The sequence below is a fragment of the Flavisphingomonas formosensis genome (assembly GCF_009755815.1).
GTDB classification, from domain to species: domain Bacteria; phylum Pseudomonadota; class Alphaproteobacteria; order Sphingomonadales; family Sphingomonadaceae; genus Flavisphingomonas; species Flavisphingomonas formosensis.
In genome coordinates this window covers 57672-173014 of sequence record NZ_WRPK01000005.1, presented here as the reverse complement: position 1 = coordinate 173014, position 115343 = coordinate 57672, and the positions used below count along the sequence as shown (strand labels likewise).

The 115343-nt window shown below is 63.7% G+C and carries 99 protein-coding genes and 11 pseudogenes (2 of these 110 cut by a window edge); 52 read left to right on the top strand and 58 right to left on the bottom strand.

The window, feature by feature from the left end:
* From GQY20_RS32180 to GQY20_RS15395, 7 genes are all read right to left on the bottom strand, one after another.
* Nucleotides 1-320, bottom strand: the 5' end (the start) of a protein-coding gene (locus GQY20_RS32180) for a recombinase family protein (RefSeq protein WP_198350991.1). The gene continues 607 nt to the left of window position 1, outside the view; only the first 320 of its 927 coding nucleotides appear in the window; the start codon lies at nt 318-320; the stop codon falls past the left edge of the window.
* Nucleotides 257-943, bottom strand: coding sequence for a recombinase family protein (locus GQY20_RS32175; RefSeq protein WP_198350990.1), 687 nt, complete (start codon nt 941-943; stop codon nt 257-259). Before GQY20_RS32175 ends, GQY20_RS32180 begins: the two co-directional genes overlap by 64 nt.
* Before the next feature lie 584 nt (nt 944-1527).
* Nucleotides 1528-1995 carry a lytic transglycosylase domain-containing protein gene (locus GQY20_RS15415; protein ID WP_157218004.1) on the bottom strand — a complete coding sequence of 156 codons (468 nt, stop codon included), beginning with the start codon at nt 1993-1995 and terminating at the stop codon, nt 1528-1530.
* A gap of 61 nt (nt 1996-2056) precedes the next feature.
* Nucleotides 2057-5008: a MobF family relaxase gene (gene mobF, locus GQY20_RS15410; protein ID WP_157218003.1), complete on the bottom strand. Its 2952-nt coding sequence runs from the start codon at nt 5006-5008 to the stop codon at nt 2057-2059.
* Complete coding sequence (locus tag GQY20_RS15405; protein ID WP_157218002.1) at nt 5005-7035, bottom strand: type IV secretion system DNA-binding domain-containing protein; 2031 nt, start codon at nt 7033-7035, stop codon at nt 5005-5007. The genes mobF and GQY20_RS15405 overlap by 4 nt, the downstream gene beginning before the upstream one ends.
* Nucleotides 7032-7331, bottom strand: coding sequence for a ribbon-helix-helix protein, CopG family (locus tag GQY20_RS15400; protein ID WP_157218001.1), 300 nt, complete (start codon nt 7329-7331; stop codon nt 7032-7034). The genes GQY20_RS15405 and GQY20_RS15400 overlap by 4 nt, the downstream gene beginning before the upstream one ends.
* Before the next feature lie 337 nt (nt 7332-7668).
* The gene (locus GQY20_RS15395; protein ID WP_157218000.1) at nt 7669-9000 is read right to left on the bottom strand and encodes a hypothetical protein; all 1332 of its coding nucleotides are present in this window, start codon (nt 8998-9000) and stop codon (nt 7669-7671) included.
* Nucleotides 9001-9224: 224 nt separating this feature from the next.
* Here GQY20_RS15395 and GQY20_RS15390 point away from each other — a divergent pair, with 224 nt between their 5' ends.
* Complete coding sequence (locus GQY20_RS15390; RefSeq protein WP_157217999.1) at nt 9225-9974, top strand: hypothetical protein; 750 nt, start codon at nt 9225-9227, stop codon at nt 9972-9974.
* 242 nt (nt 9975-10216) lie between these two features.
* On the opposite strand, the gene GQY20_RS15385 is transcribed toward GQY20_RS15390, so the two are convergent.
* Together GQY20_RS15385 and GQY20_RS15380 are read right to left on the bottom strand one after the other, a co-directional pair.
* A complete protein-coding gene (locus GQY20_RS15385) occupies nt 10217-10732 on the bottom strand; it encodes a Fic family protein (protein ID WP_232476067.1) in 516 nt (171 codons plus the stop codon).
* A gap of 181 nt (nt 10733-10913) precedes the next feature.
* Nucleotides 10914-12107 carry a hypothetical protein gene (locus tag GQY20_RS15380; RefSeq protein WP_157217998.1) on the bottom strand — a complete coding sequence of 398 codons (1194 nt, stop codon included), beginning with the start codon at nt 12105-12107 and terminating at the stop codon, nt 10914-10916.
* Nucleotides 12108-12987: 880 nt separating this feature from the next.
* On the opposite strand from GQY20_RS15380, the gene GQY20_RS32595 reads away from it, so the two are divergent.
* The gene (locus tag GQY20_RS32595) at nt 12988-13338 is read left to right on the top strand and encodes a hypothetical protein (protein ID WP_232476066.1); all 351 of its coding nucleotides are present in this window, start codon (nt 12988-12990) and stop codon (nt 13336-13338) included.
* Between the two features lie 86 nt (nt 13339-13424).
* Here GQY20_RS32595 and GQY20_RS15370 read toward each other — a convergent pair whose 3' ends face one another.
* On the bottom strand, nt 13425-14420 hold the full coding sequence (locus GQY20_RS15370; RefSeq protein WP_157217997.1) for a DUF2493 domain-containing protein: 996 nt from the start codon (nt 14418-14420) through the stop codon (nt 13425-13427).
* Between the two features lie 423 nt (nt 14421-14843).
* Between GQY20_RS15370 and GQY20_RS15365 the strand changes: the two genes are divergently transcribed.
* A complete protein-coding gene (locus GQY20_RS15365; protein WP_269769754.1) occupies nt 14844-15314 on the top strand; it encodes an SRPBCC domain-containing protein in 471 nt (156 codons plus the stop codon).
* A gap of 55 nt (nt 15315-15369) precedes the next feature.
* Here the strand turns inward: GQY20_RS15365 and GQY20_RS15360 are convergent, their stop codons facing one another.
* The 4 genes from GQY20_RS15360 to GQY20_RS15345 all read right to left on the bottom strand — a co-directional run bounded on the left by GQY20_RS15360 (nt 15370) and on the right by GQY20_RS15345 (nt 17465).
* Complete coding sequence (locus GQY20_RS15360) at nt 15370-15606, bottom strand: DUF6117 family protein (protein WP_157217996.1); 237 nt, start codon at nt 15604-15606, stop codon at nt 15370-15372.
* 61 nt (nt 15607-15667) lie between these two features.
* Nucleotides 15668-15910, bottom strand: a complete 243-nt coding sequence (locus tag GQY20_RS15355) for a hypothetical protein (protein ID WP_157217995.1) — start codon at nt 15908-15910, stop codon at nt 15668-15670.
* 11 nt (nt 15911-15921) lie between these two features.
* On the bottom strand, nt 15922-16923 hold the full coding sequence (locus GQY20_RS15350) for an SLOG family protein (RefSeq protein WP_157217994.1): 1002 nt from the start codon (nt 16921-16923) through the stop codon (nt 15922-15924).
* A gap of 71 nt (nt 16924-16994) precedes the next feature.
* A complete protein-coding gene (locus GQY20_RS15345) occupies nt 16995-17465 on the bottom strand; it encodes a DUF736 domain-containing protein (protein ID WP_157217993.1) in 471 nt (156 codons plus the stop codon).
* A gap of 641 nt (nt 17466-18106) precedes the next feature.
* Here GQY20_RS15345 and GQY20_RS32940 point away from each other — a divergent pair.
* Nucleotides 18107-18790, top strand: a pseudogene (locus GQY20_RS32940) (AAA family ATPase); the annotation flags it as partial.
* A gap of 31 nt (nt 18791-18821) precedes the next feature.
* On the opposite strand, the gene GQY20_RS32585 reads toward GQY20_RS32940, so the two are convergent.
* The 7 genes from GQY20_RS32585 to GQY20_RS15300 all read right to left on the bottom strand — a co-directional run bounded on the left by GQY20_RS32585 (nt 18822) and on the right by GQY20_RS15300 (nt 24124).
* Nucleotides 18822-19412 (bottom strand): hypothetical protein, encoded by a 591-nt coding sequence (locus tag GQY20_RS32585; protein WP_232476105.1) that lies wholly within the window; start codon nt 19410-19412, stop codon nt 18822-18824.
* 14 nt (nt 19413-19426) lie between these two features.
* Nucleotides 19427-20098, bottom strand: coding sequence for an RES family NAD+ phosphorylase (locus GQY20_RS15330; protein WP_157217990.1), 672 nt, complete (start codon nt 20096-20098; stop codon nt 19427-19429).
* Nucleotides 20098-21348, bottom strand: a complete 1251-nt coding sequence (locus tag GQY20_RS32935) for a hypothetical protein (protein ID WP_332836096.1) — start codon at nt 21346-21348, stop codon at nt 20098-20100. Before GQY20_RS32935 ends, GQY20_RS15330 begins: the two co-directional genes overlap by 1 nt.
* Nucleotides 21349-21612: 264 nt before the next feature.
* Nucleotides 21613-21801: a hypothetical protein gene (locus GQY20_RS15315; protein ID WP_157217988.1), complete on the bottom strand. Its 189-nt coding sequence runs from the start codon at nt 21799-21801 to the stop codon at nt 21613-21615.
* Between the two features lie 91 nt (nt 21802-21892).
* Nucleotides 21893-22180, bottom strand: coding sequence for a DUF5983 family protein (locus GQY20_RS15310; protein ID WP_157217987.1), 288 nt, complete (start codon nt 22178-22180; stop codon nt 21893-21895).
* Nucleotides 22181-22283: 103 nt separating this feature from the next.
* On the bottom strand, nt 22284-22877 hold the full coding sequence (locus tag GQY20_RS15305; protein WP_157217986.1) for a hypothetical protein: 594 nt from the start codon (nt 22875-22877) through the stop codon (nt 22284-22286).
* A gap of 56 nt (nt 22878-22933) precedes the next feature.
* Nucleotides 22934-24124, bottom strand: a complete 1191-nt coding sequence (locus GQY20_RS15300; RefSeq protein ID WP_157217985.1) for a DUF932 domain-containing protein — start codon at nt 24122-24124, stop codon at nt 22934-22936.
* 204 nt (nt 24125-24328) lie between these two features.
* Here GQY20_RS15300 and GQY20_RS15295 point away from each other — a divergent pair, with 204 nt between their 5' ends.
* Nucleotides 24329-24691, top strand: coding sequence for a hypothetical protein (locus GQY20_RS15295; RefSeq protein ID WP_232476065.1), 363 nt, complete (start codon nt 24329-24331; stop codon nt 24689-24691).
* A 152-nt stretch (nt 24692-24843) separates the two neighbouring features.
* On the top strand, nt 24844-25902 hold the full coding sequence (locus GQY20_RS15290) for a hypothetical protein (RefSeq protein ID WP_198350989.1): 1059 nt from the start codon (nt 24844-24846) through the stop codon (nt 25900-25902).
* 106 nt (nt 25903-26008) lie between these two features.
* Here the strand turns inward: GQY20_RS15290 and GQY20_RS15285 are convergent, their stop codons facing one another.
* The 3 genes from GQY20_RS15285 to GQY20_RS15275 all read right to left on the bottom strand — a co-directional run bounded on the left by GQY20_RS15285 (nt 26009) and on the right by GQY20_RS15275 (nt 29918).
* Nucleotides 26009-28051 carry a ParB/RepB/Spo0J family partition protein gene (locus tag GQY20_RS15285; protein ID WP_157217984.1) on the bottom strand — a complete coding sequence of 681 codons (2043 nt, stop codon included), beginning with the start codon at nt 28049-28051 and terminating at the stop codon, nt 26009-26011.
* Nucleotides 28052-28094: 43 nt separating this feature from the next.
* Nucleotides 28095-29087: a DUF7146 domain-containing protein gene (locus GQY20_RS15280; protein WP_232476064.1), complete on the bottom strand. Its 993-nt coding sequence runs from the start codon at nt 29085-29087 to the stop codon at nt 28095-28097.
* Between the two features lie 465 nt (nt 29088-29552).
* A complete protein-coding gene (locus GQY20_RS15275) occupies nt 29553-29918 on the bottom strand; it encodes a sigma factor-like helix-turn-helix DNA-binding protein (RefSeq protein ID WP_157217983.1) in 366 nt (121 codons plus the stop codon).
* Between the two features lie 322 nt (nt 29919-30240).
* On the opposite strand from GQY20_RS15275, the gene GQY20_RS15270 reads away from it, so the two are divergent.
* The 4 genes and pseudogenes from GQY20_RS15270 to GQY20_RS15255 all read left to right on the top strand — a co-directional run.
* Nucleotides 30241-30867, top strand: a complete 627-nt coding sequence (locus tag GQY20_RS15270) for an acyl-homoserine-lactone synthase (RefSeq protein ID WP_157217982.1) — start codon at nt 30241-30243, stop codon at nt 30865-30867.
* Nucleotides 30864-31787: a phytanoyl-CoA dioxygenase family protein gene (locus GQY20_RS15265; protein ID WP_157217981.1), complete on the top strand. Its 924-nt coding sequence runs from the start codon at nt 30864-30866 to the stop codon at nt 31785-31787. The genes GQY20_RS15270 and GQY20_RS15265 overlap by 4 nt, the downstream gene beginning before the upstream one ends.
* Before the next feature lie 62 nt (nt 31788-31849).
* A complete protein-coding gene (locus GQY20_RS15260; protein WP_157217980.1) occupies nt 31850-32185 on the top strand; it encodes a MarR family transcriptional regulator in 336 nt (111 codons plus the stop codon).
* Between the two features lie 94 nt (nt 32186-32279).
* Nucleotides 32280-32822 (top strand): annotated as a pseudogene (locus GQY20_RS15255) (IS5 family transposase); the annotation flags it as partial.
* 102 nt (nt 32823-32924) lie between these two features.
* On the opposite strand, the pseudogene GQY20_RS15250 reads toward GQY20_RS15255, so the two are convergent.
* A pseudogene (locus GQY20_RS15250) lies at nt 32925-33178 on the bottom strand (integrase core domain-containing protein); the annotation flags it as partial.
* A gap of 1 nt (nt 33179) precedes the next feature.
* Nucleotides 33180-33578, bottom strand: a pseudogene (locus GQY20_RS15245) (IS66 family transposase zinc-finger binding domain-containing protein); the annotation flags it as partial.
* 734 nt (nt 33579-34312) lie between these two features.
* Here GQY20_RS15245 and GQY20_RS15240 point away from each other — a divergent pair.
* The 5 genes from GQY20_RS15240 (at nt 34313) to GQY20_RS15220 (ending at nt 37688) form a co-directional block, all read left to right on the top strand.
* A complete protein-coding gene (locus GQY20_RS15240) occupies nt 34313-35062 on the top strand; it encodes a LuxR family transcriptional regulator (RefSeq protein WP_198350988.1) in 750 nt (249 codons plus the stop codon).
* A 77-nt stretch (nt 35063-35139) separates the two neighbouring features.
* On the top strand, nt 35140-35787 hold the full coding sequence (locus tag GQY20_RS15235; protein ID WP_157217978.1) for an acyl-homoserine-lactone synthase: 648 nt from the start codon (nt 35140-35142) through the stop codon (nt 35785-35787).
* Complete coding sequence (locus GQY20_RS15230; RefSeq protein WP_157217977.1) at nt 35774-36685, top strand: phytanoyl-CoA dioxygenase family protein; 912 nt, start codon at nt 35774-35776, stop codon at nt 36683-36685. The genes GQY20_RS15235 and GQY20_RS15230 overlap by 14 nt, the downstream gene beginning before the upstream one ends.
* Before the next feature lie 220 nt (nt 36686-36905).
* Nucleotides 36906-37232, top strand: coding sequence for a MarR family transcriptional regulator (locus tag GQY20_RS15225; protein WP_157217976.1), 327 nt, complete (start codon nt 36906-36908; stop codon nt 37230-37232).
* A 315-nt stretch (nt 37233-37547) separates the two neighbouring features.
* Complete coding sequence (locus tag GQY20_RS15220) at nt 37548-37688, top strand: hypothetical protein (protein ID WP_157217975.1); 141 nt, start codon at nt 37548-37550, stop codon at nt 37686-37688.
* 29 nt (nt 37689-37717) lie between these two features.
* On the opposite strand, the gene GQY20_RS15215 is transcribed toward GQY20_RS15220, so the two are convergent.
* Together GQY20_RS15215 and GQY20_RS15210 are read right to left on the bottom strand one after the other, a co-directional pair.
* Nucleotides 37718-38353: a GntR family transcriptional regulator gene (locus GQY20_RS15215; protein ID WP_157217974.1), complete on the bottom strand. Its 636-nt coding sequence runs from the start codon at nt 38351-38353 to the stop codon at nt 37718-37720.
* A 4-nt stretch (nt 38354-38357) separates the two neighbouring features.
* The gene (locus GQY20_RS15210; protein WP_157217973.1) at nt 38358-38768 is read right to left on the bottom strand and encodes a helix-turn-helix domain-containing protein; all 411 of its coding nucleotides are present in this window, start codon (nt 38766-38768) and stop codon (nt 38358-38360) included.
* A 990-nt stretch (nt 38769-39758) separates the two neighbouring features.
* Between GQY20_RS15210 and GQY20_RS15200 the strand changes: the two genes are divergently transcribed.
* On the top strand, nt 39759-39902 hold the full coding sequence (locus tag GQY20_RS15200; RefSeq protein WP_198350986.1) for a hypothetical protein: 144 nt from the start codon (nt 39759-39761) through the stop codon (nt 39900-39902).
* A 178-nt stretch (nt 39903-40080) separates the two neighbouring features.
* Here the strand turns inward: GQY20_RS15200 and GQY20_RS32820 are convergent.
* The 4 genes and pseudogenes from GQY20_RS32820 to GQY20_RS15185 form a co-directional block, all read right to left on the bottom strand.
* Nucleotides 40081-40158: pseudogene (locus GQY20_RS32820) on the bottom strand (ATPase); the annotation flags it as partial.
* Complete coding sequence (locus GQY20_RS15195) at nt 40158-40337, bottom strand: SRPBCC family protein (RefSeq protein ID WP_269769752.1); 180 nt, start codon at nt 40335-40337, stop codon at nt 40158-40160. The pseudogene GQY20_RS32820 and the gene GQY20_RS15195, both read right to left, overlap by 1 nt.
* A 263-nt stretch (nt 40338-40600) precedes the next feature.
* Nucleotides 40601-42109 carry an aldehyde dehydrogenase family protein gene (locus GQY20_RS15190; protein ID WP_157217970.1) on the bottom strand — a complete coding sequence of 503 codons (1509 nt, stop codon included), beginning with the start codon at nt 42107-42109 and terminating at the stop codon, nt 40601-40603.
* Between the two features lie 23 nt (nt 42110-42132).
* Nucleotides 42133-43575: an APC family permease gene (locus GQY20_RS15185; protein WP_232476062.1), complete on the bottom strand. Its 1443-nt coding sequence runs from the start codon at nt 43573-43575 to the stop codon at nt 42133-42135.
* A gap of 239 nt (nt 43576-43814) precedes the next feature.
* On the opposite strand from GQY20_RS15185, the gene GQY20_RS15180 reads away from it, so the two are divergent.
* The 6 genes from GQY20_RS15180 (at nt 43815) to GQY20_RS15155 (ending at nt 50899) form a co-directional block, all read left to right on the top strand.
* Nucleotides 43815-44222, top strand: a complete 408-nt coding sequence (locus GQY20_RS15180) for a nuclear transport factor 2 family protein (RefSeq protein WP_157217969.1) — start codon at nt 43815-43817, stop codon at nt 44220-44222.
* Nucleotides 44223-44255: 33 nt separating this feature from the next.
* Nucleotides 44256-44747 carry a Cif family virulence factor gene (locus GQY20_RS15175; protein WP_232476061.1) on the top strand — a complete coding sequence of 164 codons (492 nt, stop codon included), beginning with the start codon at nt 44256-44258 and terminating at the stop codon, nt 44745-44747.
* Complete coding sequence (locus GQY20_RS15170; protein WP_157217968.1) at nt 44748-45713, top strand: LysR family transcriptional regulator; 966 nt, start codon at nt 44748-44750, stop codon at nt 45711-45713. It abuts the gene before it with no gap.
* A gap of 236 nt (nt 45714-45949) precedes the next feature.
* Nucleotides 45950-48277, top strand: coding sequence for a TonB-dependent receptor (locus GQY20_RS15165; RefSeq protein ID WP_157217967.1), 2328 nt, complete (start codon nt 45950-45952; stop codon nt 48275-48277).
* Nucleotides 48278-48300: 23 nt separating this feature from the next.
* Nucleotides 48301-49890, top strand: a complete 1590-nt coding sequence (locus GQY20_RS15160) for an amidohydrolase (protein ID WP_157217966.1) — start codon at nt 48301-48303, stop codon at nt 49888-49890.
* On the top strand, nt 49880-50899 hold the full coding sequence (locus GQY20_RS15155) for a CobW family GTP-binding protein (protein WP_157217965.1): 1020 nt from the start codon (nt 49880-49882) through the stop codon (nt 50897-50899). The genes GQY20_RS15160 and GQY20_RS15155 overlap by 11 nt, the downstream gene beginning before the upstream one ends.
* A 5-nt stretch (nt 50900-50904) precedes the next feature.
* On the opposite strand, the gene GQY20_RS15150 is transcribed toward GQY20_RS15155, so the two are convergent.
* The 5 genes from GQY20_RS15150 to GQY20_RS15130 form a co-directional block, all read right to left on the bottom strand.
* Nucleotides 50905-52200, bottom strand: a complete 1296-nt coding sequence (locus GQY20_RS15150; RefSeq protein WP_157217964.1) for an NAD(P)/FAD-dependent oxidoreductase — start codon at nt 52198-52200, stop codon at nt 50905-50907.
* A 30-nt stretch (nt 52201-52230) separates the two neighbouring features.
* The gene (locus GQY20_RS15145; protein WP_157217963.1) at nt 52231-52653 is read right to left on the bottom strand and encodes a Rid family hydrolase; all 423 of its coding nucleotides are present in this window, start codon (nt 52651-52653) and stop codon (nt 52231-52233) included.
* Nucleotides 52654-52727: 74 nt separating this feature from the next.
* Nucleotides 52728-53879 (bottom strand): tyramine oxidase subunit B, encoded by a 1152-nt coding sequence (locus GQY20_RS15140; RefSeq protein ID WP_157217962.1) that lies wholly within the window; start codon nt 53877-53879, stop codon nt 52728-52730.
* Between the two features lie 104 nt (nt 53880-53983).
* Nucleotides 53984-55114, bottom strand: a complete 1131-nt coding sequence (locus tag GQY20_RS15135) for a nuclear transport factor 2 family protein (RefSeq protein ID WP_157217961.1) — start codon at nt 55112-55114, stop codon at nt 53984-53986.
* Nucleotides 55115-55162: 48 nt separating this feature from the next.
* Nucleotides 55163-56650 carry an FAD-binding oxidoreductase gene (locus GQY20_RS15130; protein ID WP_157217960.1) on the bottom strand — a complete coding sequence of 496 codons (1488 nt, stop codon included), beginning with the start codon at nt 56648-56650 and terminating at the stop codon, nt 55163-55165.
* Between the two features lie 261 nt (nt 56651-56911).
* On the opposite strand from GQY20_RS15130, the gene GQY20_RS15125 reads away from it, so the two are divergent.
* Nucleotides 56912-57151, top strand: a complete 240-nt coding sequence (locus GQY20_RS15125; RefSeq protein ID WP_157217959.1) for a hypothetical protein — start codon at nt 56912-56914, stop codon at nt 57149-57151.
* Nucleotides 57152-57403: 252 nt separating this feature from the next.
* Here GQY20_RS15125 and GQY20_RS15120 read toward each other — a convergent pair whose 3' ends face one another.
* On the bottom strand, nt 57404-57841 hold the full coding sequence (locus GQY20_RS15120; protein ID WP_232476060.1) for a MucR family transcriptional regulator: 438 nt from the start codon (nt 57839-57841) through the stop codon (nt 57404-57406).
* A 356-nt stretch (nt 57842-58197) separates the two neighbouring features.
* On the bottom strand, nt 58198-58914 hold the full coding sequence (locus tag GQY20_RS15115; protein WP_198350985.1) for a hypothetical protein: 717 nt from the start codon (nt 58912-58914) through the stop codon (nt 58198-58200).
* Nucleotides 58915-59033: 119 nt separating this feature from the next.
* Between GQY20_RS15115 and GQY20_RS15110 the strand changes: the two genes are divergently transcribed.
* From GQY20_RS15110 to GQY20_RS15090, 5 genes are all read left to right on the top strand, one after another.
* Nucleotides 59034-59282 carry a hypothetical protein gene (locus GQY20_RS15110; protein WP_157217956.1) on the top strand — a complete coding sequence of 83 codons (249 nt, stop codon included), beginning with the start codon at nt 59034-59036 and terminating at the stop codon, nt 59280-59282.
* On the top strand, nt 59279-60691 hold the full coding sequence (gene hxsB / locus GQY20_RS15105; protein ID WP_157217955.1) for a His-Xaa-Ser system radical SAM maturase HxsB: 1413 nt from the start codon (nt 59279-59281) through the stop codon (nt 60689-60691). The genes GQY20_RS15110 and hxsB overlap by 4 nt, the downstream gene beginning before the upstream one ends.
* Nucleotides 60688-61773 carry a His-Xaa-Ser system radical SAM maturase HxsC gene (gene hxsC, locus GQY20_RS15100; protein ID WP_157217954.1) on the top strand — a complete coding sequence of 362 codons (1086 nt, stop codon included), beginning with the start codon at nt 60688-60690 and terminating at the stop codon, nt 61771-61773. The genes hxsB and hxsC overlap by 4 nt, the downstream gene beginning before the upstream one ends.
* On the top strand, nt 61770-62411 hold the full coding sequence (locus GQY20_RS15095) for a peptidoglycan-binding protein (RefSeq protein WP_157217953.1): 642 nt from the start codon (nt 61770-61772) through the stop codon (nt 62409-62411). The genes hxsC and GQY20_RS15095 overlap by 4 nt, the downstream gene beginning before the upstream one ends.
* Nucleotides 62412-62482: 71 nt before the next feature.
* On the top strand, nt 62483-63259 hold the full coding sequence (locus tag GQY20_RS15090) for a hypothetical protein (protein ID WP_157217952.1): 777 nt from the start codon (nt 62483-62485) through the stop codon (nt 63257-63259).
* A 517-nt stretch (nt 63260-63776) separates the two neighbouring features.
* On the opposite strand, the gene GQY20_RS15085 is transcribed toward GQY20_RS15090, so the two are convergent.
* The 3 genes from GQY20_RS15085 to GQY20_RS15075 form a co-directional block, all read right to left on the bottom strand.
* Nucleotides 63777-66875, bottom strand: a complete 3099-nt coding sequence (locus GQY20_RS15085; protein WP_198350984.1) for a TonB-dependent receptor — start codon at nt 66873-66875, stop codon at nt 63777-63779.
* 95 nt (nt 66876-66970) lie between these two features.
* Nucleotides 66971-68005, bottom strand: coding sequence for a FecR family protein (locus GQY20_RS15080; protein WP_157217950.1), 1035 nt, complete (start codon nt 68003-68005; stop codon nt 66971-66973).
* Nucleotides 68005-68586 (bottom strand): RNA polymerase sigma factor, encoded by a 582-nt coding sequence (locus GQY20_RS15075; protein ID WP_157217949.1) that lies wholly within the window; start codon nt 68584-68586, stop codon nt 68005-68007. The genes GQY20_RS15080 and GQY20_RS15075 overlap by 1 nt, the downstream gene beginning before the upstream one ends.
* A 222-nt stretch (nt 68587-68808) precedes the next feature.
* On the opposite strand from GQY20_RS15075, the gene GQY20_RS15070 reads away from it, so the two are divergent.
* Nucleotides 68809-69486: a winged helix-turn-helix domain-containing protein gene (locus tag GQY20_RS15070; protein ID WP_157217948.1), complete on the top strand. Its 678-nt coding sequence runs from the start codon at nt 68809-68811 to the stop codon at nt 69484-69486.
* 50 nt (nt 69487-69536) lie between these two features.
* Here the strand turns inward: GQY20_RS15070 and GQY20_RS15065 are convergent, their stop codons facing one another.
* Together GQY20_RS15065 and GQY20_RS15060 are read right to left on the bottom strand one after the other, a co-directional pair.
* Entirely contained in the window at nt 69537-70322 is a 786-nt protein-coding gene (locus GQY20_RS15065; RefSeq protein ID WP_157217947.1) for an alpha/beta fold hydrolase, read from the bottom strand.
* 101 nt (nt 70323-70423) lie between these two features.
* Complete coding sequence (locus tag GQY20_RS15060; protein WP_157217946.1) at nt 70424-71269, bottom strand: sensor histidine kinase; 846 nt, start codon at nt 71267-71269, stop codon at nt 70424-70426.
* 142 nt (nt 71270-71411) lie between these two features.
* On the opposite strand from GQY20_RS15060, the gene GQY20_RS15055 reads away from it, so the two are divergent.
* From GQY20_RS15055 to GQY20_RS15045, 4 genes and pseudogenes are all read left to right on the top strand, one after another.
* A complete protein-coding gene (locus GQY20_RS15055) occupies nt 71412-72569 on the top strand; it encodes an alpha/beta hydrolase (protein ID WP_332836095.1) in 1158 nt (385 codons plus the stop codon).
* Between the two features lie 105 nt (nt 72570-72674).
* Nucleotides 72675-73598, top strand: coding sequence for an MBL fold metallo-hydrolase (locus tag GQY20_RS15050; RefSeq protein ID WP_157217945.1), 924 nt, complete (start codon nt 72675-72677; stop codon nt 73596-73598).
* 39 nt (nt 73599-73637) lie between these two features.
* Nucleotides 73638-74099, top strand: a pseudogene (locus GQY20_RS33040) (SLAC1 family transporter); the annotation flags it as partial.
* Nucleotides 74020-74613 carry an SLAC1 family transporter gene (locus tag GQY20_RS15045; protein ID WP_198350983.1) on the top strand — a complete coding sequence of 198 codons (594 nt, stop codon included), beginning with the start codon at nt 74020-74022 and terminating at the stop codon, nt 74611-74613. The pseudogene GQY20_RS33040 and the gene GQY20_RS15045, both read left to right, overlap by 80 nt.
* A 10-nt stretch (nt 74614-74623) precedes the next feature.
* Here the strand turns inward: GQY20_RS15045 and GQY20_RS15040 are convergent, their stop codons facing one another.
* Together GQY20_RS15040 and GQY20_RS15035 are read right to left on the bottom strand one after the other, a co-directional pair.
* On the bottom strand, nt 74624-75373 hold the full coding sequence (locus GQY20_RS15040) for an SDR family NAD(P)-dependent oxidoreductase (protein WP_157217944.1): 750 nt from the start codon (nt 75371-75373) through the stop codon (nt 74624-74626).
* A 49-nt stretch (nt 75374-75422) separates the two neighbouring features.
* Nucleotides 75423-76337 (bottom strand): alpha/beta fold hydrolase, encoded by a 915-nt coding sequence (locus GQY20_RS15035; RefSeq protein WP_198351014.1) that lies wholly within the window; start codon nt 76335-76337, stop codon nt 75423-75425.
* 287 nt (nt 76338-76624) lie between these two features.
* Here GQY20_RS15035 and GQY20_RS15030 point away from each other — a divergent pair, with 287 nt between their 5' ends.
* Nucleotides 76625-77107 carry a DUF6130 family protein gene (locus GQY20_RS15030; RefSeq protein ID WP_232476059.1) on the top strand — a complete coding sequence of 161 codons (483 nt, stop codon included), beginning with the start codon at nt 76625-76627 and terminating at the stop codon, nt 77105-77107.
* A 615-nt stretch (nt 77108-77722) separates the two neighbouring features.
* Here the strand turns inward: GQY20_RS15030 and GQY20_RS15025 are convergent.
* A complete protein-coding gene (locus GQY20_RS15025) occupies nt 77723-78391 on the bottom strand; it encodes a haloacid dehalogenase type II (protein WP_157217942.1) in 669 nt (222 codons plus the stop codon).
* Nucleotides 78392-78592: 201 nt separating this feature from the next.
* On the opposite strand from GQY20_RS15025, the gene GQY20_RS15020 reads away from it, so the two are divergent.
* The 11 genes and pseudogenes from GQY20_RS15020 (at nt 78593) to cobA (ending at nt 93485) form a co-directional block, all read left to right on the top strand.
* Nucleotides 78593-80350 (top strand): dihydroxy-acid dehydratase, encoded by a 1758-nt coding sequence (locus tag GQY20_RS15020; protein ID WP_157217941.1) that lies wholly within the window; start codon nt 78593-78595, stop codon nt 80348-80350.
* A gap of 6 nt (nt 80351-80356) precedes the next feature.
* On the top strand, nt 80357-81280 hold the full coding sequence (locus tag GQY20_RS15015) for a 2-hydroxyacid dehydrogenase (RefSeq protein WP_157217940.1): 924 nt from the start codon (nt 80357-80359) through the stop codon (nt 81278-81280).
* Between the two features lie 223 nt (nt 81281-81503).
* Nucleotides 81504-82135 (top strand): annotated as a pseudogene (locus GQY20_RS15010) (tyrosine-type recombinase/integrase).
* 369 nt (nt 82136-82504) lie between these two features.
* Nucleotides 82505-83083: an ANTAR domain-containing response regulator gene (locus GQY20_RS15005; RefSeq protein WP_157217939.1), complete on the top strand. Its 579-nt coding sequence runs from the start codon at nt 82505-82507 to the stop codon at nt 83081-83083.
* Entirely contained in the window at nt 83083-84300 is a 1218-nt protein-coding gene (locus GQY20_RS15000; protein ID WP_157218258.1) for a CmpA/NrtA family ABC transporter substrate-binding protein, read from the top strand. The genes GQY20_RS15005 and GQY20_RS15000 overlap by 1 nt, the downstream gene beginning before the upstream one ends.
* Before the next feature lie 214 nt (nt 84301-84514).
* The gene (locus GQY20_RS14995; protein ID WP_157217938.1) at nt 84515-85759 is read left to right on the top strand and encodes a nitrate/nitrite transporter; all 1245 of its coding nucleotides are present in this window, start codon (nt 84515-84517) and stop codon (nt 85757-85759) included.
* A gap of 84 nt (nt 85760-85843) precedes the next feature.
* Nucleotides 85844-87052, top strand: coding sequence for a hypothetical protein (locus GQY20_RS14990; RefSeq protein ID WP_157217937.1), 1209 nt, complete (start codon nt 85844-85846; stop codon nt 87050-87052).
* A gap of 209 nt (nt 87053-87261) precedes the next feature.
* A complete protein-coding gene (nirB, locus tag GQY20_RS14985) occupies nt 87262-89781 on the top strand; it encodes a nitrite reductase large subunit NirB (RefSeq protein ID WP_157217936.1) in 2520 nt (839 codons plus the stop codon).
* A gap of 5 nt (nt 89782-89786) precedes the next feature.
* Entirely contained in the window at nt 89787-90122 is a 336-nt protein-coding gene (nirD, locus tag GQY20_RS14980) for a nitrite reductase small subunit NirD (RefSeq protein ID WP_157217935.1), read from the top strand.
* The gene (locus tag GQY20_RS14975; protein WP_157217934.1) at nt 90122-92719 is read left to right on the top strand and encodes a nitrate reductase; all 2598 of its coding nucleotides are present in this window, start codon (nt 90122-90124) and stop codon (nt 92717-92719) included. Before nirD ends, GQY20_RS14975 begins: the two co-directional genes overlap by 1 nt.
* On the top strand, nt 92706-93485 hold the full coding sequence (gene cobA, locus GQY20_RS14970) for a uroporphyrinogen-III C-methyltransferase (RefSeq protein ID WP_157217933.1): 780 nt from the start codon (nt 92706-92708) through the stop codon (nt 93483-93485). Before GQY20_RS14975 ends, cobA begins: the two co-directional genes overlap by 14 nt.
* 578 nt (nt 93486-94063) lie before the next feature.
* Here cobA and GQY20_RS14965 read toward each other — a convergent pair.
* From GQY20_RS14965 to GQY20_RS14925, 9 genes and pseudogenes are all read right to left on the bottom strand, one after another.
* Nucleotides 94064-94937, bottom strand: a pseudogene (locus GQY20_RS14965) (IS91 family transposase); the annotation flags it as partial.
* A 660-nt stretch (nt 94938-95597) separates the two neighbouring features.
* A pseudogene (locus tag GQY20_RS14960) lies at nt 95598-96440 on the bottom strand (IS481 family transposase); the annotation flags it as partial.
* 72 nt (nt 96441-96512) lie between these two features.
* Nucleotides 96513-96875: pseudogene (locus tag GQY20_RS33035) on the bottom strand (IS630 family transposase); the annotation flags it as partial.
* Between the two features lie 100 nt (nt 96876-96975).
* Nucleotides 96976-97303, bottom strand: a pseudogene (locus GQY20_RS14950) (transposase); the annotation flags it as partial.
* Between the two features lie 266 nt (nt 97304-97569).
* Entirely contained in the window at nt 97570-99552 is a 1983-nt protein-coding gene (locus GQY20_RS14945) for a S9 family peptidase (RefSeq protein WP_157217930.1), read from the bottom strand.
* 141 nt (nt 99553-99693) lie between these two features.
* Nucleotides 99694-101976, bottom strand: a complete 2283-nt coding sequence (locus tag GQY20_RS14940) for a TonB-dependent receptor (RefSeq protein WP_157217929.1) — start codon at nt 101974-101976, stop codon at nt 99694-99696.
* Nucleotides 101977-102044: 68 nt separating this feature from the next.
* A complete protein-coding gene (locus tag GQY20_RS14935) occupies nt 102045-103325 on the bottom strand; it encodes a cytochrome P450 (protein WP_157217928.1) in 1281 nt (426 codons plus the stop codon).
* Complete coding sequence (locus GQY20_RS14930; protein ID WP_157217927.1) at nt 103280-104476, bottom strand: MFS transporter; 1197 nt, start codon at nt 104474-104476, stop codon at nt 103280-103282. The genes GQY20_RS14935 and GQY20_RS14930 overlap by 46 nt, the downstream gene beginning before the upstream one ends.
* Nucleotides 104473-105834, bottom strand: a complete 1362-nt coding sequence (locus tag GQY20_RS14925) for an aromatic ring-hydroxylating oxygenase subunit alpha (RefSeq protein WP_157217926.1) — start codon at nt 105832-105834, stop codon at nt 104473-104475. The genes GQY20_RS14930 and GQY20_RS14925 overlap by 4 nt, the downstream gene beginning before the upstream one ends.
* Between GQY20_RS14925 and GQY20_RS14920 the strand changes: the two genes are divergently transcribed.
* Nucleotides 105828-106997, top strand: coding sequence for a helix-turn-helix domain-containing protein (locus GQY20_RS14920; protein WP_157217925.1), 1170 nt, complete (start codon nt 105828-105830; stop codon nt 106995-106997). The two genes, GQY20_RS14925 and GQY20_RS14920, sit on opposite strands and share 7 nt — an antisense overlap.
* On the opposite strand, the gene GQY20_RS14915 is transcribed toward GQY20_RS14920, so the two are convergent.
* Nucleotides 106973-107599, bottom strand: a complete 627-nt coding sequence (locus tag GQY20_RS14915) for a TetR/AcrR family transcriptional regulator (protein ID WP_157217924.1) — start codon at nt 107597-107599, stop codon at nt 106973-106975. The two genes, GQY20_RS14920 and GQY20_RS14915, sit on opposite strands and share 25 nt — an antisense overlap.
* Nucleotides 107600-107758: 159 nt before the next feature.
* Here GQY20_RS14915 and folD point away from each other — a divergent pair, with 159 nt between their 5' ends.
* Genes folD through purU form a run of 6 tightly spaced genes read left to right on the top strand, consistent with a single transcriptional unit; the run spans nt 107759 to nt 114557 of the window.
* Nucleotides 107759-108685: a bifunctional methylenetetrahydrofolate dehydrogenase/methenyltetrahydrofolate cyclohydrolase FolD gene (gene folD, locus GQY20_RS14910; RefSeq protein WP_157217923.1), complete on the top strand. Its 927-nt coding sequence runs from the start codon at nt 107759-107761 to the stop codon at nt 108683-108685.
* Nucleotides 108682-109929 carry a sarcosine oxidase subunit beta family protein gene (locus tag GQY20_RS14905; protein ID WP_157217922.1) on the top strand — a complete coding sequence of 416 codons (1248 nt, stop codon included), beginning with the start codon at nt 108682-108684 and terminating at the stop codon, nt 109927-109929. The genes folD and GQY20_RS14905 overlap by 4 nt, the downstream gene beginning before the upstream one ends.
* 12 nt (nt 109930-109941) lie before the next feature.
* A complete protein-coding gene (locus GQY20_RS14900) occupies nt 109942-110226 on the top strand; it encodes a sarcosine oxidase subunit delta (RefSeq protein ID WP_157217921.1) in 285 nt (94 codons plus the stop codon).
* Nucleotides 110223-113153 carry a sarcosine oxidase subunit alpha family protein gene (locus tag GQY20_RS14895; protein WP_157217920.1) on the top strand — a complete coding sequence of 977 codons (2931 nt, stop codon included), beginning with the start codon at nt 110223-110225 and terminating at the stop codon, nt 113151-113153. Before GQY20_RS14900 ends, GQY20_RS14895 begins: the two co-directional genes overlap by 4 nt.
* Nucleotides 113146-113700, top strand: coding sequence for a sarcosine oxidase subunit gamma (locus GQY20_RS14890; RefSeq protein WP_157217919.1), 555 nt, complete (start codon nt 113146-113148; stop codon nt 113698-113700). The genes GQY20_RS14895 and GQY20_RS14890 overlap by 8 nt, the downstream gene beginning before the upstream one ends.
* 17 nt (nt 113701-113717) lie before the next feature.
* Nucleotides 113718-114557, top strand: coding sequence for a formyltetrahydrofolate deformylase (gene purU / locus GQY20_RS14885; protein WP_157217918.1), 840 nt, complete (start codon nt 113718-113720; stop codon nt 114555-114557).
* A 138-nt stretch (nt 114558-114695) separates the two neighbouring features.
* Here purU and GQY20_RS14880 read toward each other — a convergent pair.
* Nucleotides 114696-115343, bottom strand: a protein-coding gene (locus GQY20_RS14880; RefSeq protein ID WP_408641116.1) for an IS3 family transposase (it continues 482 nt past the right edge of the window). Within the gene, nt 114696-115343 belong to an annotated coding region that runs on past the window's edge; the region does not span the whole gene.

Genomic DNA, 115343 nt, shown 5'->3' with positions numbered 1-115343 from the left:
CTCCCTTTCGCCTTGGAGCAGTGGTAGTAGATATACCTGCCTTTTTTGATCTCACCGACAATGGCGCAGCCGCAATGGCCGCATGTCATTAGGCCCGTGTAGGCAAAGTCCTTCGGGCGGGCGCGCAGGTTCGCAGCCGAACGCCCATCCAGAACCGCTTGGGCGGCTTCCCATAACGCATGAGGTATGAGGGGCGTATGGAGGCCCTGATGGAGATTGCCGTTCCACTCGTAAGTCCCCGTATAGAGCCGATTCCTCAAGATGTAGAGGATTGAGCTCTTTCGAACTTCAAGTTGGCTGCGACGATAGCGCAGGCCCATTTCCCTTGCCTTGATGACAAGATCGGTGGTCGAATAATCGCCAGTTGCGCAAGCTCGAACAACCTGATGATCATTGGAGCGACCTCTGGATTTACCTCAATGACCTTCTTTCCAGTTTCGCTCCTGACGTTCCGATATCCGAGCGGCGCCAATGACGGCCAATAGCCCTGGGCTGCCTTCTCCGACATTCCCTTCCGGGCTTCCTCGGACAGATTGTCGATATAATTATTGGCCATCAGGACCTTGATCCCGTGCATGAACTTCTCGGATGAGCGAGAGTCCTTGGAGAGCACGACCCCTTCTTTGGCGAGGTGGATCTCGACATCGAGCTCGTCCAGCGTCACCCAATCCTTGAGGTTCCGGTAAAGGCGATCAGTTTTTTCAACCAGGATGATGCGAACCGTGGGATGCCGACGCAGATAGGCAAGCATCGCCTCAAACTCGGTTCGGCCAGCTCGCTTGGCTGTTTCCACATCAATATGCTCGCTCACCACGCTAATGCTCTGAACGGCGGCATATTCGTGGAGCAATTTCATCTGCGCGGGGATTGAGAAGCCTTCGCGTTCCTGCTCTGCGGTAGACACACGCGCGTATAGCACCGCCTTTCTGCCATAAGCGGCCAAATGCGCGCTCCTGCCCTTTTTGGTCGAATTCGATCGTGGTCTAGCCATCGTTTAAACGTCCCTTCACATTCCAACCCCACCTCCCCTTATGTAAGACAAGAAAAAATCCGACTTGGTCAGCTCCGGCCTATTCGTCAGATAAGGTTTTTCTCTCGGTGATTTTCGCGGCGCGCGAACTCCCCCCTGTCGAGTCCGATCCGGATAAGAAGATGCGATAGAAGTCGGTGAGATCGCCTAGGAAGCTGAGCGCTTCCTCTCGCGAAACGGCCCGGCTGAGGCGCTCAGAGAAAATCGTGACCGCATCGGCGATCAGTCCTTCTGAAAATTTGTTCCGGCGTATCGGACGTACCGTTTCCGGGTTATTTGCGGTGCTGCGGCTATCGACCGGGCGGAGGCATGGGGGAACTTGAGGAGGTTGGACATCAATGTCGCCCGGCCGCGATGGCGGCATGTGAGCGGGTGGCCCCGCATTGACAGGATCGTCCTTCCGACGGCCAGACTTGGAGCGCCTCACGATAAGAGAGCCGGCGGGCCCGTCCAGGCCATGGGAGAGATCCTGTTTTCTCCCCCGTGAGGTGAAGACGTCATTGTGCGAAGACGTCCTTTCCATAGCGGCGGCGAAGTTTTCCCGCGACCGCATCGGCGTACCAACGTTGCCGCCATGGTGTCGGACTGTGGTAGACGCCTACCGCCTTCCAGTAGTCGCCGGTGGCGCGGAGGCCTGAAAGAAAAATCCAGCGCGCGGCCGCCACATTGAAGCAGGCGTCGTGGATCAGCCACCAGCGGACTTGCCGCGCGGGACGTGCGGTGGCGGCGGCGAGCTTCTCGACCCACCAGCTGTTCACCTGCAACGGGCCAAGATCGTGCGAGCCATCGCTGTTCGGCACCTCAGCACCAATCCATCCTCCCTCTTGGTCGCGCAAACCCCACAAGGTTCTCTCCAGCCAAGGCCGGCCTTGAGAGGCCGCGGTGATGCAGCGACGAAGTTCAGGTTCAGGTGAATTGACATCCTCCGCCTGCGCAGGCCCGCTCAAATGGAGGAGTAGCGCCAACGACGTGCTCCAGCGCCAAACTCTCGCGGCGGCTGTGAGTCGGTCGGTTCGAGGGCCTCGTTCAATGGTCGAAGTCATGGACTTGCCCGTGGTGGGGCGCCTCCCTGTCGTGCTGGACTGTCGGTTGATGGTCGTTCGGCGATCGTTCACTCGCCGTTTGCCCAAGCGCGCGATCGAGAAAGCTATCGAGCATCTCAGCGATGGATCGCGCGCCTGTCGCGAGACGCTGTGAGATTCCGGGTGGGCCACTCTGGCGATCCAGTCTGGCCACAAGAGCCACGTCCCGTCGCTCGGCTCTCATGTCGTGCTGTTCGGAACGCAGACGATCGAGCGTGTCGCGATGGCGCTCGGCGAACCTGTCGCGGCTATCGCGGTCGAGTCGTCCTAACCCCTCGAGCGCTGAAGTCTTCTCGCCGCTGAAGCGCTGAAGCCGATCTACGAGACGCTCGGGATCTTCGGTCCACAGCTTTACCCCGTATCTCGCACGCGTGATTGCCGTGTAATAGTTCTGGCCGTTGACGAGCGGAGAGCTTACCGGGGCCAGAACATAGGCCCGGGCATAGGTCTTGGATTGAGACGAATACACCGTCTCGGCATAGCCATGATCCCAGGTTTTATGCTCTCCCAGATCAACCGCTTGCGTACGCTCTGTGCGGTCCCACTTGATCGTCGCGACGGTCCCGTCAAGCCGGACGATCGTGCCACGCTCAGCATTTTTGAGATCGAGATCCTTGTTCACGAGGCGCCACTGAATGCGGTCTCCTTGAGCCAGATCGCGCTCGTCGCGTTGAAACACATTGATGTGGCGCGCTTGGCCAAGTCGGGGATCCCATCGAATGATCCGGCCGTTCTCATCGACCAGACGCACGATCTGCCGCCCATTGGCGTCGCGGCCGATGCCGACGACGCGATATTCGGAGTCGCGCGCGAGCCCGAGAGCGGCGTTGCCGCGAGAGAAGGTGACGACCTGACCGCCCGAGTAGAAGCGGGCGTAGTGCTTTTCCTGATCTGACATCCCAGCCGGCGTGAGCACCTGCAGGCGGGTGTCCTCGGCGGCTATCACGCCTTCCCGCTTCAGCGTCTCCCGGATCTGAGTGTTGACGATGAGACGGGTGGCATTCTCCAGCACCAGGATATTCGTGGTCGCGCGGGTTTCCGGCCTGAGACGGGTCCATTCGGCGACAAGGCCTCGTGCCAAATTCTCGGCGCTGTCACCGCTCTCGACCTTGTCGAGATGGCCGAGCGATTCGGAGTAATTTCCGAGCCGCGCCTGGGTCACCGCCGACTTCATCGATCGGGTCTCCTGGCGGAGCGACTCGGTCAGTTCGGCCATCGCCAATCCCAGCCTCTGCATCAGCCAGAAAGCCTTCCCCTGTTCGATCGCGCCGGTCTGCTTGTTGTCGCCGAGGAGGATGACCCTGGCGCCGGTGGTCCGACTGATCTCCAGCACGCGCAGTGCCTGCCGATTGCCCAGCTGGCCCGCCTCATCGACGACGAGGACATGGGCCTCGGTGATGCCCTTGCCGCCGCCTGCGAGGAGGCTCGCGACCGTTCGCGACTCGATCCCTGCGGTTTGGCCCAGATTGGCCGCCGCCGAAGATGTCGGTGCCAAAGCGACCAATATGGTGCCCGGCTCGGCGGCTTCCTTGAGCGTCCGTATCAGGGTGGATTTTCCGGCGCCGGCGACTCCATGGATACCGGTGATGCGATCGCGCGCGGCCGCGATGGTGACGAGTGCCTGCTCCTGATGCGGTGTCAGGCTGGATCGCTCCAATGCGGTTAGCAGCCGATCGGCCGAGGCGATGGGGCGAGCATCGTCGAGTGCGAGCGCCAGATGCTGGGAGAGTGCGATCTCCAGCTTGGCTGTTCGCCGGGTCGTCCGACCGCGAGTCAATATGGCATCGCCGGTCGGAGCGCGAGTTGTCAGAAGTTTCGTCCGCCTTTCATGCTCGGCGATCAGAGGCCGGATATCGTCGAGCCGCACCTCGCCCACATGCGAGGCTAGACCCAGCCTGAGCATGTTCCCTAGGTTGTTCACCGCCTCCCGGGTTTCCGCCTGCCGAATCCCGAACAGCGTCGCCCGCCGCGCCGTTGCCCCGTCGACCGAGTGCTCCTTGTCCTCTTTAGCCTGAGCCGAGGAGACGATTGCCGCCAGGGCGGACCGATGCTTCTCGGCGCGGGCCGCCCATTGCGCGTTGAGCGTCTCGAGGCCAATCTTCTCTTTGGCGCCGCGAGTCTCGTAGAAGGATATGCGCCGTGCGGCCTGGCCGGTAAGGCCATGTTCACGAGCATGGGCCTCGATCTGCTCGGCACGCTGAGACGTCTCGGCGATGAAGCTCTTTGGGACGCCCCCGATCTCAAACAGACCAGTGCGGGGATCAGCCTCGATGGCGAAGCCAAGCTGCCGCAGATCATGCGCGAGGGCGTTACGATAAACCTGTCCCGCCACCATCTGCTCGGCGAACATGGCGCGGCTCTCGAGGCTGGCCATCGGCTCGCCATCGGCGCCATTGGTCATGTTGAGAACCACGACATGGGTATGGAGGTGCGGATCGAGCTCGCGGCTCGCATGTTCGGTGAAGCGCGCGAAAAGGAGGCGGCCGGTCGTTTGATGGACGATCTCGCCCTCCTCGCGCCACCGAAGGGCCGCATGCTCCTCGAGATAATCGAGCGCTGTTCCGACCGCCTTTTCATGGGCGGCGACGATCCGATCATCGCCCATCACCAGGGCCATAATGGACACCGACTTTGGGGCGTTGACGGCAAAATCCCATCCTGGATGGTGCTGAATTTCCCCATCCGCACGGTGGCGACCAAGCTGCTGGCCGTTCACGCTACCTGCGAGCATCTCCTTGAACTGCTGCGGGTCTACGGCGCCCTTCAGACCGAGCTCCGCTGCGATCGCGCCGCCCCATTCCGAAGGCTCCTCCGAGCCCTTCGAGTAGTAATCACCGACAGTATAGTAGCGGGCGATATTGGTGGCGGTGCCCTTCAGGCGGCGGGGGTGAATCATGCGGGTCTTGCAGGCCGTACCGGCCCATCCTTGCGATCATAGACATCAACTTCGATCCGGATTCGCCCGCGGCTAGGTGCGAGCATGGCGGGCGCCGGCGGCGGCGTGGGAGGTGGATCCGGCTGGGCGTCGTGCCGGGATGCAGGCTCGGATGGCGGCGGCGCATTCTTGCCACGCGCATCGAACAGATCGAGCTCTTTTTTGACCCGGCCCCGCCTGGGCCGAGGGTTCAGCTCCCCCTCGCCTTCAGCAGACTTCGCTTCGGCGTGGATCGCCTCGATCAGCGAGCGCCCATCTGTATCGCGCTGGGGCGGCGTGTCGCGCTCGATAAAGCCTTCGGCGATCGTTTCCACCTTGTTGAATGTGTCGGCGAAGCGAACCACTGGGAGATTGCGACCGAAACGGAGGAAGCCCGAGAGGTTCGGCAGGTTGGTGACCTCGGTGTGCATCACCAACGGCCGGGTGACCTGCATCCGCGAGAGGTTCACGCCATCGCGCATGTCGTTGACGCCGTAGGACATGCCCTCGTTCGCTTCGACCTGCTCAACCTGGCCGAGGTTTTCGGACACATGCTTGGCCGTGGGGGTGTCGTTCGCCCGGAGCGCAACCCAAGTGGAGCAATAGCCCGTGATCGCCGCAGCATCTTGGATGCCATAGGTGGCCTCCAGCTGCGGATAGGACTGGAAGCCCAATATCCCGCACCCGCCATATTTGCGAGCCCGCGCGAGGAAGTCGGAGAGCGAGGGAAGCTTCTGGAGCGTCGGCAGCTCGTCGATGACGCAGTAGAGCCTGCGGTCCCGATCGGGCGCGAGGCTCATGATCGCCGAGATGGCGATGTCGAGCCAGACAGTGATGAGCGGCCGCAGCGAGGGGAGCTGGTCGGCCTTAACCGTAATGAACAGCCAGCCATCGCCATTCTCGTTCTCGACCCATTCTCGAATAGAGAGCCCTTCGCGGGTGTCGTCCAAATAGGAGAAGGAGCGCATCACGGAGGCCAGTTCTGCCTGAATGCCCGCGGATGTGCGCTCGCCTTCGAGACTGATGAACGCCGCCGCGTCGGTACCGGCCGCGAACGCCGCGAGATCCTTGAGCTTAGAGCGTAGCAGCCGGTCCAGAAGGATGGAAACCAGCATTTCCTTTTCCCGGGCTAGCTTCCGCAGAACCGCCACCAGGGTGCCACGGGCTGCTTTTGCCCAGAAGGGATCGCCCGTTTTGTCGGGGATCGTCGACTCCGCGATCTGATCGTAATGATAGTCGCGCGGGACATCCCCCCACGGCGACCAGCGGCTCGTCCGGCGATCGAGCGGGTTGAGGATGATGTCCTTGTCGGCGCGGTAGAACTTCTCCACGAAGGTGCCGGCCGTATCGTAGACGATCGCCCGCTTGCCCTCCTTGCGAATTCCATCCAGCATCTTGACGATGAGGTTGGTCTTGCCGGTTCCGGGCGCCCCGCAAAGGAGGACATGCTCGGTTTCGAAGATATCAGGCACAGGCACGCCGCCAATGGAAAAGCTGCCCTTGCGATGGCGCCGCAGCAGTCGGCGGACCTGGCGGATCGTGCCGAAGCGTGCCCCACGAAGATATTCGTTGGACCCAAGGCCGCGGCCGGTCCTAGTGAAGGTGAACCAAGCGCAGCCGAGCGCAAACAAGGCGAGCGCGCCCGCGACGAGCGCCCCGTGAATGAGCGCTACTTCAAAGGAATGGAGGGTGCGCTCGGCCAGCGATGACGCCATCAGCCAGTCGGCCGAGGTCCAATATGCCTTACCGGCAGGCGTCTTAAAATGGACGGGGTCGTTGGTGCCGGGGGCGGCGTCCGTCTTGAAGCTCGCTTCCACCAGCTTCATCAGCACGTAGCGCTGATAGGCGGTCGTATGCTCAAGTGCCCACCAGATGGTGCCCATCACCCAAAGCACCAGCCCGGCGATGACCGTCTGAAAAAAGACCTGGGTGGTCATGCGGACATTGTGGACGATCGCCTGCCCGCCTCTCGTCCAGGAACCAAGCGTGTCGTTGCGGAAGATGCTCATATGTCCTGCTCCGGATCGAGCAGGCCGCGCTGACGGAGCAGGTTCTTGGCCTCCTCCATTCCTTTGGCGAGCGTGTCGGGCGCGCGATTGCCGACGGATGTCGCAAGGATCGATAAGATCTGGATGCACGTGGCGAGGATCTCGTCCTGCGACGAGTAGATATAACGCCCGCCCGGATCAGCCGCCTGCTCGAGCACTGAGCGAATGAAGGCGGAAAAGGACAGCTCGGCGCCGGACGCGCGCTTGTGAAGCCGTTCATAAAGAGCGGCTTCCACGCGTACACTGATGCGAACCATGTCGATGCTCCTGTTCGGAGCTCGACCAGACTGTCGTGAAGCGCCCCCTTCTTAGCAGCGATCGTTGTCCAACTCAATCACCCAGCCCCGGTTGGCGTTGTAGTCAGCGACCGAGTTTGAGACATTCCAGCGAGTTCACAGCGGATGGTCAAACGCCAGCTCCTATCAGCAGACTACAACCAGCGGTTTCCTGACTGCCACCGGAAGCGACAAGAGAAGCTCGATGATCCCAATGCACAGCAGCGGGTCAGCGATGCTCAGCAAGAGCCAGCAATAGGTCCGGTCGATGGTCGTTTCGTCCCATTTAAGCAACCGGTCGAAATGGAGCGAACTGCTCCTAACGGAATGGTTTGGCGTCAGAGACGGCCACGGGATTGACCCTACGTGCCAGTTCAAAGCCTCTGCTGTGATGAGCATCGTTCCAAAAGTCGCAGAAGCTTCCGAGAACACCCTCGGTATCATCGGCTGTCCAATCGTCGCTGATCGAATGCGGCGAGGCCAAGCCAAAGGCGAGCCGTTGTCCGCCATGGACGTCGAGCACGATAATGCCCACCGCGTCAAAAGGTTGAGTGTCGTCGACGAAGATGCCGGGGGCCGTGATGATGCCCTCCACGCCCGGTTTTCCAGCAAAGTCGGGCCTCCGGAGGACAAGCCCGCCCTCGCGCCCAAAAGCGGCCTGCCATAGAACGCCGCTCGAGACGCCGCCATCGAGAGCGTCGTCAAAATAGTATGGCGCGAGATCATCCTGTGAGGCTGGCAGCACTAAGCGATCGACGACAGCCAAAGCGAATGTTGGCCCTTGTGCGAACTGCGAGGCCTTGAATGCCTGTCGCCACTTGCTCCGAAGTGTATCGATCACGCGGTTGAGAGACCGCGGATCGTACGTGGGGTCGGCACCTGATTTCCTGTAAGGCGCGATTTCACGCTCGGAGGCTGTTATCCGCTTCCCTTGCCTTCGCTGCCGCTCGTGCTCGACCTCACTGTCGAGCGCGTCATGAAGCATTTCCTTGTGACGGTAGATTCCGTCAACGACATCGAGTGACTTGACCTCGATGAAGAACCGCTTTCCATCGTCAGTCTCGCACTCGAAGTCTGGCATCGACGTCTTCGCTTCCGGGAGCCGCTTGACGCGGACCTTGCGCGCCCGAAGAAGGAGCATCACGATCGCCTCGCCATAGATTTCGAAGAACTGCGCATAGGCCTTAGCATCCGGCGCTGACTGCACCTCTCCCAGCTTTGCGCAGAGCTGACCGACAAAGTTTTTGAATGCGGGGTCGCTGTGGGCCTTCTCATCAATGGTGCGGAGCGTAGGCAAGTCGATCGCGGTGAGACTGAGATCCTGGGTCAGACCGCTAAGTTTTCCGCATTCCGCCAGGTAAGCAGCCGTGGCGGGGAAAGCCGCATTCTCGGCCGTGCGATAGTACATGTGGAAGGTGCGCTGCTTCTCCGGATCGGACGCCAGCGCGGGGTCCGCGAGCAAGTAGCCCAGCGCCCCGCTGGCTTCGGCAAAAGCCGCGGTGGGGAGATCGCCAGAAAGGCGCGCTAGGGCATCAAGAACCTCCACCTGGACAAACTGCATGATCGGTGCTGCAGAGATTACCTGTCGGCGGTAGAGCAGATATGCACGGCCCAGGGGCGACTGTGGCGTTGAAGAGACCCGTTCCGACATGAATTCCCATCCCTCCACCGATGGATGCGATTCTATTGTTGCCCCCGACCATTTGAGAAATGGTCCCCACTCTTCATGAGTGATTGCGACCACGCATATACCCGCGGGGCAAAGGACTCGATAGGCTTCGTAACGATTGGTCGGAAACAATTCATGACCGTCGCTGTAGCGTCCCGCTACGTTGTGATAGGTCCCCCCCGGGGCATCAGAGAGGGGGCGACCGCGTGGCGTGCTTTTTCCTCACGGTGGGACACTGGATTTACGATTTCCAGACACTGATTACCGGGCTCCTCGCTGTGGGAGCGGCGCTCTATGCGGCCCGTTTTGCGCAAAAGCAGGTCAACGCGGCGAGGTTGCAGATCGAAGTTGCGCGCGACCAGATCGCAGCAATCAAGGATCAGGCTGATCGTGAGCGAACAGCAAGGTTGCGAGCAGCTCGCGCGTCGCTGCCGACGACATTGAGTTCGATTTGTGAGTTTGCCCAAGAGGCCGGCGAGGCATTACATGCAGCGTGGCCAGCAGCGGCAAAGCTCTATCCTGAAGACCATGATCCGAATTCGGTCCAACCCGTAACTGCCAACCTGCCGCCATTTCCGTACGAACTTCTTGATTCGCTCGAAAGGATCGTTGAGCTGACCGATGCTGAGGACGTTGCCGAGCGCATCGAAAGCATCCTTCGTGAAGCCCAGATATTTTCCGCCCGCACCCGGCCCTTGGTGTCTGGCACTGACATCAACACCGATCTATTGGCGATCCACATCATCCAGGCTGCCGCCCTCTACGCACGCGCCGAATCGCTGTTCACCTACGCGCGGCGCAAGACGCCAGGTGTTAATTCGGCAAACTTGTGGGACCGTGTGTTCGCTGCCTTGACGCTGATGCGGGTTTACGAGCCAGCTATTCTTGAGGAAGCGCAGAAACAGCGCGAGCGCGGAATCTCTCCAGGAGAAGCGGATAGCGTCGAGCCTGAGTAGGGCGTGTCCCAGAGCACCCGCTTTTGGGATCAGCGGCAGGCCAATTGAACCGCTGAAATTGAGACGTCTTGCTGCCCGGGAAGTTACAAGCGCGCGAATGACCGCTTCTGGCGTACGTGCCGTTGCAGCCGCTGAATCGACACGCGTAAGTTGGTCGACTGGTGACTGGCAGCTGACACGGTAGTCCGCGCCGAGGGCGGACAGGCCTATTAGATTAGCGCCTATAGCTGCCGGTCCAATGCTCACAGGTTAGGGATCCCGCTCCCGGGTCGGTCGAAAGGGCCACTGAGCCAAAAGGCCAGATATTCGGCGATGGCCGCGAGCTGGTATGTCGTCCCGCCGCCGCGCGTAAAGAGCTCCAGTTGAGACGCAAGCAGCCGGTCATAGCTTCGAGGATGAATGGCGAAGCGGTTCGAGACAGGGATATCCAGCTCTGCGGCTGCGGCTGCGAACAACGCGCGCTGAATATGTCCATTTCCATCGAGAAAGGGATGGATCGCGCCGAACCAGGCGAAGAGATAGGTGAGGTGAAGAAGCTGCACGTACGGGTCAGCCGTACGCGCATCTTCACGCTCGCGTTCCACCGTCGCAAGGAGTTGCGCTGCGCGCGCCGGCACCTGCTCGGGGGGTGCGAATGCGAAGTGCTTGCTCCCGTCGGTGATGCTCGTTGCGTGGATCGGCCGATGCTCGAGCGTGGTTCCCGATGTTCCTCGATAGGTCCCGGCATATTCGGGGAAGGACGTTGGGGCAAAGCGCATGAACAGGTCTCGGTGACAGGGCCGAGGATCATGAAGGAAGTCGCGTCGGAAGGCCGGATCGCTCTGGATCCGGAGGCATAGCGCGGCGCACTCGCGCGCCATGACGCGGTCATAGTCTGGCGCCTCATGCAGCTGCCAGACCGGCATCGTGATCGATTTAGGCACTTCCGCCACCGACCCTTCAGGCCTCACGCACCCGAACATCGGGCACCTCAAGCTCCGACGGATCGACCCTGCGAACATGGTCTGGGTGGATCATGACGCCGGGGCCAAAGCGGTCCGCGAGGTCGTCCATATAGTCATTGAGGTCCGCCACTTTGGGCCGAACCTCGATGGGATTGAACTCGACGGACCGGAAGACGTCCGGCTGAGCCTCGGTCGCTTCGAGCGTCACTTCGACGCTATAGCTGATCCCCTCGCCAGCGATTTGGCAGCTATCGAAATAGATCGCCTTGACGCTGTCGGCTATGCCCACGAGCTCGTTCCGGTCGAAGGCGAAGCCTGCTTTCTTGTCGGTATGCAGCAGGAGGTCGGCCGCCAGCGCAGCCCGATGGGCGGACCAGAGATCATCCATGGTGAGCTCCGCTTGCGAGGAGATGCCGGCCAGCTCGAGCAGGCTCTGCCAATCCGACGCGAGACGCGCGAGCGCGGGAAGATCCTCCAGATAGGGCCCGGTCAGCGGGGTGCTCAGCGGCTGCCGGATGGGACCGAAACTTCCCCCCTCGCCGGTCAGCGACATGATCGCCTTGCCCGATCCCAGATAGGTGAGTGCGCGCAACAGGGTCACCATGTCGGCCAGGCTGCGCGCCCGGTCGGTAAAGACGCACTCGGCCTCGTAGGCGACGTCGGTCTCCTTGAAGCGGACGCTGATGTCGGGGTGCCGCAGGAGCATCCGTAACTCTCCGTCGAACGGCGGCGCAAACAGCATCTCCGTCCTAAATATGGCTGCGGGGGCAAGCGGTGGCCCCGTGATCGCGATGACGCAGACACCGGCGCTCGGGGGCTCCACCATGATCTCCTCAAGCTCGCTGAAGAGATCTGAGGCATAGGGAATCGGAATGCCAAAGCGCGTGTCGAAGGTTTCAAGACGAACGGGTCGCAGCGGTTCGACTCCCAGAAGGACGCGCGAGAGATGATCTTCGCTCTCAACCCGGAACAGGGCGTTGCCGACGATGCGCGCGTCTTCGTATCCGAGCTCATGCAGCTGCCGCAGCTTCTCCTGGACGTAGGTGGCCGGATCAGGTCCGCAGGCGATGGCAAGGGCATTGCGAAGCCCGTCCGGCGTAAGATCGAATGGTTGGCCGTGCCTGCGGTGGTCGAAGCTGATCTTGAGGTTGTGGGTATCATGTCGTCCCCGCGCTTCGGCCTCGCGCAAGCGGCGCAGCAGCTTCGCCAGGGGATCGCCAAGCAGATGAATGAGATAGCCCTTCAACGGCTCCCCATCGCGCCGGAGGCGGACGTGGACGATGAAGGCTGGCTGGGCGTCCTTCGCGAGTTGCTCGGCGGCCGACAACTTCAGCGAGACCGCGCGGTTTCCTGACGCCGACGCCTTCAACTGGATGTTGCAGCGTGTCTTCTGGCGCTGATCGAGAGGGATAGTCCCTCCGGATTCTGGCAAGGGAAAGTCGACGACGAAGTCCCAGCCCGCTCGGTCCCGCCCGCTCTTGTTGCAGTGAAGGCGGGCGCGATCGCAGAGCAGTTTGAAAAGCGATTCGGCGGCTTCCCCGAGTTCATCGTTGGATAGCGGCGCACCTTTTGCGGGTCGGGGTTTGTTCGTTTCGCACGTCCCCCTTTTGCCGAATATCGCCTCTGTGCGCCACGATGAATGCCAGGCTCGCGCGCGGCCGGCGGCTGCCCAGACGCAAGTCCGCCGGCGCGCGTGTCGGACCTGTCAGACAGAACTATAGTTCAAGATCAGTATCTTACTCGCGCCGCGCGCCAACCTGGGTGCCATGTCTGACACTGAGCCGCGTTCGTGGGGGACGCGTCGGACAGGCCTAAACCGCTGAAAGAACGAGATAATCGGCTCGCAGCACCCGTGCGTACGGTGCATTCCGATACGGCCCTCGGCCGTGCGTCCTGCCTTCCGCAGCGGCTCGCCCGCTGCGCCGGCTCGTGCCGGCAGGCGCGGGGCACCCCGGAGGGGCCTTGTGCCTTCGCCGGCGGAACGCCGGCAACCAAAGCCGTTGCAAGGCCAGGGCGCTCATAGGATAAGACAGCGTGGCGGGCAGACCTCCTTTTCCAAGGAGTCGAGAATGCCCAAGATGACTGACCGCGAACGGCTCGCGAAGATCGAAGCCGACCAGAGAAGCCTTGCCCGCGAAGCCGAGACGGTGCGCGGTGCGGTGCGTGCACGCTATGGCGTGCTTGCGACCGAACTGCCCGTCGAAACGCTCAGCGAGCGCGAATTTCGCGATGTGGTGGGACAGGCCATTCGGGTCGGCGGCCTGGCTGCGATTGCTGCGCTCAAGGCGCTTCCGGCTCACGGCCAGCCACCCCAAAAGTCGCCGGAACGGCGTCCCAGCGACGAGCACGGCGGAGCCGCGCGCAGGAGGCCGGCGACCCCCGAGGCCGCCGCATCGTCGGGCGACGGACCCGGCCATTAGGCCGGGCTCCCGAGCCCGGCGATCTTCGACCTCTCACAAAAAGGGGGAGCCGGCGAAGCCCTCACGACCTCCGTCGGCTCCCTGCCTCACGCCGCCGCGCGCGCGGCCCTTTCATCACGCTGCTGTTTCGCCTTCAGGAGGAAGTGCCGCGGTATGCCAGCATCCCGCACCATCCGCGCCAGATGGGACTGGAGGCCCGATCCTTCGCAGACGATCGCTTCGACCGGCTTGAGCTTCAGCAGCTCCTCATTGCGGGCGAATCCGGCGCGTTGCCCCAGTTTCCGATTGAGGGTGAAAGCGATGAGCTTGACCCCGCTGCGCGCGGCCCAGGCTGCGGCGATGGCGTCGCACCCCTTTTCCTGCGCCGTCGTCGCCAGCACCATCGCCGGAATGCGCGCCTTCGCCTGGTCGAGAAGCGCCCAGATCCGGGCATGATCCTCCCACTCCTGTCCGCCCGAGAAGATGACCACCGGCCCGGTTGGCGCCTTGGCCTCGATGCGGCGCTGCCGGCGGGCGGCGAGGAAGTCATGGGCTGCGATCACCGACGCCGTGCGCTTGCTGCTGGTGAGCGTCGCGCGCGGGGCTGACCAGGGCCGGCCGGTTTCGGCATGGAACATCTGCGCGGCATGATCGCGCATGCAGGCGACGGCTTCCTGTGCCTCGTCGAGACCGTGGCAGAGCGTCTGCATCTCCTCGATTTCGATCGTGCTGATCTCGCTTCCGTCATTCTCGCGCACCCGTTCGCCCAGTGTCTTCGCCGCCCGGTCTGCTTCGCCTTCGAGTTGCTGGCTGACCTTGTGGAAGCTGTGGACGACGCCCCAGGCCAGGCGCTCTGCGACGGCTTCGAGCCGCGTATCCCGCAGCAGGTCGAACAGCGTCGTCACGAGAAGTTCGACGCCCAGCTGCATCTGCAGGGCGTCGGGCATGTCGCTCGTGATGGCATCGTCGGTGGCCGCCAGCCGGACCGTGGCGCTCGTTTCGGTGAAGGCGGCGGCATAGCTGTCGATGGGCTCGCCGGACTCCTGTGCGAGCAGGTCGGCGATCTCGGTGAAGGAACGGGTGGACCGGAACATTGTCGTCATTGGAACCTCCTTTTTGAAAGAGGTTCCCCCCACGGCACGGGCTCCGAGCGGCGGGGTCAAGGATCGGGCGAAGCCCGACCGCGCGAGCGGCGATGGGGGTCACGATTTTCTTTGGCGGCCACCGGGGCTGCAGGAGGAGAGCCGCGGCCCGATCCGCCAAGGAAAATGGTGGGGCCCCGTCGTCGTTGAGGCCGACGCGGTCCCGTGCCACCCTGAAAAGACTTGAGAGAGAGGAAGAGCTGCCCTGCGGGGGGCTCGATGCCCCTCGCAGGGCATGGAGAGAGACCGCGAGGCTTCCGCCACACCCCTTCCGCCCTCGCCGACCGCGATGCGATGGCGACTTTTGCGCGCCGCTCGCCTAGAAAGGCCGCGCCGCGCGCGGCTTCATGCAGAGCTGAAAATGGGTTTGGGGGTTGAGTTTCCTTGGTCAACGGAGGTCGAATCGACAGTGTCTCGCGGGTCATTCTGGCAAGCCCGCGCACTTTGTTCCGGACCTTTCTTGAGGTTGAAACCTTCGCCGCCTGGCGTGTCCCCGAGGGGATGACCGCTTCTTTCTCCGCTTTCGAGCCACGCGCCGGCGGCGGGTACCGGATGGTCCTGCGCTATGGCGGTCCCCAGCCCCACAGACATGGCAAGAGCCGGCCTGGCGAGGACGAGGTCCATGCCCGGTTCGTGGCGCTCTATGCCGAGGAGAAGGTGGTCGAGGAGGTCCGGTTCGTGAGCGATGATCCGGCCTTTGCCGGGGTGATGCGCCTTACCACCTTGTTCGAGCCGGCGCGCGAGGGCACCAAGGTGGCGCTGCGCGCCGAGGGGGTTCCGGCCGGTATTTCCCAGAGCGATCATCAAGACGGGATGACGGCCTCGCTGCGCCAGCTGGCGCGCCTCACCGAATAGCGACAGCAGAAAAGCGGCCGTTCGGGCGATAGCCGAACGACCGCTGGTCGGGACGTCAAGTCGTGGTCTGGTCATCCCCCGGCGGGAGATAGGCCTCGAAGGGATTGCCGTCGTGGAGATGCCCGAAGGGCGTCATCCGATAATTGCCCTCGGCGTCGCGGCCGACGGCGCACAGGACATAACGGGGTTCGCCCGTCTGCGCGCAGCGACATTCCATGAGGGCGAGATCACCCGCTTGCGCCGCACGCTTGAGGGTGTCGAAGTTGCGCCGAAAGGTGTCCGGGATAGCCATGGCAGGCCTCCTCAACAATGATGTTGCGGGGATGAATGCGGGAGCGTTGCGCGGGATGGCGTCAGTCACTCTCTTCGAGCGTGCAGGCCCGCTCATAAAGCTCGAGCGCGATGCCATAGGCGTCCGCTTCGTCCCATGTGAGGTCGCGATGGTCGTCGGCGTCGGCAGCACTCGCCATCTCGATGACCGGATAGACCGCAATGACCTCCCCGGAGGGCAGCACGAACTGGTTGGCAACGCCTTCGCGCGGTCGCGTCCCCTTGGGCACCGGAAAGGATCCGGTGATGCAATAGTCGACATGCATGGCGTGTCTCCTCAGGCGGCCGCACGCCGAGCGGAGCCCGGGCGGGTGATGATCGTATCGGCGGCCTGGTCGGCCTTGCGGAAGGCATGGATCGGCACGCCCGCCTGGCGCAGCAGCTGGTAGAGATTGGCCTGCAGGCCCGAACCCTCGCACAGCACCGCTTCGACGGGCTTCAGCTCGACGAGCTTGCGGTTGCGGGTGAAGGCGACCTTTCGGCCCGCCCCGTAGAGGCCATAGGCGACGATCGGGACGCCGATCTCGGGACGTGCGGCCCAGGTGGCAGCGATCGCATCGGCTCCCTTGCGCTGCCCGGTCGTGACGAGGGTCATGTGCGGGATGCGGGCCCTGATCTGATCCAGCCGTTCCCAGATCGGCGCCCAGTCCGCCCATAGAGCCGGTCCGGAGAAGACGACGATGGGGCCTTGCGGCATGGTCCGTTCGCGGGCGGCGAGGCTGCGCTGGCGCAGGAAATCCTGCGCTGCGATCTGGCTCGCCGAGGAGGCGGGCGAGGCGCGCGTCCCGCGCGCGGGTGACCATGGCCACCCCGACAGAGCGCGATACATTTCGGCGGCATAGTCGCGCATGCACTCGATCGCTTCGCGCTGTTCGGCGGTCGACTGGCAGAGCAATTGCTTCTCCTCGAGCGCGGTTGTCGACACCTCGCTCTTGTCGGGAGATCGCGCGAGTTCGCCGATCTCGTCGGCGAGTGCGTCCTCGCGGCGCTCGAGCTTGCCGGCGACGAAGTGGAAGGAGTTGACGAACCCCCAAGCGATTTCGGGCGCGAGCGGCTCGAGACGGGTGCCGGTGAACAGATCGAAGAGCGCGGCGACGATGCCGGCACAATCGGCCTGGGCCGCGACGGGTTCGGGCATCTCATGCTCGGCGGCCATCTCGCCCGGTTCGACGATTGAGAGGGCGAGCGGCTCGCCGAAGGCGGCCTGGAATTCGGGGGTGGCGACGGCCTCGGCATAAAGCGCCTTGAGGTCGGCGAGGTGATGGATCGAGCGGAGCATGGCAGATCTCCCTGGACAAAAGACAAGAAAAGCCGGGAGCGCGCGACGGCGCTCCCGGCCCGAGAGGGTGATCAGAAGGGGATTTCGTCATCGACCGGTCCGCCGGCCCCCGCTCCCATCAGATCTCCGTCGGATCCGGCGGTGCTGTCACCGAACCCCTCCTGCTGCTGGGCGGCATAATCCCTGCGGCCGGTGCGCACGGCGGACCCGAAATCGTCCCGCCGCTGGGGCCGGCGCCAGGCGACCCGCATACCTTCGGCGGGCGAGCCGAAGAGCGCGATCGGCAGCGGTTCGGGGAGGCTCGGATCGTCGATCGAGCCCTGAAGGAACGCTTCGCCGGTGGTGTTCCTGGCGACTGCCTCCCAGAGCGCGCCGATCTGAACCCAGCGATTGCCGACATTGAGGGCGACGATCTCGAAGACCGGGGCCTTGTCATTGTCGCTTTCGACCGGGCGCAACCCGAGGCGGGGGAGATCGATCGTCCGGGTCGCGATCGAACCCAGCAGACGGCCGTTGCTTTGCTTGAACTCGCCAATGTTCATGTCACTATCCTTTGACGTTCATCGCCTCGGCTCATCCCGAAACGACACCCGCCAAAGTCCCTCTCTCCTCTCTGCCCGCCGTCGCCGCCCGCGATGGCGTCGCGCCGGTTCGCTGCCCTATCCCCTTGCCCTGCTGGCGTAGGAGTTGTGCAAAGGGTAAGGTTGAAGGCATGGACGAACAGACTCTTCGCGCCATTGCAGACCTGGCGCGCAAGCGCGCAGCACGCGGCGGATCAGACGTCACGAGCGATGGATTGATGCGACTCGGCGCAACCCGCGCCCTCGCCCAGTTCGCAGCTGACCTCGACGCGTCTGCCGACGCTGCTGCGCCACGCTCTTCCCGCAGGCCGTCCTCCCGCGCCTGATCCAACGCCCGCGCCATGAGCAGAAGGATCATCGCCTTCCGCTCGACCAGACCGAAGGCATCGAAAAGTCCGAGTGATCAGATATTGGAAGCGGCGAACAGCGGGTGTCATCCATCGCTTTACTCGCGAAAGATTGTCTTACCGTTGGAACAGCGATAGAACCTTCGGGGATTTTGGGGCGGTCGTTTTCCCGAACTTTTCGGGGCATTGCCATGAACAGACAGCGCGGGTGTCGGTGATGAAGTCTATGTGCGCAGCCACTCAGTCGATTCGCACATGACGACCGCGACGCAGCTCATTGCGCTTCTCCAGAGCCATTTCGACGGTGATGATGAGCAGTTTCTGACAATAGCATTGCAGGCTGCGGCGAATGAGGCCCGGCGTGGCCATGGCAAGCTCGCCCAGCAGCTGCGCGACCTCGTCGACGACGCCCGCGAGCGGAAAAGGGCGCCGACGCGCGGCAAGGCCGTTCCGCTGGTTCAACCCAAGGGCGACCTCGCGAACCTCGTTGCCGCACGCTATGTCGACACGAGACTGTCGAGCATGGTGCTGCCCGAGACGCTGCGCGAACGACTCCAGCGCGTGCTGGTCGAGCAACGCCAGCACCTTCGGCTCCGACAGCATGGGCTCCGCCCGCGTCGAAAGCTCCTGCTCATCGGTCCGCCTGGGGCAGGCAAGACGATGACAGCGGCGGCGCTTGCAGGCGAGCTCAAATTGCCGCTGTTCACGGTGCTGCTTGATGGCCTGCTGACGAAGTTTCTCGGCGAGACGGCCTCGAAGTTGCGGACGGTTTTCACGGCGATGGCCGAGACGCGCGGCGTGTATTTTTTCGATGAGTTTGATGCAATCGGCGCGCGGCGCAACGACCGCAACGATGTGGGCGAAATTCGACGGGTGCTGAACTCCTTCCTCCAGTTTCTCGAGGAGGATGAGAGCGACGGCCTCATCATCGCCGCGACAAACCATCCCGAATTGCTGGATCCGGCGTTGTTCAGGCGGTTCGACGATGTGGTCGAGTATGAACTTCCGAGCGAGGCCGTCGCCAGGGCAATCCTGCAGAGCCGCTTGTCGAGCTTCGATACCGCTGACGTGTCGTGGGACAATGTCGTGAGCGACACGGCCGGCCTTGACGCATCGCCTGGATATCCGGCGATTGGCAGGCGCGGACACAGTCCATCAGCAAGCCGTCGGCAGGTTCGTCGGCCAGGAACTCGGCGATCGCGTTGCGGCTCGGCATGTCGACCGCCTCCAGGGACATGCCCCCGCAGAGCAGGTGATTGACGATGTGAATGGCGATGAAGAAGCGCTTGTCGACGATCTCGATGAAGATGGGCTCACCGCGATCGCCCAAAAACTGCGTCAGATGCAGCACCGCCTGCGGGAGCCGGGCCATGGACGATTTGATATCGCCCGGGCCACAGCCGCACATCGTCCGGACAGTCTCGAGCTCGGCCGCAAGCGCGACCCGCTCATCCGTGCCGACGGCAGCGAGCACGAAGATCGGTTGGCTGGCGAAATCGAGATCCTTGGCCGAGGCAAGGTCGCCGCCGTGGCCGCTTTCGTCGATGAAATAGGAGGTCATATGAACGAGCCCCCTCAGACATCTTCATAGTCGATCGAGAGCGCGCTCGCGAGCTTCTGGATCTCGTCATGGCAGGCTGGATCTACGACGGCGCGCTTGCTCACAGCTTCGAGGATATCGTCGGGAACGCGGTCACCGAACAGAACCAAGGCAAATTCGGGGCCATATTGGTAGGATCCATAATAGAGGCCGTGGGCGGTCGGGCATTCGGTATGGATCTTCTCGGCCCAGCTGCGGGTGAGTTGATAGCTGCTTTTCGGGCCCACGAGCAGGGCGTTCGCGTTCACGCCGATCTTGCGCTGACCGGCGATCGTGATGTCGACGAGGTTCAGCACCCCCGTCGTTCGAATATGGCTGTGGGCATAGGATCGGTAGTCATTGGGGTAGACGATCTCGGGCGGAGCGACTTTCGTGCGGTTGCGCGGAGGCGTGTCCGGGCATCGCAGGATGATTTCGCATGTCGCACATTCGAAGGACTGGGCAACATAGATCGTCGGAATGATCGCGCCTGCCTTGTTCCGGATCGGAGAGAAGCGCGCATTGCCCTTGTCCGTGTCGTTAAACTGGGTCGAGCCGAACGCTTCCGGATGGATGCGGTGCAGTTCGGTTCCAGCCTTCAGCAGATGATAGCCTTCCTTCCCGACCTTCATGGTGGCCGGGCGCGGTATCTTGATGCTGACCCGCATCAGCCATGGACCTCGGGCTCGATTTCGCGCTCGAAGGCAGCAATCACGGCATCAGGCTCACTGCCGAGGGCTGCGCCCGGCGTATCGTCGAAGTCGAGATGCGGCCGTGTCAGCCAGTTGAGCAGGCGAAAGTCGCTCCAATGGGCAGGCTTGGCTGCGATCATATGGCTCATAGCCGGGTAGATCCGACGCCCTTCGACGTCGAACTGGAGCAACGGATAGGCCGCGCGGCCATCGACCGTGAAGCGGAGAAGCTCGTGCTTCTCTTCTTTGCGCTTCATCGTTGCCGAAGGGTTGGCGCCCGACAGACCGAGAAGCACGCAGGCATCGGCCTGATCAGCCATTTGCGTGCCCGCGAGAATGCGCTCCTGCAGCCGGGCGCGATTGAGCGCGGCCTTCAGCGCCGCGTCGTCACCCTTGGCAAGATTTTCGCGCAGCATCACGCGATATTCGGAGATGAGATTGTCGAACTCGACCGTGAAAGCGTCCCGCAGGAATCGCTCGGCCACCTTCTCGAACGCGCCAGCGAGGAGCTTGACCGCAGTATCGGTCAGTTTTGTACCAGCGGTTTTCGGACCGGACTTTGGTCCTGCATCCGCGAGCGCCGTCTTGAGGAGCGTGAAATCGGCGGGGTCGCGGCTGATCGAGAAATCGACAACGACATGGCCATTGTCCAGAGCGGCCGCCGCGAGGCGGTTCGAAGCGTAGATCGCGCGAGACTTCCCACCGCCTCGGCGCCGTACGCCAGGGCCAGCTTTTTTGTTTGCGGTGGTCGCGCTTGCCATCCGAAGCATCCTAGTTTCGCTATATCGATCGAAATATATAGCATAAATAGTGGATATTGCGAGTCTGATATGAAGGCTTTCCCTGGCGGACGAACGGCGAGGCAGCTGAGGGGGCGCTAGTGGATCGATCCGAAGAGACTTCGCTTCGCAGCGGTCTGGTGCCGCCCATCGGCGATGCCGATCGTCTGTCGCATTTCGGTCGAGCTCCGCTGCAAGACCCACCGGTACGATGACGTGCGGCGCAACCACTTCGATAGCGGCCTCGGGTGTCGCAAGCTCGCCCGGCGCCGTTCCAAGCCAGATGAGCGGCTCGCCCTCCTCCGGCTTATCCTGCGTGACGAAGAAAATCTGAGCGAAGAAGGTTTGAAGAGGACGGTCCCACCCGATCGTCGCCCGGACTACATGTGGCTGACCCGCCTTGGGCTGAAGATCATGACGGCTCATATATTCGTCCTCGGCATCCATTGTTTGACACAGTGCGCGGCGCTTTCAGTGCTGCTAGTTGCCTTCCCGGCCGTGGCGGCTGCCTGGCGGGCGTCAGCCCGCCGAAGCAGAGTATCGCGCACACGCTCAGCCGCAATCGCTATCGCCTGCCTGTTCTGGTGTTTCCGAGGTGAAATGGCTGAATGCTGAACCTTGGGGAGCAGCTCACCGTGCGACACCCGTTCAATAATCATGGCAGTCGAATCGAAGACGGCGCCCTAGACAGCGAAGCTGGGTGACGGGCCATCAGCGCACCTCGGCGAGGAGGTGCGCCGGCTCGGCGGGCCGATCGGAAACGACGCGCACCGGCTGGATCCGATCATATGTCCTGACGACGAACTGGTGATGGCCGGTTGTGGTTCGGAGCCGGATCGCAAGCAAATAGGCGTGCTCGAACGAGGCAAGCCGTGCGCGGAGAGGGGAATGAGATGGCATGGACCGGGTCTTTTGCGAGAGGGAGACAATCGTTGAAGCCGACCTCGCACCGGCCAGCTCCTGCGACATCCCCGCCTGCCCTCTCCTCCTCCTACCAGGGAAAGGTGGGGAGCGCGTCTTCCTCGGGCCCGTCGCAATCGAAGAGGATGTAGGCGCAGCCGCAGGCTCGGCCGAAAGCGAGGATCGGCGCAAGCTCATCGGGCAGCTGGCCATTCTGCAAGCCCTGCGAGTCACGGGTTGAAAGGAACCAGCCGCACTGGGTCGGCGCGGGCGCCAAGGGTTGGGCGCTTGGCGGAAGTTGGCTCCATTCGGTCAAGAGCTCGGCGGTGGCGCAGCGCAGATGCGCGGTGCTGAGCACAATATAGCGTCCGATTTCCATGATATCTGGCTCCTTCGGCATGGTCCAAGATGGCGCGGTATCGCGCGATCCGAGACCGTGGCGCTCCCGACGCGCCTTCGCTTCAATGGCGGTGCCGTAGCGCTCAGGCGGTCGCTGCGCGCATGCGCGCGTCGGCGTGCCAGGCCATCGCACATTGCTCGACGGTCATCCGGTCCAGGGCGCCGAGACAGAAGCGCTGGAAGGGAAGGTCCAGTGCTAGAACAGGAGATTGCAACACGGAGATCACATCCCACAGAAAGATATCCTGCCGCGCGGTGGAAGGTGCAAGCGTCCAGCGCGCGAACTCGTCGCCCTCCGCGCCGCAGGCATTGCAGGTCTGGCAGTCATAGATGCCCTCAAGCTCCCATAGCTGGGCTTCGACCGACCAACGGGCGCACGCGTCGCGCACGATGTCGTCGCTTCCGCACTTCGGGCAGATCGGTCTCACCGCTCCCGAGACGGGCGGCAGCGAAGGATCGTCAGGCTCCTCGGGCGCAAGCGCGATTGCAATCGAGAGGTCGGGCACGTGGGGATTGGCGTAGGGGCTGTCGTCGGCGCGGACCTGGGCGATCGCGAAGGGATCGAGGCCGTCGGCGACGGTGATGACACAATGCTCCGAGGCGAAGGGTGCGCCATCGGTCAGGAACTGGGCGCACACTTGATAGGTGCGCGCCGCACATGCGGGGGCGTTGTCCATGGATTGTCTCCGAAATGCGGTCGACAGGCCCGCAATGGCGAGCCTGTCGACGAGGGTCAGTTGGCGCGATCGAGAAGTTTGCGCGCTTTGGTCTCGAGCTCGAGACGGTCGTCCTGATGGACCTTGCCGCGGGCGACGGCGGTGATCCCCTGGACGAAGTCGAACAGCGAGGCGGCCGGGTGGCCTTCCTCATCAAGAACGGTGGCGATGATCTTGCCCGTATCGGACTTCGAAAAGCCGCGGTTGCGCAGGAAGGCGGAGCGATCCTCGTCGGTGCGTGCGACGATGCGCGCGCGTGCGGTGCGGATGCCTTCGATGAAGTTGGCGGGCGAGGAATCGGCAAAGCGGGTGAGCGCAGGCTCAGCCTGGTAGGCAAAACGATTGGCCGCGAATTTCGAGTGGCGGATGCTGATCTCCTCGAAATTCTCGACGCCCCACAGATTGCGGTTCATGCAGACCGCTCGCAGATAGAAAGTCGCTATTCCCAGAGTCTTGGAGCCCACTTCTGAGTTCCAACAATAAAATCCGCGAAAGAAGAGATCGGGCTCGCCATTGGGCAACCGGCCAGCCTCGATCGGGTGCGTGTCATCGACGAGAAACAGGAAGACATCGCGGTCCGAGGCGTAGAGCGTCGTCGTGTCGGTCGAGACATCGACATAGGGATTATAGTGCATCGTGCTCCAATCGAGGACGCCTGGAACCTTCCAGCGCGTGTCGCCGCTACCATCGCCGGCGATGCGCATGACGGCGGCGACCAGTTCATGGTCCCAGATGCGGCCGTAATCAGGACCGGTCACGGCGCGCAGTTCGGTGCGCCCGTCGTTCGTCTCGAGAAGCTTCACCTGTTCGCCGCGATGCGCGAGCAGTCCGTGCTGCATGTTGATGCCGGCAAGCGCGGCGGGCAGCGTCCGAAGATAGGAGGACGGTGCGCCGACGAGGCTGCAGAGCTGACCGAAGGACCAGTTGGTCGGCGCGACGGGATCGTCGCGGCCAGGCACGACGAGGCTGAGCCGTTCGGGATCCTCGCTTCGGGCTTCAACGCGGACCGCACGACTCTCGATGATGCGGGTCGTCGCAGAATCCGCGCGGCCGCGTACTTTGGCATAGAGCTCGGGAAGCGAGAGAAAGCGTTCATCCTCGGGGCGCGAGAACCATTCAGAGGATACGCGGCCGATATTGCGGCCTCGGCTGATATCGACCTTGTAGGGGGCCGGCGCCGGCGGCGCGGCGGATGTCATCATGGTCATGGGAGTGCCTCCTGACTGGGATCGAGCCGCGCTGGACTGCGCCGGGCTCAACCCCTTCCCACCCCCTCCCTCCCTTTCGCGCCTCAAGGCGTCTTGCGACGGTATGCCTATCGGCTTCCAGCATCGCGCCAACGGGTCCAGAATGATCGCAATCGCGGGGACCGTGCCGGTTGTGCCCGATTGCGTGACTGATAGCATTGCCGGGTGGAACGGATTCGCAAGACCCTGTCGCTGAAGCTTGATCGCCCCCTTGCCGCCGGGCCAACGCCGGATGTGGAGGTGGTGCGGCAGGCGATCGTCCACCATCTATGCCTGCGCGCGACGTATAATCGCGGCATGATCATCCTGGCGCCGCACATCCTCTATGAGAAGCATGGCGAACCCCATGTCGATGGCGTCGTGATCGAGCGCAATGATGCTAAACCTCTCGAGCAGAAGCTTGGCACCTTCAAGGTAAGTGGGCTTCGTGCCCCGGTCACGATCTCCGAAGCGGTGACGCCGATCGCAGGCTTTGACCCACGGGATGCGCGCTATGCCGAGCGGACGATCGCGGTTCTCGAATTATGAGCAGGAGTTGACGCCTGGGACGCGCGATATTCTTCTCTCCCGGGACGAGTAGCCAGATTGCGTCCATCCCGGTGGGAAACGCTTCCGGAGGAAGGCCAAGACTGTTATTGTGCAGTGCGGCATAAAGCCCATTCCCAATCGCGAGGATTCCCATGGCGCGCATGAAAACGGCATTTGCGTTGGCCGGGCTTGGCGGCTTCAACGCCCATGGCGCGGGCTTCCTGGAGGCGGCGCGCGCGAATGCCTATCAGGCCGACCTCATCACCGCGACGAGCGGCCAGATCGTGGTGCTGGCGGCTTTCCTAGGCGGCGAACCCGACCTCAGGAAAGGCCTCATCGATCCGGCGGTCGAAGGCGATCCGCTGGCACAGCTCAAGATCGCGCTGTTTGGCTATAAGGGCGTGTTCGAGCCGGCTTATATCGAGGCGCTGAAGCGCTTTCTGACGCCGCCTTATCTCGGCTTCGGCATCGATTTCTTCGCCGATCGCTTTCTCCCCGCCCAGCTTTACAAGCCGGCGCGGACCGCCGAGTCGATCCAGACGATGGTCGATATCTTCAACGCGCCCGAGCAGGTCGGCGTGGTGTTCAACAGCTATGACCCCTCGTCGGGGCGCGGCGCGCTCTACGGCAACGACGCGGCGCGCGATCTCCTCCTGACCAAGAAGAGCCTGCCGGTGCCGGCCGATCAGCGCGGGCACGATCCGCGGATCACGGAAAGCGACGATGAGGAGCCGATCCTCCCGATCGACAACATGGCGATTGAGGCTGCCTTGTGGCTGTCGCTCTATGGCTTTGCCGGCATGCCGACCGAGCAGATGGACGGCGCCTATCACCGCTCGTGCATCCTGTCGGAACTGCACGGGTTCGACGACGTCATCGTCTGCCGGCCGCTCGCCAATGGCTGGCGCAAGGCGGATCTTCCCGAGAATTATTTCGACGTGCAGGACTGGAATACCGAGATGTGGTTCTCGGTCGGCTACAAGGCCGAGGTCGATGCGATGAAGCGGATCAACGCGCTCGTCAAAAAGGGCGTGATCGATCCGAAGGCCGGCATGAAATATGTCGATATCCATGAGATCGAGCCGGTCACGCCGGCGGGCTATTTCAACTATTTCATCGAGCGCGACAGCGTGTTCGAGGATGCCCGCGCAAAGGCCGATCGCCTGTTCAAATGGCTGATCGGCGGCAAAAAGGGACAGCGGCCGGGCTGACATACGCGCGGGCAGTGCGTTGCGGGCATACCATTGGGGCAGCCCGCCGGGCGGCCGCAAGCCTGGTCGGGACGCGCCATAGAAACGCGCCCCGACCTTTCATGGCTCAGGCCGCATCCGCCAGGTCAGGCGGCGTTTCGCCGGTCTCCGACTGATCGGCCTCGCCGAGCTGCGCGTCGCCGGTACCGAGGACGGTCCCGTCCGGCTGGGGGACCGCCTCTTCCCCGCGCACGACAGCCGGCACATCGTCCGCGACGTCGAAGCGCATTTGCGGCGGCAGCCACGCCAGCGCGCGTTCCTTGCCATCGGCTTCCATGATCATGTCGCCGGCAAAGAGCCGCTCCGCCGACGCTGCGAGATCATGCTTCTTGGCGGCGGCATAGCGATGGCGCAGTTCGCTCCCCCCGATATCCTCGAAAAGCGAGAGGATCGTGGGCTTGCTGATCCGGTCGAAATAGGTGCGCGCGGTCGGCCGCCACCAGTGCGCGACGGCGATGCCGAGCTTGCGCCCGAGATGATCGAGGAAGGAACTACCAGCCTTGCCGGCGGGTACGGCGTGGAGCGTCCGGGCGATCGCCCATCCGAGCCAGGCGGCACGGCTCTCGTCGGCGAGCGCGCAGAAGGCATCGTAGCGCCCCTCGATCTCCTCATGGTCGAGCCAGGAGCGATCAAGCCCTTCCTCGATCGCCGACCATCGAGACGCGGCGCGCGTCTCGCTGACGAAGCCCGCGACGCGCGGCGACGGCGCGGTTGCGCGCAGGTCGCTGGGTATCGCCCACACGTCGCGGCTCCGGCTGGCGGCGTCGACCATGAGGAAGGTCCCGAGATCGATGGCGAACAGAGGATCCCCTGCGACATGAACGGCGATCAGCTCGGTCTTCATCATCGCGAGTTCATCCGCGAGCCGCTGGCTGATCATTGCCTTGGTCGGCGTGGCGGGTGCGTCCTCCTCGCTGGCCCCTGCGTCACCCTCGTCCTCGTCGGCGGGCTCCTCCGCGGCCGGCGCGATATAGAGCTGCTCGTGGAGGCGCGGGCTACCATCCTGCCCGATCACGATATAGGCGACCGCCTGGCTACGCTGCTCGTCGCTGACCAGCGGCACCCGGTCGGCGATAGCGCTGAGCTCGGACTCGAGACTCTGCAGGCGCGATTCTTCCTCTTCGCTGAGTTCCTCGTCACCGCTCTCCTCCTCGATCGCGGCAATGGCCGCTTCGAGCTCGACCTGACGCGCTTCCTCGGCGTCGGTCAGCGGGACCGGATCGCCGCGAAGCGGTTCGAGCTCGTAGGTGTCGCTATAGGGAATGTGAGTCGCCGACACGATCCGCACCTCGGCGAAGCCGTCGCGTTCACGGACGATGGCGGCCGCCTCGACGAGCTTTTCCTCGGCGAGCTGGTCGACGATATGGGTATCGAGCCAGGCCTCGGTGTCCGCATCAGAGAACAGGTCGCGGTCGATCCGGCCTCCTGCCTCGATATAGGCGTCGCGGCCGACGAGGAGCGCGCGGGGATCATTGGCACGATAGCTGAACGATGCGAGCTGGCGCCGGATTTCGCCGACATTGTTGCGATAATAGTTGCCGGTCATCTGGGTGAAGACCGCCGCCTGGCGCTCGATGTCGGAGGTGGACGCATAAGCGATCGCGACGTCGAGGCTGATCTCGCCGGCGGCGAGCGCATCGAACACCGGCTGGGCGAGCGAGGCGAGGCGGAGGCGGCCGAGCACGAACCGCTCGGTCAGGCCGAAACGCTTGGCGACGTCGGCCGGCGTCTTGCCTTCGGTCTCGATGATGTCCTGAAAGGCGCGGCAGGCCTCGGCGGGGTTCATGGCGAGCCGGAAGAAATTCTCCGAGAGACTGATCTCGATCGCGTCCTTGGCGTCGGCCAGCACGAGCACGGGGACGAGATAATCGGCGTCGAGCGTGCCGGCCTCGATCAGTCGCTGGACGCAGTCGAGGCGCCGACCACCGGCGGTGATCCGGTAATGGCCCTTCTTGCGCGCGACCGGCAAGCCGACGAGATTCTGGATGATGCCGCGCTCGGCGATATTCGCCTCGAGCTGTGCGTCGGCGTCCGGATCGCTGGTCTTGCGGACATTGGTCGGGGATTTCGTCAGCTTGGACGCCGCGACGAGGATAGGAAGTTGGGTCATTGTGATTCTCCGATTGCGCGCGGCCTGACCATCAGACCGAGCGTCAACCGCCCCTCCCCCTTTCCTCCACCGTTCCATCCGTCGCGCAAGCGGCGTATATAGCGGCCTTGCTGCGGGCCTCTGCACGCGGTTGCCGCACCCCGGCGCTGCGCAGGACGTCATTCCAGTCCTTGAATGGCGTGGGCGGGAAGCGCGCTCGAAGATCGCCGTCCCTGGTCCGATAAACCTCAAGCGCACGGCGGAGCGCGACGCGTCCCGCCCTGTCATTGTCGGGGAGCAGGATGAGCCGCGTGACATGCGGGGGGATGGCGATCTGCGCAAAGCGCTCGGTGCCGAGCGTCGCCCAGACTGGCACGCCGAGCAGATGCATCGCCGAGAACGCCGTCTCGAGGCCTTCGGCGAGCGCGAGCGTATCGCCAGGGAGTGCCAGCCGGACAGCGCCGCGGCCGGGTCGGCCCAGCATACGGCGGGGATTGTCGAGATCATGCGCGAGCGCCGCGGCATCGACGTCGAGGAAGCTGCGCTGAAGGGCAACGATGGTGCCTCCCTCCTGGACGGCGGCGAGCATGGCGGGACGGTGCTGAAGCCGGTTGGCGAGACGCAAAGGGGTACGCGGATGATAGCGAATGGCATCGGTGCGGCATGCGTCCGGCGCGAGGCTACGCGTTGCGAGGTAGCGGAACGCCGGTGTTGCGGCGATTGGACGGGCCTCCGCCCAGAGGTCGGTGATGCGCTCGAGCAGCCATCGGTGCGCCGGTGCGCGAATCGGGGGATCGACTGGTCCCGCCATTGCGGTTGTCAGGTCGAGACGCGCGAGGGCGCGCAGGACCGCGTGCACATCGCAACCGGCAAAGCATTTGAAGAGCAGGCTCGTGTCGCCGACGCGCACCGACAGGCTCGGCGAGCGATCCTCATGCGCCGGGCAGCGGCACATGCCACCGGCGGCGCTCCAATGTCCGCCGAGCGCGCGAACGATGGCGGCGCCGCGCGCGGCGAGGCTCGCGCGATCGGACGCGATGCGGTTCATGACGCTCATCGATGCTTCTCCGGCGGGCATCGCCCGCGCTGGCGAGATGGGAGCGAGAGTGGCCCAACAGGAGGCCGACTCTCAATCTGGAGGTGATTTAATCCAAAATGGATCATGCCTGCGCTAGGACTATATCACCGCAAACAGCGGGAAATCGCGCCAGCGTAGCGCTTTAGTGCTAGACACAAAGGTCGTTCAACGGACGCGTCGAACCGCTCCGCTGTACACGATCTTCGACTGAATTCGTCTGGGCTATCAGAAATAGCTCATTGTGGGGAACGCCGATGCGATTTGAAGATGCTTGCCTGGAACAGGCCGTGGACTTGATGGAACGGGCGCTTGCGCTGCTCGATGGCGCGGGACATGGCGCGACAAGCTTTGCATGCCACCTGTCGCTGGCGATTGACGTCGCCCATGGCGAGCCGCCGACGGCGCTCGGGCCGTGGCCTGGACCGCACGCGGGACCGGACAGGCTCATGTAAGCGGTGCTCCAGCGTCGCGTGATCGATCGAGACAGGCAATGGCCGTGCGCAGCCTCCGCCGCACCGCGCGACGGTTCATGCCGAGCAGAACGGAGATTTCGCGCGTGGGCAGGCCATAGGATGCGCTGAGGAAGAAGATCCGGCGGGTCAGCGCATCGGTCGCCTCGAGCGCGCGCGCGGCGGCTGCGATCCGCTTCCATAGGTCCTCCGGCATCGTCTCGCGCGGCAACGCGATCCATGCCCGTACGAACGCGGCATCCGGCCCAAGCGTGAATTCCGTCTCGAGCGGACATACGAAAATGGTGGCGTCCGAACACCAGCGGGCGCGGGCGAGCGCGACTGCGGGAGGGCCCGGCAAGGCGCGATCGCCGGCGGCGCGGGAGGGTGTGGGACAGCAGGCGGAGCGCCTGCAGGCCGGGCAAAACCCAGCATCTTTTGGATGGTCGTCCAGTTCATCGCGCTGGTCCCTGATGGTGGGAGGAGCCGGGCGTACGACCGCCCAAACGCCATCACTCCCCTCCCCCCTCTCCTTTCCGGCCGAGTCGCAGGCTGATGGGCATGGCGTGCACGGCGCCCTGCGGGACGGGTGCGGCGCTGCGCCGCGCGGCAACCCTCTATCTAGAGGGATGAGCGCGGCGCGATCGCTTGCGACCTTCGATCTCGATGGAGCGAGGGAAAAGATGATCGAGATATTCTATGGCGCGACGCCGCCTGCGGCGGACCTGATCTTTGCCGGCATGCACCGCGATCGCAAGCGGGTCTTTGTCGATCTGCTGAAATGGGACGTGCCGGTCGTCGACGGGCGATATGAAATTGACCAGTTCGATACGGCGCAGGCGATCTACCTCGTCGCGCTCGGCGCCGATCGAACCGATTTGGGCTCGATCCGGCTGCTGCCGACCACAGGCGCGCATATCCTTGGCTCGCTCTTTCCCTGGCTGTGCGACGGCCCGGTGCCCGTATCGCCGCAGATTTGCGAGATCAGCCGGGGGTGCCTGTCGCCGCGGCTGCGCGCGCATGAAAGGCTCGAGATCCGCAACGCGCTGACGACGGCCGCCGTCGAGTTCGCGCTGCTCAACGACCTTGCGAGCTTTACCTGCATCGCCGGCTCTGGCTGGCTGAGCCAGATCCTGTCGCTTGGCTGGGACTGCATGCCGCTCGGCCTTCCGCAGATGGTCGGGCGAGCGCTGACCGGCGCCCTGCGGGTCGACATCACTGCGACAACGCTGCGCCAGCTGCAGCGGGCGGGAACCTATCGATCCTATCCGCTGAGCCTCGGCCAGTCGGCCGTGCGGGAGCTAGCATGAACAGCGTCACGCCGCACATCGCCGCCGAGCGAAGCGATCCCGAAGCGTCGCGGGTCGCCGATGCGCTCGGGCGCCATGGCTATCATGTGATCCACGAGGCGATAGCGCCATCGCTGGTCGCAGCGCTCGCTGAGGATCTCGCCCCGTGGTTCGAGGCGACACCGCGTTCGGTCGGTCCCTTTTATGGACCGAACACCAGGCGCTTTCACGGGCTGCTGCGCCGCAGTCCCCATATGGCGGCGTTCGTGATGGCGCCGGTCGTGCTGGGGGCCGTCCAGGCGATCCTTGGCCCTCATTGCGACCTCGTGCAGCTCAATCTCACCCAGGCGATCGAGATCCTGCCCGGCGGCGATCCGCAGCCGCCGCATCGCGATCAGGATATGTGGCCGCTCCACGTGCCGGGCGTTGAATATCTGGTGAACGTCATGTGGCCGCTCGGACCCTATAGCGCGGAGAATGGCGCGACCATGGTCTGGCCGGACAGCCACCTCCGGCAGGACGAGATCGTGCTGCCACCAGAGGAGGCGATCGCGATCGCGATGGAGCCGGGCGCCGCCCTGCTGTTCCTGGGCTCGACGCTCCATGCCGGCGGTGCGAACCGCACTGCTACTCCGCGCCGCGGAATGATCGTCAGCTATAGTCTGGGCGGGCTCAAGCCCTATGAACTGCCGTGGCTCGCTTATCCGCCCGAGATTGCGCGCGGCTTTTCGCCTGAGCTCGCGGCCCTCGCCGGCTATCGTGCGCATCGTCCCAATCTCGGCACCTTCGAGGGACGCTGTCCGTCCTCGATGCTAAGTCCCGATATGTCGGTCGCGCTGGGGGCGGTCGACAGCCTGCGCCCCGAGCAGGAAGAGCTGATCGCGCTCTATCGCTCGGGCGCGCTCGATTTTCCTTCTGCGTCTGCGATGGCGGACCGTTAATCCGGGCTGGCCTCGTGGATGATGCGTCTGCGATCGTGAAGAGGAGGCTTGCGGGGTGTCGCATGCTGATCGCCGAGCGCAAGCTCTTGGGCGAACGGCTGGGGTTCGACGCCTGTCCCAGCCCGACCTGGGACATCCTGCTCGACCTTTATCTCGCGCATCACGAACGGCGGGCGATCTATCTCTGGTCGCTGTGCATCGCTGCGAACATTCCGCTCTCGAGCGCCCATCGCAAGATCAGCGAACTGGTCCCGGAAAGGGCATCTCGAGCGCTCCTCCGACGATCGGGACGGTCGCCGGGTCCCGGTGACGCTGTCGGCGGGCATGCTCGCCTTGCTCGATCAGTTCATGGATGCCTGGCTCAGCAAGATCGCGCTCGGCTTTCTCTAAGAGGCTGATCCGAAATTAAGGTGAGTGATATCAGCGCCTTAACTTGACGGCTGTGGCAGTCGCTGATTCTGGAGTTTTGCGAAGAACTTCCGAGGAACAGCGATGTGGACCGATATCACTCGCGCACAGCATGCGCGAAGCGAGCTGGCTTTGCCAACGGATTTGACGAATGCGGAGTGGCGGGTGCTGGAACCGTTCTTCCCACCGACCTCGCTGGTGGGCCGCCCGCGTAAATGGCCGATGCGGCGGATCGTCGAGGCGATCCTTTATCTGCTGCGTGGCGGGCTGCCATGGCGGATGCTGCCGCCCTGCTTCCCACCCATGTCCACCGTTCGACGCTGGTTCTATCTGTGGCGCGACAGCGGCCTGTGGCTGACGATCAACCACATGCTGCTCATGATTGCGCGGGAACTCCAGGGGCGCGAGGCTTCGCCCAGCGCCGGCATCATCGATAGTCAGAGCGTGAAAACAACGGAATCCGGCGGCCCACGCGGCTACGATGCGGGTAAGAAGATCAAGGGACGCAAGCGCCACATCCTCACCGATACCCAGGGTAACCTCGTCCATGCCGTCATCCACAGGGCCGATATTCAGGACCGTGACGGTGCTCCGCTGGTGCTCTCTGCCATCATCCAGCGCTTCCCCTTGACGTGACCCCCTGGTTTCCACCAGCGCGGATTAGAGCACGGCGGCTTTTGATCCGCCACCATTCTCTGGACGACCGGGGTTAGAGTTTCCCGGCCAGGGTCACGGTGACGGGCTAGGTGCGTCACCGGGATTCATGAGCGTGATCGGGGGCTTGTTGGCGATGGCACCGTGCGGCCGATCCTCGTTATAGTATCTGCGCCACTCCTCCAACCTTTCGCGGGCGTCTGCAAGCGTCAGGAACCAACGGGTGTTCAGACACTCGGCTCGGAAGCCCCCTTGAACGCCTCGATGTAGGCGTTATCGGTGGGCTTGCCCGGCCGGGAGAAGTCCACGGTGACGCCGTTGCTGTAGGCCGAACCGCTCGGCCTGGCGGTTGAGCGGCTGGTGCTGGCCGTACTTCTCGAACAGCAGCATGGCGAGGAAGCTCGGACCGGCCCATCCGCGCGGCACGTCGTGGAACGGCGCCGCGGCTGGGAGATCGTCTCACAATCCCGGCAGGAGACCTTCTCCCACACGGTCTGGATGACCTTCCACGAGCTCGGGATCCCCTCGAGGGTCTCGGTGACATCCTCGCCGAGCTTCGACAGCCGCGTGCCGCCGCACGCCGGACAGGCGCATGGCGCCAGGAATGACGACGCGCTCGCGCGGCAGATGCTCGGGAAACGGCTTCCTGACCGGACGCTTGCGCTCGAAGGCGGCAACGCCGATCGCCTTCGCTGCAGCAGCGCCAGCCGCGAGATCGTCCTCGCTGGATCGAGACGAGCAGCTTCTGCTGCAATTGCCCGGGAACGCCCGCAAAGACCGTGTCGGCGAAAGGCCGCGCGACATTGCGGACACCATAGCGGTCGAAGGCGGGCTTTGACCCTGGTGCTGCGAGCGCGGTCTTGAGCAGCTGGACTGACCCGCCATCGGGGATCCGTGAGACCGGAATGTCGGCCATCTAGTCGCCATCGAAGCAGGTTTTTTCCGGATGTCGGCGGTCCGATTACTTCTCAGCTCAGCCGATGCGATTGGCCTTGCGGTTGCTTCAGGCGGGCGTCGCGAGGATGTTGAAGGTTCGCTTGAGGTCATAGGCGACAGCCGTGAGGTGGATCTGGGCGGCGGCTTTGGAGCGGCCTCGCCATCGCACCCACCTCAGGCCACACGAGCGTATCCAGGTGCGAAGATCTTCTCAATCCTGCCAATGGCCAGCGCCGGTATCGGCTGTCTCAATTTTCCTCTCTCGGTATACGCACGCAAAAGGAGACTGGCCGCATCGATCTGGTTCTGTTCGACCGGAACCAACCAAAATGGTTACTTTTCTCGGAGGGATCGATCATGTCCCGCTGGCATAGCGTTGCAAATTGCTGGATGACAGTTTTGCGACAAGTGTGCGCCACGCCACTTCGCCGTCAGGGCGACATCGGGGCGGAAGGCAAGAGTGAAAGAGGATGTCGCGTCCGGAGCGTCTCCCTGTGCCAGGACTGACCGGTACAGGAGTTAGAGCAATGTTTATCGGATCCTATCTCTCCGATTTCCTTCACGAGTGTCAAAATGTACGGGGCGAGCACGAGCTTCATGCCCTGCTATGTCATGCAACAGTCCGCCTCGGTTTCGAACAATTCGCGCTCAATCATCATGTCGATCTCGTGGGGCCACCGGAGGACGCGATCGTCCTCCTCAACTATGATCCGGCCTGGGTGGAACGCAGCCTGTCGCGCGGCTACCATCTCGACGATCCCGTCCATGTCGCCAGCGCGCGCGCCAGCTTTGGTTTTGCCTGGCGGGATATGGGCTATTATCTGCAGCCAAACGACCGCCATCGCCGCATTCTCGACGAAGCGCGGCACTTCGGGCTGTGCGAAGGTTTCACCGTGCCCGTCCATGTCCCCGGCGAATATCGCGGGACATGCTCGTTCAGCGCGCGCAATGTTTCGCTGACCTGGGACCGGGTGGCCGCGACCCAGCTCGTCGGCCAGCTTGCTTTCGAAAGCGCGCGACGGCTCGTGCGTGCGCGCCGCGGCGAGGCTCCGCCCTCCATTCCGCTGCTCACGCGGCGCCAGCTCGGATTGCTGCCTTTCGTGGCTGGCGGAAAGAGCAATTGGGCGATCGGACAGATGATCGGCCTGTCCGCGGCCACGGTCCGTCAGCATCTCGGCGACGCGATGCACCGATATGGCGTCGCCACCCGCACCCAGCTCGTGGTGCGCGCATTGTTCGATGGTCAAATGGTCTATAATGCCGCATTTCAGCAATGACCCTATCCTCCAGTTGAAGGAATAGCCGGGCTCGATAAGCTGCGTGATGCTGTCTCCCACAGCAAGGAGACGGCATCATGCCATATCTGGTGGAAGGAGCTTCGCGCTCGCTGGAAGACATCGCCCTCGCCAACATGTTCCGCGAGCGCAAACGCGTTTTCATCGACCTGCTGGGCTGGGACATTCCCAGCCTTGCCGGCACGTTCGAGGTCGATCAGTTCGACGGTGTCCATACGACCTATCTGGTGCTCGCGCGTCATGACGGCGCCCATCTCGGCTCGATGCGCCTGCTCCCCTCGGAGCAACCCAATGTCCTCGGATCCCTATTCCCATTTCTATGCGACGAGGAGCCGCCGGCCGATCCGCAGATCTGGGAGATCTCGCGCTTCTGCCTCTCGCGCGACCTTCGCGCACATGATCGCAGGATGGTCCGCAATCAGCTGATCACGACAGCCGTGCGCTTTGCCCTGGATAACGACATTGCCGCCTTTTTCTGCGTAGCCGATACCGGCTGGCTCAGCCAGATCCCGTTCTTCGGGTGGCATTGCGAACTTCTCGGAAACCCGCAGCAGTTGCCCTGCGGAACCACAGGTGCGATGCGGATCGACATTACGCCCGAAACGCCATCGCTGATGGCCGCGGCCGGCACATGGATGCCGTCATCGGAGGGCTCGCGCGACGTATTTCCGGTCCAGCACCGGGAGGGTAGCGATGTCCGTCATTGAAGCCGATGCGCGGGCCGCGTCTTATCTCAGCCAACTCCTGGAGCTCGGCTACTGCGTCATTCCCGATTTGATGCAAGCCGCCCTAGTGGACGAGCTGGCCCGGGATCTAAGACCCCATTTCGAACAGGCCGTGACAAGCAAAGGCCCCTTCTACGGTGAAGACACCAAGCGTTTCGGCGGGCTGCTTTCCCGATCGGATCGCATGGCGGCCTTCGTGCAGCATGGTCTCGTGCTCAGCATCGTCGAGGCGGTGCTGGGCCCCTGGTGCGATCGGATCGCACTCAATCTGACGCAGGCGATCGAGTTGATGCCGCATTCCGTCGACCAGGTTCCACACCGCGATCAGGATATGTGGCCGTGCAGCAAGTTGATAGCACCGGACCTCTCCGTCGAATTCCTCGTCAACGTCATGTGGCCGTTCGTCCCCTATAGCGAGGCGAACGGTGCCACACGCATCTGGCCGGGAAGCCATCGTCGCCAGAACGAGCTGCTGATGGATCCTTCCGCAGCGATCTGCCCCACTCTCGCACCCGGTTCGGCCCTTCTATTTCTCGGTTCGACGCTGCATGCCGGCGGCGCGAACCGAACGGAAGCGCCAAGACGCGGGATGATCGTGAGCTACACGCTTGGCTGGCTGAAGCCATATGAGCTGCAATGGCTTGCCTATCCTCCGGAGATTGCACGCCGCTTCCCGGAGGACCTCACAGCGCTGCTTGGTTACCATATCCATCGGCCCAATCTTGGCAATGTCGATGGCCGCTGCCCGTCGGGGCTGCTTCGAGCCCATCACCGCGATGGCGTCGGTGCCGTCGATGCGCTGCGCCCCGAACAGCTTGCTATCATCGCGCAATATCGCAGCGGACTCCCATCTCCGGAAGTCGTGGGCGAGTCGACCTGACATGGCGGGGGTGCAGCCTCTCAGCAGCCGCTTTGGTCCGTTGCAGGCCAACCCTCGCTCGAGCGCATCATCCGGCAATCGCAGCCACGACGGCGGCGGCGCATTCGCGCCGCGTTGATCGTCATCGAAGCGGCTCGCCCATCGTCACACGGCTATGCTCCCCGATCCGACCACGCGTGACGATAGCCGCTCCCCAGGCAAAAGAATCGAGACTTGCCGAATGCTGCTCTTCGAGCGCGAGGTCGTCGGTGAGCTGCTGGGATTTACACTCTGTGCGAACCCTTTCTGGGACATGCTTCTTGACCTGTACCTCGCTAAAAAGGAGGGTCGCGGCATCCCCGTCTGGACGCTGTGCCTGGCCTCCCACGCCCCCTTGTCGAGCGCTTATCGGCACGTCGGCGCTATGATCGACAAGGAGATGGTACAGTTCGACGACGGCGCGGTGAAAAATCGCCGAAAGCCGCTGGTCCTCGCCCCCGCAATGGAAATACGCATGGACCTGATCATGGACCGGCTCGCGGCCGGCATGGAAAGCCCGCGCCGGTAAGCTTGGACGTGCCGCTGTGGACGACAATACGGTCGAACCGATATCCCCGAGCGCGAGCTGCCATTGCCGCATCCGGCGCCCGGCTGCAGTTTCAGGCAGCCCATCGTCATCGACATCGGAAGCGGCATCACCAACGCCGCAATGGTACAGCTTGAAGGAGCTCAGCGTGTGCAATCGCCCAATGTGAGGCTGGGAACGACGCCTCTCGTCCCGTAAACAGAGATTTGTGCTGGCTCGGCCCGTCGAGGATCCGTGCCGGGGAGGTGTTACCCAATGGTTCGAAAGTCGGCTCCACTGCAGCGAGCCCTGTCGCTGATGAAAGAGGCGCTCAATGTGCTGGACGCGAATGGCGACGGCGATACGGCTATGGCCTGTCACCTCCAGCTTGCCATCGATGTCGCAAAATCGTCGGCGCTTTCACGCGCTTCCCGAAAGGGCGATGTCCAAAGCCGCTGACCGGTCAGCCCCTTCCCCGTGGAAACCATTCATGTTGCCACATCTCGCGTGTCCGCCCTTTTCATCAGCTGAGGCACGCGACGCAGCCGCCGCCGATGATAGGCCCAGATCGCCTCTCGCAACGGCGCTTCCCGACCGTTGAGCGCGGAGGTCCACATCGCCGTCAGTTCCGGCACCCGATCTCGAATGGCGGTTTCACGCATCCGTACCGCATGCAGACGTTCCGCCGCAGCCTCGAGGGCGAGGCCGTGCTCGCGGTTACGCGAGCGTTCGGCGAACCTTGCAAAGAGTTCGCGGGTAAGGTCGGCGATCCCCACGGTATCCGCCGGATCGAGTGCCAAAATCAGCGGGCTGAGGTCAGCCACGCGCAGGGCTTGGCCGCTCGACTTGAGAGCGAGGCGAACGATCTGCCCGTGCCAGACATAGAGGTCGCGGAGTTGATCGGCCGACAGTTCGGGAAGGCGGAACCCACCGCCGGACGCCGCCTCGACCAGCCTCTCACCGACGAGCCGCTGCAGCGCATCGCGAACCGGCGAATTGCTCGTCGCATATTCCTCGGCCAGCTGAGGTATCACGAGCATCGTTCCTGGAGCATAACGTGCGTTCATGATGGCGCGCTTGAGGGCCACATGGATGCGCTCGGCGTGGATGGCGTCTGCCGGCATGCCTTCAGCTCCGAGGGAAGCCGGAGACCGTCGTCCCGCGAATGAGGTCGCCGAGCGTCGCGATATAATGCTCGCCGATGAGGCTGATGCATTTACGCTCGATCTCGGCCATGTCGTCGTGCAGAATCTGGGCCGGGACGGTCATGCGATGCTCGAGGAATATCAACGGCAGCAATATGTTTCCGGCTGACAGTCCCACCCGGTAGGCGCATCGCAGATGGTCTTCGAGCGACGCATCAGGATTGCCGGATTCAATCTCGCGCAACCAGCGGTCGCTGATGCCCACCGCCGATGCCAGTTTCTTCTGGGAAATACGCACTTTTCTACGCCGTTCCTCGATGCACTTTCCCGAGATCATCTTGACCTTCGCAAGGATAGCCGCATCACTGGTGCTGGACAGGCTCCGAAGCGACATGTTCAGGGCCTCCCTGACAGTTGCTCAAAGCTCCCTTCGCACATTCCGACGAAACGGAAACTGATGTGTAACACCACTTGCGTCAAACGGTTTAATTCTCAAATTGAAAGTAGCGGAGAGGTCCGGACCAATTCGACACTGATCTTCCTACGATCCGCGATCGCCCGCACAGGGGCGGTATCGAGCCCAGGCGCGCAATCCATCACAGCGAGGCTCACCGGCGCGACGGACAGGCGATCCACGCCGGAAGCGGCGCCATTCCCCAGGCACCCACAGATATCGAGGCTATATGCGAACATACCGCCAGCGTCATCGCGGCGCGCTGATCGCAGCGACCGAAGCGCTTCGCCTGCGCTGCGATCGTGCGGCCGCCGGATGTCAGCGGCGACGCGGGCCGGGTGATCCGGACGATCTGTTCCGCGCGACGGGAGGTCCGCTCGTGCATCAGGATAGTAAGCGCGCGGCATCGATCTACGGCATGGATGACACGCCGCCCCCCGCGGCCCGACTGCGCAACGTCGCTGTCGAAGCGTGGGGAGGTGCGCTCTTCACCCTCACCAGCCTGCGATCCGAAGCCGGCGCTGGTCCAATCTGCGCTGCGCCGGGGAGGCCGCCGCGCTCGGCGCCGAACGGGGTTGCTCGGTCGGGCTAAACGCTCCGGTTTCCTCCGAGCATGCGGTCGACCGGGTGAGAAAGGCGATGCGGAAAGAGCGACGCCGTGGAGGTCTGGGACGACCGCCCCTCGGCTGGAGCGGCGATTTTCTCTATGCGCGCCCGCGCGGATCTCCTCATCTTCCTTCCCAGCACTGCACCGAGAACGAGACTGCCGGGCGGAGGGCTCCTGGGTGCGCGAGGACAGCTTTTGGCGACGCCGGATCGACGGCGGAGACGTAACGGTAGGCGCGCGAGCAGGAAAAATACCCAACGATGGCAGCACAAAGGAGCGCAATAGGACGGCTCGGGGCGGCCGCGTCTCGCCGGAGCTATATGATGATCTCGTTCGACCTCCAGACTACTTGGTTTCACCTCGTCATCCGCCTCGATCACACCCTGTTGCCGATCGTGGAGCATCTGATCTTCCTCGGCCGACGGGACGCCCCACCGACGTCGCCCGATCGCGAGCCATCGTCATGACGGCGTCGCGCCAGCAACCGACGGGACGGCATCCGCATGATGCCTCACTCGATGAAGCTGGCCAGATTCTTGAGCGCCGACTGCATTCCGGCACGGGGATCGGTCCCGCTGATACCGGCGGCGCATTATCAGCGCGCACGGTGACCTTGGTACCGCCGGTCACCGGCGCGAGCGTCGTGGTGACGGTCAGGGTTCCGGCGAAGGCCGGATCATCGGACTCGAATGCGACCGCCTCCACGATCTTCTCGTTTGGCATCAACTCGACGAAGCGTCCCTCGAAGATGTCCGCATCCGCGTCGACCTCCGCCGGCCTCCACTACTCTCCGCATAGACGAACGCCATGCGGTATGGTCCTCCAACGCGGGGATCGAACGTGAAGATCCGCGCGGTCGTGCCGCTGGGCGGCCGCCAGGACGCAACCGCATCGCGATCCATAAAGGCACGAAAGATCGCTCGCGCGGGCGTAGTGATGGTGCGCGATGCAATATTCGGAGGTGGATCTGTTCGGGCTGGAAGGCGTCTCATAGCAACTCCTTCGAACCGGAAAGCCGCTGGTGGGCTCGGATCAGGCCTGACCTGCTCCCCAGGAATCATGCATTGGTAGGTTAGCGGCCGCTTTCAATAGCCTGGCGAGAGCGTCGAATGGATCGAGGTCAATGCGACAGCGGACCCGGCGCTGGCCTCTGATCAGGCGCCTATCATTCGTCCACCAACATGACCCCGGCGCGCAGCACGGTGTGCGACATAACGCCCTCGCGTCCCAGCTCGAAGCCCACCCCTGACTGCTTAGTGCCGCCGAAGGGCAAGGAAAGGTCGAGGATATTGTGCGTGTTGATCCACACCGTCCCCGCCTTGAGCCGCTCGAAATACCGGTTGGCGGTCGCGAGGCCGCGGGTCCAGATGCTGGCACCGAGCCCGAAAGCTGTGTCGTTGGCGAGTTGCAGCGCCTCCTCGTCGTCTTTGAACGGGAAGGCGCACAGCACCGGACCGAAGATCTCCTGCTGCGCGGTCGGATGGCCGTGATCGAGGCCGGTGACGATGGCCGGGGTAAAATAGCTGCCATCCCCCTCGACGATCTCGCCGCCGATGACCTCGCCCCCGGCACTTCGCGCGCGTTCGACATGTTCGGCCACACGCGCGCGATGAGCTGCGCCGACCAGCGGGCCCATCATCGATGCCGGGTCAAGGCCGGGGCCGAGACGGATCGACGCCGCGATATCGGCCACACCGGCGACCACCCTGTCGAAATGCTTCTCATGAATCAGCACGCGCGAACCGGCGCAGCAATTCTGTCCAGAATTGCCGTAGATCGCCCAGGCGGCACCTGGGATGGCCTTTTCCAGATCGGCATCTTCCGCGATGATCAACGGGGATTTCCCGCCCAGCTCGAGATTATAATGTTTGAAGGCAGGGGCTGCCTGCTCGGCGATGAACTGCCCGACCCTGGTCGAGCCGGTGAAGTTGATCTTGTCGACTCCCGGATGTTCGATCAGCGCCTTGCCCGTCACTTCGCCGGTGCCGGTCACGACGTTGACGACGCCAGGGGTGATGCCTGCCTCATCGCATAGCTCGGCCAGTCGCAGCGCGGTCAGCGACGTGAGCTCCGAAGGCTTCAGGATGACCGTGCAGCCGGTGGCCAGCACCGGCGCCAGCTTCCAGACCGCCTGGCACAGCGGCACGTTCCAGGGCATGATCGCCGCGACCACGCCCGCCGGGAAGCGCCGGGTGAAGCCGTTGAACCGCATGTCGGGCGCATAGGGCACAGCGAGATCCATGGTCTCGCCGTGGAGCTTGGTCGCCCAGCCCGCCATGTAGCGCAGCGTGTGGACGGACAGATCGACATCGAACAGCCTAGTGTTGGCGATCAGCTTGCCGCTGTTCACGGTCTCGATCTCAGCGAGAGATGGCGCCTCCGCGCGGATCAGCTCGGCCAGACGCAACATGATCTCCTCGCGCTGGTGCGGCTTCATGCGCGCCCAGGCCGGATCTTCCAGCGCGCGCCGGGCGGAGGCGACCGCTGCGTCGACATCGTCGGCGCTCGCCTGTGCGATACGGCCGACCTCGCGGCCGCTGCTCGGATCGATGACCGGCAGCGTCTCACCGGAGCGGGGCGCGCGCCATTCGCCGTCGATGAACAGTCCTTTCTCGCCGCCGATGAAGGCGGCGGCCTTCGCCGTCAGCTGCGAGAGATCGTTGGCCGTCGTCATGCTCTGTCTCCTGATTGGCCCGCTCAGCCTGCGACCTGGCTCAGCCCGATGCGGGCGAAAATGGCGGGATGGCGGCGGCGCAGGATCAGCGCCTGTACCATTCCCGCCGCCGCGATCGCGAGGAGCAGGGCCGGAAGCGCGTTGATGAGGGTGGAGTCGGTGCCGGTTAGCAGCGGATAATTAGCGACCGACAGGACAGTGCCGGTCAGCAGCATCGCGCCACCAGCCAAGGGAAAGATCGCGACCGGCCCCATTCGTCCCGTGCGCTTTCTCAGGAACAGCGGGATCGCGAAGGCGGTGATCGTCAGCAAGGCCATCAGCCCGACCGAACCGAAGCCGGTAAGCGCGGTTGTAAGCGAGAGTAACGGATCGAGCCCGGCCAGCGCGAAGAGCGAGATCACCACGCTGAGTACGAAGATAACCGGCAGGCCTGCGTTGAAAGGCGCCCCGTTGCCGCTGCGCGTGCGGGCGAGCACGGCAGGTAACGCTCCGTCGCGGGCCAGTGCGAAGACGTAGCGGGCGCTGTTGTTGAACAAGCCCAGCACCGCCGCGAAGGCGCTGCTGATCACCAGCATAGACAGCAGCGCCTCACCCTGTCGTCCGAGATAGCGCAAGGCGAGGCCGAAAACGAACTGGCCGGGATTCTTGCCGGCGGCGGCCGAGATGTCCGGCCCGCTCGCCACGATGAAGGCATAGGCGGTGAAAACGTAGAACAGGCAGATGACGGCGATTGCGGCATAGGTCGCGCGGGGAATGCTGACCGCGGGATTGCGCGCTTCTTCCTGATAGATCGCCGTCGCCTCGAAGCCGATCACGGAATTGAAGGCATAGATCGCGCTGACCCCCAGCCCCGGCCCCAGCACCACCGACGGCGAGAAGATCCGCGCTGGCGAGCCGAACCCATCGACAACGAGAATGGCGATATCGAGCGTCAGGATGGCGATCACCTCCGCGCCCAATGCCACGGCGAGAAGCTTGGCTGTGAAATCGATGCGGAAATAGGACAGTACGCCCAGGATCGCGATCACCGCCAGCGCGCTGATGCCCCAATGCGCAAAATCGAGCCCCAGCGAATGGAGCAGGTTGGTGACAAAATAGGACAGTGCGCCGAGTGTCGCGCAGCACAGCGCCACATAGGATACCAGCGCGACATAGGAGCCGGCGAGGCCGGCGACACGGCCGAAAGTCTGCGCAATAATCGCGTAGAAGGCCCCCGCATTGCGGATGAAGGGCAGCAACCGCACATAGCCGATGGCAAACAGCGCGATGGCGAGGCCTGACAGCACATAGGTGCCGGCAACACCCATGCCGTTGCCCAAGGCGAAGGCGATCGGCATCGTCGCAACCACGATCGCCATCGGCGCCGCGACGGCCAGCACCATGAAGGTGATGTCGACACTGCCCAGCACGCCTTCGGAAAGCCGATCGGCAGCGGGCCCAGGCGAGGCGTTGATTGGGTCGTGCAAGCTGCCGGTCTCCGAGATGCGGGTGGGCGCCGAAAGGGAGTTCGGCAAGCGCCCCTAACCTTCACCCTGATCCTTGCATCGCGACAAGCCACGCCAAGCTCAATCTCGATCTGCAGCGAATATGTTGCCCGAGACGCAACATCAGCCGGGGGCGCCGGCATTGACGCTGCGCGCCGACCCCGAGCATATCGACAGACGGTCGGCGCGATTGCTGACGCCGATGCCGGGAGAGAAAAACGATGAGCAACGGTCAGGAGAGCGCCGACGTCGTCAGACGCTTCTTCGACGCCTTCAACGTCGGAGATATCGATGCTGCCTTCGCAACGCTGTCCCACGACATCGTGTGGACCTATTATGGCCCGGAAGAAAAAATTCCCTTTGCCGGCAGCTTTCGCGGCCATGCCGGTGTGAGGCAGTTCTTCGACCGCGTTACCAGAAGCATCCAGATACGGGAAATGACGCCGCGCTCGCTCGTCGGCGTCGGGCATCAGGTCTATGGCCGAGGGATCGAGCAAAGCGCATCGCTCGCCACCGGTCGGGAGTATCGGGTAGAATGGGCCCATGTCTATGAGGTACAGGGTGGCTTGATGACGCGCTTCGAGGAGTTCATCGACACGGCCACGGTCGCGGACTGCCTCACCGCATGAGGCCCTGGTTCCTCTTTTCCGGAGCCGCCGTCCATGGCTGATAATCCGATGGCCGACACGACTGTCGTCGAACAGCGGGTCACCGCGAAATGCCGGCTGTTCGAGGCCCGGTTCCGCGCGCGCCAGATCGCCGCGATGGTCCGCGAATTCTATCTGCCAGAGGCGGTCATGGAAGGCCGGGAACTGCCCGCGCAGGTCGGCCACGAAGCGATCACCCGGATCTTCATGGAAGCTCGGGAGGCATGCAGCTCGATCACGATCGAAATGGATCCTATAACCGTGATCGGCAAAGTGGCCTTCGGCAACATCACCAATCACAACGCCCTCTCGTCCGGCTTCGTCGAAATCCACCGGGTCCTGATGATCTGGGAGGAACGCGACGGCGACTGGTTCGTATCCCGCGATTTCTTCTTCGCCGAGCAAGGCCTGATGCTGAGCGAGCTTGACGTGCTGCCGCGTAGCGACAGGATCGAGCATCGGCGGCCAGGCAGGGGCCGCAGAGCGCAGGGATCGGTGGGACAGTAAATGCCGGGTATCAGCCGCCGAACCTACGAGATCAGCGTTCAGGACCATCGGCTGCAATATCTATCGCTCTCCGCACGCCATGGCTCGATGCGCGCTGCCGCAGACTATCTGGGCGTTGCGGCCTCCTCGATCAGCCGGCAGATCAAGCTACTCGAGCGCGCGCTCAGCATCGATCTGGTGGAAAAGGGTTCCTACAAGGTGCAACTGACCGAAGCCGGTCGGTTGCTGATCGAATATTACGAGCGGCGTGTCGTCGAGCATCAGGAACTACTGGCGCGCCTTTCCGAACTGCGCAGTACGCGCACCTCGACCATCCGCATCGTCGTGGCGCAGGGTCTGCTGGCCGTACGCTTCATCAAGGCCTTCGCAGCGGTCTCATCCAAATTCCCGGATATCAACATCGAGATGAAGGCCGCCGACGGCGAGGAAGCAGAACGGCTGCTGCTCAATGACGGTGCACAACTCGGCCTGCTGTTTGACACCGAGCAGGATGTCCGGCTGAAGCTGCTCGCGACCAGCCGGCAGCCCTTTTCGTTATTCATGTCCGAAAAGCATCACCTTGCGCGCGAGGCAGCGATCTGGCCGGTTCAGATCTCGGGCGAACGGCTGGTGCTGCCCGATGCCGGTTCCCGCCTGCTCGAAATCATCCATTCGGTGTTCACTGAACGAGGCTTGCCCCTCAACATCGTGCTCAAATCGCCCTCGATCCAGGTCATCCTCGACGGCGTGGCGCAAGGCCTGGGCGTCACTATGCTGCCTCGCATCCTCGGCCAGCCGCTCGCCGGCGTCGCCGGGATCGTCGAGCGGCCGATTCTTAGCGATGAGCTGTCGGACATCCGGCTGCACCTCGTCAGCCGGGCGGGCAAACGGATGACGCCCGCCGGACTGGCGCTTCAGAACGCACTCGTTCGCGAGATGCATCGCCTCGACGAGGAGCAGTCTGCCGCAACCACAGCCATCGGCTGATCTACACTTCAAATGCCGGTCGGAACCGACGGCGCCATTCTTCTTTCCGGCAAGAATCCGGGCCGTTTCCCGCTGCCAGCGGGTCGGCGAGGGACGCTGCTTTTCACAAAAATTCAACGTTGCGGATCGCGCAACATGTCCGAGCGGCGGGGCCGTTGTGATCGAAGGGAGCTTCGGCAAGTCTTCGAGGAAAGAAACGCAGCGCGGAGCTGTCGAGAATGAAAAGGGGACGTAAAATGTCATACGCCAATCATCTGAAGCCGAGCCTGCTGAGCAGCGCGTCGATCCTGCTGGCCGCGTTGGCGGGCCAGGCGCATGCCCAGGCGAACCCGGACGCATCGCCGGCCGCGGCCGCAGCCGCTGACAGTACCGGAGGCCTGCAGGAAATCGTCGTCACCGCGCAGAAGCGCGCCCAGAATATCCAGCGGGTCGGCATCGCCATCACCGCCGTGACCCAGGAACAAATCACCAGTCGCAACATCTCGAGCAGCGCAGATCTCGCCGGGAAGATCGTCGGCCTGGAAAGCTATTCCCCTTATGGGCCAGGGACATCGTCAAACGTAGTCATACGCGGCATCGGCCTCAACGACTTCGGCGAAGGCCATGAGGCACCGGTAACCTCCTATGTCGACGAATTTTACATCGTCGCGGTGCCCGCTGTCGATTTTGCCCTGTTCGATCTCGACCGCGTCGAGGTCCTGCGCGGCCCACAGGGCACCTTGTTCGGTCGCAACTCGACGGGCGGCCTCATCAACTACATCACCAAGCGGCCGAGCCAGACTGCCGAGGGCTATATGTCGGCAAGCTATGGCCGTTTCAACGATCTGAAACTCGAAGGTGCCGCGACCGCGCCTCTGTCCAACACCCTGTCGATGCGCCTGTCGGGCACGTCGCATCACAGTGACGGTTTCCAGAAGAATCTAAACCCTGCTCTGGAGCGAGGCGGTCAAGCCGGGTCCGACGCGGCGCGCCTTCAGCTGCGCTATCAGGGCGATGACGGCTGGGACATTCTGCTCAAAGGCGAATATGGCCGCACCAGGACAACCCACGCCTATTACGAAAGCAAGACCGGATATGTCGACGCCAACGGCCTCGTCGTTGCTGATCCCACAATCGTCGACGCGGTCGGCTATGCCGAGCGCAACACGCCCGCCGCGAAGAAGAATGTCGTCGATACCAATGACGCCGCCTTCCTGCGTTCCACCGGCTATTCAGGCCTGCTGCGGATCGAGAAGAAGTTCGGCGATACGACCTTCACCAGCTTGACCGGCTACCAGTCCTACAAGCGCCGCATGCAGGAAGACAGCGACGGAACCCCGAACCCGCTGGTGTTCGCCAGCTTTCCCTATCAGGGCAAGCAGCTCACCCAGGAACTGCGTCTCTATCACAGCGCGCGTACAACGCGATGGACGGCTGGCGTCTACGGCATGCACGCTATCGGCAAGGACCAGCCTACCGCCGTGTTCAACTTCCCGTTGGACGGACCTACCGCGGTCAACCCGGCGACGGGCCTCTACAACGGCACCTACTTCCCGATCAGCCTCAATGCCGACTGGCGCTTGCGAACCAATTCGGCCGCAGTCTTCGGCCAGATCGAACAGGACTTCGGCCAGTTCACTGCGATCGGCGGCATCCGCGTCACCCGTGACAGCAAGACCTTCGCCGATGCCGACAATGCCGCGCTGCGCGACTGCGGCGGGGGTACGATCGGCGACTGCTTCCTGATCGCGGACGGCGGCACCGGAACACCGGTTCCATTCCGCCTCAAATACAAGGCAACCCTGTGGTCGGGCAAGATCGAGATCGACTATAAGCCCGACAACAACAATCTCTTCTACGCCAGCATATCACGCGGCACCAAGGCCGGCGGGTTCAACAACGGCTTCTACCCCACCGGTGTGTCGCTCGCGCGGATTCCCTATGGGGACGAGACGCTGCTGTCCTACGAGATTGGCCAGAAATCGACGCTGTTCGACCGCCGACTGCGCATCAACACCTCGGCTTTTTATTACGACTATAAGGATTATCAGGCCTTCAACTATGTCGGGTTGGCCGGACTGATCACGAACCAGGACGCCACGGCCTACGGCTTCGAAACCGAAATCGAGGCAGCGGTCACTCCCGAACTCCGTTTCTATGCGGCCGGAGCCTATCTGCATACCGTCATCAAGGACGTGGCCAAGGTCACCCCGCTCGGGACCACCGTCGTCGCCGATCGACCAATGGCGTTCGCACCGAAATGGAGCGGCAGCGGCGGCGTGACCTACACCGTCGGACTGCCCAATGATCAGAGCTTGGCGTTCGACTGGAACTTCGAAGCCCGCTCATCGCGCTTCTCCGGCAATTTCGGCGACCCCGGTACGATGCTCGAGGGCTATTTCAAGCACAATGCATCGATCACCTATGAAGCGACCGAACACTGGCAGCTGCGCGGCTTCGTCGATAATATCAGCAACCGCCTCAACACGACCTATGGCGGCCCGTCTTTCGCCTCGCTCGGCATCATCCAGGTCCGCTACGCGATGCCGCGCACTTATGGTGCGGCGGTGCGCTATCGCTGGTAACTTTCGCCGGAAGGACAGCAGCCATGAACCAGCCCGCCGCCACCGCCGCCTATGTCAATGGCCGCATCTACACCGTGAATGCAGACCGTTCCTGGGTGGAGGCGATCCTCGTGGAAAATGGACGCATCGCGGATGTCGGCACCACGACCGGCATCCTGGCGGCGGCGGGCGAGGAGTGTGTCGTCGTGGATCTGGCGGGCCGGATGGTCATGCCGGGCATCCACGACGCGCATGGCCACATCCTGCTCGCCGGGCTCAAGCATCGCTACGAGTGTCGCCTGCCTGCCGACGCGCTGGCCCGCGATTATGGCGAGCGGCTGTGCGACTGCATCGCCTGTTCGCGCGGAAAGCTCAGCGGTTGGGTCATCGGCGGCGATTTCAATCCCACTCTGTCCGCGCAGGGCGAGGTGGACCGAAAGTATCTCGATGAGAAATTCCCGGACACACCGGTCTATCTCCACGACTACTCGCTGCACCATGGCCTGGCCAATTCGAAGGCGCTGGAACTGGCCGGGATCACCGCCGCCACGCCTGATCCCTTCGGTGGCCGGATCGTGCGCCGCGCCGGATCGAACGAGCCGACGGGCGAACTGATCGAACGCGCAACGTGGCGGCTGTTCAACGTCATGCCTAGCCCGGAGCCCGATGTGCACAAGGCGGCGCTGCGCTGGGCATTGGAGACAGCCAGCCGGTTCGGCGTCACCGCCATCCAGGAAGCTTCCGCCAGCCGCCCGGAGCTCGAGATGCTCCAGCAGATCGATCGTGAGGATGGGCTGACGCTGCGCGTCTACGCTCATATCCCCTGGCGCGAGGAGCATTTCGGTCACGCCACCACAGAGGCGTTGGATCAACTGATCGCCGAACGCCGCCGCTTCGCCAGCGAGAGGCTGAACACCGACTTCGTGAAGGTGTTCATGGACGGCTCGCCGCTGGGCCCCCATTTCACCGACGCCCAGATAGATCCCGCGACCGGACGGCCGCAGCCCGGCAAGCTGCTCCACTCGCGCGAGGACCTGGCCGCCGCACTCATCGCCTGGGACAAGGCGGGGATCACCGCCAAGATCCATTGCACGGGCGACGCTGCGGTCCAGCTCGTGCTCCAGGCGATGGCCGATATGCGCGCCGCGAGCCACGAAGGCACGATCCAGGAGATCAGCCATTGCTGCTTTGTCCGGCCGGAGGACCTCGCTTCCTTTGCCGCCCTCGACGTCACCGCGGAGATGTCACCGCCGATCTGGTTCGGCGACATCCCCGAACTGACCGCCTTCCGCGATCGTGGTTATCCGTTCGGCAGCCTCGCCGAGATGGGCACGCGCGTGACCGTCGGCACCGACTGGACCTTCCTGCCCGAACCCAATCTTTTCCCCGCCCTCCAGGGCCTTCTTCAGCACGGTACGGAGTCGGTCGATCTTGCCACCGGCATCGAGATGCTGACCTTGGCAGGCGCCCGCGCGGTCGGCGCCGAAGACAAGGCCGGATCGATCGAACCCGGAAAATCGGCCGACTTCATCGTCCTCGATCGCGATCTGTTCGCCATTCCCATAGACGAGATCGGTGGCGCCCGCGTACTGACCACGGTCTTTGAAGGCCGCATCCTCCACGATGTCCGTTGATGCCGCCGCGATCCCGGTGATGCTGGTCACCGGCTTCCTGGGGGCTGGCAAGACCACGCTCATCGGCCGGATGCTGGACCACCCGGCCTTTGCCGGCAGCGCGCTCCTGGTCAACGAGGCAGGCGAGATCGGGATCGACCAGGATCTTCTCACCCGGGCCGGATCGCCGCCGCCCCAACTGCTGGCCAATGGCTGCGTCTGTTGCGTGATGAACGACGATCTCGGTCTCGCGCTACGCGATCTCGACCTGCGACGCCGGGAAGGTTCGATCCCTGCTTTCGCGAGAGTCATCGTCGAGACCACAGGCGTCGCCGATCCGGCGCCGATCCTCGCGCGCTTCATCGCCGATGGCTGGATCCAGCATCACTTCGTGCTGAGCGCGGTGCTGACCGTGGTTGATGGTCTGCTCGGCGCCAGGACGCTGGAAACCTATTCCGAAGCGGTCAGCCAGGCAGCGCATGCCGATGCGCTGCTGATCAGCAAAGCCGATCTGGCAGATGCCGACGGCCTGAACGATCTGGGCACCCTGCTGTCCGCCACCGCCCCGCATGCCAGGATGCTGGTCGCTGGCAGCGAGGAGGCGGCGGTCGAACGCCTGCTGGAGCCGTTCCGGCTACACGGCCTGGCTCCGATGTCACGCGACGTGGAACAGGACGAAGCGGATCACCGCCACCGCCATCACCACGGGGATCGCCTCGTCAGCACGACCTCCTGGCGATTCGAGGAACGACTGCCTTGGCCGGTGATCGCCCGGGCATTAGACGCGCTTGTCACGCGGCATCGCGGCAATCTGATGCGGATCAAGGGAATGCTGGCGGTCAGCGACACCGATCGCCCAGTGGTGATCGACGGAGTTCAGGACATCTTCCATCCCCCCCGCTTGCTCGACGGCTGGCCGACAGACGACAGATCAAGCCGGATCGTGATGATCAGCCGAGATGCGAGCAGTGCGGAAGCGATGGATGAGCTCCAACGCCTGCTCGGCATCGCACTCCTCGCCTCCGAGTGAGCCGTTCAGGTGAAGCGATCCAGCCTGTAAGGCGAGGGATCGACAATCGGCACTTCGCCCATGGCAAGATCGGCCGCCAATTGTCCAGCGCCGGGTGCGGTGCCGAAGCCATGGCCTGAAAAGCCCGACGCCAGCGTTAGCCCCGGCAGCTTCGCCACGGGCGAGATCACCGGCAGCGAGTCCGGGGTTACGTCGATCATCCCCGCCCAGCTTTCGGCTACCGCCGCACCCTCGAAGATGGGCCAGGCGGCAGCCAGATTGCGCAAAGCTTCGTCGTTCAAGCCCTGGTGGATCGGTGGGTCCATCGTCCGCACCCGTTCGAAAGGCGACAGTGCGCCGTCACGCCAGCGGCGCGGCAGCGCGAGATCATCGAGCAAGGCACGGCCCAGCGATAGCCGTACATTCTTCCACTGCGCGCGCAGCATTGGCAGATAGCGATGACCGAGCAGCAGGCTGTCGAGGACAAGCGGCGCGACAAAGCCACCGCGCTGGGTGATGGTGTAGCCGCCGTCGGTGCGCTTCCGGAAGGAAAAGTCGGGCGCTCCGACGGCGATGTCGGTCGGCCCCTCCATCGGAGCGGTCCGCACTACCGAAGCGACCAGCGGCAAGGTCGGCAGCGACACTCCGAGATTGCCGAGAAAGCGCCGCGACCACAGGCCGCCGGCCAGGATGGCGTGCCGGCACCGAATCTCGCCGCGCTCGGTCACCACTCCGTCCACCCGTCCTGCCGCCATCGACAGGCCGCGCACGGCGCATTTCTCGACGATGATCGCGCCCTTGGCCAATGCCGCGCGCGCGACCGCGCTCGACGCCAGCGAAGGTTCAGCCCGGCCATCGGAGGGCGTGTGGATACCACCCACCCAGCCACCGGTCCCGCCGGGTACCAGCCGGTCGATGTCCATCGGGCCCAGCAGCCGGGAATCGAGACCGGCCACGCGGACCGCGTCGAGCCAGGCGCGATGACCCGCCATCTCGGCCTCGGCGCGGGCGAGATAGAGGATACCGGCCTGGCGATAACCGACATCACCGCCGACCCGCTCGTGCATCGCCTGCCAGAGACGTTCGGATGCCATGGCGAGGGGCAGATCATCCACATCCCGGCCCATCTTGCGGATCCAGCCGAGATTGCGGGACGACTGCTCGCCAGCGATCCGCCCCTTTTCGAGGACGACCACCGGAACGCCGCGCTCCGCCAAAGCCAACGCCGCCATCAGGCCGACGATGCCGCCACCAATCACGACGACCGTCGTCGCCTGTGGCGCGCTGTCCGAAGTCGTTACCGGGGTGATCGCAGGCGCCACCGCATTCCTCCTTGCCCATCTCCTCCGGGATCAGAGAGAGATGGTGACCTCTTTGACATTGGCGCCGGCCGCACCGCGATAGGCGGTGACCTCGATCTCGACCTTGAACTCGGCCATGCCCAGAGGTGGACTGGTCAAGGTCAGTGTAGGATTTATGCCCCGCATCTTGCCGGCATAGGCTGCCATCACCGCGTCGATGTCCTCCTGAAACTGGACGAACACGCGTGCGGCGATGATGTCTTCGGTAGAGGAGCCTACCGCCGCCAGCGCCGCGTCGATGTTGGACAGGACCTGCAGCGTCTGTTCGGCCGGGTCCTCAGGGATAAGCTTCGTGCGCGGATTGCGGCCCGCGGTGAGCGAGACGAAGATGAGATTATCGACGGCGATCAGCCGCGAATAGGCGCCGCGCTCTTCCGCGGGCGATCCGGTTTTGACTTTGACGATTTCGGTCATGCAGGTCGATCTCATGATAATATCGTGGGGACCGGGCTATGCTTGCCTCGTGGCGGCCGGACTGCGGCGACGGATCATCGCAAGGTCGGCTGATCCCAGAGGTTGAGGCTGACGCCGATACCCTTCGCCAGCGCATTGCGGTAGACGACCGTCCCCCAGGCAACGTCCTCGACCGGCATGCCTCCGACCGACATGATGATGATTTCCTCGTCATTACGGCGCCCCGGAGCCTCGCGCGCGACGATCTTGCCGAGATCCTCGATCTGGTCGCGTGACATTCGCCCTTCGTCGATGAGATCCAGGAAACGAATGCCGACAACGGGCACATTGCGATGCACCGGCTTGGGGTTCTCTTCGTGCCAGGCCTCATAGAGCCCTGGATTGTCGAGCACCTTGCGGATGTCCGGGGATTCCATTCCCTCGTCGATATTGGTCAGAGACGGCATCGAGAGAAAGGTACCGGGGTTCACCCATTCGCGCTTCACCACCGGATAGATCGACGGATCGCCGATCGCGCCAGACTGGCAGAAGGTCGCGATATCGCTGTCCCGCACCACCTCCTCGATCGTGTCGACGACCTGGACCCTGGTGATCTGGGGGTAGGTCTCGGCGATCCATTGCTGAAAGGCAGCGAGGCTCTTTTCGCCGCGCCCCTTGACCTTGACCGTGTCGATCTGCGGGCACACCGCCATGAAGGCCGCCAGCGAGGTTCGCGCCATGACGCCCGGGCCGAGAATGCCGACCACCTTAGAATCCCTGCGGGCAAGGTGGCGTGCGCCGACGCCCGGCACCGCACCGGTGCGATAGGCCGACAGCAGATTCGCCGACATGAAGGCCAACGGTGCGCCGGTATCGGCGTCGTTGAGCACGAACATGAGGATGGAGCGGGGCAAGCCCTTTTCGCGATTGGCGATGTTGGAGCCATACCACTTCATGCCCGCGGTCTTGAAACGACCGCCCAGATAGGCAGGCATCGCCATGAAGCGGCGATCGGGGGTCGGCCTTGGCATGTCCGGAAAGGGCGAGTTCTCCGGGAAGACGACGACGGATCCATGGGAATTGTTGCTTGGACCCGCCATCCGGTAGTCGCCATGGTAGAGCAGCGCGAACATCTCCTCCATCGTATCCACGCAGGCTGCCATGTCGGTCACACCGGCGCGGATCATGTCGGGCTCGGAGAGATAGATGAAGTCGATCCGGGTGGAGGGTGTCACTGTGTCGGTCATAGTTCGATTCCAGCATCGTTGCCGCCTGTCAGCGGTCGTTTTCATAGCCATGGCCAGGGGTGGAGAAGCGCGAGGCCTATCCCGGGAGGGGCACCGCGATCGCCTCAGTCGCGGCCATAATAATTTGCGAGGGCCGTGATCGTCTCAGCGTCCGGTATGTCCTTTGCCGAAGCGGCCATCAGCGCGCCGGGATCGTCATCGGCATGATAGCCCCGCTTACCGGTCCGGAAATTGATCAGCTGCTGCGCGATGTAGTGGTGATCCAGCCGATTGAGGGCCGGCGCCTGCATTTCGGCATTCCCCTCGCCCGCCGCGCCGTGACAGGTCGCGCAGGTCGGGACGATGCCGGCGATCGCGGCTGGCACCGCACGACTGGCCACCGGCGCCGCCGCCGGCTTCGGCAGGGTCGAAATATAAGTCACCACCGCCTTCACGCCGTCGGCGCCGGGGATCGCGGTCGCGCGCCCGACCATGGGAAAGCCATGGCCGTCATCGATCTTGCCGCGCTTGCCTTCCCGAAAGTTCGTGAGCTGGCGAATGAGATAGTCACCATTCTGGCCAGTAAGGTTCGGCGCGTACATATAATCCCGCCCCTGGCCGTCATTGCCATGACAGCCCAGACAGGTGGTGAAGATCGCCTTGCCTGCACTGCGATCGACGATCGGCCGCAGGGCCGGCGACGCCGCGGGCGAAGAGGACGGTGCCTGTTCGCTGCGCCCGATGCCGGCGCTCTTGTCGCCCTGAAAGGCGAGCAGCACCTTGCCGCTGTCGATGAACTCTTCGAAGCTGACGATCTTGCCGTTGCGGATCCGGAAGACGTGGAGGCAGTCCGCCTTGTAGCGGATGCCAGTGGCGCGAACGGTGCTCTCCTCCGTGCCGGGCACCGCCACCCGGTCCCCCGACACGATATAGTCGAACTGGGTCGCCACCGGATGTTCGAGGGTCTCGTCGACCTTGGCAAAGAAGTCGGCAACGCCCGCCGGTCCGTATCTGGTGCCACCGAAGGGCAACTGGCCGGCCGGGCCGTAATAGGTCCAGGTCGCATCGGGCGCGATCAGCCGTTCCAGCGCCGTCATGTCGCCACGTTCGAACGCCTCGTAAAGTTCGTGGACGATCCGGGCCGGATCATCGGCGGGTCTGGGGGCGGTCAGCGCCTTGCCCCCGGCAGCCGCCGCGAAGCCCGAGAACAGGAGCAGCAACGCGAGGAAACCGAATTTCGGGGAGGGCATCTTCATTTCAGTTTTCCCGACGCAAGACGAGGGCGGCAAAAGCACTGACCATCATCATGACTGGCCGTAGAAGCCGTGGAACACACCAAGGGGATCCCATTGCCGGCGCAGCTTCGCCAGCCGCGCCCAGGCCTGTGGAGAATAGCAGTCGTGGATGTCCTCAGGCCGACCTTCCTGATCCATCTCGTTGATGTAGCTGCCCTTCGCGACGACCTTCAGTTCCTTGAAGACTTTCCGGCAATAAGCCCGACTGGGAAGTTCCTGGTTCGGCTCGTCCCATTCAAGATAATAAGCGAGATAGAAGCGGCCGATCCGCGAACACGCCGCGTCGGGCAGCGTATTTGTTCCCATGTACAGCAGCAATGGCGTGCCACGGGGCGCCGGGCAGTCGGGTATGTGGCGCTTCAGTATTGCGATGGCCTCCATGGGACGATCGGTCCAGATGCTGTCGCCCATCCAATAGCCCTGCGGGAAGGCGGCCTCGTTCTCGCTGTAGTAGCGGTCGAAGCTGCCGGCGCGGTTCTCGACCCTGTCGAGAGCGCGGGGGATGAGCGGATCGCGCTGGAGCAATGCGAGCTTGCGCCGCCCCTCCGCCTCGCTGACCGCGAAGGCGTTGGCATCAAGATAGATGCGCTGACGCTGCTCGACGGGCGCATCCTCGGCCACGTCCGGCAGCGCGGCAATCGAAATCAGGACCTCCACGTCGCTGTCAAGCTGGGGAACCACCTTGTCCATCACCCGCGTCACTTCATCGAGTTCGGTGAAGGCGAAGGTATAGGTCGCGCCCCAGATGACCTTGGGCGCATCGAAACATTGCAGGTGGAAACGGACCACGACGCCGAACAGGCCAGGCCCGCCACCGCGTGCAGCCCAGAAGAGCCCGGCATTCTCGCTTTCGCTGGCGCGCAGCAGGCGACCATCGGCGGTGACGATGTCCAATGCTTTCACGGCGAACACGCTCATGCCATGCGACCAGGCATTGGTGTTGAGGCCGACGCCCCCACCCAGCAAAAAGCCGCTGATCGGAACCGTGCCGCAATGCGCGCCGGGGAAAGCGAGATCGTCCTGCGCCAGCCGCTCGGCCAGCCCGCGGCAGAAGACACCCGGTCCGACGACCGCTTGCTTCGCCGCCTTGTCGACCACAATGCCGTCGAGCCGGCTGACGTCGATCAGCATGCCGCCGTTGCGCAGGAAACAGGCCGCCATGCTATGGCCGCCGCAGCGCGTCGTGACTTTCATCCGCCCGGCCGCCGCGAAGCGAACTGCTTCTTGCACATCTTCGATCCGTTCGACCTGGACGATCATGTCGGGACGCCGATCGGCCTTGGCGCGCTGCCAGATCATTGCCTGCCGCCATGTCTCATAATGCTCGTCGTCCTTGACGACGACCGTTCCGACGATCCGCTTCTGCAGATCTGCCGCGGCGCTTCCTTCAAACGGAGCGGAAAAACCTGGCGTACCGGTAAGCCCCACCGCCACCGGAACCGACAGGGTGCTGGCTTTCAGGAAACGGCGTCGCGACCAAAGGGCCAATTTGGACATGAAGGCTCCGGGGTGTTCGATCAAACGCTTATGCGGATAGCGGGAGCAGCAATACAACGGCCGCACCCCATCCAGTTGTTGCGCAGGGGGCAACATCTGCTTGCGCTCCCGGCTCGTCCAGCGAGCCAGGCTGGGAGCGGATCAAACGGCAAGACGGTCCCGGGAGATGCACTCCTGGCTCAAGGGATGAGGATTGCGTAGATACCTCCGCCTGCTCCTGCCGCATGGCACCGACGGCCGCATATGCGATTGCGGACGTCGGTGGAGAGCGTCCTCGATTTCCTTGGCGCTGACATTCTCGCCCTCGCCGCCTCGCATAATCAGGTCGTTCTTGCGACCGCCGACGTCGACAACCCGCCATCCGCCTTAGCACCAAGTGATCATCTGATTGACCAGCTCGCCGCGCTGGGCTTCGTGAACACCAACCGAAACAACGCAAGAGAAAGCGCTGAACAGGCTGGCGACGGCGACTACGCTAGACGGCCAGCTGCAGTCGCCTGAGATGTCGGCGTCGTAGCCGTTGAGCCGGCCGCCATGGAGGTGTGGTTTCGATCCACTCCCCGAAGGACCGCATCTACAGTGCGATTGCCGGAGCCACCGGCTTTACCTCCTAGAAGGTGGCGGAGCGCGAAGGACATGAACCCCGAGCCTTGCGGCCCCTCTCGCTTGGCAGACCGAGACGGCGCCTTGCCGCTTCCCGCTCCAGATGCTGGCGGAGGGTCGAAAAATCGAACCCCTAACCTTGCGGATAGCCTAGTTTTCGAGACGAGCGGCACTCAACCTTACGCCGGCCTTCCGGCCGAGGCCGAGCGCGACAGCGACCGCGCGGCGCGTCTCGGAATAAGCTGGAGCGACCATGGGATAATCCGGCTTGAGACCGAACTGCGCACGATACTGGTCCGGGGTCAGTCCATGCGCACGCAGATGACGCTTCAGGCTCTTATAGGGCTTGCCGTCAATCAGCGAGAGAATATGCTCGCGCGAGGCGAGGCTGGCGCGGGCGGACACCGCCGGGACGCACGGTGCCGGAGGCGCTGTCGCGGAGGCCGCGCCCTCCCCTTTGAGCGCGGCTATGGCGGCATGGGTCGCGCCGATGAACGCGGCGACATCCTCGGGCGGCAGCTCGTTATGGGACACGAAGCTTGCCACCACCTCGACGGTGAGGGCGATGTGATCGGCAGTATCCGGCATGATCATCCTTATCCGTTGAGCTGGGCGGACGCCAGTCGAGTCGCCACGGCTGAAGGGAGAAAGCGCGGCGTTACATAGATGCCCGGATAATCTCAAGCAGAACGCATGTGCCGGCGCCAACGATCACCGGCATTGCCGCACGGACCAGCCGAAAAGAAATACGCTGGGCGATCCCGATATCCGGGACCAGCGTATGAAGAAGAGCGATGCTGCACTGCCGGCATTTTTTCGATCTGATATGACGCGACCCACCACGCAGCTGGATGAAGGGCCGACCGTCCATCCCGTACGGCAAATTGCATCACCACGCGCGCCAGATGCGTCGACTCCTGCTGCAGCCATGACACTAGGCCATCTCATTCCTCAGACCCATCGACATTGGCGAGTATAGTGTCGAGAGTCTCGCCGCTGGCGACTCCGCCGGCTGTTTCGCCTTGATCGCGGCTCGTCGACAGAGGTGCGATCCTGGCGGCCTCTGCCTGCAGTCGGCTGAGGCGCGTGTCGGCATCGCCCGCCTCCTCGCCTGCCGCTGTCGCCGCGGCAAGAAAGCGGCCTGCGGCCGTCTCGCTCTGAAAATAGGCGGCTTCCTTGTCCAGGCCGGTCAGGTCGGCGTCACCGATCGACTGGACGGCCTGCATGTCGAACGCGCCGCACATATCGAGCTTTGCCCAACTGAAGTGGCGGCTGAGCGCGTCGTAGCAATTCTCGCTATAGATCATCGCACCGGACAGCCCCTCTGCCTCATTCGCGAGGCGCATATGCGCGATCCCACGCCTCACGCTCGGCCGGCTCAGCGGTTCGACCGGGGGAGGCGTCTGCGCGGTGATGGCGGTCGTGATGTTTTCCTTCTGCAGGCTTGCATCCGCCGCGGCATTGCTGTTTCCACCGACCGGCGAGGAGGAGCATTTGCTCGTCGAGCCGATCACGACGAGGCCCAGCCCGATCAAGATCGCGACTCCACAGCCATTGTTCGAGGATGCCGGTTTCACGGGCGATGGTTCGGGCATCATTCCGACCCCGGTCGCCACGGACGCACCGCCTTCGCCATCATTGCCCCTCCCCGTCGTCTCCATTCTACGTCGCCCCCCGCCACTGGCAACGCCGGAGATTGATCCGGATCCGTAGCGATTGCGCTTGTTGCCGCTGAAGCCTTGGCTTAGCTTCGTCGTTCATCGCGCTGGGGGGCGCCGCTATGACCTACACACTTTGCTGCGGCATTCGCCCGGCCGATCTTGCCCTCGCCAAGGGTGCGGCAAGCTGGGTCGAGGCCTTCCATCCCGGGGTCCGGGCGACGTTCGAGAACGCGACCGTGCTGCTCGCATCTGACGACTACGACCAGCCTCATCTGCGTCTTCTGTGGAAGACTGGCCTCCTCAACGAGCGCCTGCACGAGCAGGGCGCGTCGCAGCGCGCCGCGATGCTCGCAGGACTGGTGCGATGACTTTCCTGCCGGTCCGCGTCCGGCCCTTGTCCGATGAAGCCGCGCTGTGCGTCAACGACGCCGGACGTTTCTTCGCCGGTTCGCACGGCTTCGTCGATCGGCTCCTGGACGAAGCTCTCACGCCGATGGATCGGCAGTTTCTCGCACGTGAGGGCCATGCTCTCGAAGCCGATGATCCGCTGGGCCTCGCCGCCCACCTCCATGGCGTCGCCGAGCGCCTCAGCCGCGCCGGTCCGCTCGATTATCTGATCCTCGTCCCGACGCTGCGCTGCAATCTGAGCTGCAGCTATTGCCAGGTCTCGCGGGCGGGCCTGGCCGCGCCCGGCTTCGACTGGAGCGAGGAGACGCTGGCCGCGGTGCTGGCGTGCCTCGACGCGCTGTCGACCGATCGGATCAAGATCGAGTTCCAGGGCGGCGAGCCGACGCTGCGGCCCGACCTGCTGCGCGCGGTTATCGCGCGCTGCGAGCGCTTCGCCGAGCGTCAGTTCGTCGTCTGCACCAACCTGCAGCAGATCGACGACGAGATCCTCGCGCTCTTCGACCGGCCGGATCTGTTCATCAGCACCTCGCTCGACGGCGACGCCACGACCCACGGCCGCAACCGCACCGGCGGGCCCGTGAGAACCGATCGGTTCCTCGCCAATCTGAGGACGGTCGTCGACCGCTACGGCCCCGGCAAGGTGTCTGCGCTGCCGACGATCGATGCAACGGCCCCTCCCGACATAGACACGCTGATCGAGGCCTATGCCGCGCATGGCCTCGACAGCATCTTCCTGCGGCCGATCAATTTCCAGGGCTTCGCCCGCAAGCGGCACAAGGACGCGCGGGAGCAGGACCTGGCATGGCGCGCTTATTATGAGCGGTTCGTGCGGGCGATCATCGCGCGTAACTGGCGCGATCGCGGTCGGGTGCTGGAGGAGACCTATCTCAGCATCGCTCTGCGCCGGATCTTCCAGCCCGGCCGCGATCGCCATGTCGACCTGCGCAACCCCAATCCGATGGGCCTCGACTATATCGTGGTCGACCATGACGGCATGGTCTATCCGACCGACGAGGCCCGCATGCTGGCGCGCTCGGGCATCATCGATCTCTCGATCGGCGACGTCCGCCGAGGCTGGGACAGCGAAGCGCGCGACCAGCTGAACGCGCATGCGACCAACCAGTTCGACCCGGCCTGCCAGCGCTGCGCCTACCAGCCTTATTGCGGGCGCGACCTCGTCGACGACATCGCCCGCTATGGCCGCATCGACATGCCCCGCCTCGAAACCGAATTCTGCAGGCGGCACCTGCACCTGTTCGATTTCGTCTTCGCGCTGATCTATTCGGACGATCCGGCGGTGATCTATTCGCTCAGCCGCTGGCTGCGCCTGCCCGGCACGCCCGCCAGCCTCGGCGCGAGGCTGCAATGATCCGGCTCACCCTGCCCGCCCTGGCTGAAGCCGAGCGGCCTTTCGTCACCCGCCTGCGGATCGATCCGAATGCCGATACGGACATCCGGGATTCGCTCCTCGTCAACGAGGAAGCCGCAGGCGCGAGCTTCTCGGGCGCCCGCGGCCTGATCGCGATCGACGGCGCGACAGGACGAGAGCTCGACGGCGACGTCATTCTCGTCCAGCCCGCCCCCGGACGCGTCGAACGGCTGCTGCGTGCCGGCTCGCGGACCAACAGCCTGCTCGTCACCGAGCGCTGCGACCAATTATGCGTGATGTGCTCGCAGCCACCGAAGAAGACGCATGTCGATCGCTTCGCGCTGCTCGAGCAGGCCTGCCTGCTCGCCCCGCCGGGAATGCTGATCGGGATCTCGGGCGGCGAACCGACCCTCTACAAGGAACAGCTGTTCGACATGGTCGAGCGGGTGCTCGCCGCGCGCGACGATCTCGCTTTCCATATCCTCACCAACGCCCAGCATTTCACGGTCGAGGATGCCGAGCGGCTGCGCTCGCCGCTCTACGCCAGGACAAGCTGGGGCATCCCGCTCTATGCGACGGATGCCGGCCTGCACGACCGCATCGTCGGCAAGGCCGGCGCCTTCGACCGGCTCGAGCGGAGCCTGGCCACGCTCATCCTGGCCGGCGCCCGGGTCGAGCTGCGCACCGTCCTCGTTTCGGCGAACCTCCACGAGCTCCCCGCCCTCGCCCGCTATGTCGCCGCGCGGCTCCGCTTCGTCGAAGCATGGTCGATCATGCAGCTCGAACATATCGGCTTCGCCAAAGGCCGCTGGCATGCCCTCCATGTCGACCATCGCCGCGATTTCGCGCCGATCGCCGCCGCGCTCGACCAGGCCAGCCTGCACGGCATCCGCGCCCAATTGTTCAATTTTCCGCGCTGCACGGTCCCACCGGCCTATCGCAGCATGGCCATCGCCTCCATCTCCGACTGGAAGCGCAAATATATGCCCGGCTGCGCAGCCTGCCGCGAACAGGGCCAGTGCTCGGGCTTCTTCGAATGGCATCCTGACGCCGACGCGGAAGCAAGCGTGACACCGCTATGACCCGAAAGCGTTTCCTCATCCCGAGCCTGGTCGCCGCAGGCTTCGGCGCGCACGACCCCGCCCAAGCCGCGCTGATCCATGCCACCACCACCGGGGCAGACGACCCGAACGCCGGCGCGATGCTACGCATGTTCACCCAGGATCATTATGTGACGCTCGCCGATCATCGCAGCCACAGCAGTCATAGCAGTCATGCAAGCCACAGCTCCGGCTTCGGCGGCGGTGGCGGCCATTACAGCCACAGCAGCCATACCAGCCATCGCTCGGCAGGCGGCGGCTATGACAGCCCGTCCTACTCCACGCCGACCTACACAGCGCCCGAGCCGACGCGCTCCCCGCCACCGGCGTCCCGTCCGGCGCCGGCGGCACCGCTGTTCACCCCGTCGGCCCGGGCGACGCCGCCGCCAGCGACCGATGCCCTCCCAGCCCTGTCCGGCCGGACCAAGCGCTTCGCCTCGATCGTCAGGCGTGTGCAGCTCGCACTGCTCGCCCAGGGCTTCTACAATGGACGGATCGACGGCATCGTCGGCCCCGGCCTGCGCAAAGCCCTGCGCGCATTTCAGAAGGTGCGCGGCATCGCCGTCACCGGCACGATCACGCCCCAGACATTGGACGCGCTGATGATCTCCAGCGAATGAGGCAGATAGAGGCACCGACCACCAAGCCAGCCGACAGCCTCAACCACCAGCAATGACAAAAGCAGACGGGGATGGAGATGCCGAAAGCGGACTGGTCATGCGACGAATGCGGAGAGATCCTTCCCGCGGACCGCTTCCTGAAGACCATCGATCGCGAACTGGTGCGTTCGTCAAGCAGCACGCGCCTCTACAAGGGCACGCGCGGCGGCCTGGGATTTGGCGGAGGTACCAGCAGCAGCTACCGCCATGTGCCCAAGAAGCTCTGTCCGGATTGCGTCGAGAATCGGCTCGTCGCGGCGCGGAGAGCGCGCTCGAGACGCCGGCTGGGATGGCTCGTCTCGCTGGCGATCGCCGTGGTGGCGGTCATCTGGATCGGCAGGCTGCCGCCCGCCGCCCCATCATCGGAACAGACAGCGCCAGTTCCTCAGGCTCCGGTCACGACGGCAAATCCCGAACCCGAGCCGCCAGCGCCAGGCTCCGCCGACATCGCTCCCGACGCCGTCCAGCCGCCAACGGCGTTGCCGGACGCGACCGGCGGGGAGGCACAGTATGAAGGCGGCGCCTCGCCCGATGACCCGTCCGACACCGCGATCGCCCCCTCCGACACCGACGACACGGCGATGACCGCAGCGATCGCAGCCGCAACGCCCACCGCATTGGACAGCGGCCAGCCAGCAAGCTGGAAAGCCGGCGGGAGGCACGGCTATGTCGTGGTCAGCGCCGCGCAGGATCAGCGCGGGCGGCGATGCCGCAACGCTTACTGGACGCTCATCACGGACAACAACCAGATCCAGGGACCCTCGAAGCTATGGTGCAAGGACGATGGCGAGGAATGGACCGAGCGATAGCCGGGTCCCGTTCCAGCCTCCAGCATCGCCAGCCCCATAGCTCTGTTGGTAGTCGATAAGGGGGAAACCGGTACATTCCGCGATCGGATCCGCTGGCTCGTGTCGATTGTTCGCGCTAACCTCATCGAATCGCTGTTACACAGTCTCGTAATCTTTACGTCGAGCAACAGGATTGTCGTTCTGACATTTTTCAATCCGGATGTCGTCAGGTTGAATTGGGCCGCTTTCGACCAGTTGGCTTTCAGGGAAGCAGATGAGGCAACCGACCCTACGTTCAGCGCACTCACTGCCGCTCCCAACTTCAGTCGTTCATTCATCTTGGCTCGCCAAGCCTTTTAGAGGCCACCAAAAACGAGCGCTAACTGGCAAAAAGTGGGACGAAGCCATCGTTCCCGAGCTAATCGTGGAACGTCGGCTTACGACAGAAAGCGGGCCGGTAGGCGATTGCCGGCTTCAAGGCTCAGTTTAGCGAAAAGCGGCCATTACCTCCAACCGAATGCAACTAATCCGGACCCGCTCAATATCGCACCGAGACCGAGAGTTCGAACCGCCGCCCCCTCGGATCGCCATAAGTGCTGTATCCGACGCCGTCTGGATTCGCGACGATTGGCGGTTGGTGATCGGCGAGATTCACTACGCCCAATGCGATCTCCCCCGACCTGGGCGACCTCGATCCGTGGGCCAATGAGAAGCGCCATCGCACATCGAGATCGAGATAGAATTGCGCCGGGATCTTCGAGGCGCCCTGATAGGCCACGACCTGCGGATTGGTGGCGGTGGCATTGTATCCGGAATTCGCGACGCGGTAGCTGCCGAAATACTGCCCATTGAGCCCGATTGAGATCGGACCTCGCTGCCAGTCGAAACCGATATTGCCCCTCCATTCGAGAGGGCCATCCATGAACCCGACCAGATTGACGCCGGGCAGATCGGGAGCCTTTCGTCGCCACAACCTGGGTTCCCAGGTCAGCTTGGCATGCGATCCAACGCTGCTCATGGCCCCGACAGGCACTTGCCAGTCCCATTGTGCATCGACGGCTTCGACGACCGTGCGACCGCTGTTGAACGAGCGGGTATCGATTTCGGTGATGCGGCCCGCCGTGAAGCCGAGCGAGGCGTCCTCTGGGGCCAACGGCGCTCTCAGAACACGATCGGGGTATCGGGCCTCGTTCGCCAGGAAGTAGTTCAGATTGCCGGAGTAAACGGTCGAAATCTCCCCGCGCTTATCGATCCGCGTAAAGTCGACGGAAAAGCGCGGCCCACTTCCGCTCGGGTTGATCACGAAACCGAGCGAAATGCTGCGAGCCCGTTCGGGACGCAGGATCGGTGATCCGCCCGAAAACAGGATGACCGGGCCTTCCTCGCCAATCTGCCGGCCTCCGCGCCTGGGATCGGTCAAACCGATATCGAAATTCGCCTGAAATTGCGCGAAACCGACTTGATCGACGGTGGGCGGCAGCTGGCCCGTCGCCACGCTCGCGCGCACCATCAACCATGGTTGGGGGAAGGCGCGCAGGCCTGCGGTGAAAACGGTGGCGTTCTGGCGAAATGTGAAGGCACTATCGCTGGTGAGGTCAGATCCCGAGCCGCCAACCGGCACCCGTGTCGCCTGTGCGTCGAACCTTCCGGCGAGCTGCAGTTCGAGCCCACGCAGCGGCAACGGCCCGGAGTCCAAAGGCATGAGCGGCGCTCGCAATTCCGCATAGGCGTAGCGATTGTCTTGCGTGAATCTCGGAGCCGGGCTTGAGATCAAAATCGAGCCCAACTGGAATTGAGAGCTGGATGCGGGCACCTGTTCTCGCCACGCGCCGACCAGTCCGGTCAGGGTCAGTGCTCCGCCTGGGAGCGATAGGAGAGGCCCCGAGACACGCAGCGAACCCTCGGACCGCCGGTCGGAGCGGCGGATGATCAACGCGGTGTTCTCAAGATATTGGGGCAAAGCGCGGATGAAGCCGTTCCAATCTCCGATTGGATCGAGCGGCGGCTGTCCGTTCGGGCCCGGATTTCCGGTGCCGATCACGCTGTAGAAATCGCCACTGACGCCGGTGAAGCTTGCCCGGAAGTCGAGCTTCGTTTCGGCATAGCTGTAGTCGAGATTGGCGCGCCATCGGTCGAACAAGGGAATGATCAGCCCGCTCGTCACCCGAAATTCAGTGATATCGGTGTGCGACGCTGGACCGACCGTCGGAATGGGAAAGGTCAGGATTATCGGCTGAGCAAACGGATTGCCCGCCGCGTCGGCGTCAAGCGGCGCAGAGGTCGCTATCGCGCGGCCGGTGACTGTACTGGCGTTTCGCAGATACAGTCCGTCGACATAGGCCTCGATCCCTCCGCCAAGCTGATGCCTGACATTCAGGAAGCCCGACGTGAGCGTCGGTCGGGTGAGCAGATCACCCCCGGCACCGCTTGCGTTTGCCGGCAATGCCGTAACGATCTGACCGGCACGGCTAACAAAGGAGGCGAGGCGATCCGTTGCCGATCCTAGAAATCCTGTGGTCGCCGAAGTGATGGGAAAGCCCAGCGACGCGCCGCCCAGCGCCGGATCAAACGCAAGGTTTCCGGCCTGGCTGAACACGTTCAGACCGTTGCCGATCGGAAAGCGTCCGAGATACGCAGCTGGTGAATTTGCGAGCGCCCGCAGCTCCGATCGTTCAGCGAAGTCGCGGTCACCGACGTGAATCGGTCCGGATTGTGTGCGACTTGCGAACAGCATGACGTCGGTGCGCCCTCCGTCCGGCGTGAAGCCGATGCGCGCCTCGGCACGCAAGCGCTTCGCGTCACCTCGCTGGGTGATCCCACCGACAAGGTTGACTTCGGCACCGCGATAGGCGCGACGAAGCACCACGTTGATGACGCCGCCGGTCGCGCCGGGACCGTAGATGCCGCCGGCGGTCGACGGCAGCGTCTCGATGCGTTCGATCATTCCGATCGGGATGGCATTGAGATCGGGCTGTTGCAGGCCTTGGAAGGCGTTCGGTATCGATGGCATTCGATGGCCGTCGATCAAGATCAGGGTTTGTTGGGAGCCCAGCCCCCGGAGGTCGATCTCGGATTGGTTCGACCCGGTGCGGGTGGATGGGTCCTGGCTTGCTGAGAGGATCTGGTCGTTCTGTGTCTCACGGGCGCGAAGGACATCGTCGATGCCGTCGCGATGGGTCTCTTTGGCGTCACGCTGGCTCACGACCCGATAGGGCTGGATGTCGTTTTCCGTGCGGCGGATGTCCGTATTCTGGGTCAGTCGTCCGACCACGAGTATGTCGGCAACGGCTTCATCGTCGGGCGCCTTCGTGGCGGCGGTCTGGGCAAAAAGCAGGATGACGTTGTCCGAGCTGTGCCGATACCCGATTCCCGTTCCGCCGAGCAGACGCCGCAATGCCTCATCGACCGTCATGCGACCGCGAATTGCGACGGTCGTACGGTTGGCGAGAAGGCGTTCGTCGAAGATGAGATCGAGGCGCTGAGACTGCGCGAGCTCCGACAGCGCCGTCGAAAGCGGGCCAGCGCGAATACGGATCTCGGTCGGCCCAGCCTGCTGCGCACCGGCCGGGGTGACCGACCAGAGCGAGCAGTACAGGGCGATTACGGATCGCCTTGCGAAGTCCCTCCCTGTCCGCATCGGAAAACACCCCCGCCGCGCATCGCTTTCCTTACCATTTCGGATGCGATCTGTCTGTACGGGGACGGTGCAATGCTCCGGTGCATGCCCTCGGTTCAGCGGAGCGGCCTTCCCCTCGAAACCAGTTCGATGACGTTCGCGCTCTCGACGGCGCGGACGGGATAGATTTCCGCGATCGTGCGCGCGAACCGCCGCAGGTCGCCGGTATGGAACGATCCGCTGATCCGTATTGCCGCGACCTTGGGATCGCGGATAAGCAGGTGCTTGCCGGTGGAATAACGATTGAGTTCCAGCACGGCTTGCGAAAGCGGCGTGTCGCGGAAGGAAACCAGTCCGTTCTGCCATTCGCTCACGCTGGCTAGATCCGCCTTTCCGACCGTCACGCCGGACCGGCTGGCAAGAAGCTGCTGGCCTGGCAAAAGATCGATCGGTTTCGCCTTGCCGGCCCAGGGTGCGACGACTTGGACGCGCCCTTCGACGAGGATCACGCGCATGCTCTCGTCCCCAGTCTCGACCTCGAAATGGGTGCCGGTCGCGGTTATCGTGCTGCCGGCGCTCTCGACGATAAAGGGCTTCGCCGCATCATGCGCCACGTCGAAATAGACTTGGCCGCGAACGAGCGTGATCCTCCGTTCCGCTGGTCCGAACCGCACCAGCAGCGTGCTGCCGGTATTGAGGGTCACGACGCTCCTGTCCTCAAGGGTGAAGGAGCGACGCTCTCCTGTCAGTGTAGCGAGCTTTCGCAACCGCGAGCCAGGGTCGTTCAGGGATGCGATCTGAGTATCGGGCTGCTCGACGAAATACGGTGTCCAGAGGAGGGCGCCGCAGCCGATCGCAATGGCTGCGATCGATGCTGCGGCAGCGCTGCGCCAATCGCGCCACCAGGCGCTTCGCGACGATGATTTGCGCAGCTCGTCCATCTCCTCGGCGTCCAGCGCCGCGACACCTTCCCAAGCCTCGCATGCGCGGGCCCACTCCCGGCCATGCGCGGGATCGGCTTGCAGCCATTGCTCGAAGACCAGGTCGTCATGCTCGCTCTCGCCACCATCCTGCCGAACCAGCCAGAAGGCGGCGGCGTCGGCAGGCGATTTGGCAAGCACCTCCTCGAGTGTGATCACTGCGCGTACCATCACCGCACCTCCGGATTGAAGGACAGCAGATGGCGCGTCGCGCGCAGCATGTGCTTTTCGACCGCGCTCACCGAAAGACCCATTTGAACGGCGATGTCGGCATAGGGTTGGCCGTCAAGGCGGCGAAGCAGGAAGATGGTGCGAGTTCGTTCGGGCAGAGCGTGCAGTAACGCGATGACGGCGCGAAGGTCTTGCTGTCCCTCCACGATCCGGGAAGGGTCGAGATCGGCCTCATCATGTTGGGCACTGTCGAAGACGATGTGATCATCGGCATGCCGCACGGTTCGCCGGCGGTGGCGATCGCTGAGCACGCTGGCCGCTGTCTGGAACACATAAGCGCCGACATTGGCGACTCGCTCTGTCGACTGCCTTCCGGCGATCCGCACGAATACCTCCTGAGCGAGATCTTCGAGCTCGGTTGTATCAGCATGTTTTCGCCTGAAATAATGAACGAGCGCGGCCCGGAACTGGAAAGCCTCTATGAGGAGGACGTCATCGCCATGATCTCCGGGCTGGTTCATTGACGGAGAATGACCCATTGCCGGGAGTTGATCTAGTTTGGGAACGGGATACCGCTCCAATGGCATCGATGCTCGGACCTGTTCTGGGTGCACTCGTTGGGGAAAGACGCAAAGATCAGTCAAACCCACAGGCGCCGAAGGAATTTTGCTCCCGCTGTAATCCAGCGTGCGGCTTTGCCGCGAGCGTGCGTCCCTGCAACTGAGCACCTGATCGGCATGCGGCCACCGCTCGCACGGGCCGATGGTGACACACGGATGCATTCTCGCAAGGGGGCTTCGATCATGCTTGAGCAACAGCACGGAGATGTGGTCGCGGATGACACGATTGATGCCGCGCCGCGCATGGCCGTACTTGCCCGCACACCGACTGCGGTGGCAACAGGCAACGAGGTTCTCAGCTTTCGAGCCTACACGCTATTCCCCGCTTCGCGCACGCTGCTGCGCAACGGCCACCCGGTCTGCATCGGCGGACGCGCTTTCGATCTACTGGTGATCCTGCTGCGCAACCGGGGAACCGTGACGCCCAAGAACAAGATAACCGACTATGTCTGGCCGGCGACGTTTCTGGAGGAAAGCAACCTGCGCTTCCAGGTAGCGGCATTGCGCCGCGCCCTGGGTCCAGACGCAGATCTGATCAAGACGGTGCCTGGGCGCGGCTACCTCCTCGCGGCGGACGCGAGCGCGAACCCGGTGCGGTTGAACAACGACGGGGCCAGTGAGACGCCGCTTGCCACCGGGATCGATCCGGCGAGGGCTGAGACGGCTGCGCCCGGCACGCCCGCGGCGTTGCTAGAGGAGCTCTTGCACTCGGTTGCCCTGCTGGTTGCCTCCTATGGCTCCCTCGAAGGATTTCTGAGCGCGTTGGGATCGCATCAGGTGCCGGTAACGAACCGGCTCCCGCCTGGTCTGCGCGCGCTATCCTCTTCGCGTTCGCAGGCGGAAGTCGGCAGAACTGCATGATGCGCCAGAGAGCCGTCGCGGGTGCGCCGGTGATCCTCTATCCGCTCGGCTCATTCCGCGGCGGCCGCCTGTTCGACGAGATCGGCGACCGCGCGGTGGTGCGAGATCATAACCACGTGCGAGGCGCCGGGCACTTCGATTGCCGCGCGAGCTCCGGCGCGCTTCGCCATGAAGGCATGGAGCGCGGCCGGAATGTTGCGATCGAGCGAGCCCCAGATGAACCACGACGGCAAAGTCCGCCACGACTGCGCAGCGGCCGGCTCGCCAAGCGCAGTGCCGGAGACGGGGCGTTGAGTTGACGCCATCTGACTGGCTTCTTCCTCGGGGACGTCTGCGGCAAACTGTTTCCAGTAGCGTGACTGGAGGATGTAGAGGTCGGTGGTGCCGTCCGCGAGCGGTACCGGCGGCGCGAGTGCCGTAGCGAGCGTACCCGTTGGAAAACGAGCGCCGAGGCTCGCTGCGCTTTCGCCGATATCGGGGGCCAATCCGGAGACGAACACCAAAGCCTTGACGTTAGGTCGCCCGACCGCGGCGGCGGAGATGACTTCACCGCCATAGGAATGGCCGACCAGCACGACAGGCCCGGGGATGCTCGCCGCCAAGCTCGCGACATAAGCGGCATCGCTTTTCAGGCTGCGCAGCGGCACCGCAGCGGCGACCACCGAATAGCCGTCGGCATGGAGATCGGTGATGACGCGGTTCCAGCTCGATGAACCCGCGAACGCGCCGTGAACAAGCACGATCGTCGTCGCCCTTGGCGCTGGCGCAGTCTGCGCGGACGCCGCCGCGAGGTTCAGCAATCCAAACGCGGCGGCCACAAGTTTCATTTTGCGCATCGTCGTTCTCCAGAGTTTTGCGGCGAAAGGGAGCCGTCGGTCGCGCGCATGAGACGACGGATCGCTGCGAAAATCGCGTGATTGATCGCGAGAAACCGTGATCAAGCGTGGGCCAGTGATCGCGGCCCGGCCGCCGGAAGCCGCAAAGTCACCGTCGTGCCTTTGCCGATCTCGCTCTCGATGTGGGCAGATCCGCCCAGCCGATGAACGAAGCGGCTCACCATGGCCAACCCGATCCCAGTCCCACCGCGGCCGTCGCGCGTCGTGAAAAAGGGCTCGAACACCCGCGTCAAGGTATCGGCCGACATGCCGCAGCCGGTGTCGGAGACCCGCAGGATCGCCGAATTTTGCGCAGACGGAATCTTCGCTGCGGCCAAATCGTCCTCGCACGATATTGCGATTGTGAGACGCCCTCCCTCTGACATCGCATTCCTGGCGTTGGCGACCAAATTGAGCACGGCGCTCTTCAAATCACGCTCGTCGCACGCCACTGTCACGCCGCTATCGTCGGCGAAGAAGTCAACGATGATATCGCTCCCCGCAGTGAGCATGACGAGGTTGCTGAAGCCGGCGACGGCGGACCTGAGCTCGACGGGTTCCGGCGGTGCACCCGGCGACTTGGTGAACTCGAGGAGCTGGTGACGAAGCTCGGTCGCCTGGTCGAGGGCGAGGAGGGCGCCCGCGCAGCAATAGCCGATATCGAGGCCGGTCGGCTCCTTCAAGCTTCGGTCGATCAGCCGCAGCGCGCTCCCGATCACCTGGATGAGGTTGCCCAGATCGTGCGCGACCTCCACCGACATCAGGCCGAGATTTGCTAAACGCCTCATTTCCTCAGCCTCGTCGGTCGGGGTGGCGCCGGCGAGGTTCCGCATCATCGGGCCATCCGCAATCCCATCGGGTTCGACGCGGCGTTCCGCGCCGCCAGAATTGGGATTTACGATCGGCATGGGCGTCCCCCCTCCTGCTGCTGGCGTGATCGTGAAGCGACGCCGTGGCGCGCTGTCCTCTCTGCTGAGAGACAAGTCTGCATAAGTCTCATGGGTCGCGCGGGCGCGTGAGGCGCGGCAAAGCGCCGTGAGATGTGATGAGATGACGCTCAACGATGGGCGCCGCACCCGCAGCCAGTTGGGACGACTTGCAGCTTCTCACTCAGGTTCACGGCAACTTGCTCGGACAGTCTCGGCGTCAAGCCTATTCTCGGCAGGACAAGGCCCAGGATCGCTGACGATCTACGGCGCTCATCCAACCCCGAAGGACCAGCGAATGTGCCCGGACCAGACCGATCCCATGCTGACGCGACGCCACCTATTGGGATCAGCGATGGCCGCCGGGCTCGTCGCCGCCTCTGGCTTCGATCTTCCGGCGAGCGCCTCGCCGGTCATCCACGCGGCGACGCCGCGTCCCCTCCCGCGGAAAGGCAAGAGCATGAGCTTCATCACGACCAAGGACGGCGCCGAGATCTTCTACAAGGACTGGGGAACCGGCCCCGTCGTCATGTTCTCACATGGGTGGCCGCTCAATGCAGACGCCTGGGAGGACCAGCTCTTCGCGCTTGCCTCGAACGGGTACCGGGTGATTGCGCACGACCGCCGTGGCCATGGTCGTTCCAGCCAGGCCTGGAACGGCAATGACATGGACACCTATGCCGACGATCTCGCGGCGCTTGTCCAGGCTCTCGACGTTCACGATGTGACGCATGTCGGGCATTCGACGGGTGGGGGCGAGGTGACCCGGTATATCGGTCGTCATGGCTGCTCCCGCGTCAAGCGCGCGGTGTTGGTCTCGGCGATCCCGCCGACCATGCTCAAGACGGCGGCCAATCCCGACGGCCTGCCGATCGAGGTGTTCGACGGCTTGCGCCGGGATCTGCTCGCCGACCGATCGCAATTCTATCGCGACCTCGCGGAGCCCTTCTACGGCGCCAATCGACCCGGGGCCAAGGTCTCGCAAGGCGTGAAGGATGCCTTCTGGCAGCAATCGATGATGGCCGGCCTCAAGGGCGCGCACGACTGCATCAAGCAATTCTCCGAAACTCTCTTTCACGAGGACCTCAAGAAGTTCGAGATCCCCACGCTACTGATCCATGGCGATGACGATCAGATCGTCCCGATCGACGATGCCGCGCGCAAATCCGTCAAGCTGATCAAGGACGCGACGCTCAAGGTCTACCCGGGTGCCCCGCACGGCCTCCCCGCGACCCACCGGGAGGAAGTCATCAGCGATTTGCTGGCCTTCCTCAGGACCTGACGTCGTTCTGCGCCGCACCGGATCTGCCCCCCCGTCCGGTGCGGCGCCACCATTCCATCCAGCATCGGTCCATTGGGGCACGCTCACACCCTGAGGAGGAAGTCGATGACGATCCGTCACCGGTCTCGCGTCGCCATTGCCATTGCGGCGGTTGGCGCACTCGCGGCTGCGCCCGCAGGCGCGAGCCCCTATTCGGACATCAATGCTGCCGCCGCCGCCAGCCCGGTCACGGTTCACCATGTTCGCGGGAACGTATCCATGCTCGATGGCTCGGGCGGAGAGATCACGGTCCTGTCCGGTCCTGCGGGCCTGTTGATGGTCGACGCCGGCATTGCGGTGTCGCAGCCCAAGATCCAGGCGGCGCTGCGTAGCATCCGCCGGGGCAAGCTGCGCTATGTCGTCAATACGCACTGGCATTGGGATCACACGGACGGAAATGGCTGGGTTCGCCGCGCCGGCGCCACCGTGATTGCCAGTCGCAGGGCCTATGCCCGGCTGACCCAGACCAATCGCATCATGGAATGGGAGCACACCTTCACACCCGTTCCGAAGGGAGCTCTCCCCAATGAGATCCTCGCCGGCGACAAGACGATGCGCTTCGCGGGCGAGACGCTTAGGATTCGTCACTACCGAGCTGGGCACACCGACGGCGACGTGTCGGTCTATTTTGTCAACGCGAACGTCCTCGCCACCGGCGATACCTTCTGGAATGGCGTCTATCCATTCATCGACTATGTCACCGGCGGCAGCATTGACGGTGCGATCCGCGCCGCCAACGCCAACCTCGCTATGTCGAACGCGCGTACTTTGTTCGTGCCTGGTCACGGCCCGGTCGGCAATCGCACCGATCTCACGCAATGGCGCGACATGCTGGTGGCGATCCGCAGCAGAGTCTCGGCGCTCAAGGCGCAGGGCAAGTCGATCGACCAAGTCGTAGCGGCGCATCCAACGGCGGCGTTCGACGCCCAATGGGGAGGCGGCGTGATCAGCGGCGCGCTTTTCACGCGTCTGGTCTATCGCGGAGTCTGATCTTCAGCAGGTTTTAGGGAGAAGCGGCTTGCGCACGTCATCGGCGCCGGCGGCGGCGCACGTTCCAGTCGCCTTCTTCGGGATCGTGCTTGGTCTCGGGGCCTGGCCAACTGCTGGCGGGCGGCACATGCGGCCTGGCACCTGCCTGCTGCGTTCGGCGAGGTCCTGTTCGCTTGCGCCGCGCTTGTGTGGGCAACCGTCACGACGCTCTGTGCACGCAACTGGATCGTCGCGCCCGATCGGGCGCGGGAGGAAGCGGACCATCCTGTCCAGTGCTGCTTCATCGGCCTCGCGGGTGTCGCAACCCTGCTGATCGCTCAAGGCGCGCTACCCTATTCGCACGCTCTGGCGGTCTTCTTGTTTTTGGCCGGCGCAACTTTCGCGCTCTCCTTTGGTCTGTGGCGAACCGGTCTGCTCTGGCGTGGCGGCCGCGAACCCGGCACTTCGACACCGATCCTGTATCTGCCGATCGTCGCGGCCGGCTTCGTCGGCGGGACCACGGCTGCCGCGCTCGGCTGGGCCGATTGGGGGTCAGCTCGCCTTCGGCGCAGCGTTCTTCTCCTGGCTCGCGATCGAGTCCGTGTTGCTCCACCGGCTCTACACGGGTCCGGTCATGCCACCTTCACTGCGGCCAGCGCTCGGGATCCAGCTCGCCCCGCCGGCGGTCGGTGCGGCGTGCTATCTCGCGATCGGCGGCACCAGCGACCTGGCGGCGCATGCGCTGCTCGGCTATGCGCTGCTTCAGGCGCTTCTGTTGCTGCGCCTGGCGCCTTGGATCGTCGAGCAACCTTTCGCCGCCTCCTATTGGGCATTTTCGTTCGGGGCGACCGCGCTTGCCGGCGCTGCGGTTCGCCTGTCACGAGTGGAAGGCAGCGCCGCAGTCGCCACGATCGCGCCTGTCCTTTTCGTCGGCGCCAACCTGCTGGTTGCCGGGGTCGCTGTTGGTACGCTCTACCTCTTGGCGCGCGGCCGCCTGCTCCCTCCGGTGGAGCAGGCGGCACCTGTCAGTCGCTGAGCGGCCAGGGTCAGATTTGCGCCGCCCCGCCATCTACGAAGAGTTCGCTGCCGTTCACATAGCTGCTCTCGCTCGAGGCTAGGAAAAGCGCCGCGGCGGCGATCTCGGCAGCTTCGCCCAGCCGGCCGAGCGGAGTCGCCTCGCGGGTCAGGCGCTGCATCGTTAGATTCTCCTCTTCGGACGAGGCGAGCCCATGCCAGCCCGCGGTCGACGTCGAACCAGGCGAGAGGACGTTGACCCGGATGGCGCGGGGCGCGAGTTCAAGCACCCAGCTCCGCGCAAAGTTCCGCACCGCTGCCTTGCTCGCGCTGTAGACGCTGAATGCGGGCGTCCCCTTGCTGCCAGCGGTCGACCCCGTCAGGATCACCGAGGCGCCGTCGCAGAGCAAAGGCAGCGCCTTCTGCACGGTAAACACCATGCCCTTCACGTTGCTGTCGAAGGTTCGGTCGAAATGATCTTCCGTGACTTCGTCCAGCCTGCGGAACTCGCCGCCGCCAGCGTTGGCGCACAGGATGTCGATCCTTCCTGCGTGACGGGCGACCTCGGCATAGAGCCGGTCGAGATCGTCCAGGTTCGAAACGTCCCCTTGGAAGCCAACTGCGTTCCCGCCGACCGTGCGCACCGCGTCGTCGAGGTTCGCCTGCCGCCTGCCGGTCATGAAAACCTGGGCGCCTTCCTGAGAAAAGCGCTGGGCGATCGCCAGCCCGATTCCGCTGTTGGCGCCCGTGATGACCGCGACCTTGCCCTGCAATCGTTGCATGACCTGTTCCTTTTCTGAGATTTGGTGGGAGCTCGAGCGCCGCTGGTCGTCAGCGGCGCGCGAGCGTGCGATCAAGGAAGTCGTGGATCAGCGGCTCTGCGACCTCGAACTGGTCCTCGAGCACAAAGTGGCCGCTATCCAGAATGTGGAACTCGGCGTGCGGAAGATCCCGCTTGTAAGGATAAGCGCCGTCGGCCGGGAAAATCTTGTCGTTCTTGCCCCAGATGATGATCGCCGGGGGCTGGTATTTGCGGAAGAAAGCCTGAAACTGAGGGTAAAGCGGGACGTTCGTTCCGTAGTCCAGGAACAGGTCGAGCTGGATATCGCGATTGCCGGGACGATCCAGCAGCGCCTGATCGTGATGCCAGTTGTCCGGGTCGATCCGGGCGACATCGCTCATGCCGTCCGTATACTGGAACTTCGTGGTCTCGGGTGCGACCAGCACGCTTATTGCCTGACGGTGAGCCTCCGAACCGTCGGCCCAATAGGCCTTGATCGGATCCCAGAAGGCTTTCAACCCTTCCTCATAGGCGTTGCCGTTCTGGATGATGAGCGCGCTCACCTTTTCCGGATGCTTGAGCGCGAGCCTGAACCCGACGGGCGCGCCATAATCCATGACGTACATCGCGTACCGGGTAGCGCCGAGATGAATCATGAGGCTGTCCATCAGGTCGGCGTAGTGACCGAAGCTGTATTTGAAGGCTGTGTGATCGGGCGCGCCGCTTTCCCCGAACCCTGGATAGTCGGGCGCGATGACATGATAACGGTCCGCCAGAGCCGGGATCAGTCGCCGGAACATGTGCGACGATGTCGGGAACCCGTGGAGAAGCAGCACGACGGGTGCGTCGGCCGGCCCGGCCTCCCGATAGAAGATATCGACGCCATCCAACTTGACTGTGCGATAATGAATGACAGGCGGGATCGCGGCTCCCGCCTGAAGTCCGGGCGATGCGACCGCGGGCATCTGGGGAGCGAGTAAGAACAGCGCGCTTGCCAGTTTCAAACCGGCGCCGCGGGTCACGTGATAGGACATCCGACATCTCCTTGCAGGACTTGGCCCGGGCTTGACGGCGGCCGGGAGGTGCGCTCACGACAGTGCGGCGCCACCGGGCGCGGGGACAGTGAGACGCTGTGAAGCGGCGAGAGCAGGTGTGAGGCGAGCGGAGGACCGCCGCTTGCGCTCACGGATCCTCACGATTCCTCGCGACGACTGTCTCGCGCGGCGGACGGATTGCGCGCAGCAGAAACGACATGCGATCCTTCGCCGAAGCGAGGACAATGATGCGCTCGATCCCGCTCGCCCTTTCCGGAGCTTTGATCATGACGGCAACCAGCGCTTCCGCTCAGTCCGCGCGCGATGTGCGCGGGCCAGCGGCCGTCGTTCCGATCGAGAATGAGCCGCCCGCGCGCCTGATCGTCGATCCGCCGATACCGGAGGCCCTCGCCAAAGGGCGCGTGTTCATCCAGTACCGTGCCGAGAACCTGCGCATCATCCAGGTGTTCGGGCCGGCGGCGCTAGACGTCTCGCCCCGCATCGGTCACATCCATGTGACCGTGGACGATCTACCGTGGCATTGGGCCGACGCGAGCGGGGAACAGATCATCCTCACCGGATTGCCGGTGGGTCCGCACAAGGTCCTCGTCGAGCTGGTTAACGCCAATCATCAGACCCTCGACCAGCGAACAATCAGGTTCGTAGTGCCTGTTCTGGCGACTTCCGCGGGTCATCAGTAAGGGCGTTACACCCTTTGGTCGTAGTGCCCCAAGTGCTGTATTACTCTCGGCCTGCTGAGCCAACGACGGCAACGAACGAGCGGCCGGTTTCGTGGCCAGCGTAAGTTAGCTGGAACCGCCGACTATGAGGCGCGCTGCTGCCGAAAAGTTCGCGCCACGTCAGCGGCAAGTGTCGGAGGAAGCGGCCATTCAACAAACCGCCGTCAAACGACTGAACCGCGTCGGCTGCCGCGCGGAGCGAGCTCCGCTTCGTGGGACTTCGCTGCCGTTTCCGGCGCATCGGGTGCGCGGCAGGTCTCGGCAGGAGCAGATGTTCACACGGTCGACGGCGCCATTGTCATTCCCGCCGTAGAGAGAAGATGCCACCTGCAGGTGTCGGTGTGTCTCCTCTGCCCCGACGCCCGGGAGAACTGAACTTGATTGCACTTGGTACGAGCGACGGCATCTACTGGTTGACTAGCCCAATCGGTGACACGCTAAAAGTCTGCGACCTAGGATGGGAGGGCGGGGTCGAAGATCGGGCTTGCCCCGCTGATGATGTCGGCGATCCGATGCAGGGGCCTGATCGGATCGCCGCAGCGGCTTACGCCAATAGCTTGGAACAGAGCCGAACCATCAAAGGCCTACGGTCGCAGCAAGGCCTCCGATGTCCTTGATCTCGTGCGTCGCGTAAACCGGCAGCGACGGCTCATGTCCCCGTGCAACGAACACACGCGCACCATAGCCCAGATCGTAGGCCGACATGTGGTCATAGCGGAAGCTCGAAGAGACATGCATCATGTCCTCGGGCGCGCAGCCGAGCTGATCGATGGCGTATTCAAACGCGCGAAGCCGTGGCTTATAAGCCTGTGCGTCTTCTGCTGTGAAGACATGCGCAATTGGCGCGCCGAGCTTTGCCACGTTATCGTGAATCTGGGAATTCATCGCATTTGATAGAATCACAAGCGGGATCTCCTTGGCAACCTTAGAGAGGCCCTCTGGCACGTCGGGGTGCGGCCCCCAGGTCGGCACGGCGTCATAAATCGCCGCCGCGTCGGCCTCGTTGAAATCGAGCTTCCACTTGCGGCACGTCCGCTCGACCGCGTTGCTCACGACATCGCTGTATGGCTTCCAGTCGCCTAGCACCTCGTCCAGGCGGTACACCCTGAAATCTTCGACGAAGGCTTCCATTTGCTCCGGCGCAATGCGGTCGGCGAAAAGCCTGCGCGCCGACGGTGCCATTTCAAAGTTCGTGAGGGTGCCGTAGCAATCGAAAGTGATATACTTCGGTTTGAACTGGCTCATAAGACGCGCTCTCTTGCCGGCTGTTGTTCGGAGCGGAAGCCGCTTGGTCCCGCCGCGAAATTGTCTTCGTAGCGACTGACAGAAGATGCCGATTGCAGCGACTATTTCTCGGGTTCATACCGAAATGAATGATTGCACGGCGTGTGCATGCCGCGCGACCGCTGTAAAGTCTGCCTCATCTCAACAACTCTATGGTGGTGCATGAGCCGCGATGAGACAGAGCAAGCGCATCCTCTTCGCAGTGCGCGGTGGTTTCGCAAGGACGACCTGCCCGGCTTCGTCCATCGCAGCACTCTCGCCGCGGCGGGGTGGAGCCGCGAGGACCTCATGTCCCGGCCCGTGATCGGAATTCTGAACACTTGGTCAGACATCAACCCCTGCAACCTGAACCTGCGGGTGCTGGCGGAAGAGGCACGGATCGGCATCATAGAGGCGGGCGGCATACCATTCGAGGTGCCGCTGATGTCGCTCAGCGAAAACATCATCAAGCCCACATCATTCCCATTCCGCAACCTCCTCTCGATGGACGTTGAAGAATGCATCCGCGGCTATCCGTTTGACGCGGTGCTGCTGCTGGCCGGATGCGACAAGACACAGCCGGCGCTGCTGATGGGAGCTGTGAGCGCGCGCGTTCCCTTCATATTCCTCGCCAGCGGCCCGGCGACTCCGCGGTCCTTCACCGGCGGCGATCTCGCCAATGCTACCGGCGTGTGGCGGCTGGTCGATAAAATGCGCGCCGGCGAATCCACGAAGGACGAGTTCTCGAAGCTCGAACGCAACGTGATGGGGACGGTCGGTCATTGCGCCGAGATGGGTACTGCTTCGTCAATGGCGGCTATCTGCGAGGCGCTCGGCCTCTCCCTTCCCGGCAGCAGTCTCGTACCTGCAGCCGACCGCCGCCGCAGCTTCATCGCGCGCGACGTCGGCCGCCGCAGCGTTGGGTTGGCCGAGTCGGGTTGGCCGCAGGGCACCGAAATCCTCGACCAACGCGCGTTTGACAATGCGATCGCACTTCTGTGCGCGGTCGGCGGCTCCACCAACGTCATCATCCACTTGCTGGCGCTGGCCGGGCGAGCGGGCGTGCCTTTGACGCTTGACCGCTTCGACGAGATCGGCCGCCAGGTCCCGCTGATTGCGAACGTCCAGCCGGCCGGCGAGCATCTGACCGAGCGGCTGATGGCGGCGGGTGGCGTGCCCGCGCTCATGAAGCGGTTGAAGCCTTTCCTGCATCTGGACGCCGTCACCGTGGATGGGCGCACGGTGGGCGAGATCATAGATGCCGCCGAGGTGCTGGATCCGGACGTCATCCGTCCGCTCGACAAGCCCGTAAGGGTGGGGGAGCCGCTCGTAGTGGTGCGCGGCAACCTTGCGCCGGATGGCGCGGTGATGAAGGCCTGCGCAGCCGATCCGAGGCTGTTCCGGCATCGCGGCCGTGCGATCGTATTCGAGGATGTGCAGACGGTTGCCGACCGGATCGATGATCCGACGCTGGATATTGATGAGAAAAGTGTTTTGATCCTGCGAAACGCCGGTCCGGTCGGCGCGGCGATGCCGGAATGGGGTATGCTGCCCCTTCCCCGCCGGCTGCTTGAACGTGGCGTGCGGGATATCCTCCGTATCTCGGATGCACGGATGAGCGGCACTGCCTACGGCGCCGCCGTCCTCCACGTCTCGCCCGAGGCTGCGGTCGGCGGCCCGTTGGCTTTGGTCCGCGACGGCGACATCATCGAACTCGATGTGGCCGAGCGACGGCTGGATCTTTGCGTCGATGAAACGGAGCTGGAACGGCGTCGTCGTGAGTGGCGCGCGTCGCCGCAGTCACATACGCGTGGATACCGCAGCCTTTACAACCAGCATGTCGAGCAGGCCCATCGTGGCTGTGACTTCGACTTTCTCCGTGGTGCCGATACAGAAACCCTTCCGGATGGACTGTTCGACGGCTGGGTCGGGGGCTGGTGACCCATCATGAGCATTCTCTATCGATCGGACGAAGCCCGCGGACCCGCATGGGCCACGTATTTCGCCGAGCACGCTCCCGATCTCGACTTTCGCGTGTGGCCCGATGCGGGTGACCTGACCGATGTTGAATATCTGATTGCCTGGCAGGCGCCGCCTGAGCTTCTCGCATCGCTGCCCCGGCTGAAAGTCCTGTTCTCGTCGGGCGCTGGCGTCGATCACGTCGACTTTTCCAAGATTCCCGATCACATTCCCATTGTCAGGATGGTCGAGCCCGGCATCATCAATGGCATGGTAGAGTATGTCAGCCTTGCCGTGCTGGCGCTGCATCGCGACTTCTTCGACTATATCGAGACCCGGCCGAAACGGATCTGGAACCCCCTTGAAGTGCCGCCGGCGTCTGCACGAACGATCGGCGTGATGGGCATGGGTGTGCTTGGGCAAGCCGTGCTGGCGCGGCTCGCCACTTATGGTTTCGATCTGCGCGGCTGGAATCGTTCGCCGCGCCGCATGGAGCAGGTCGATAGCTACGCCGGAGCCGATCAGTTGCAGCCGTTTTTGGCTGGCTGCGACATGCTGGTTTGCCTGCTTCCGCTCACCGAGACGACACGAGGCATTCTCGACCGCCGCCTCTTTGCAGCCCTGCCCAAGGGGGCGGCGCTTATCAACGTTGGCCGTGGGGGGCATTTGGTTGATGAGGATTTGATCGAAGCGCTCGATGCCTGCCATCTCTCCCGCGCGATCCTGGACGTTGCCGAGCCGGAACCTCTGCACCACGAGCATCCCTTCTGGACGCACCCGAGAATATTCCTGACGCCGCACGTCGCGAGCATGACCCAACCCGAAACAGCCGCGCCCATCCTTTTGGAGAACATACGACGTCATCAGCGGGGCGAGGCCCTGGAGGTAATCGACCGTTCGCGCGGATATTGACAGCGATCGCGGCCTTTTACCGAGTAACTGCTTGAGAGGGTGAGCGTACCCGCGGAATGGTGGTCGCCCCGAAGAGTTCGACCGGTAGCTTCTGGCAGAAGCAGACATTTACTCCCGGTCAGCGAATGACTTCAACTGGTCGGCACAAGCCCCAAAGCCATTCGTCCGCCTCCTCGCCGGCGAGCGTTCTGCAGGTGGCCAATGTGGCCATAGGAGAACGACCATGGAGATGCCTGAAAACCGAAGCCGCTGCCAGCAAGCGCCCTGTTTGGAATGCCGGCAAGACCGTGGGTGCAAAGCGGGCTCTAAAACCGAAGCAGATCTGGGAAATCCGTTTTCACCGTAATCAGCGCCGCCGTCTGCGGGATCGGCACTGTTCGATCTGGCGATCGACAGCAAGCTTCGGGGCTGCGACCTCGTGCAGATCAAGATCGGCGACATTGTTAGCGGCGGACTGATCCAGACACGGGCAATCGTGATGCAGCAGAAGACGGGAAGACCCGTTCAGTTCGAGCTACTGCCGGACGCTCGGGCGAGCCTGCGGGCGTGGCTGGATCGGCGCGGCGGCGCGGTGGACGATTATGTCTTTCCCAGCAGGGTTGATCACGGTGGGCATCTCAGCACCCGCAGTATGCGAGGCTTGTCGACGAATGGGTAACAGGTGTCGGTCTCATGCGAAGCGAGTATCGCACGCACTCACTTCGCCGAACGAAGGCATCGATAATCTATCGGGCCACCGGCAACCTTCGTGCCATTCAGATCCTGCTCGGCCACAGCAAGATCGAGAATACGGTCCGCTACGCTGGAATCGACGCGGAGGATGCTCTTGCCCTCGCCGAGAACACCGAGATTTGAACCCGATGGCGCCCGCTTCCGGTGGAGAGCCGGAAATGGGCGCTCGGGACATTCCTGCCACTCCGATGTCATAGGTCGGACGTCAGTTCCTTGTCGAAGCCGACGTTCAGCGGTGTCCGCCAGCCGTCCTGCCAGCGCGGTTGTCATGTTTGTGGACATCGATGAAGTGGGTCTCGGCATGGGCTGCGGTGCTGAGGCGCGGCGACTATATACGGTCGCTATCTCCCTCGACCATTTCGCCAATAAGGTTGATTAGTCTGTTAGGCGGCGTCCATGAGAGGCGAGAATGGGGCTGTTTGCCGGTGCTCCCCCTTGACCGCGCGATGTGATTGCCCGACCTGCAGCCCTCATGCCTTGCAAGTCAGCCCCATGAGAATCGTCATCATCGATGACAGCGGCCTGCGAGCGACCGTCCTGGAGGAAGGACTGCGCGATGCGGGTTATGACGATATCCAGATCGTCTCGCCGCGCGGCGCCTTCGTCGCCCGGCTGGAGCGGATGGCGCCCGACGTCGTGCTGATGGACCTGGGCAATCCCAGCCGCGACACGCTGGAGGAAATGCTGACGGTCAGCCGCGCCCTCGCCCGGCCGATCGCGATGTTCGTCGACCAGTCGGACGACGCGATGATCGGCGCGGCGATCGACGCCGGCATATCCGCCTATGTGGTCGACGGATTGCGCAAGGAACGGGTGAAGCCGGTGCTGGAACTGGCTGTCCGCCGCTTCAACGCCTTTGCCCAGATGCAGGCCGAGCTGGAGGAGGCGCGCACCGCGCTTAGCGATCGCAAGATCATCGATCGCGCAAAGTCGATCCTGATGAACCAGCGATCCTTGAGCGAGCAGGAAGCCTATGCGCTGCTGCGTTCTAGTGCGATGAACCAGGGGAAGAGGATCGTGGACGTGGCGCAGGCGCTCATCACCGCCAGTGACCTGTTGGGAGGGGTATGATGACGGATATTCTACGCATCGCCTTCCTGCCGTTGACTGACGTCGCCGTACTGGCTGTCGCTAAGGAACGGGGCTTTGCCGAAGAAGAAGGGCTGACGCTCGACCTCATCCGATCGACCAGTTGGGCGACGCTGCGCGATCGGCTGGTCTACGGCCAGGTACAGGCAGCGCATATGCTCGCGCCACTGGCAGTGGCGGTGACCCTGGGTCTTAGCCAGCAACCCGCGGCGCTCGCCGCACCTTACAAGCTCAACGTCAACGGCAATATGCTGGTGATGGCGTGCGATTTCGCCGCCGCGCTCGATCCCGATCACGCGCGCCGGCTCGCCGACCCGCTGGGCACCGCACACGATTTCGCGGCCGCCATTGGGCTATGGCGGCGCAAGCCCGTGATCGGCGTGGTCCATCGCTTTTCCAGCCATGCGATCATGCTGCGCTACTGGCTCGCGAGCGCAGGCGTGGACCCCGATCGCGATGTGGTGCTGCGGGTCCTGCCGCCCTCGCTGACGGTCGAGGCGATGCGCGCGGGCGAAATTGACGGCTTCATCGCGGGCGAACCTTGGGGCAGCGCGGCGGTGGAGGCGGGGCTTGCCGAAACGGCGGCGATCGGCGAGCGCATCTGGCAGCGGGGGGTGGAGAAGGTTCTGGCTTTCCGCGAAGCCTGGCTCGAAGACAATCCGGCGCTTGTCGACCGCCTGCTGCGGGCCTTGATCCGTGCGGCGTCGTGGTGCGACGATCCCGCCCATCATGGGGAGCTTTCGCACCTTCTGTCCGACCCGCGCTATGTCGATCAGCCCGCCGACCTCATTGCGCGGGCGCTGACCGGCCGGATGGTCGTGCGCGCCGGGCAGGCCCCGATCGTCAATCCCGATTATCTGCTTTTTGGGCGGGAAGCCACGCCCTTCCCCTGGCGCAGCCAGGCGTTGTGGATCTATTCCCAGCTAGTTCGGTGGAACATGATCGACCATTCGCCCGATCACATCGCGCGCGCGGGCGCGGTGTTCCGGCCCGATGTCTTCCGCCGGGCGCTCACCGGCACGCAGGTGCCGATGCCTGGGGCCAGCATGAAGGTGGAAGGAGCGCTCGGCCTGCCGCTCGCGGTCGGTTCGCGCGGGGGCGCGGGCATCACGCTCGGACCCGATCGATTCTTCGATGGGCGCATCTTCGATCCCGAACGGATCAACGAGTTCCTAAATGGGTTCCACCCGACACGCTGAAAAGCCACGGAAATTGTGCCTTGCAACATGAAGCGAATCGCGGGATAACATAGACGCCGCGCGACGAAGCGCGCCTTAACGGATGTGCCGTCCCAAGGGTGGGATCGTCATCCTCACCGTATCGCAGCAAAGCCGCTGACCGGATCATGCCCTAGTGCATGTGTCCGGCCTGCGGCTTTTTTCATGTCCATTTCCGTTTGATGGGGGACGTCACATGGCTACAGCTTATTGGGATCGCGAAGGAAAGGCCGACCCGGCCGCGCCCGCGACGAGTTTCTGGAAGGCCGGCCACCCGCCGACGCTGATCGCGGCCTTTCTCTATTTCGACTTGGCCTTCATGGTCTGGGTGCTGCTGGGGCCGCTCGCGCCCGCCATTTCCAAGGCGCTTGCGCTGACCCCGGCGGAAAAGGGGCTGATGGTCGCGGTGCCCACCCTGGCTGGAGCATTCTTGCGTGTCGTCAACGGCCTGCTGGTCGATCGCATTGGCCCCAAGCGGGCGGGCGCGATCAGCCAGATCATCGTCATCGCCGGGCTGCTGACCGCCTATCTGGCGGGCGTCAACAGCTTCGGCGGCACGCTGGCGCTGGGCGTGATTCTGGGCTTTGCCGGGGCCAGCTTCGCGATCGCGCTGCCACTCGCCAGCCGCTGGTATCCCGCCGAGCATCAGGGCAAGGCGATGGGCCTTGCCGGCATGGGCAATTCGGGCACGGTGCTCGCGTCGCTCTTCGCGCCGATGCTGGCCAAGCTGTTCGGCTGGAACGCGGTGCTGGGCCTCGCCTGCATCCCGCTCACCATCGTCTTCCTCGTCTATATGGTGATGGCCAAGGACGCGCCGAACGCGCCCGCGCCCAAGAAGCTGATCGATTATTTCCAGCCCTTGAAACAGGCCGACGCCTGGTGGCTGATGGCTTTCTATGCGGTCACTTTTGGCGGATTCGTGGGTCTTGCGGCGTCGCTGCCCATCTATTTCACCGACCAGTTCGGCCTGACCCCGATCATCGCGGGCTATTGCACCGCGGCATGCGTGTTCGCCGGATCGCTGGTGCGGCCGATGGGGGGCGCGCTGGCCGATAGGATCGGGGGGTCCAAGGCGTTGATGATCGTCTACGTCATCGCCGCTCTCGCGCTGGCGGGGGTCAGCCAGGCGCCGACGCTGGTCGCGGCGCTCGGCTGCTTCGTCCTTGCCATGCTGGCGTTGGGCGCGGGCAACGGCGCGGTGTTCCAGCTGGTGCCCCAGCGGTTCCAGGCGGAAATCGGCATCATGACCGGCCTTGTCGGGTTCGCGGGTGGTGTCGGCGGCTTCTATCTTGCCAGTTCGCTCGGCCTCGCCAAGCAGTTCACCGGCAGCTTCGCATCTGGCTTCCTGATCTTCGCGGGACTGGCCGCGCTGGCCTTCGCCGGCATCGCGCTGGTGCGGGGCAAGTGGCGCAAGAGCTGGACGACCGGCGCACGCATCTGATCCAGAGGGAAGGCGGGCGGCATCAACGGGTGACCCGCCTTCCCTGCTCTGCACGATATTCGCGTCCTAGGGGGACGAGCATCCATGAAGACGCTTTTTCTATCGGCGGCCGGGCTCGCCGTCGCGGGGCCCGCTTGCGCCCAGCAAGTCGCTCTCAAGCCGGTCGCGGAAGCGCGGCTGCGCTACGAACATGTCGATCAGGACGGCCTCGCGCAGTCGAAGGCCAGCGCGCTCACCGCCCGCGTCCGCGCCGGCGTCACCGCCACCACCGGCGCGCTGAGCGCCACCCTGGTCGGTCAGGGTACGCTCGCCATCATCGACCATTATTATGACGGGCTGCACGGCGCTGCCACCCGGCCGCTGGTCGCCGATCCGCAGAATGTCGCGCTCTACATCGCGCAGGTCCAGTACCGGACCAATGTGGTGACGCTGACAGCGGGACGGCAGAAGATCGCGCTCGACGACGAACGCTTCGTCGGCAATGTCGGCTTTCGCGACAATGGCCAGACGTTCGACGCCCTGCGCGCCGAAATCACGCCCGCCAAGGGGCTGAAGCTGGACGTGGCCTATGTCTGGAGCGTGCGCACCATCTGGGGCATCGATGGCATCGGCGCGCGGCAGCAGGCGATCGGCGGCGACAATGTCTTCGCCAATCTCTCCTACGCGACGCCCATCGGCGCGCTGACCGGCTTTGCCTATCTGGTCGATCAGGACGAGACGGCGGTGCAGGGCTATCGCCTGTCGAGCCAGACCTATGGCGCGCGCCTCGCGGGGTCGCGCCCGCTCTCGAAGGCCGCGAAATTGAGCTATCAGCTGAGCTATGCGCGCCAGTCCGACTATCATCGCAACCCCAATGCTTATGCCGCCGACTATTGGCTGGCCGACGCGACGCTGGACGTGAAGGGCTGGAAGCTGAACGGCGGCTATGAGATATTGGGCGCGAGCAAGGGCGCCGCCCTCACCAGTTTCCAGACGCCGCTCGGCACCAATTTCAAGTTCCAGGGCTGGGCCGACAAATTCCTGACGACCCCGCCCAACGGCATTCGCGACCTCTATGTCGGCGGCGGCTATGGCTGGAAGACGATGGGGCCGCTGTCGGCCGTGTCGCTGACGGGCAGCTGGCATCGTTACAGAAGCGATCGCCTGAGCCAGCATTATGGCAATGAGATCGATTTTCTCGCATCGGCGAAACTCAAAAAGACCATGCTGTCCGTCCGCTACGCCCATTATGACGCGCGCGCGCTGGCGACCGACACGGACAAGCTCTGGCTCCAGGCCGACTGGTCCATCTGACTGAAAAGCCACGAGAGGAATCGCTTGAGCCGTCAGGCGATTCCCCTTATGCTGCACTGCAAGGGACAAGGCTGTCCTTCTTCACATAGCCGAGGCGGTCCAGGGACGGATCGACGAGGCGCATATGATGGCAAAGCCGCCATCCCGACCCCCGGGCTTCAATGTCCAGGGGTCGGGATGGCGGCTTTTTTGTTTTCTGGAGTCACGGGATGGAATTTCAGGACGGGACGCAGGCCGGCATGGAGCCGGCACTCGATAGCGGCGATGCGCTGCTGACGCCGGCCGATGGCGGGCGCGAACATCTGGTCGTCGTGGGCAACGGCATGGCGGGCTGCCGCGCGGTGGAGGAGTTGCTGGCGCGCGACGCGGCACGCTACAGGGTCACGATCTTCGGCGCCGAGCCGCATGTGAACTATAACCGCATCATGCTGTCCCCGGTGCTGGCGGGCGAAAAGAGCTTCGACGACATCGTCATCAATACGCGCGAATGGTATGCCGATAATGGCATAGACCTGATCGCGGGCGACCCGGTGTCGGCGATCAACCGTTCCGCCAAGGCGGTGACCAGCCGGTCGGGCCGCACCGTGCACTATGACAAGCTGCTGATCGCGACCGGATCGGATCCCTTCATCATCCCTGTACCGGGCAAGGATCTGCCCGGCGTCATCAGCTTCCGCGACATGAGGGATGTCGACACGATGCTGGCGGCCGCCGCGAATGGCGGAAACGCGGTGGTGATCGGCGGCGGCCTACTGGGGCTGGAGGCGGCGCACGGCCTGACCCTGCGCGGCATGAAGGTGACCGTCATCCATCTGATGGACACATTGATGGAGCGCCAGCTGGACGAGGCGGCGGGCTGGCTGCTCAAGAGCGCCCTGGAGGCGCGCGGCCAGACCATCCTCACCGGCGCGAATACCGCCGAAATATATGGCGAGGGCAAGGTGGAGGGCGTGCGCCTGAAGGACGGGCGCGAGATACCCGCCAGCCTGGTCGTCATGGCGGTCGGCATTCGCCCTTCCACCGCGCTGGCGCGCGGGGCGGGACTGGCGGTCAATCGCGGCATCCTGGTCGACGACCATATGGTGACGAGCGACCCCGATGTGCTGGCGGTGGGCGAATGCGTCGAGCATGACGGCAATGTCTATGGCCTCGTTGCGCCGCTATGGGACATGTGCCGCAGCCTGGCCGATGGTCTGACCGACCGGCATACGGGCTATAAGGGCTCGGTGACTTCGACCAAGCTCAAGGTCGCGGGCCTCGACGTCTTTTCCGCCGGCGATTTCTCGGGCGGTGAAGGCTCCGAGGATATCGTCCTGCGCGACGCGTCGCGCGGGGTGTACAAGCGGGTCGTCGTCAAGGACCACAGGATCGTCGGGGCCGTGCTCTATGGAGACACGGCGGACGGCGGCTGGTATTTCGACCTGCTCAGGAAGGGCGAGGATATCGCGGATATCCGCGACCTGTTGATCTTTGGCCCGGCCTTCGCCTCGGGAGGGGGCGCGCTGGACCCTAAGGCGGCCGTTGCGGCGCTCTCGGACGATGCCGAGATTTGCGGCTGCAACGGCGTCAGCAAGGGCCAGGTCGTCGCCTGCATCGAACAGGGCGCGCGCAGCCTCGATGCCGTTCGTGGCGCCTGCAAGGCGTCGGCGAGCTGCGGCAGCTGCACCGGCCTGGTCGAAAATCTGCTGAGCGAGGTGCTGGGCGATGGCGTCCAGTCGGGGCCCAAGAGCTTGTGCAAATGCACGAGCTTCGGCCATGACGATGTGCGGCGCGAGATCGTGGCGCAGGACATGCGCTCCATTCCCGAGGTGATGCAGAAGCTGCACTGGTCGACGCCAGATGGCTGTTCCTCCTGTCGCCCCGCGCTCAACTACTATCTGCTCTGCGCCTTGCCCGGCATCTATCAGGACGACCAGCAGAGCCGCTTCGTCAACGAGCGGATGCACGCCAATATCCAGAAGGACGGCACCTATTCGGTGGTGCCGCGCATGTGGGGCGGCCTCACCAACCCGCGCGAGCTGCGCGCGATCGCCGACGTGGTCGAGAAATATGACGCGCCGATGGTCAAGGTCACCGGCGGCCAGCGCCTGGATATCTTCGGCATCAAGAAGGAAGACCTGCCCGCCGTCTGGGCCGACCTCAACGCGGCGGGCATGGTGTCGGGCCATGCCTATGGTAAGTCGCTCCGCACCGTGAAGACATGTGTCGGGTCCGAATGGTGCCGCTTCGGCACGCAGGATTCGACCGGCCTTGGCGTCAAGACCGAGCGGATGACCTGGGGATCGTGGATGCCCCACAAGTTCAAGATCGCCGTCTCTGGCTGCCCCCGCAACTGCGCGGAGGCGACGATCAAGGATTTCGGCGTCGTCTGCGTGGATTCGGGCTATGAACTGCACGTCGGCGGCAATGGCGGCATCCATCTCCGCGCCACCGACCTGCTGTGCAAGGTCACGACCGAGCAGGAGGCGCTCGACTATTGCGCCGCCTTCATCCAGCTCTACCGCGAGGAAGCCCGCTATCTGGAGCGCACCGCCCCCTGGATCGAGCGGGTCGGCGTCGATTATGTGAAAAGCCGGATCGTCGAGGATCATGCGGGCCGCGAGGCGCTGCGCGCGCGTTTCCTTTGTGCGCAGAGCTTCAGCCAGGACGACCCCTGGGCGCAGCGCGCCGCCGGCGCGCGCGCCGACCTGCACCAGCCCCTCAACCCCACAGCCATCGCGGCGGAGTAAGTCCCATGACCGACTGGATCGACATCGGCACGATCGCCGACATTCCGCAGCGCGGCGCCCGCACCGTGCAGATCGGCGGCGAGAAGGAGATCGCCGTCTTCCGCACGGGCGATGACCAGGTTTTCGCGCTGGTCAATGAATGCCCGCACAAGAACGGGCCATTGAGCCAGGGCATCGTCCACGGCCACAATGTCGCCTGCCCGCTGCACAACTGGACCATCGCGCTCAAAACCGGCGAGGCGCAGGGCAATGACGAAGGCTGCACGCCGACCGTCGCGGTGCGGATGGACGGCGACCGCATCCTGATCGCGCAACCCGTCCAGGCGCGGGAGGCGGCCTGATGGGCGAAGCGGTCCGCACCACCTGCGCCTATTGCGGCGTCGGCTGCGGCATCTCGGCGACGCCAGCCGGACCGCGCGCCGTGACCATCAGGGGGGATGAAGCCCATCCCGCTAACGCCGGCCGGCTCTGTTCGAAGGGCACGCATCTGGGCGAGACGGTGGGCCTCGCCGGCCGCCTGCTTCACCCGATGATCGGCGGCAAGCGAGCAAGCTGGGACAGGGCGCTGGACCTGGTGGCGAAGACGTTTCGAGAAACCGTCGCCCGGCACGGCCCGGACAGTGTCGCCTTCTATGTCTCGGGCCAGTTGCTGACCGAAGATTATTATGTGGCCAACAAGCTGATGAAGGGCTTCATCGGATCGGCCAATATCGACACCAATTCGCGCCTGTGCATGTCGAGCGCGGTCGCCGGCCATATGCGCGCCTTTGGCGAGGATGTGGTACCCGCCAGCTATGACGATCTGGACGAAGCCGACCTCATCGTCCTCGTCGGCTCCAACACTGCCTGGTGCCACCCGGTCGTCTATCAGCGCATCCAGGCCGCCCGCGCCGCGCGCGGCACGAAACTGGTCGTCATCGACCCCCGCCGCACCGAGACGTGCGAAGGCGCGGACCTGCATCTGGCGCTCAAGCCCGGCACCGACGTCGCGCTGATGAACGGGCTGCTCGCTTGGTGCGATCGGGAAGGCGTCGCCTCGTCCGATCATCTGACGGTGCCCGACGGCTTCTGGGAGCATATCCGCTCCAGCCATGATCTCTGGAGCACGGCAAAGGCCTGCGACCTGCCACCGGCGCTGCTGGAGCAGTTCTTCCGCCTGTTTGCCGCCACCCCGCGCACCGTCACCCTGTTCAGCCAGGGCGTCAACCAGTCGATCCGGGGCACCGATCAGGTCAACGCCATCCTCAACGTTCACCTGGCGACGGGACGCATCGGCAAGCCCGGCGCGGCGCCCTTCTCCATCACCGGCCAGCCCAATGCGATGGGCGGCCGCGAGGTCGGCGGGCTCGCCTCGACGCTGGCCGCGCATATGAATTTCGCGCCGGAGAATGTCGCCCGCGTCGGCCGCTTCTGGGCCGCGCCGGCGATGGCGACCAGACCGGGCCTCAAGGCCGTCGACCTGTTCCGCGCGATCGGCGAGGCGCGGATCAAGGCGCTGTGGGTGATGGCGACCAACCCCGCCGTGTCCATGCCCGATGCCGGCCGCGCGCGCGAAGCGCTGGCCTCGATCCCCTTCCTCGTCGTGTCAGACATCATGGCCACCACCGACAGCAGCACCAACGCCCATGTTCGGCTCCCCGCCGCCGGCTGGGGTGAGAAGGACGGCACCGTCACCAACTCCGACCGCACGATCAGCCGCCAGCGCCCCTTCCTCCCCCTCCCCGGCGAAGCCAGGCCCGATTGGTGGATCGTCACCGAGGTCGCGCGCCGCATGGGCTGGCGCAACGCCTTCGCCTATGATCGGCCCGCGGACATCTGGCGCGAACATGCTCGCCTCACCGCCTATCAGAATGACGGGCAGCGGCTGCTCAACCTGCGCGCCCACGCGGCCATCGCCAACGATGCCTATGAGGCGATGGAGCCCTTCCGCTGGGGCGGCGCGCCCTTCGCCGATGGCCGCTTTGCCACGCCCGATGGCCGGGCGCGGCTGGTCCTGGCGAAACAGATGGACCGCCAGCCGCCGCTGCGCGACTGGCCCATGACGCTCAACACCGGCCGGTATCGCGACCAGTGGCATACGATGACCCGCACCGGCCTGTCGCCCAAGCTCGCCCGCCACCGCGAGGAGCCTCTGGTCGAGGTGCATCCCGACGACGCGCAGGCGCTTGGCCTTGCCAAAGGCGATCTCGCCCGCGTCGCCACACCGTCGGGCGAGAGCATCTTTCGCGTGAGCCTCACCGAAGGCCAGCGCCCCGGCGAGATATTCACGCCGATCCACTGGACCGATCAGGTCTCGACTGGCGGCCGCACCGGCCTGCTCCCCCGGCCGCTGGTCGATCCCCATTCGGGCCAGCCCGGCTTCAAGTCCACGCCCGCCCGCCTCGAAAAAGTCGCGGTCGAATGGAAAGGCTTCCTCATCCTGCGCGGCTCGGAGCCGGCAGCGCCGCCCTGCCTCTGGGCAACGCGGATCACGATCCCCGGCGGAGCGCTCTACGAGGTGGCCGGCAATGGCGATCCCACGCGGCTCGACGCCTGCCTGCCCAGGGGCGACCGGGTCGAGGCGGTCGATCCCGCGCGCGGCACCCGCCGCATCGCCATCCTCCGCGAAGGCCGGCTCGCCGCCGTCCTCTTCCTCACCCGCACCGGCCTGCTGCCTTCGCGCGACTGGCTGATTGGGCAATTGGAGGCGGAGGGGGTGACCGCCGCTGTCCTCGCCGCGCGCGGTCCGGGCGCTCAGCCAGACAAGGGCGCGACCATCTGCGTCTGCTTCGACATCGGCCTCAACCAGATCGTCGCCGCGATCCGCGATCAGAGCCTCGTTGACGTGTCCGCCATCGGCCAGGCGATCGGCGCGGGAACCAATTGCGGCTCCTGCCGCCCCGCTCTCGCCAACATCCTCGCCCAGACCATGCAGGAGACGCTCAATGCCGCAGAATGATCTCATCGCCCCCGGCGACGTCTGGCTGGTGGGCACCGGGCCGGGCGATCCCGACCTCCTGACCCGCAAGGCCGAACGGCTGATCGCGGCGGCCGACATCGTCTTCTACGACGCGCTGGTGGGGCCGGGCGTGCTCGACCTGATCCCGCCCGGCGTCGAGCAGGTCAGCGTCGGCAAGCGGTCGGGCCGCCACAGCAAGGCGCAGGAAAGCATCAACGACCTGCTGCTCGCGGCGGCGAAGGCGGGGCGGCGCGTCGTCCGCCTGAAGGGCGGCGATCCGTCTATCTTCGGCCGCTCCGCCGAGGAAATGACGCATCTGGGGCGTGAAGGCGTCTCCGTCCATATCTGCCCCGGCATCACAACGGCAAGCGCGGCGGCGGCGAGCGGTCATATGTCGCTCACCCTGCGCGGGGTAGCGCGCGGGTTGACGCTGGTGACGGCGCATCTGCGCGCCGGCGAGCCGCTCGCGCTCGACTGGGCGGCGCTCGCCGGCGACAACACGCTCGGCATCTACATGGGCCGGGCGGCAGCGGGCGAGATCAGCCGCAACCTGATCGCTGCGGGGCGGCACCCCGACACACCGGTCATGGTCGCGGTCAACGTCTCGCTGCCGACCGAGCGGCTGATCCGGGGTAAGCTCTCCGCGCTTGCCTTCTTAGTTCAAGCGGTCAGTGACAAGGAGCCGACCCTTCTGCTGGTGGGGGACGCGGTCGTCGGTCATGAGCGTACCGAAACAGAAGCGGACGGAGCGCTGCTGTATGCCTGACAAGATTGAACGGGTTCGGTTGTTTCCCACACGCCCACTCACTTTTCCGAAGGCCTGGAGTCGTAAGTACTGGAACAGATTGGCCACCGCGACGCAGGCGAGATTTTGTCCGTGTGCGTCCAAAGAGCGCCGCAGTTCTGACAGAAAGCAAGGGATCAGTTGTTCACGATAACCTCAGGTTCGATTTAGGCGTGTTGTTGCTCGACCGCTTCGCACCAGAGGTGAATGGCAAGTTGTGCCAGGACCTGCCGTTCAAAATCCGACCGGGGAACGACCGGGGTCTGTGAAGGGTTTCGGGCGCTTGCGTACGAAAGCCTCCAGTGCAGGAACCCGCGGGCCCCGCGCGTTGGTCTATGGGTAAATAGGCTTTGGGATGGTTCTGGCGGGTACGCGTTGTTGGGCCTGAGGTGCCGGTTCTGGCCGGATCAGCGTGATTTCGTGCGGCGTCAGAGTGCGGACGGTGGTGGTTTTGCTGGTCGGTGTGCCCCGCGCTGGGCTCGATCCCGGAATGGGCATGCACTGGGTCGTCGGCCAGGACGCCATGGGCGCAACCGTCGTGCAGCCTGAGCCATGCCGGATCATGGCGCATTCCCCCGGATTGGCGATGCCGATGATGGCGGCGCGCGGGGCTGGCACCAGCGGGCAAAAGGCCTCGATGATGGTCATGTGCCCGCCGCAACATGGGCATGGCGGGCGATGGTCGGGAGGTTCGTCGGGTTCGGGCTCCTCGACCGGTACAGCAACGCCCAGCAGCCTGCGGGCCAGCGCCATGGTGTCCTTGTGGGTCGAACTGGCGAGCAGGCCGTAATGCCGGATGCGGTGGAAGCCGCGCGGCAGGACGTGGATCAGGAAGCGGCGGACGAACTCGTCGGTCGCCAGCGTCATGACCTGCTGGCGTTCAGCAGCAGGGCGGCGATAGTCCTTGTAGCGGAACGTCACGCCGGTCTCGTCGAAGCCGAGGAGCCGCCGGTTCGAGATGGCAACCCGGTGGGTGTAGCGCGAAAGATAGGCCAGCACCGCCTGCGGCCCGGCGAAGGGCGGCTTGGCATAGACCACCCAGCGCTTCTTCCGGATCGGCGAGAGATGCCGCAGGAAGGCCTTGCGTGTCGCGAGGCGAGTCAAGGTGCTGAAGAAGGCCAGCTTGCCGGCATCGAACAATGCCAACAGGCGAGTGAGGAACAGACGGCGGAACAAGGCGCCCAGCACACGCACCGGCAGCAGGAATGCGGGGCGCGACGAGATCCAGCGCGTGCCGTCGAGCGCGATGCCACCGCCAGGCACGATCATGTGCACATGCGGATGGTGGGTCAGTGCCGATCCCCAGGTGTGCAGCACGGCGGTGATGCCGATCCGCGCGCCAAGGTGCTTGGGATCGGCGGCGATGTTCAGCATCGTGTCCGCGGCTGCGCGGAACAGCAGGTCATAGACCACCGCCTTGTTCTGGAAGGCGATGAAATTGGGAGGCTCGGATGACGCGAGATGTGATAACGTTATGCACGGTTATCGCTCTGGGAGCTTGCAGCCGGGCGCCCGAGCAAAATCGGCAGGCTGCCAAAAGCGAAAACGTGGGGTCGCCGAAGCTGATGGGGGACGCCTCCAGCGCCAATTCGCCAGGCTGGCGGGCAGTCATCGCTGAGCTGGATAAGGACAGATCAACGAGTGAGCGCGTCAACGACGTTGCACAGGAAGCGCTGCAGCTTACAGGGGGATCTGCACCCGCCCAAGCGCCCTCCCCCACGCCGGCTCGCCAGCAGGCTGCCAACATGCTCGCAAGCATCCTGCCGCCCATCGGCAGCGGCGCCGGTGCAAGCAGCGTGACGCAATATGAAGTCAATATCGATCCGCCGGCCGGCGCCAGCTATTTCGGGCGCGCAACACTTTCCTTCGTGGGCGACCCGCCGATCACCGTCTATTATCTCAAGAACCCGATCGCGAGGCCGGGCAAGCCCGACGCTGAGGGCGGAAAGAGGATTTTGGACGAAACGATGGATATCGTTGGCCTGCCGACCGGATCATTGGCCAGAACCAGCTTTGGTGGCCAGGAAAATCTCCTGGCCTTTTGCATGGCCCAACCGGTCGCTGAAAGCCGTCAAGCGACATGCTCGGCCAGTGTAGCCGACGTTCCTTGCGGTCGTGCGTTTCGTAGTAAAAGCGCTTGACGGTCGCTTCCTTGATGGTGCGGTTCATCCGCTCCACCTGTCCGTTGGTCCAGGGATGCTTGGGCCTGGTGGTACGGTGATCGATGTCGCTGAGCGCGCAGGCATATTCGAAGGCATGAGCGCGGAAGAGTTCGCCGTTGGCGATCGCTTCCTTGATGAGCGGCACGGCCGAACCGCCGGCACCCGGCGTCGTGAAGTGGATGCCATTATCGGTCAGCACGGTGTGGATCGTGTAGGGCACGGCAGCGATGAGTCGGTACAGGAAGTCGCGTGCGGTCGCGGTCCTGGCCTTCTCGTGCAGTTCGACGAAGGCGAACTTGCTGGTCCGGTCGATCGCCACGAACATGTAGAGCCTGCCCTGCTCGGTACGAACCTCAGCGATATCGATGTGGAAGAAGCCGATGGGGTAGCTTTTGAACTTGCTCCGCCGGGGCTTGTCGCCCTCCACATCCGGCAGCCGTGAGATATCGTGGCGCTGGAGGCAACGGTGCAACGACGAGCGCGTCAGATGCGGGATCGTTGCCTGCAGGGCGTAGAGACAGTCATCCAGTGGGAGCAGCGTATGCCGGCGGAAGGCGACGATAATCGCCTCTTCCTCGATCGATAGCACCGTCGATCGAGGCTGCTTTGGCCCCGTCTTGTGATCGACGAGTGATCGGCGGCCGCGCCACTTGGCCACCGTCTTCGGGTTGATCCCGTGGCGCTTGGCAAGAACCCTCAGGCTCTCTTGACTATGCTGTATCGCTCTACGGACTGCCGCTGTCGTGCGGGCGCTTCCATGGAGAACCTGGCCCATAGTGCATCCTTCCATTGCTGGCTGAATAATGCACCATCAAATCCCGAGACCAAACATAAAATCTTTCTTGCAGACGAGGCGGGCCATACGTTTTTTCCGCGTGATAGCGTAGCGCGCGAAGAACCGGTGCAGCGTCGAGTTCGCCACCGACAGACCGATGCCGGCGAGCGCCACCCGAAGTTCGTCGAGCGTGATGTCCCGGTCCGCCTCCCACAGAGCCAGCACCTCCTCGCGGCGCTCCTCGATCCGGCGCGAGCGCATATCGCCGCCTTGAGGCTTGGGAACAAAGTTGTCCGTCACCATTCGCTGCGACTGCCAGCGGATCGCCGTCGAAGGCGCAACGCCAAACCTCCCCGCTGCGGCTCGCCTGCTCATTCCGCTATCGATCGCCGCCAGCAACCGAGAGCGCAAATCCATCGAAAGCGGCTGACCCATTCCGTGCCGGCCTCCAGTCCCAGCCAGCATCGTGAATCAGATTTTCAACGGGTTGAGAAGCCTTCCCGATTCAGACCGGTCAGAAAACGCTCTAGAGGCGCCTAACGCCCCTTTTCCCACGTAAGGCAGAGCGCTGGGCCTTGATGCAGGTGCTATCGATCGAGGTGCTCTTTGTGACTGCCCGCCTCTGCAAAAGCGTTGAGCAATTTCGTCCAGAAACCCCGCCGCGACCAGCGGTTGTAGGCTGTGGTCGAAGGGCTGTATTCCGCCGGACACTCGCACCAGCGACAGCCTGACTTCAACACGTGGAAGATGCCAGAGATTACTCGCCAATCATCGAAGCGCCCAGTTCCAGGCTGGTTCTTCGACAAATGCGGCACGATCGCCGACCAAGCTTCATCGAACAACCAGAACAATGAGCGAAACATCGCATAGGGGCTCGATCTGCCGCGAAAACCCATTTAATCAAAATTTTATATAGTTTTCAAGTAGTTGATTTGGTTTTGGTCGTAGATCCGAGCGTTCCAAGTTTGGGTGACAGCTCGAACATGATGCGATTAATGCAGTACATGATGAAGCAAATTCTCCTCGTTATATTTAGGTATAATAAAATATTTTGGCTATTGTTGTGTTGGTTAATAGATGGATATTATGATATGCGCTCGGAATTTAGGCGATAGAGATATGACAAATATCAATACATGACATGCTTTTCAGCCCACATCATCACACGCGCGGCGCTATCGAGATAAGCCGGATAACCACGCAGGCTGTGGCCATCGTCGGGATAGGTGCACAGCACGCTCGTCGCTCCCGCCTGCAGGAGGGCATTGTGGAACTCCAATGCCTGTCCGGGCGGCGTGCTCTTGTCCCGGCCGCCGGTCAGAGTCAGCGTCGGGGTCCTGACGTGGGCAGCAAGAAACACCGGACTGCGATCGAAATACTGGCCGACCGGCGAAACCGGTGACCCATCGAGGAACACTTCGTCGAAGGCGGGAAACTGGCTGGTAAAATGCTGGCTGTACCAGTTCGTCACCGGCGAAATCGGGACGGATGCCGCTATACGCGTATGTTGCGTGATGAGCCAGGTCGACATGAACCCGCCGTAGCTCCCGCCCGAAAGGACGACCTTGTCGCGATCGATGATGCCAAGGGCGGAAAGATGGTCGAACGCACTGATCAGATCGTTGGTGTCAGCTCCGCCCATATCACCCAGTACACGTCGCGCGAAATCCTGGCCCCGACCGGCGCTTCCCCGCGGATTGGGCAGGAGAACCGCGAAGCCGCGCGCAACCATCGGCCCCGCCGCCCGCAAGCGCGCAGCCCAGCGGTTGCGATAGCCCCAGACCGGTCCGCCGTGAATGTCGACGAGCAAGGGCAGGTTGCGGGCGGCATCGTCTGGCCGCAACAGCAGGCCTTCGATCTCCAATCCATCTTCGGCCGTCCAACGAACTGTTTCGATCAAGCCAGTGACAGGACTGGCCCCGGCAGCGGCAAACGACCAGAGCGGGGCAACCTCCGTCTTGCCCAGGCGTACAAGCTTTGGCGCCTCGGCATAGCTTTCGATCGACGCATAAATCTCTTCGCCGCTCACGGCGATGGCGGGATTATGATCACCGCAAGTCCGGTCGATCGACGACCAGATCGTTTCCGCCCGGTCTGCGGCCAGATCATACATGCCGACGACAGTTTCCAGCCCGCGCAAGCCGGCAAAAGCAATGCGATCCGCGCCGATCCAGTGCATGTCGGAAACCTCGACATCGCCCGTGGCCAGCGTGCGTACGGCACCCCCTTCCCACAGGCGCAAAGTCCCGCAGACGATGCCGCGGTCGCTGCACACCGCTTCGATGAACGCGACCTGCCCGCCATCGGGAGAGGTACGCGGAATTGCCAACTGGTCTGTCGCGCAATGCCCCGACCGGTCTTTGCCGGTCGCCGCGTCGATCAGCCTCAGGCTGGCGCCATACCAGCTGCCCTCGCCATGGTGGTCACTGGCGATGACGGCGAATCCGGTCTCATCGGTCCAGTCGAACTCCCACACATTGAGCGGCGGAGTAGTGACAGGGCGAATGTCCGCATCATCCGATTCCCACATCCACAGGCGACGCCAGACGTCTTCAGACCCGCCCATATCCACTTCCGGGAGCCAGGATGGGCCATCATGCTCGACCCGCAAGGCAAACCCGCCTTCGGCACCCGAGACATCCGATCCGGCGCCGGCCACCAGCAAGCCCAGCTTGCCATTGGGCGACCAGCGCATCTGCTCCACGACGCCCGGCACCGATTGCCAAGCGAGCGAGGATCCATCGCGCAAATCGACGATCTCGACGCCATCATCGCGATAGATCGCGCAACGTCTGCCGTCCGCCGCAACCGCCAGGTGGCGGCCACCGGACCGCAATTCGACAATAGCCTGTGTGGCAGGATCAATCCGGTACGCGTTGTAGGAGGGACCGTCTTCCAGGCTTCCCGCAAAGGTCGCACCGATGGCGCAGACGGTGCCATCCTTGAGCGGATGGATTTCGCGAACGGCATGGACCAGGCCCGTGGCCGGAGCAAACAACGCGGAATAATATTCGGCAACCGCCTGATAATGAGGCGTATCGCGAATGTCCCGTCGGCTGACCATCGTTGCCAAATCCAAGTCCATTGTCATGAGTAATCCTGAGGTTTGCACGGCGAAAAATCAGAAATCGGACGCCCGACCGGCAGGTAGCATGCTTGGCAGCCGGGCATGCGCACCGGCACCATGCGTGCACCTGGAGGGGCAGCCGGAGCCGCAGCTGCCATTCCGGCAGATACGGCTCCGGCTTTCAGTTCAGAATCCCGCCGAGAGCGTGAGACCGACCGTTCGCGGCTGGACAAAGGTGACAGTCGGCACGGTCTGCGTCCCTCCCGCGTTTTCGGACGTCAGCACGCCTTGGTGATCGAATACGTTGCGCACATAGACATTCAGCTCCCAGCGACGGTCAAAGCTGATCCCGGCCCGCAGATCGAGGTTGGAATAGGACGGGAGTTGCGGGCGAAGCCCGGTGGCAACGTTGACGAACTGCCCAAGCCGGCTGTCGACGAACGTGTACGTTCCACCGAGGTGGGCGGAAACGTTATCCGAGAGGTCGAAAACCTGCTGCAGCGAGAGGTTCGCCGAGAACTTCGGCGTGTTCGGCAGACGATCGCCCTTCAGTGCGATCAGGCTGCTGATGCCGGCGCTCTGTGGCGGAAGCGAACGCGTCAGCACGGAATCCGTGTAGGTCGCATTCCCGTCGACCGTCATACCGTGCCAGGGCCGCCAGCCCACCGTCGCCTCGATGCCGCGACTGCGCGCTCTCGATCCATTGGTGAAGAAGACGAAGCCCGATGTCAGATCAGTGTTCTGGAGCTGGATATCCTTCCAGTCGATCTGGAACAGGGAAACGTCAAACGTCACCTGCGAGGCAAGTGCAGTACCCTTGAGGCCGAGTTCGTAGTTGACGACGCGGTCCGAACCGAAGGTTGCGAGCGGGATTGTCGGCAGATTGGCGTTCGGACCACCTGGCCGATACCCGCTGGCAGCCCGGAAAAACACCATGATGTCGGGCGTGATGCGGTAGCTTGGCGTGACCAGCCAGGTGAACGCGTTCTCGCTCAGGCCAGAGGTGATCGTGGACGAGGGGCCGAACAGGAATTCTGCGGCCGGATCGACCTTCTGCACCGACGAGTACGATTGCTTGTTGCCGCTATACCGTCCGCCAACCTGAATATCTAACTTCGGCGTGACGTGGTAGGTCAGGTCGGCAAAGACGGCCTGGTCTCTATACGATGAAGGGTTGAGCCCCTGATAGGCGGTGATCGCATCGGACCCACGTGTCGCGATCAGGCTTTGCGGCGTGTCGGAATGCTCTTTGGTATAGAACCCGCCGACCAACCAATCAATGACCGGCCCGGTCGAGGCAAGGCGCAGTTCCTGGGAGAACTTGTTCGTTCTGGAGCGATTGTCGAACGTCACCCCGGTGTAGCCCGGGTAGGGGATCAAAGCGAAACCGAAGCGGTTGGTGCCGTCCTCGACCTTGACCAGCTTGCTGCGCGACCATGCGCTGACCGAGACGAGCTCGGCAAAGCCGAGATCGACCCCAACCCGCGCGCTGTAGAGCTCGAAACTGGTCGATCCGTCTGCCAGGACCTTGGAGGTCGTGCGATCGCCCAGAAGCATGCGATAACGGGGATTGGCGGGGGTGTTGGTCGGAAAAACCGGACGGAAATCGGTGATCGAAAACGTGGTGAAGGCAGCATCGCCCACGGTTTCGCTCAACTGCTTCACCGCCGCCAGATCGATCTTCACCCCGTCAACCGGGCGGATCGAAAGTGCGGCGCGGCCGCCCCAGTACTTTGCCTTGTTCGCATCCTTGGTTCGGACGCCCGAGACCGGATCGATGTTGTCGACGTAGGCCGGGTCCTTGCGGTAAAAGCCGCTGACATTGAGGCCAATCTTGTCCGTCACGACCGGGATGTTGACCGATCCGCGGGCCGAATAGCCCTCGCCACCGTCGGTGACATGATTGGCGCCGAGCTCCACCCGGCCGGAAAATTGGTCAAGATCGGGCTTGCGCGTCACGTACTTGATCAGGCCACCCAGGCTCGACGCACCGTACAGGGTCCCCTGTGGGCCACGCAGCACTTCGATCTGTTCGAGCGTGGCAGGATCGAAATCCGGCACCTGCGCCTGACCGAGATAGCTCGACGATCCAAAGGGTACGTCATCGACGACAATTGCCACGGTCGGGTTCGCCAGCCGCTCACCGGTCGTCACGCCGCGAATGGCCAGTTGCGCCGCATTGGGGCCGCCGTACTGCAAACCCGGGACGCGAGAGAAGAAGTCCCGCATGCCGTTGATGTTCTGCGTGGTCAAGGTATCCGAGTTGATCGCCGAGACCGCGAGCGGAACATCGATCAAGCGTTGATCCCGCTTCTGTGCGGTCACCACGATGTCGCCGGCAGACGATGCGTCGGCTGGCGTATCAGCGCGATCATTGCCTTGGTCGGGACTGGTCTGCGCGGCCGCAGGCACATTGGCAAGCAGCACCGCCGGTACGATGCTGACTGAAAGCAATAATGTCTTCCTCATGAGTCTTCCCCTTTCCGTAGTTATCTTGTCGTTCGATTCCCCTGCGCATCAGGATTGATGACGCAGGATCAAAGGCGTTCCACGCGCACTCCAAGTGCTGCCAGGCCCACTGTCGCGAAGGCCCCGCCGGTCAACGGGACGCGCGGAATCGTGGTGTCGCGCTCGATGCGGCGGACAGTCTGGCCGATCGTCTCGAGGATCGTTCGGACCTCCAGGCGTGCCAGCCAATTGCCCATGCACATGTGCATTCCGTATCCGAAACCGGCATGCGCGCTGTTTGATCGCAGCGGGTCGAAGACGTCGGGATCGGCAAAGGCAGCTTCGTCGCGGTTCGCCGAGCCAATCAGGAAGCGGACGCTGCTGCCCGCCGGAATGCGGTAGCCCGCGAGCGAGGCGTCTTCATGGGTAAATCGCGTGAGGCGATGGACCGGCGGACGATAACGCAGCATTTCGTTCAGGAATTGTCCCGGACCATCAGGCTGACGCAGGAACTCCAGCCACTCCGGATGATCGCAGAGGAAATCGATGCAATTGCCCGTGAGCAGCGTCGTCGTTTCATGTCCGGCCGAGAAAAGAATCGTGACGAAGCCGGTTGTCTCCTCCGCCGTCAGGACACCATCCAACCGCAATCGCGCGATATTGCCAACGACATCGTCCTGCGGCGATTGCATGGCCGCATCGAGGACATTGTTCATGTAGCCAGTCAGCGCACGATAGGGCCCGGCGTCTGCACTGCCGTCATCCGGAACACCGCGCAGCAGCACGCCGAGATAGTCGATCATCTGGGTCGTCCAGTCCCGCATCTGTTCGGAATGTTCGACAGGAACGCCCAGCACCGATGAGATGACGGCGATGGTCAGCGGGCTGGCAAACTCCGCCATCGCATCGCCCCTGCCGGCATCGAGGAAATACATCCAGCGCGCGCGAACAAGTTCAATGATCCTGGGTTCGAGTGCCGCCACGGCGCGCGGGGAAAAGGCGCTGCTCGCAGCCTTGCGTAGGCGCGTGTGATCAGGTGGATCAAGGTTCAGCAGGAACCCGGGAGGGGTGGTCGTACCGGGCAGTTGCGAGTGAAACTGGGTCGCATCGCGCAGTCCCTCGGTGACGTCGGCAAAGCGTGACACGATGTAAAGCGGCGCAGCGGGATCACCAGCGCGGACGATGGGCGCGTTGGCGCGAAGCCAGCGATAATGTTCGATCGGATCAGCCTGGATATCCCGATCGAACGGCGTGAAAGGGGTCATCCGGTCCGGCCAGTCGAGTTCGGTACTCAACGGCGCCTCACGCAGTGGCGCGAGTGTAGTCATAATTTCTGCTCCATAAGTTGGGCCGGCTTGGGCCCACCGCACAGAAGGCGGAAAACCAGGGCACCCAACGTCATTGCCAGGAAGGCAAGACAGGCGACCGCAATGCCGGCATGTCCGATAATCCAGCCGCCAAGGGCGGGGCCCACAGCGAGCGCAATGCCGGTCGCCATCGGCGTGACGGCTGCGCCCTTGCCGGGATCGGTGTGGGCGAGCGCGCGAAACAGGAAAGGGTACTGAAAGCTCCAGACAAAGTTCAGCGCGCAGGCGCCAAAGACAAACATCGCGCCCGAGCCCCCCCAAAGGCCGATGGCGCTGGCGAAGACCAGGACGATCCCGGCGAAGGTTGATTGCCGGTCGGACAGGCGATGACCGCCCAGAGCGACCGTCAGGGACCCGGCCATCCCCGCAATTGCCGTGCTGGCCATCGCGGCCGAAACCGCGGCTAGCCCCAGGCCATGATATTCCCCGATCCGCTGCAGGAACGCCCACAGGAGGGCCATCCCCGTGAAGAAAAGAAAGATGGTGCCAAGGCCGAGCCAACCCGCCTTGGTGATCATGGAAGCGGAGGTCTGACGGGCCTCTTCCATTGCGTCACCGGCAGCGGGTCCGGCCAGGAAGAGCGCCGGAAGCGCCACGATCGTCAGAACCACGTAGAAGGCGCGCCAGTCGGAGATCGACACCAGCCAGGGCAGGAAGCCCATGCCGATCAGGCCGATGATGCCCTGCCCTGCGGTATAGAACGCAAAGGTGTTCGCCGGTCGGCGGGATTGCGCCATCAGGCTGAAGCAGAAGCCGGCGGCAAACCCTTCGCCCAGTCCGGACAATGCGCGGGCCGCCAGCAGCGCCTGCAATCCGGTCACGCTGATCGTCACCAGATTGCCGAGCATCATCACCAGCAATCCGGCGACGATCATCCGCTTCGCCGACGTTCCGCTCTGGACTAGCGCGCGCAGCAGGGTGCCGGTGAATATGCCGGCCATGTTGGTCGATACGAGATAACCGGCACCTGTGGTTCCAACGTTCGGCTGGGCAGCCATGGCGCCGACCATCGCCGGCATGACCGCCGGAAGGCTTGCGACAATGACAGCCACCGCAACCGCGCACCATTCGGATGCCGAAAGCGTTCCGAATGCGGCGCGAGGGTGCCCGGCGGCGTCCCTGTTTTCGTTGGAAGGGGCGGCCTGAACGGTCATCCGCGCGCGGTTTCGCGCATCAGGCGGAGATATTGGCTGACGAACTCGGCCGTCTGACCTTCCAGTTCGGCATAAGGTCCAGGCCGATAGCCGCGGGTTTCGACTCCGCGCGCATTCAGCTCGATGATCGCCTTGTCCTGCTTGGTGGTCTCGTCCCACAGCCAGCGGAGCGCGTCGAGGTCGTAATCCCTGCCCTCCACCGCATCGGCCCGGACCAGCCACTTCGCCACGACATCCGTCCGCCCGGCATCGCGCGGGATATAAGTGACCGAGAGCGCATAATCATTCGCGGCGAAGAGGTACGAGGTGAACCCGAAGGCACCGGTGGTCGTGCTTTCATTATAGGCGAGCAGTTCGCCCAGCAGCGGCGCGACAGGTTCGCCGCCCTTAGAGGCCGTGCTCACGCCCTCCGACAAGGGAATGATGCCGGCACGGGCGAGCTGCCCGCCAACCCAGCGAATTTCGCTCCTTTCGGACGGCATGCCCAGCCCGGCCAGCAGACTTTCCAGCTTGGCGCGGTGCACCGCATGGGCTTCGATGGCAGCAGGCGAGATCTTCTCGTCTGCGCGGACGAAGCCGCTCACCGAGCTGTATTCGGGGTGACTGGGCAGGCAGTGATAGCATTCGAGATTGTTCTCTATCGCAAGCTTCCAGTTGGCCTGCATATGGTAGGTCTCCCTGTGGACGACCTTGCATTCGGCCAGGTGATAAGGTGCCCAATATGGCTTGAGATGCGCGGTGAGGGTGGAGAAATCGGGCGCATTGGCAGGGTCGAGGGTGATGAAGATGAACCCTTCGAACGTCGCAACGCCACAACGAACCAGCCCGAAATCGGCCTTGTCGAGACCCGCGGGCATATGGCGCCAGGCCTGCAGCGAGCCGTCGAGGCGGTAGGCCCAGGCGTGATAGCGGCAGGTCAGCTGGCGCACGGAACCCTTGGGCTCGACGCAGATAAGCGCACCTCTGTGGCGGCAGGAATTGTGCATCGCATGAAGCTCGCCATCCCGGCCTCTAACCAGGATGATCGAAGCCCCCGCGACCTCGACAACGACGTAATCGCCCTGGTTGGGCAGTTCGGATTGGTGCCCGGCAACGAACCACTGGCGTTTCAGGAACGCGTCACATTCAAGCTCAAAGATCCCCGGGTCGGAATAGAACGCGCCTGGAAGACTGTAGCCCTCCCGGCATTCCCCGAGTGCCCGCTCGAGCGTTTCAACGGCATTGCTCATCTGCAAACTCCCTGACCCACGACAACCCCCATCAGGGTCAAACTCCCCGAACTTTCGTCCATCATGGGCAATCTCGATCCCGTCCTGTGGGATGATGCTTATCTCACCAAATTTTTTACGAGATGACACGCGAGCTTACGGTTGACATCCTGATCAGCAAGATGATCCTGTCACGGATGATGAAATCTGCACAAGAATCTGACGGGGCAGGATATCCGTGCTCGATCTGCATCGATTCCAGCGAACAATATATCGACGAGAAGCTGAGCCGTCTGCTGAAGCACGAGACGGCGCTCGATGGCGGCGTCGACATGATGCGTCTGAACGGGCGGCTGCTCAGGCCGGGCGATCGGATCGAAAACATTCTCGCCACAGGCGGCGAGGTCACACACCACATAGAGCCGGGATTCAGCATCCACCTGACCGACGGCCAGGCCGCCCATGACTGGAGCATCACCGCACGTGCCGCCGACGATTGCGTACGCTTGCGCTTCGCCGCGGCCGGCAATGCGCAGTATCAGGCTGACCAGGGTAGCCTTGTCGACGAGGACTCGGCCTGCACGTTCATCGTCCAGCCCGCGGGCGCCAGCCTTACCGCAAACTATCGCCGCGACGTGGTTTACCGATACTGTTCGATCGACGTATCGCGGGCATTCCTCACCGGCAGGCTTGGCATGCTCCCCGAACAGATACCTGCTTACTTCACCAGCAGCTGGGCGCGGCAGGAGGTTGCCTTCGGCCGCATCGCGCTCGATCGGCCCACACTCTCCCTGCTGCTCAGACTGTTTTTGCTGCGTTCGGAAGAGGTCTGGGCCCGACTCGAATCGCAAGCGATAGGGCTTCAGGTGATCGCCCAGCTTTTCTCCAGCTGGCGCGAGCCGCAAAACCCGCCTGCCGTCCTCTTCCGATTGAAGCTCAGCGAGCGGGCGGCATTGGTTCACCTGCGAACCGAAGCCGAGCGCCGCTCCCCAAATCCGATGTCGATGGCCGAAGCACAATCCATTTCAGGTTTGAACCGCAACAAAATTCATTATGGGTTCAAACAGTTGTTCGGCGTATCGCTGCAGCGCTACTGCACCGACCTGCGCCTGAGGCTTGCTTCGGAACTGCTCCTGACAACGACCCTGCCGATTGCCGAGATCGCGGCAAAAGCAGGTTTCAGTGAGCCGACAAACTTCACCGCCGCATTCCGGCAACATACCGGACAGCTTCCTTCGAACTTTCGCAGCGCGCGCGGGAAGGCAGGCCTGATGCTTTCGCGACCACCTCAGCCGAGCAAAATCTCGAAATAGAGGGGCGAGAACTTTCGCCTTTGTTCAAGCGATTCTGAAATATCCAGCGCTTCATAACCGATCTGATGGAAGTAGGCGACGCGGGCCCGAATAAATGCCCGATCGGCGTCGTAACCTAGATCGGCATAGATCTCCTTCATCAGCCCGATGCGCCGCTCGTCAACCGCCTTGACCCGCTCCTTCACAGCCGCCGACCCTCGCGACCAAGCGCGGACAGCCGCGTCGTAAGCCGGATCGTAAAGGCCGTCATAGACCCATGCGTTCCACAGGGCTTCAAACTGGCCGACCGGGGAGAGGCCCGCGTCTCTCGCCTTTGCAACTGCGGCAAAGATGGGATCGTTGTTGCGCACCTCCCAGTCATCGAGCAGCGCCACAAACAGTTCGTCGCGCGTTCGGAAGTGGTGATAGAAGCTGCCGACCGTCACCTTGAGCGCCTTCGCCAGCAGCTCGACCTTCAGGCTTTCGATGCCACTGGCGATCAGAGCCACGCGGGCCGCTGCTATCCAGTCATCCCGACCCAGCACGCGCGACGAGCGGGCACGCCGCCTCGGCCGCGTTGCCTCACCCACAGCATTGCTCACGGGCGCACGCGCCTTGCTCATCGGACTTCCATCCTCTTGACATAGGGCCCCCTATGTTTAATACATTGGCATAGGGTTCCCTATGCCGACCCCAGACAAATGCAACACTTGTGTGCCACATCAGCGAAACATCCCGTTTCACGAGAGCCTGGCCCAATAATTGCGAGCAGCGAGGCCATCGTGACTGCCAAGTTGATCAACGGTCGGCGCCTGGCCGAAAAGCTGCGGGGTGAACTGCGGATTCGCGTCCGATCTATCGCCAAACGCCGTGGCAGAGCGCCCGGACTCGCAGTGATCCTGGTCGGCGAGGATGCCGCATCGGCGGTATATGTCCGGAACAAGATTCGCGCCTGTGAAGCGGTCGGTATCGAGTCCACATGCATACGCTTCCCATCAAGGGTGAGCAACGAAGAGTTGTTGCAAACCATCGCCCGCCTGAACGCAGACGATGCGATCGACGGTATCCTCGTCCAGCTGCCCTTGCCCGGCCATATCGACCTTCCCCTGGTCCTGGAAACGATCTCGATCGAAAAGGACGTTGACGGGTTTCATCTGTACAATGTCGGTGGCCTGGTGGTCGGCAACACGATCTTCTCGCCGTGCACGCCCTATGGCGTGGTCAAGCTTCTCGAAAGCGAAAATATTGCCATCGCCGGCCAGAACGTCGTCGTGGTCGGCGCCAGCAACATCGTCGGCAAGCCGATGGCGCTGATGCTGATGTCGCGCGGCGCGACGGTCTCGATCTGCCACGCCCTGACCCGCGACCTGGCTCAATTCACGATCCTTGCGGACATCCTGGTGGTCGCCGCCGGAGTTCCGAACCTGATCCTTGCGCCGATGGTGAAGGCGGGCGCCGTGGTCATCGATGTCGGGATTAATCGGCTGCCCGACGGCAGCATCGCCGGCGACGTCGACTTCCACGGTGTTTCACAGAGGGCTTCCCATATCACGCCGGTGCCCGGCGGGGTCGGCCCGATGACCGTCACCATGCTGCTGGAGAACACGATCGCTTCCGCCGAGCGATCGTCCGCCCAGGCGTTCCGGGACAATGGCCGGATCCAGCCGGCCCCCGGCCTGCTGGAAGCAAGCGGAGTGAACAACGCGTGACCAGAACCTATTCCGCCCTTTCCCTTCTGCGCGAGGGCTTCAATGCACAGCAGGGCTGGCAGCCGGCCTGGCGCGATGCCGAGCCTAAATCGCATTACGATGCCATCGTCATCGGAGGTGGCGGCCATGGCCTCGCAACTGCCTACTACCTAGCCAAGAACCATGGCATTACAAATGTCGCGTTGATCGAGCGCGGATGGATCGGCGGTGGCAATACCGGCCGGAACACCACGATCATCCGCTCCAACTACTTCTTCCCCGAGACGGCAAACTTCTTCGAGTTCTCCGTGAAGCTCTACGAGGGGCTTTCGAAGGCGCTCAACTACAACATCATGTTCTCGCAACGCGGGATGTGGACGCTCGCGCATGACCGGCACGGGCTGGAAATGCTGCGGCGGTCGGCGAATGCCATGCTGCTCAACGGCATCGACGCCGAGCTGCACGACGGGGCTATGGTCCGGAAGCTGATCCCGGGCCTGAACGAGAACCCGCGCTTCCCGATCCTCGGTGGCCTCAATCAGCCGCGCGGCGGTTCCGCCCGGCATGATGCGGTGGCCTGGGGGTACGCCCGCGCCGCATCGGCCCTTGGCGTCGACATCATCCAGAACTGCGAAGTCCACGACTTCATTGTCGAGAACGGCCATGTGCGCGGCGTCGTAACCAGTCACGGCGCCATCCGCAGCGATACGGTCGGCATGGCGGTGGCCGGGCATTCCTCGGTGGTGGCGGCAAAGGCCGGAGTGCGCCTTCCGATCCAGTCATTCGCGCTCCAGGCGTTCGTCTCCGAGCCGGTGAAGCCGTGCCTTGACACGGTCGTCCTGTCTCCCGCGACGGGCACCTATCTCAGTCAGTCCGACAAGGGCGAACTCGTTCTCGGCGCCGGTCTCGACCTTTACCTGTCCTATGCGCAGCGCGGAAACATTCCCTGGATGGAGCGGGCGGCGGCGGGTGTGGTCGAGCTGTTTCCGGCCTTCTCCCGACTGCGCTTCCTGCGCCAGTGGGCGGGCATCTGCGATGTGGTCCACGATTCCACGCCGATCATCAGCAAAACCGACCTGGGCGGATTCTACGTCAATTGCGGCTGGGGAACCGGCGGCTTCAAGGCGATCCCGGCAGGCGGCTGGTGCCTCGCCCACGCCATGGCGACCGGTGAAGCGCATCCGCTGGCTCGCGGCTTCGGGCTCGACCGCTTCCGCACCGGCGCGCTGATCGACGAGGCCTCCGCCTCCGGCATTGCTCATTAAAGGGACAGGAACGTGCTGCTGATCGACTGCCCCTATTGCGGGCCCCGCTCCGAAATCGAGTTCCGCTGTGGCGGAGAAAGTCACGTGCAGCGGCCCGGTCCGCACGACGCTGCCAGCGATGAACAATGGGCCGACTACCTCTTTTACAGGCACAACCCAAAGGGTGAGCACCGTGAGCGCTGGCTGCACATGGCTGGCTGCGGTCAGTGGTTCAACGTGGCGCGCGATACCGTGACCCACAAGATCACGGCGATCTACCGGATGGGCGAGACCATCGACGCGGGGGCTGGATCATGAGCGGTTGGCGGACGGATTCCGGCCTCGTTGTCGATCGCAGCAAACCCATCAACTTTGAATGGGCAGGCAGGCGTTACCAGGGCTTTGTCGGCGACACGCTGGCATCGGCCCTCATCGCCAATGGCGTTTCGATCATTGGCAGGAGCTTCAAATACCATCGCCCACGCGGCCTCATCGCTGCCGGGCTGGAGGAGCCGAACGGGATCGTGCAGCTTGAGCGGGGATCGCACACTCTCCCCAATATCAAGGCAACTCAGGTCGAGCTTTACGAGGGGCTGGTCGCCGGTCCGGTCAATGCCCGGCCGAGTGCGGAATTCGATCTTCTGGCAATCAACTCGCTGTTCAAGCGGTTCATTCCGGCAGCCTTCTATTACAAGACGTTTTTCTGGCCGAACTGGCATGCCTTCGAGCCGTCGATCCGCAATGCTGCGGGTCTGGGTGTCGCCCCGGCCGAGCCCGATCCGGATTGCTACGAGCATCGGTTCGCCCATGTCGATGTGCTTGTCATCGGGTCCGGCGCCGCCGGCCTTGCAGCTGCCGAGGCGGCGGCGGCCGCGCCGGGCAACGAGCGCGTTATGCTGGTCGAGGCAGACTGCGAATTTGGCGGTGGACTGCTGGCTTCTGCCGATGAACTCGAAGGCTCTGCGCCCATGGCCTGGCGTGACGCGGCACTGGCCCGGCTGCGCGCCTTGCCCAACGTGGAATTGCTGAACCGGACGATGGCCTTCGGGTTTTATGACCACAACCTCGTCGCACTTGCCGAGCGTCTCAGCGATCACCTGCCTCCACACCAGCGGAAAGGACCGCGCCAGCGGCTCTGGAAGGTCCGGGCAGGCAAGGTAATCCTGGCAACCGGGGCATTCGAAAGGCCCATCCCCTTTGCAGGCAACGATCTGCCGGGGGTAATGCTTGCCTCTGCAGCACAGGTCTATGCACGGCGCTATGGCGCGGTTCCCGGCCAACGGATCGTGGTCTGTACCAACAATGACTCTGCCTACGCTGCCGCACGCGCCCTCCATGCTGCAGGCTGCGCCTCCGTGGCGATCGTCGATTCGCGCGTGTCCCCCGGTGCCCCCGCGCTGGCCGCGGCAGAATGCGGCATCCGCGTTGTTCAAGGCGCAGTGCCAATCGCCGCGCGCGGGCGTCGTATGGTCAAGGGACTCGATATCGCGGCGCTTGATGGCAGACATCGTCAGCGGCTCAGCTGTGATGCGATCCTGATGTCTGATGGCTGGAATCCCGCCGTTCATCTCCATTCCCAGTCCGGTGGATCGCTCGATTATGATGATGCGCTGCAAGCATTCCTGCCAGCGACCGCTGTCCAGAACGCGGTCAATGTCGGCGCGGCAGCGGGCATTTTCGACCTGACAGCAGCCATCGCCATGGCACGCGACGTCGCGCGCGGCACTGCTGTCCGTTATCCCGCCCCTGCCCCAGTCGGCCCGACCCGCCGCTTTGCCGATGGCGATCCGAAGGCTGCCTCGGCGTGGCTCGATTTCCAGAACGACGTCACGGTGGGCGATGTGCAGCTTGCCGCCCGCGAAAACTTCCGCTCGGTCGAGCATCTCAAGCGATATACCACGCTGGGCATGGCCTCCGATCAGGGCAAGACGTCGAACATATCGGGCATCCAGACGCTGTCGGCGCTCCTTGGCAAGGCTGCACCCGCGATTGGCACCACCAGGTTCCGCCCTCCGTTTGACCCAGTGACGATCGGCGCCTTTGCCGGCCGCGCCACCGGCGAGGACTTGAGCCCGCTTTCAGAAACTCCCTCGCACGCGGCCCAGCTTGCGCTTGACGCGGTGATGGAACCCTATGGCCGATGGAGCCGCGCAGCCTTTTTCCCGCGCCCGGGCGAGGACGAGCATCGCGCTGTTGCCCGTGAAGTGATGGCAGTGCGCCAGGCTGCGGGACTGTTCGACGCCTCCACGCTCGGCAAGATCGAGGTCAAGGGGCCGGATGCAGCAGAGTTTCTGCAGCGCATGTATGTCGGCGGAATTCGCACGCTCAAGATCGGTCAATGCCGCTACGGGCTGATGCTCAGCGAGCATGGGGTGGTCTACGACGACGGCGTGATCGCGCGGATCGGCGAATGTCATTATCTGGTCGGCACCACGAGTGGCCATGCCTCTGCCATTGCTGAATCCTTCCACGAATGGCTGCAATGCGAATGGCCGCACCTGCGCGTCGCGGTCGAGAATGTCACGACCGCGTGGGCGGTGGTAAACATCGCCGGCCCCCGGGCTCGCGATGTGCTGGCCGCGTTGGGCAGCGATATCGACCTTTCGTCCGAAGCATTTGCGCACATGCAAATCCGCGTCGGCGCGATTGGCGGGGTGCCTGCCCGCGTGCAGCGAGTCAGCTACTCTGGCGAGCTTTCGTATGAAGTGGCGGTTCCGTGGCGCTATGGCGCTTCGCTCTGGGAAGAGCTGATGCGCGCTGGCAAGCCGCATGGGATAACGCCATTCGGCGTTGAAGCGATGATGGTGATGCGGCTCGAAAAGGGCTTCCTGCACGTCGGTTCGGACACCGATGGCACCACATATCCGCAAGACCTGGGCTTCGGCGCAGCGATCGCCAAGAAGCCTGACGATTTCGTCGGTCGGCGATCCATCGTGCGGCCCGATGGACTCCGCCCGGACCGGCGCCAGCTCGTCGGGCTTGAAGTGATCGACGGTGCCGGTCCGCTGGCAGTTGGCGCGCATGTCCTGCCTGGCGAAGCGGTCGAAGCGCGCGGCACCCAGGGGTGGGTCACCTCCAGCGCCCAATCGCCGACGCTTGGCCGCCCTGTTGCTCTGGCACTCGTCGAACGCGGCGGCGAGCGGATGGGCGAGGCCGTCCGGATCTGGGATCTGGGAACCTGGCGAGCCGCGAAAATTGCCGATGTCCGCTTTTATGATCCTTCCGGGGAGCGTCTCCATGCCTGACCCGCAAATTTTGCTAGCACGAGCACCATCCCCTGCCGCCGGCTTCGTTCGCCCGACACTCGCGCTCGAGATCGAGGACATCGCCCTTGCCAAGCTGCGCGTTCACGGCCCCGACGCCGACGGCCGATTTGCCTCGATCACCGGCAATGCCCCGCCTCCGTTGCGGCGACAGGTCGTGCAGAACGACCTGACCTTTGTCTGGCTGGCTCCGGGGGAATGGCTGATCTGCGGCGGCGAGGAGGCTGTGGCGGCATGGCTGGCGCAATCGGACCTCCGCGACGACGAGGCCGCGCTTGCCCTCGACATCACCCACGGCCGGACCGCCTTCGTGCTCACCGGCAGCGATGCCCGTGATGTGCTCGCCGCGCATTGCCCCCTCGATCTTTGGGACAAGAGCTTCCGGGTCGACGATGTCGCCCGTTCGCTGCTGGGCGATACCACGATGGTCATCGCACGGCTGGCTGATCTCGACGGCGCGCCTCGTTTTCGCATTGTCGTCGATCAATCCATGGCTGCTTACGCCGCCCGTGTCCTTGCCCGCGGCTGATCCATCAGGAGTTCGCTTTGACCGACAATTTCGTCCTGCGCTTTCGCTCGCCCGATCAGCCCGGTATCATGGCGGCGGTTGCCTCGCTCGTTGCTGCACACGGATGCGACATCCGCGCTGCGGAAGTCTACGGCGACCCCGAGACAGCAAGCTTTTTTTCGCGGATCGAGCTGCTCAGTCCGATGCCGCTGGAGTCCCTCGCCGAAAAGATCGAGCCGCTCGCCCGGCAGCTCCAGCTCGATTGGCAGCTCAAGGACCTGTCGAAGAAGGAGCGGGTCCTGATCGCCGTTTCAAAGTTCGGCCATTGCCTGATCGACCTGATCCACAAGCAGGAGATCGGACAGCTTCCCATCGAGATCGTCGGCGTTGTTTCCAACCACGAGACGATGCGCAAGGTCAGCGAGTGGCATGGCTTGCGCTTTCATCACTTGCCGATGAGCGAAGGCAAGGCTGCGCAGGAGGCCCGGTTTCTCTCGCTGATCGAGGAGAGCGGGACAGACCTCACCGTGCTTGCGCGCTATATGCAGATCCTGTCTGACGAATTCTCGAGAAAGCTCGATGGCCGCTGCATCAACATCCATCACAGCTTCCTGCCGAGCTTCAAGGGGGCCAAGCCCTATCACCAGGCGCATGCCCGCGGTGTGAAGCTGATCGGCGCGACGGCCCATTTCGTGACCGCCGATCTCGACGAAGGGCCAATCATCGAGCAGGATGTTCGACGCGTGAATCACGCGGTAGCTGCGGAGGAAATGGTGGCGATCGGGCGTGAGATCGAGGCATCGGTGTTAAGCCGTGCGGTTCGCTGGCACGCCGAACACCGTATCTTCCCCAACGGGAACAAGACGGTCATTCTCTAATCCGCCTTGTTCACCGAGCGGGGTCTGTAGTGTTGGCGGGAGTGGCTGTTGTTGCCCCCTTAAAGGCGGTGACCTGACCCCCAGCTTTCCTCCGGCTGGGATTAGAGCCGGGCGATTGTTTGACGGTCCCCCGGTTTCTCATCCGGGCGTGATGCGAGTTTCCGGCCTGCATCCGCCGGGATTAATCCCGGCGGATGCAGCATATTCGGCTGGCGTCAACCAGCCAAGAGCCGTGTGAGGACGGCTCTCATTATAGTCCCGTCGCCAAGCCTCGATCTTGGTCCGAGCATCTGCCAGCGACAGGAACCAATGCGCATTCAAGCATTCGTCGCGCAGCCGGCCGTTGAACGATTCCACGAACGCATTGTCGGTCGGTTTCCCCGGCCGGCTGAAGTCAAGCGTGACGCCATTCTCGTACGCCCAGCGATCGAGCGCCTTCGAGATGAACTCGGGGCCATTGTCCACCCGGATCGTCCTGGGCGCGCCGCGCAACGACGAGATACGCGCCATCGCCGCTACCACCTGCTCGCCCTTGATGCCCTGGTTGACGTCGATCGCCAGTGCCTCGCGGGCGAACGCATCGACCACCGTCAGCGCCCGCAAGCGACGACCATCGAACAGCGCATCCGAGACGAAGTCCATCGACCACATCTCGTTCGGTGCCGACGCTGCCGGCTGCCGCGCGCGGTTGGCAGCGCTGACGTTGCGACGAGGGCGCCTGAGCCGCAGGCTCAATCCATCCTCCCGATAGAGCCGGTAGACCCGCTTGTGGTTCACCAGCCATCC

Coding starts and splice junctions, on each gene's coding strand:
- GQY20_RS15025 (WP_157217942.1), bottom strand. CDS start 78,391: ATGAGCCAGTTCAAACCGAAGTATATCACTTTCGATTGCTACGGCACC.
- GQY20_RS15220 (WP_157217975.1), top strand. CDS start 37,548: ATGAAAGAGGCGCTCAATGTGCTGGACGCGAATGGCGACGGCGATACG.
- GQY20_RS15020 (WP_157217941.1), top strand. CDS start 78,593: ATGAGCCGCGATGAGACAGAGCAAGCGCATCCTCTTCGCAGTGCGCGG.
- GQY20_RS14975 (WP_157217934.1), top strand. CDS start 90,122: ATGGGCGAAGCGGTCCGCACCACCTGCGCCTATTGCGGCGTCGGCTGC.
- GQY20_RS15095 (WP_157217953.1), top strand. CDS start 61,770: ATGACCCGAAAGCGTTTCCTCATCCCGAGCCTGGTCGCCGCAGGCTTC.
- GQY20_RS15240 (WP_198350988.1), top strand. CDS start 34,313: ATGTTTATCGGATCCTATCTCTCCGATTTCCTTCACGAGTGTCAAAAT.
- GQY20_RS15400 (WP_157218001.1), bottom strand. CDS start 7,331: ATGGTTCGCATCAGTGTACGCGTGGAAGCCGCTCTTTATGAACGGCTT.
- GQY20_RS15035 (WP_198351014.1), bottom strand. CDS start 76,337: ATGCCCGCGGTCGCATCGCCCGGACTTCAGGCGGGAGCCGCGATCCCG.
- GQY20_RS15165 (WP_157217967.1), top strand. CDS start 45,950: ATGTCATACGCCAATCATCTGAAGCCGAGCCTGCTGAGCAGCGCGTCG.
- GQY20_RS14930 (WP_157217927.1), bottom strand. CDS start 104,476: ATGACCGTTCAGGCCGCCCCTTCCAACGAAAACAGGGACGCCGCCGGG.
- nirD (WP_157217935.1), top strand. CDS start 89,787: ATGACCGACTGGATCGACATCGGCACGATCGCCGACATTCCGCAGCGC.
- GQY20_RS15195 (WP_269769752.1), bottom strand. CDS start 40,337: ATGGATCGCGATGCGGTTGCGTCCTGGCGGCCGCCCAGCGGCACGACC.
- mobF (WP_157218003.1), bottom strand. CDS start 5,008: ATGATTCACCCCCGCCGCCTGAAGGGCACCGCCACCAATATCGCCCGC.
- GQY20_RS15230 (WP_157217977.1), top strand. CDS start 35,774: ATGTCCGTCATTGAAGCCGATGCGCGGGCCGCGTCTTATCTCAGCCAA.
- GQY20_RS15130 (WP_157217960.1), bottom strand. CDS start 56,650: ATGTCCAAATTGGCCCTTTGGTCGCGACGCCGTTTCCTGAAAGCCAGC.
- GQY20_RS15265 (WP_157217981.1), top strand. CDS start 30,864: ATGAACAGCGTCACGCCGCACATCGCCGCCGAGCGAAGCGATCCCGAA.
- GQY20_RS15170 (WP_157217968.1), top strand. CDS start 44,748: ATGCCGGGTATCAGCCGCCGAACCTACGAGATCAGCGTTCAGGACCAT.
- GQY20_RS15050 (WP_157217945.1), top strand. CDS start 72,675: ATGACGATCCGTCACCGGTCTCGCGTCGCCATTGCCATTGCGGCGGTT.
- GQY20_RS14990 (WP_157217937.1), top strand. CDS start 85,844: ATGAAGACGCTTTTTCTATCGGCGGCCGGGCTCGCCGTCGCGGGGCCC.
- GQY20_RS15215 (WP_157217974.1), bottom strand. CDS start 38,353: ATGCCGGCAGACGCCATCCACGCCGAGCGCATCCATGTGGCCCTCAAG.
- GQY20_RS15360 (WP_157217996.1), bottom strand. CDS start 15,606: ATGGCTATCCCGGACACCTTTCGGCGCAACTTCGACACCCTCAAGCGT.
- GQY20_RS15345 (WP_157217993.1), bottom strand. CDS start 17,465: ATGAACATTGGCGAGTTCAAGCAAAGCAACGGCCGTCTGCTGGGTTCG.
- GQY20_RS14995 (WP_157217938.1), top strand. CDS start 84,515: ATGGCTACAGCTTATTGGGATCGCGAAGGAAAGGCCGACCCGGCCGCG.
- GQY20_RS15000 (WP_157218258.1), top strand. CDS start 83,083: ATGACGGATATTCTACGCATCGCCTTCCTGCCGTTGACTGACGTCGCC.
- GQY20_RS15005 (WP_157217939.1), top strand. CDS start 82,505: ATGAGAATCGTCATCATCGATGACAGCGGCCTGCGAGCGACCGTCCTG.
- GQY20_RS14940 (WP_157217929.1), bottom strand. CDS start 101,976: ATGAGGAAGACATTATTGCTTTCAGTCAGCATCGTACCGGCGGTGCTG.
- GQY20_RS15110 (WP_157217956.1), top strand. CDS start 59,034: ATGACCTACACACTTTGCTGCGGCATTCGCCCGGCCGATCTTGCCCTC.
- GQY20_RS15270 (WP_157217982.1), top strand. CDS start 30,241: ATGATCGAGATATTCTATGGCGCGACGCCGCCTGCGGCGGACCTGATC.
- GQY20_RS15315 (WP_157217988.1), bottom strand. CDS start 21,801: ATGCCATCTCATTCCCCTCTCCGCGCACGGCTTGCCTCGTTCGAGCAC.
- GQY20_RS15300 (WP_157217985.1), bottom strand. CDS start 24,124: ATGACCATGATGACATCCGCCGCGCCGCCGGCGCCGGCCCCCTACAAG.
- GQY20_RS15355 (WP_157217995.1), bottom strand. CDS start 15,910: ATGCATGTCGACTATTGCATCACCGGATCCTTTCCGGTGCCCAAGGGG.
- GQY20_RS15395 (WP_157218000.1), bottom strand. CDS start 9,000: ATGTCGGAACGGGTCTCTTCAACGCCACAGTCGCCCCTGGGCCGTGCA.
- GQY20_RS15260 (WP_157217980.1), top strand. CDS start 31,850: ATGCTGATCGCCGAGCGCAAGCTCTTGGGCGAACGGCTGGGGTTCGAC.
- GQY20_RS15055 (WP_332836095.1), top strand. CDS start 71,412: ATGACGCTCAACGATGGGCGCCGCACCCGCAGCCAGTTGGGACGACTT.
- GQY20_RS32585 (WP_232476105.1), bottom strand. CDS start 19,412: ATGACCTCCTATTTCATCGACGAAAGCGGCCACGGCGGCGACCTTGCC.
- GQY20_RS15225 (WP_157217976.1), top strand. CDS start 36,906: ATGCTGCTCTTCGAGCGCGAGGTCGTCGGTGAGCTGCTGGGATTTACA.
- GQY20_RS15120 (WP_232476060.1), bottom strand. CDS start 57,841: ATGCCGGATACTGCCGATCACATCGCCCTCACCGTCGAGGTGGTGGCA.
- GQY20_RS15060 (WP_157217946.1), bottom strand. CDS start 71,269: ATGCCGATCGTAAATCCCAATTCTGGCGGCGCGGAACGCCGCGTCGAA.
- GQY20_RS15405 (WP_157218002.1), bottom strand. CDS start 7,035: ATGAGCATCTTCCGCAACGACACGCTTGGTTCCTGGACGAGAGGCGGG.
- GQY20_RS15090 (WP_157217952.1), top strand. CDS start 62,483: ATGGAGATGCCGAAAGCGGACTGGTCATGCGACGAATGCGGAGAGATC.
- GQY20_RS15155 (WP_157217965.1), top strand. CDS start 49,880: ATGTCCGTTGATGCCGCCGCGATCCCGGTGATGCTGGTCACCGGCTTC.
- hxsC (WP_157217954.1), top strand. CDS start 60,688: ATGATCCGGCTCACCCTGCCCGCCCTGGCTGAAGCCGAGCGGCCTTTC.
- GQY20_RS15135 (WP_157217961.1), bottom strand. CDS start 55,114: ATGAAGATGCCCTCCCCGAAATTCGGTTTCCTCGCGTTGCTGCTCCTG.
- GQY20_RS15210 (WP_157217973.1), bottom strand. CDS start 38,768: ATGTCGCTTCGGAGCCTGTCCAGCACCAGTGATGCGGCTATCCTTGCG.
- GQY20_RS15115 (WP_198350985.1), bottom strand. CDS start 58,914: ATGGAGACGACGGGGAGGGGCAATGATGGCGAAGGCGGTGCGTCCGTG.
- GQY20_RS15160 (WP_157217966.1), top strand. CDS start 48,301: ATGAACCAGCCCGCCGCCACCGCCGCCTATGTCAATGGCCGCATCTAC.
- GQY20_RS15235 (WP_157217978.1), top strand. CDS start 35,140: ATGCCATATCTGGTGGAAGGAGCTTCGCGCTCGCTGGAAGACATCGCC.
- GQY20_RS15285 (WP_157217984.1), bottom strand. CDS start 28,051: ATGACCCAACTTCCTATCCTCGTCGCGGCGTCCAAGCTGACGAAATCC.
- GQY20_RS15175 (WP_232476061.1), top strand. CDS start 44,256: ATGGCTGATAATCCGATGGCCGACACGACTGTCGTCGAACAGCGGGTC.
- GQY20_RS14895 (WP_157217920.1), top strand. CDS start 110,223: ATGAGCGGTTGGCGGACGGATTCCGGCCTCGTTGTCGATCGCAGCAAA.
- GQY20_RS15330 (WP_157217990.1), bottom strand. CDS start 20,098: ATGCGGGTCAGCATCAAGATACCGCGCCCGGCCACCATGAAGGTCGGG.
- GQY20_RS15370 (WP_157217997.1), bottom strand. CDS start 14,420: ATGACGACAATGTTCCGGTCCACCCGTTCCTTCACCGAGATCGCCGAC.
- GQY20_RS14920 (WP_157217925.1), top strand. CDS start 105,828: ATGACACGCGAGCTTACGGTTGACATCCTGATCAGCAAGATGATCCTG.
- GQY20_RS15305 (WP_157217986.1), bottom strand. CDS start 22,877: ATGGACAACGCCCCCGCATGTGCGGCGCGCACCTATCAAGTGTGCGCC.
- GQY20_RS15280 (WP_232476064.1), bottom strand. CDS start 29,087: ATGAGCGTCATGAACCGCATCGCGTCCGATCGCGCGAGCCTCGCCGCG.
- GQY20_RS15180 (WP_157217969.1), top strand. CDS start 43,815: ATGAGCAACGGTCAGGAGAGCGCCGACGTCGTCAGACGCTTCTTCGAC.
- GQY20_RS15145 (WP_157217963.1), bottom strand. CDS start 52,653: ATGACCGAAATCGTCAAAGTCAAAACCGGATCGCCCGCGGAAGAGCGC.
- GQY20_RS15015 (WP_157217940.1), top strand. CDS start 80,357: ATGAGCATTCTCTATCGATCGGACGAAGCCCGCGGACCCGCATGGGCC.
- GQY20_RS15200 (WP_198350986.1), top strand. CDS start 39,759: ATGATCTCGTTCGACCTCCAGACTACTTGGTTTCACCTCGTCATCCGC.
- GQY20_RS15310 (WP_157217987.1), bottom strand. CDS start 22,180: ATGGAAATCGGACGCTATATTGTGCTCAGCACCGCGCATCTGCGCTGC.
- GQY20_RS15070 (WP_157217948.1), top strand. CDS start 68,809: ATGCTTGAGCAACAGCACGGAGATGTGGTCGCGGATGACACGATTGAT.
- GQY20_RS15350 (WP_157217994.1), bottom strand. CDS start 16,923: ATGCTCCGCTCGATCCATCACCTCGCCGACCTCAAGGCGCTTTATGCC.
- hxsB (WP_157217955.1), top strand. CDS start 59,279: ATGACTTTCCTGCCGGTCCGCGTCCGGCCCTTGTCCGATGAAGCCGCG.
- nirB (WP_157217936.1), top strand. CDS start 87,262: ATGGAATTTCAGGACGGGACGCAGGCCGGCATGGAGCCGGCACTCGAT.
- GQY20_RS14915 (WP_157217924.1), bottom strand. CDS start 107,599: ATGAGCAAGGCGCGTGCGCCCGTGAGCAATGCTGTGGGTGAGGCAACG.
- cobA (WP_157217933.1), top strand. CDS start 92,706: ATGCCGCAGAATGATCTCATCGCCCCCGGCGACGTCTGGCTGGTGGGC.
- GQY20_RS15290 (WP_198350989.1), top strand. CDS start 24,844: ATGGCGCGCATGAAAACGGCATTTGCGTTGGCCGGGCTTGGCGGCTTC.
- GQY20_RS15065 (WP_157217947.1), bottom strand. CDS start 70,322: ATGCGCAAAATGAAACTTGTGGCCGCCGCGTTTGGATTGCTGAACCTC.
- GQY20_RS15040 (WP_157217944.1), bottom strand. CDS start 75,373: ATGCAACGATTGCAGGGCAAGGTCGCGGTCATCACGGGCGCCAACAGC.
- GQY20_RS14890 (WP_157217919.1), top strand. CDS start 113,146: ATGCCTGACCCGCAAATTTTGCTAGCACGAGCACCATCCCCTGCCGCC.
- GQY20_RS15190 (WP_157217970.1), bottom strand. CDS start 42,109: ATGACGACGGCCAACGATCTCTCGCAGCTGACGGCGAAGGCCGCCGCC.
- GQY20_RS15140 (WP_157217962.1), bottom strand. CDS start 53,879: ATGACCGACACAGTGACACCCTCCACCCGGATCGACTTCATCTATCTC.
- GQY20_RS15385 (WP_232476067.1), bottom strand. CDS start 10,732: ATGCGCTTTGCCCCAACGTCCTTCCCCGAATATGCCGGGACCTATCGA.
- GQY20_RS15080 (WP_157217950.1), bottom strand. CDS start 68,005: ATGGTACGCGCAGTGATCACACTCGAGGAGGTGCTTGCCAAATCGCCT.
- GQY20_RS15030 (WP_232476059.1), top strand. CDS start 76,625: ATGCGATCCTTCGCCGAAGCGAGGACAATGATGCGCTCGATCCCGCTC.
- GQY20_RS15085 (WP_198350984.1), bottom strand. CDS start 66,875: ATGCGGACAGGGAGGGACTTCGCAAGGCGATCCGTAATCGCCCTGTAC.
- GQY20_RS32935 (WP_332836096.1), bottom strand. CDS start 21,348: ATGGATGCCGAGGACGAATATATGAGCCGTCATGATCTTCAGCCCAAG.
- GQY20_RS32595 (WP_232476066.1), top strand. CDS start 12,988: ATGCCCAAGATGACTGACCGCGAACGGCTCGCGAAGATCGAAGCCGAC.